This is a genomic window from Brevundimonas sp., assembly GCF_041648055.1.
GTDB lineage: Bacteria > Pseudomonadota > Alphaproteobacteria > Caulobacterales > Caulobacteraceae > Brevundimonas.
The window spans coordinates 1-109895 of the sequence record NZ_JBAZPS010000007.1; the positions used below are offsets into that span (position 1 = coordinate 1).

At 65.3% G+C, this 109895-nt stretch carries 112 protein-coding genes, 3 tRNA genes and 1 pseudogene (1 of these 116 running past the window's edge); 45 read left to right on the top strand and 71 right to left on the bottom strand.

Annotation, left to right across the window (positions count from 1 at the left end):
* Positions 1–184: 184 nt before the first annotated feature.
* Positions 185–982, top strand: a complete 798-nt coding sequence (locus tag WC585_RS12620) for a hypothetical protein (protein ID WP_373258337.1) — start codon at positions 185–187, stop codon at positions 980–982.
* Positions 983–1362: 380 nt separating this feature from the next.
* On the opposite strand, the gene WC585_RS12625 is transcribed toward WC585_RS12620, so the two are convergent.
* Positions 1363–1452, bottom strand: a tRNA-Ser gene (locus WC585_RS12625).
* A gap of 135 nt (positions 1453–1587) precedes the next feature.
* Between WC585_RS12625 and msrA the strand changes: the two genes are divergently transcribed.
* From msrA to WC585_RS12640, 3 genes are read left to right on the top strand one after another with little or no spacing between them, the layout of a single operon-like run.
* Positions 1588–2235, top strand: coding sequence for a peptide-methionine (S)-S-oxide reductase MsrA (gene msrA / locus WC585_RS12630; RefSeq protein ID WP_373258338.1), 648 nt, complete (start codon positions 1588–1590; stop codon positions 2233–2235).
* Positions 2236–2237: 2 nt separating this feature from the next.
* Positions 2238–2585, top strand: a complete 348-nt coding sequence (locus tag WC585_RS12635; RefSeq protein WP_373258339.1) for an MmcQ/YjbR family DNA-binding protein — start codon at positions 2238–2240, stop codon at positions 2583–2585.
* 59 nt (positions 2586–2644) lie between these two features.
* Positions 2645–3178 carry a cytochrome c gene (locus WC585_RS12640; protein WP_373258340.1) on the top strand — a complete coding sequence of 178 codons (534 nt, stop codon included), beginning with the start codon at positions 2645–2647 and terminating at the stop codon, positions 3176–3178.
* Here WC585_RS12640 and WC585_RS12645 read toward each other — a convergent pair.
* From WC585_RS12645 to flgF, 8 genes are all read right to left on the bottom strand, one after another.
* Entirely contained in the window at positions 3144–4964 is a 1821-nt protein-coding gene (locus WC585_RS12645) for a DUF885 family protein (RefSeq protein ID WP_373258341.1), read from the bottom strand. The two genes, WC585_RS12640 and WC585_RS12645, sit on opposite strands and share 35 nt — an antisense overlap.
* Positions 4965–5031: 67 nt before the next feature.
* Positions 5032–5550, bottom strand: a complete 519-nt coding sequence (locus WC585_RS12650; protein ID WP_373258342.1) for a hypothetical protein — start codon at positions 5548–5550, stop codon at positions 5032–5034.
* Between the two features lie 14 nt (positions 5551–5564).
* Positions 5565–5996, bottom strand: a complete 432-nt coding sequence (locus WC585_RS12655) for a hypothetical protein (protein ID WP_373258343.1) — start codon at positions 5994–5996, stop codon at positions 5565–5567.
* Between the two features lie 38 nt (positions 5997–6034).
* A complete protein-coding gene (locus WC585_RS12660; RefSeq protein ID WP_373258344.1) occupies positions 6035–6502 on the bottom strand; it encodes a hypothetical protein in 468 nt (155 codons plus the stop codon).
* A gap of 73 nt (positions 6503–6575) precedes the next feature.
* A complete protein-coding gene (flgH, locus tag WC585_RS12665; RefSeq protein WP_373258345.1) occupies positions 6576–7319 on the bottom strand; it encodes a flagellar basal body L-ring protein FlgH in 744 nt (247 codons plus the stop codon).
* 15 nt (positions 7320–7334) lie between these two features.
* Positions 7335–7937, bottom strand: a complete 603-nt coding sequence (locus tag WC585_RS12670; RefSeq protein ID WP_373258346.1) for a flagella basal body P-ring formation protein FlgA — start codon at positions 7935–7937, stop codon at positions 7335–7337.
* Complete coding sequence (flgG, locus tag WC585_RS12675; protein ID WP_373258347.1) at positions 7934–8722, bottom strand: flagellar basal-body rod protein FlgG; 789 nt, start codon at positions 8720–8722, stop codon at positions 7934–7936. Before flgG ends, WC585_RS12670 begins: the two co-directional genes overlap by 4 nt.
* 14 nt (positions 8723–8736) lie before the next feature.
* A complete protein-coding gene (flgF, locus tag WC585_RS12680; RefSeq protein ID WP_373258348.1) occupies positions 8737–9474 on the bottom strand; it encodes a flagellar basal-body rod protein FlgF in 738 nt (245 codons plus the stop codon).
* A 176-nt stretch (positions 9475–9650) separates the two neighbouring features.
* Here flgF and WC585_RS12685 point away from each other — a divergent pair, with 176 nt between their 5' ends.
* The 4 genes from WC585_RS12685 to WC585_RS12700 all read left to right on the top strand — a co-directional run bounded on the left by WC585_RS12685 (position 9651) and on the right by WC585_RS12700 (position 12958).
* Positions 9651–10325, top strand: coding sequence for a flagellar basal body-associated FliL family protein (locus tag WC585_RS12685; protein ID WP_373258349.1), 675 nt, complete (start codon positions 9651–9653; stop codon positions 10323–10325).
* Between the two features lie 2 nt (positions 10326–10327).
* Positions 10328–11386 carry a flagellar motor switch protein FliM gene (gene fliM, locus WC585_RS12690; protein WP_373258350.1) on the top strand — a complete coding sequence of 353 codons (1059 nt, stop codon included), beginning with the start codon at positions 10328–10330 and terminating at the stop codon, positions 11384–11386.
* Positions 11386–11961 (top strand): DUF6468 domain-containing protein, encoded by a 576-nt coding sequence (locus WC585_RS12695; protein WP_373258351.1) that lies wholly within the window; start codon positions 11386–11388, stop codon positions 11959–11961. Before fliM ends, WC585_RS12695 begins: the two co-directional genes overlap by 1 nt.
* Before the next feature lie 73 nt (positions 11962–12034).
* Positions 12035–12958 (top strand): MotE family protein, encoded by a 924-nt coding sequence (locus WC585_RS12700; protein WP_373258352.1) that lies wholly within the window; start codon positions 12035–12037, stop codon positions 12956–12958.
* 102 nt (positions 12959–13060) lie between these two features.
* Here the strand turns inward: WC585_RS12700 and WC585_RS12705 are convergent, their stop codons facing one another.
* Complete coding sequence (locus WC585_RS12705; RefSeq protein WP_373258353.1) at positions 13061–13498, bottom strand: biopolymer transporter ExbD; 438 nt, start codon at positions 13496–13498, stop codon at positions 13061–13063.
* A gap of 169 nt (positions 13499–13667) precedes the next feature.
* Complete coding sequence (folE, locus tag WC585_RS12710) at positions 13668–14294, bottom strand: GTP cyclohydrolase I FolE (RefSeq protein WP_373258354.1); 627 nt, start codon at positions 14292–14294, stop codon at positions 13668–13670.
* 161 nt (positions 14295–14455) lie between these two features.
* Here folE and cysS point away from each other — a divergent pair, with 161 nt between their 5' ends.
* Positions 14456–15907 carry a cysteine--tRNA ligase gene (cysS, locus tag WC585_RS12715; RefSeq protein WP_373258355.1) on the top strand — a complete coding sequence of 484 codons (1452 nt, stop codon included), beginning with the start codon at positions 14456–14458 and terminating at the stop codon, positions 15905–15907.
* 64 nt (positions 15908–15971) lie between these two features.
* Here the strand turns inward: cysS and WC585_RS12720 are convergent, their stop codons facing one another.
* Genes WC585_RS12720 through WC585_RS12730 form a run of 3 tightly spaced genes read right to left on the bottom strand, consistent with a single transcriptional unit; the run spans position 15972 to position 18499 of the window.
* Positions 15972–16187, bottom strand: coding sequence for a hypothetical protein (locus tag WC585_RS12720; protein WP_373258356.1), 216 nt, complete (start codon positions 16185–16187; stop codon positions 15972–15974).
* Between the two features lie 11 nt (positions 16188–16198).
* Positions 16199–16645: a hypothetical protein gene (locus tag WC585_RS12725; RefSeq protein ID WP_373258357.1), complete on the bottom strand. Its 447-nt coding sequence runs from the start codon at positions 16643–16645 to the stop codon at positions 16199–16201.
* A gap of 36 nt (positions 16646–16681) precedes the next feature.
* On the bottom strand, positions 16682–18499 hold the full coding sequence (locus tag WC585_RS12730) for a tetratricopeptide repeat protein (protein ID WP_373258358.1): 1818 nt from the start codon (positions 18497–18499) through the stop codon (positions 16682–16684).
* Between the two features lie 133 nt (positions 18500–18632).
* On the opposite strand from WC585_RS12730, the gene flbT reads away from it, so the two are divergent.
* Both flbT and flaF read left to right on the top strand, forming a co-directional pair.
* The gene (gene flbT / locus WC585_RS12735) at positions 18633–19055 is read left to right on the top strand and encodes a flagellar biosynthesis repressor FlbT (protein ID WP_373258359.1); all 423 of its coding nucleotides are present in this window, start codon (positions 18633–18635) and stop codon (positions 19053–19055) included.
* Positions 19015–19383, top strand: coding sequence for a flagellar biosynthesis regulator FlaF (flaF, locus tag WC585_RS12740; protein ID WP_373258360.1), 369 nt, complete (start codon positions 19015–19017; stop codon positions 19381–19383). Before flbT ends, flaF begins: the two co-directional genes overlap by 41 nt.
* Positions 19384–19390: 7 nt before the next feature.
* Here flaF and WC585_RS12745 read toward each other — a convergent pair whose 3' ends face one another.
* From WC585_RS12745 to WC585_RS12775, 7 genes are all read right to left on the bottom strand, one after another.
* The gene (locus tag WC585_RS12745; RefSeq protein ID WP_373258361.1) at positions 19391–20026 is read right to left on the bottom strand and encodes an exopolysaccharide biosynthesis protein; all 636 of its coding nucleotides are present in this window, start codon (positions 20024–20026) and stop codon (positions 19391–19393) included.
* 105 nt (positions 20027–20131) lie between these two features.
* A complete protein-coding gene (locus tag WC585_RS12750; RefSeq protein WP_373258362.1) occupies positions 20132–20317 on the bottom strand; it encodes a DUF3008 family protein in 186 nt (61 codons plus the stop codon).
* 53 nt (positions 20318–20370) lie between these two features.
* Entirely contained in the window at positions 20371–21534 is a 1164-nt protein-coding gene (locus tag WC585_RS12755; protein ID WP_373258363.1) for an isovaleryl-CoA dehydrogenase, read from the bottom strand.
* Between the two features lie 103 nt (positions 21535–21637).
* Positions 21638–22690 (bottom strand): glycoside hydrolase family protein, encoded by a 1053-nt coding sequence (locus WC585_RS12760; protein ID WP_373258364.1) that lies wholly within the window; start codon positions 22688–22690, stop codon positions 21638–21640.
* A 62-nt stretch (positions 22691–22752) separates the two neighbouring features.
* Positions 22753–24165 carry a magnesium transporter gene (mgtE, locus tag WC585_RS12765; RefSeq protein WP_373258505.1) on the bottom strand — a complete coding sequence of 471 codons (1413 nt, stop codon included), beginning with the start codon at positions 24163–24165 and terminating at the stop codon, positions 22753–22755.
* A gap of 142 nt (positions 24166–24307) precedes the next feature.
* A tRNA-Leu gene (locus WC585_RS12770) sits at positions 24308–24394 on the bottom strand.
* A 50-nt stretch (positions 24395–24444) separates the two neighbouring features.
* Positions 24445–24696, bottom strand: a complete 252-nt coding sequence (locus WC585_RS12775) for a FliM/FliN family flagellar motor switch protein (protein ID WP_373258365.1) — start codon at positions 24694–24696, stop codon at positions 24445–24447.
* A 75-nt stretch (positions 24697–24771) separates the two neighbouring features.
* Between WC585_RS12775 and lipB the strand changes: the two genes are divergently transcribed.
* Positions 24772–25491, top strand: a complete 720-nt coding sequence (lipB, locus tag WC585_RS12780) for a lipoyl(octanoyl) transferase LipB (RefSeq protein ID WP_373258366.1) — start codon at positions 24772–24774, stop codon at positions 25489–25491.
* Positions 25492–25558: 67 nt separating this feature from the next.
* Here the strand turns inward: lipB and rplI are convergent, their stop codons facing one another.
* The 4 genes from rplI to WC585_RS12800 form a co-directional block, all read right to left on the bottom strand.
* Entirely contained in the window at positions 25559–26143 is a 585-nt protein-coding gene (rplI, locus tag WC585_RS12785) for a 50S ribosomal protein L9 (RefSeq protein WP_373258367.1), read from the bottom strand.
* Position 26144: 1 nt separating this feature from the next.
* Positions 26145–26420 (bottom strand): 30S ribosomal protein S18, encoded by a 276-nt coding sequence (gene rpsR, locus WC585_RS12790; protein ID WP_373258368.1) that lies wholly within the window; start codon positions 26418–26420, stop codon positions 26145–26147.
* Between the two features lie 11 nt (positions 26421–26431).
* The gene (gene rpsF, locus WC585_RS12795; RefSeq protein WP_373258369.1) at positions 26432–26824 is read right to left on the bottom strand and encodes a 30S ribosomal protein S6; all 393 of its coding nucleotides are present in this window, start codon (positions 26822–26824) and stop codon (positions 26432–26434) included.
* Between the two features lie 183 nt (positions 26825–27007).
* Entirely contained in the window at positions 27008–28456 is a 1449-nt protein-coding gene (locus WC585_RS12800; RefSeq protein ID WP_373258370.1) for a D-alanyl-D-alanine carboxypeptidase family protein, read from the bottom strand.
* Positions 28457–28722: 266 nt separating this feature from the next.
* On the opposite strand from WC585_RS12800, the gene WC585_RS12805 reads away from it, so the two are divergent.
* The 3 genes from WC585_RS12805 (at position 28723) to clpA (ending at position 32139) form a co-directional block, all read left to right on the top strand.
* Positions 28723–29214: a phasin family protein gene (locus WC585_RS12805; RefSeq protein WP_373258371.1), complete on the top strand. Its 492-nt coding sequence runs from the start codon at positions 28723–28725 to the stop codon at positions 29212–29214.
* Between the two features lie 262 nt (positions 29215–29476).
* Positions 29477–29809, top strand: coding sequence for an ATP-dependent Clp protease adapter ClpS (gene clpS / locus WC585_RS12810; RefSeq protein ID WP_373258372.1), 333 nt, complete (start codon positions 29477–29479; stop codon positions 29807–29809).
* Between the two features lie 14 nt (positions 29810–29823).
* Positions 29824–32139: an ATP-dependent Clp protease ATP-binding subunit ClpA gene (clpA, locus tag WC585_RS12815; protein WP_373258373.1), complete on the top strand. Its 2316-nt coding sequence runs from the start codon at positions 29824–29826 to the stop codon at positions 32137–32139.
* Between the two features lie 286 nt (positions 32140–32425).
* Here the strand turns inward: clpA and WC585_RS12820 are convergent, their stop codons facing one another.
* From WC585_RS12820 to WC585_RS12840, 5 genes are all read right to left on the bottom strand, one after another.
* Positions 32426–32731: a CsbD family protein gene (locus WC585_RS12820; protein ID WP_373258374.1), complete on the bottom strand. Its 306-nt coding sequence runs from the start codon at positions 32729–32731 to the stop codon at positions 32426–32428.
* Between the two features lie 105 nt (positions 32732–32836).
* On the bottom strand, positions 32837–33841 hold the full coding sequence (gene cobS / locus WC585_RS12825; protein WP_373258375.1) for a cobaltochelatase subunit CobS: 1005 nt from the start codon (positions 33839–33841) through the stop codon (positions 32837–32839).
* A gap of 83 nt (positions 33842–33924) precedes the next feature.
* Positions 33925–34098, bottom strand: a complete 174-nt coding sequence (locus WC585_RS12830) for a hypothetical protein (RefSeq protein ID WP_373258376.1) — start codon at positions 34096–34098, stop codon at positions 33925–33927.
* A 139-nt stretch (positions 34099–34237) separates the two neighbouring features.
* Positions 34238–34666, bottom strand: a complete 429-nt coding sequence (locus WC585_RS12835) for an organic hydroperoxide resistance protein (protein WP_373258377.1) — start codon at positions 34664–34666, stop codon at positions 34238–34240.
* Positions 34667–34717: 51 nt separating this feature from the next.
* A complete protein-coding gene (locus tag WC585_RS12840) occupies positions 34718–35389 on the bottom strand; it encodes a J domain-containing protein (protein ID WP_373258378.1) in 672 nt (223 codons plus the stop codon).
* A 45-nt stretch (positions 35390–35434) separates the two neighbouring features.
* Between WC585_RS12840 and WC585_RS12845 the strand changes: the two genes are divergently transcribed.
* The 8 genes from WC585_RS12845 to egtB all read left to right on the top strand — a co-directional run bounded on the left by WC585_RS12845 (position 35435) and on the right by egtB (position 46136).
* The gene (locus WC585_RS12845) at positions 35435–35743 is read left to right on the top strand and encodes a BolA family protein (RefSeq protein WP_373258379.1); all 309 of its coding nucleotides are present in this window, start codon (positions 35435–35437) and stop codon (positions 35741–35743) included.
* 102 nt (positions 35744–35845) lie between these two features.
* Entirely contained in the window at positions 35846–37663 is a 1818-nt protein-coding gene (locus WC585_RS12850) for an ATP-binding protein (protein WP_373258380.1), read from the top strand.
* A gap of 94 nt (positions 37664–37757) precedes the next feature.
* Complete coding sequence (locus WC585_RS12855) at positions 37758–38228, top strand: RcnB family protein (RefSeq protein ID WP_373258381.1); 471 nt, start codon at positions 37758–37760, stop codon at positions 38226–38228.
* A gap of 88 nt (positions 38229–38316) precedes the next feature.
* Positions 38317–40002, top strand: coding sequence for a cisplatin damage response ATP-dependent DNA ligase (locus WC585_RS12860; protein WP_373258382.1), 1686 nt, complete (start codon positions 38317–38319; stop codon positions 40000–40002).
* 78 nt (positions 40003–40080) lie between these two features.
* Positions 40081–41886, top strand: a complete 1806-nt coding sequence (locus WC585_RS12865; protein WP_373258383.1) for an ATP-binding protein — start codon at positions 40081–40083, stop codon at positions 41884–41886.
* Positions 41887–41914: 28 nt separating this feature from the next.
* Positions 41915–42850, top strand: coding sequence for a mechanosensitive ion channel family protein (locus WC585_RS12870; RefSeq protein ID WP_373258384.1), 936 nt, complete (start codon positions 41915–41917; stop codon positions 42848–42850).
* Positions 42851–42854: 4 nt separating this feature from the next.
* Entirely contained in the window at positions 42855–43868 is a 1014-nt protein-coding gene (locus WC585_RS12875; RefSeq protein WP_373258385.1) for a low specificity L-threonine aldolase, read from the top strand.
* Between the two features lie 108 nt (positions 43869–43976).
* Positions 43977–46136: an ergothioneine biosynthesis protein EgtB gene (egtB, locus tag WC585_RS12880; protein WP_373258386.1), complete on the top strand. Its 2160-nt coding sequence runs from the start codon at positions 43977–43979 to the stop codon at positions 46134–46136.
* 65 nt (positions 46137–46201) lie between these two features.
* Here the strand turns inward: egtB and WC585_RS12885 are convergent, their stop codons facing one another.
* Entirely contained in the window at positions 46202–46426 is a 225-nt protein-coding gene (locus WC585_RS12885) for a general stress protein (protein ID WP_373258387.1), read from the bottom strand.
* Between the two features lie 412 nt (positions 46427–46838).
* Here WC585_RS12885 and WC585_RS12890 point away from each other — a divergent pair, with 412 nt between their 5' ends.
* Positions 46839–47132 carry a hypothetical protein gene (locus WC585_RS12890; protein ID WP_373258388.1) on the top strand — a complete coding sequence of 98 codons (294 nt, stop codon included), beginning with the start codon at positions 46839–46841 and terminating at the stop codon, positions 47130–47132.
* A 9-nt stretch (positions 47133–47141) separates the two neighbouring features.
* Here WC585_RS12890 and WC585_RS12895 read toward each other — a convergent pair whose 3' ends face one another.
* The gene (locus WC585_RS12895; protein WP_373258389.1) at positions 47142–47843 is read right to left on the bottom strand and encodes an MBL fold metallo-hydrolase; all 702 of its coding nucleotides are present in this window, start codon (positions 47841–47843) and stop codon (positions 47142–47144) included.
* A 187-nt stretch (positions 47844–48030) separates the two neighbouring features.
* Between WC585_RS12895 and tig the strand changes: the two genes are divergently transcribed.
* The 4 genes from tig (at position 48031) to WC585_RS12915 (ending at position 51587) form a co-directional block, all read left to right on the top strand.
* Positions 48031–49374 (top strand): trigger factor, encoded by a 1344-nt coding sequence (gene tig / locus WC585_RS12900; RefSeq protein ID WP_373258390.1) that lies wholly within the window; start codon positions 48031–48033, stop codon positions 49372–49374.
* Between the two features lie 158 nt (positions 49375–49532).
* Complete coding sequence (locus WC585_RS12905; RefSeq protein ID WP_373258391.1) at positions 49533–50174, top strand: ATP-dependent Clp protease proteolytic subunit; 642 nt, start codon at positions 49533–49535, stop codon at positions 50172–50174.
* 93 nt (positions 50175–50267) lie between these two features.
* Positions 50268–51182, top strand: a complete 915-nt coding sequence (locus WC585_RS12910) for a hypothetical protein (RefSeq protein WP_373258392.1) — start codon at positions 50268–50270, stop codon at positions 51180–51182.
* Between the two features lie 84 nt (positions 51183–51266).
* The gene (locus WC585_RS12915; protein ID WP_373258394.1) at positions 51267–51587 is read left to right on the top strand and encodes a hypothetical protein; all 321 of its coding nucleotides are present in this window, start codon (positions 51267–51269) and stop codon (positions 51585–51587) included.
* Here WC585_RS12915 and WC585_RS12920 read toward each other — a convergent pair.
* Positions 51584–52231, bottom strand: a complete 648-nt coding sequence (locus tag WC585_RS12920; RefSeq protein WP_373258395.1) for an HAD-IB family hydrolase — start codon at positions 52229–52231, stop codon at positions 51584–51586. The genes WC585_RS12915 and WC585_RS12920 overlap by 4 nt on opposite strands.
* 189 nt (positions 52232–52420) lie before the next feature.
* On the opposite strand from WC585_RS12920, the gene clpX reads away from it, so the two are divergent.
* Positions 52421–53698, top strand: a complete 1278-nt coding sequence (gene clpX, locus WC585_RS12925; protein WP_373258396.1) for an ATP-dependent Clp protease ATP-binding subunit ClpX — start codon at positions 52421–52423, stop codon at positions 53696–53698.
* A gap of 65 nt (positions 53699–53763) precedes the next feature.
* Here the strand turns inward: clpX and WC585_RS12930 are convergent, their stop codons facing one another.
* Positions 53764–54087, bottom strand: a complete 324-nt coding sequence (locus WC585_RS12930; RefSeq protein WP_373258397.1) for a hypothetical protein — start codon at positions 54085–54087, stop codon at positions 53764–53766.
* A gap of 225 nt (positions 54088–54312) precedes the next feature.
* Between WC585_RS12930 and lon the strand changes: the two genes are divergently transcribed.
* Positions 54313–56709 (top strand): endopeptidase La, encoded by a 2397-nt coding sequence (lon, locus tag WC585_RS12935; RefSeq protein ID WP_373258398.1) that lies wholly within the window; start codon positions 54313–54315, stop codon positions 56707–56709.
* A gap of 107 nt (positions 56710–56816) precedes the next feature.
* Here the strand turns inward: lon and WC585_RS12940 are convergent, their stop codons facing one another.
* The 4 genes from WC585_RS12940 to WC585_RS12955 all read right to left on the bottom strand — a co-directional run bounded on the left by WC585_RS12940 (position 56817) and on the right by WC585_RS12955 (position 59995).
* Positions 56817–57512: a pirin family protein gene (locus WC585_RS12940; RefSeq protein WP_373258399.1), complete on the bottom strand. Its 696-nt coding sequence runs from the start codon at positions 57510–57512 to the stop codon at positions 56817–56819.
* 90 nt (positions 57513–57602) lie between these two features.
* Entirely contained in the window at positions 57603–58103 is a 501-nt protein-coding gene (locus tag WC585_RS12945; RefSeq protein WP_373258400.1) for an SMI1/KNR4 family protein, read from the bottom strand.
* A 59-nt stretch (positions 58104–58162) separates the two neighbouring features.
* On the bottom strand, positions 58163–59248 hold the full coding sequence (gene aroC, locus WC585_RS12950) for a chorismate synthase (RefSeq protein WP_373258401.1): 1086 nt from the start codon (positions 59246–59248) through the stop codon (positions 58163–58165).
* Between the two features lie 12 nt (positions 59249–59260).
* Positions 59261–59995 (bottom strand): DnaJ C-terminal domain-containing protein, encoded by a 735-nt coding sequence (locus WC585_RS12955; RefSeq protein ID WP_373258402.1) that lies wholly within the window; start codon positions 59993–59995, stop codon positions 59261–59263.
* A gap of 91 nt (positions 59996–60086) precedes the next feature.
* Between WC585_RS12955 and pdxH the strand changes: the two genes are divergently transcribed.
* Positions 60087–60761, top strand: coding sequence for a pyridoxamine 5'-phosphate oxidase (gene pdxH, locus WC585_RS12960; protein WP_373258403.1), 675 nt, complete (start codon positions 60087–60089; stop codon positions 60759–60761).
* A gap of 3 nt (positions 60762–60764) precedes the next feature.
* On the opposite strand, the gene udk is transcribed toward pdxH, so the two are convergent.
* Both udk and WC585_RS12970 read right to left on the bottom strand, forming a co-directional pair.
* On the bottom strand, positions 60765–61412 hold the full coding sequence (udk, locus tag WC585_RS12965) for a uridine kinase (protein ID WP_373258404.1): 648 nt from the start codon (positions 61410–61412) through the stop codon (positions 60765–60767).
* A gap of 26 nt (positions 61413–61438) precedes the next feature.
* Positions 61439–62035 (bottom strand): hypothetical protein, encoded by a 597-nt coding sequence (locus tag WC585_RS12970; RefSeq protein WP_373258405.1) that lies wholly within the window; start codon positions 62033–62035, stop codon positions 61439–61441.
* 149 nt (positions 62036–62184) lie between these two features.
* Here WC585_RS12970 and WC585_RS12975 point away from each other — a divergent pair, with 149 nt between their 5' ends.
* Positions 62185–63813 (top strand): long-chain-fatty-acid--CoA ligase, encoded by a 1629-nt coding sequence (locus tag WC585_RS12975; RefSeq protein WP_373258406.1) that lies wholly within the window; start codon positions 62185–62187, stop codon positions 63811–63813.
* Positions 63814–63817: 4 nt separating this feature from the next.
* Positions 63818–64513, top strand: a complete 696-nt coding sequence (locus WC585_RS12980) for a DUF1499 domain-containing protein (protein WP_373258407.1) — start codon at positions 63818–63820, stop codon at positions 64511–64513.
* Between the two features lie 3 nt (positions 64514–64516).
* Here the strand turns inward: WC585_RS12980 and WC585_RS12985 are convergent, their stop codons facing one another.
* The 3 genes from WC585_RS12985 to WC585_RS12995 form a co-directional block, all read right to left on the bottom strand.
* Positions 64517–65419, bottom strand: coding sequence for an MBL fold metallo-hydrolase (locus WC585_RS12985; RefSeq protein ID WP_373258409.1), 903 nt, complete (start codon positions 65417–65419; stop codon positions 64517–64519).
* Between the two features lie 225 nt (positions 65420–65644).
* Positions 65645–66058: a TIGR01244 family sulfur transferase gene (locus WC585_RS12990; protein ID WP_373258411.1), complete on the bottom strand. Its 414-nt coding sequence runs from the start codon at positions 66056–66058 to the stop codon at positions 65645–65647.
* Positions 66055–66591: a hypothetical protein gene (locus WC585_RS12995; RefSeq protein ID WP_373258412.1), complete on the bottom strand. Its 537-nt coding sequence runs from the start codon at positions 66589–66591 to the stop codon at positions 66055–66057. The genes WC585_RS12990 and WC585_RS12995 overlap by 4 nt, the downstream gene beginning before the upstream one ends.
* Before the next feature lie 275 nt (positions 66592–66866).
* Here WC585_RS12995 and WC585_RS13000 point away from each other — a divergent pair, with 275 nt between their 5' ends.
* Together WC585_RS13000 and WC585_RS13005 are read left to right on the top strand one after the other, a co-directional pair.
* Positions 66867–69737 carry a TonB-dependent receptor plug domain-containing protein gene (locus tag WC585_RS13000; RefSeq protein ID WP_373258413.1) on the top strand — a complete coding sequence of 957 codons (2871 nt, stop codon included), beginning with the start codon at positions 66867–66869 and terminating at the stop codon, positions 69735–69737.
* Between the two features lie 152 nt (positions 69738–69889).
* A complete protein-coding gene (locus WC585_RS13005) occupies positions 69890–70468 on the top strand; it encodes a hypothetical protein (protein WP_373258414.1) in 579 nt (192 codons plus the stop codon).
* A 3-nt stretch (positions 70469–70471) separates the two neighbouring features.
* Here WC585_RS13005 and metH read toward each other — a convergent pair whose 3' ends face one another.
* Genes metH through WC585_RS13055 form a run of 10 tightly spaced genes read right to left on the bottom strand, consistent with a single transcriptional unit; the run spans position 70472 to position 82343 of the window.
* Positions 70472–73138, bottom strand: coding sequence for a methionine synthase (gene metH, locus WC585_RS13010; protein ID WP_373258415.1), 2667 nt, complete (start codon positions 73136–73138; stop codon positions 70472–70474).
* Complete coding sequence (locus WC585_RS13015; protein ID WP_373258416.1) at positions 73138–73629, bottom strand: DUF6882 domain-containing protein; 492 nt, start codon at positions 73627–73629, stop codon at positions 73138–73140. Before WC585_RS13015 ends, metH begins: the two co-directional genes overlap by 1 nt.
* A complete protein-coding gene (locus tag WC585_RS13020) occupies positions 73626–74693 on the bottom strand; it encodes a homocysteine S-methyltransferase family protein (protein WP_373258417.1) in 1068 nt (355 codons plus the stop codon). The genes WC585_RS13015 and WC585_RS13020 overlap by 4 nt, the downstream gene beginning before the upstream one ends.
* The gene (gene metF / locus WC585_RS13025) at positions 74690–75643 is read right to left on the bottom strand and encodes a methylenetetrahydrofolate reductase [NAD(P)H] (RefSeq protein WP_373258418.1); all 954 of its coding nucleotides are present in this window, start codon (positions 75641–75643) and stop codon (positions 74690–74692) included. Before metF ends, WC585_RS13020 begins: the two co-directional genes overlap by 4 nt.
* Positions 75640–76602 carry an ArsR/SmtB family transcription factor gene (locus WC585_RS13030; protein ID WP_373258419.1) on the bottom strand — a complete coding sequence of 321 codons (963 nt, stop codon included), beginning with the start codon at positions 76600–76602 and terminating at the stop codon, positions 75640–75642. The genes metF and WC585_RS13030 overlap by 4 nt, the downstream gene beginning before the upstream one ends.
* Positions 76603–76651: 49 nt before the next feature.
* Positions 76652–77266 (bottom strand): DUF998 domain-containing protein, encoded by a 615-nt coding sequence (locus WC585_RS13035; protein WP_373258420.1) that lies wholly within the window; start codon positions 77264–77266, stop codon positions 76652–76654.
* 55 nt (positions 77267–77321) lie between these two features.
* Positions 77322–78659, bottom strand: a complete 1338-nt coding sequence (gene astB, locus WC585_RS13040) for an N-succinylarginine dihydrolase (RefSeq protein WP_373258421.1) — start codon at positions 78657–78659, stop codon at positions 77322–77324.
* On the bottom strand, positions 78656–80074 hold the full coding sequence (gene astD, locus WC585_RS13045; protein WP_373258422.1) for a succinylglutamate-semialdehyde dehydrogenase: 1419 nt from the start codon (positions 80072–80074) through the stop codon (positions 78656–78658). The genes astB and astD overlap by 4 nt, the downstream gene beginning before the upstream one ends.
* Positions 80075–80082: 8 nt before the next feature.
* Entirely contained in the window at positions 80083–81090 is a 1008-nt protein-coding gene (locus WC585_RS13050; protein WP_373258423.1) for an arginine N-succinyltransferase, read from the bottom strand.
* 2 nt (positions 81091–81092) lie between these two features.
* A complete protein-coding gene (locus WC585_RS13055; protein ID WP_373258424.1) occupies positions 81093–82343 on the bottom strand; it encodes a hydrolase in 1251 nt (416 codons plus the stop codon).
* Positions 82344–82441: 98 nt separating this feature from the next.
* Here WC585_RS13055 and WC585_RS13060 point away from each other — a divergent pair, with 98 nt between their 5' ends.
* Complete coding sequence (locus WC585_RS13060) at positions 82442–82963, top strand: hypothetical protein (protein WP_373258426.1); 522 nt, start codon at positions 82442–82444, stop codon at positions 82961–82963.
* A 69-nt stretch (positions 82964–83032) separates the two neighbouring features.
* Positions 83033–83563, top strand: coding sequence for a hypothetical protein (locus WC585_RS13065; protein ID WP_373258427.1), 531 nt, complete (start codon positions 83033–83035; stop codon positions 83561–83563).
* A gap of 66 nt (positions 83564–83629) precedes the next feature.
* Here WC585_RS13065 and WC585_RS13070 read toward each other — a convergent pair whose 3' ends face one another.
* The 3 genes from WC585_RS13070 to WC585_RS13080 all read right to left on the bottom strand — a co-directional run bounded on the left by WC585_RS13070 (position 83630) and on the right by WC585_RS13080 (position 90117).
* The gene (locus tag WC585_RS13070) at positions 83630–87874 is read right to left on the bottom strand and encodes a translocation/assembly module TamB domain-containing protein (protein WP_373258428.1); all 4245 of its coding nucleotides are present in this window, start codon (positions 87872–87874) and stop codon (positions 83630–83632) included.
* Positions 87871–89706, bottom strand: a complete 1836-nt coding sequence (locus WC585_RS13075) for an autotransporter assembly complex family protein (protein WP_373258429.1) — start codon at positions 89704–89706, stop codon at positions 87871–87873. Before WC585_RS13075 ends, WC585_RS13070 begins: the two co-directional genes overlap by 4 nt.
* Before the next feature lie 72 nt (positions 89707–89778).
* Positions 89779–90117, bottom strand: a complete 339-nt coding sequence (locus WC585_RS13080) for a hypothetical protein (RefSeq protein WP_373258431.1) — start codon at positions 90115–90117, stop codon at positions 89779–89781.
* A 55-nt stretch (positions 90118–90172) separates the two neighbouring features.
* On the opposite strand from WC585_RS13080, the gene WC585_RS13085 reads away from it, so the two are divergent.
* Positions 90173–91906, top strand: a complete 1734-nt coding sequence (locus WC585_RS13085; RefSeq protein WP_373258432.1) for an ATP-binding protein — start codon at positions 90173–90175, stop codon at positions 91904–91906.
* A gap of 2 nt (positions 91907–91908) precedes the next feature.
* Here the strand turns inward: WC585_RS13085 and WC585_RS13090 are convergent, their stop codons facing one another.
* Entirely contained in the window at positions 91909–92988 is a 1080-nt protein-coding gene (locus WC585_RS13090) for a CaiB/BaiF CoA transferase family protein (protein WP_373258433.1), read from the bottom strand.
* 112 nt (positions 92989–93100) lie between these two features.
* Here WC585_RS13090 and WC585_RS13095 point away from each other — a divergent pair.
* Positions 93101–93177 (top strand) — tRNA-Lys (locus WC585_RS13095).
* A 360-nt stretch (positions 93178–93537) separates the two neighbouring features.
* On the opposite strand, the gene WC585_RS13100 is transcribed toward WC585_RS13095, so the two are convergent.
* Positions 93538–93945, bottom strand: coding sequence for a helix-turn-helix domain-containing protein (locus tag WC585_RS13100; protein ID WP_373258434.1), 408 nt, complete (start codon positions 93943–93945; stop codon positions 93538–93540).
* A gap of 182 nt (positions 93946–94127) precedes the next feature.
* Between WC585_RS13100 and WC585_RS13105 the strand changes: the two genes are divergently transcribed.
* On the top strand, positions 94128–94673 hold the full coding sequence (locus tag WC585_RS13105) for a two-component system response regulator (RefSeq protein WP_373258435.1): 546 nt from the start codon (positions 94128–94130) through the stop codon (positions 94671–94673).
* Between the two features lie 127 nt (positions 94674–94800).
* Here the strand turns inward: WC585_RS13105 and WC585_RS13110 are convergent, their stop codons facing one another.
* Positions 94801–95139: a hypothetical protein gene (locus WC585_RS13110; RefSeq protein WP_373258436.1), complete on the bottom strand. Its 339-nt coding sequence runs from the start codon at positions 95137–95139 to the stop codon at positions 94801–94803.
* Positions 95140–95225: 86 nt separating this feature from the next.
* Here WC585_RS13110 and WC585_RS13115 point away from each other — a divergent pair, with 86 nt between their 5' ends.
* Positions 95226–96599, top strand: coding sequence for a DUF6880 family protein (locus WC585_RS13115; protein WP_373258437.1), 1374 nt, complete (start codon positions 95226–95228; stop codon positions 96597–96599).
* Between the two features lie 22 nt (positions 96600–96621).
* Here the strand turns inward: WC585_RS13115 and WC585_RS13120 are convergent, their stop codons facing one another.
* Complete coding sequence (locus tag WC585_RS13120) at positions 96622–97167, bottom strand: type 1 glutamine amidotransferase domain-containing protein (protein ID WP_373258438.1); 546 nt, start codon at positions 97165–97167, stop codon at positions 96622–96624.
* Positions 97168–97433: 266 nt separating this feature from the next.
* Here WC585_RS13120 and WC585_RS13125 point away from each other — a divergent pair, with 266 nt between their 5' ends.
* Positions 97434–97832 carry a BLUF domain-containing protein gene (locus tag WC585_RS13125; protein ID WP_373258440.1) on the top strand — a complete coding sequence of 133 codons (399 nt, stop codon included), beginning with the start codon at positions 97434–97436 and terminating at the stop codon, positions 97830–97832.
* A gap of 75 nt (positions 97833–97907) precedes the next feature.
* Here WC585_RS13125 and WC585_RS13130 read toward each other — a convergent pair whose 3' ends face one another.
* From WC585_RS13130 to WC585_RS13180, 11 genes and pseudogenes are all read right to left on the bottom strand, one after another.
* Positions 97908–98354 (bottom strand): hypothetical protein, encoded by a 447-nt coding sequence (locus WC585_RS13130; protein ID WP_373258441.1) that lies wholly within the window; start codon positions 98352–98354, stop codon positions 97908–97910.
* 46 nt (positions 98355–98400) lie between these two features.
* On the bottom strand, positions 98401–98760 hold the full coding sequence (locus WC585_RS13135; protein ID WP_373258443.1) for a hypothetical protein: 360 nt from the start codon (positions 98758–98760) through the stop codon (positions 98401–98403).
* A gap of 175 nt (positions 98761–98935) precedes the next feature.
* Positions 98936–99217 carry a hypothetical protein gene (locus WC585_RS13140; RefSeq protein ID WP_373258445.1) on the bottom strand — a complete coding sequence of 94 codons (282 nt, stop codon included), beginning with the start codon at positions 99215–99217 and terminating at the stop codon, positions 98936–98938.
* Between the two features lie 109 nt (positions 99218–99326).
* Positions 99327–99500: pseudogene (locus tag WC585_RS13145) on the bottom strand (response regulator transcription factor); the annotation flags it as partial.
* Positions 99501–99776: 276 nt separating this feature from the next.
* Positions 99777–100826: a sensor histidine kinase gene (locus WC585_RS13150; RefSeq protein ID WP_373258446.1), complete on the bottom strand. Its 1050-nt coding sequence runs from the start codon at positions 100824–100826 to the stop codon at positions 99777–99779.
* Positions 100827–101016: 190 nt separating this feature from the next.
* Entirely contained in the window at positions 101017–102318 is a 1302-nt protein-coding gene (locus tag WC585_RS13155) for a cation:proton antiporter (RefSeq protein ID WP_373258447.1), read from the bottom strand.
* Between the two features lie 292 nt (positions 102319–102610).
* Positions 102611–103384 (bottom strand): exodeoxyribonuclease III, encoded by a 774-nt coding sequence (locus WC585_RS13160; protein WP_373258449.1) that lies wholly within the window; start codon positions 103382–103384, stop codon positions 102611–102613.
* Between the two features lie 139 nt (positions 103385–103523).
* On the bottom strand, positions 103524–103934 hold the full coding sequence (locus tag WC585_RS13165) for a hypothetical protein (RefSeq protein WP_373258451.1): 411 nt from the start codon (positions 103932–103934) through the stop codon (positions 103524–103526).
* Positions 103934–104755, bottom strand: coding sequence for a TIGR02587 family membrane protein (locus tag WC585_RS13170; RefSeq protein ID WP_373258453.1), 822 nt, complete (start codon positions 104753–104755; stop codon positions 103934–103936). Before WC585_RS13170 ends, WC585_RS13165 begins: the two co-directional genes overlap by 1 nt.
* 180 nt (positions 104756–104935) lie before the next feature.
* On the bottom strand, positions 104936–106111 hold the full coding sequence (locus tag WC585_RS13175) for a zinc-dependent alcohol dehydrogenase (RefSeq protein ID WP_373258455.1): 1176 nt from the start codon (positions 106109–106111) through the stop codon (positions 104936–104938).
* A 38-nt stretch (positions 106112–106149) separates the two neighbouring features.
* Complete coding sequence (locus WC585_RS13180) at positions 106150–106719, bottom strand: SRPBCC family protein (protein ID WP_373258456.1); 570 nt, start codon at positions 106717–106719, stop codon at positions 106150–106152.
* Between the two features lie 150 nt (positions 106720–106869).
* Between WC585_RS13180 and WC585_RS13185 the strand changes: the two genes are divergently transcribed.
* The 3 genes in view from WC585_RS13185 to WC585_RS13195 are tightly spaced (at most 58 nt apart) and all read left to right on the top strand, a layout consistent with a single transcriptional unit that may run on beyond the window.
* Positions 106870–107640 carry an SDR family NAD(P)-dependent oxidoreductase gene (locus WC585_RS13185; RefSeq protein ID WP_373258457.1) on the top strand — a complete coding sequence of 257 codons (771 nt, stop codon included), beginning with the start codon at positions 106870–106872 and terminating at the stop codon, positions 107638–107640.
* Positions 107627–108256 carry an arylesterase gene (locus WC585_RS13190; protein ID WP_373258459.1) on the top strand — a complete coding sequence of 210 codons (630 nt, stop codon included), beginning with the start codon at positions 107627–107629 and terminating at the stop codon, positions 108254–108256. Before WC585_RS13185 ends, WC585_RS13190 begins: the two co-directional genes overlap by 14 nt.
* A 58-nt stretch (positions 108257–108314) precedes the next feature.
* On the top strand, positions 108315–109895 hold the 5' portion of the coding sequence (locus tag WC585_RS13195; RefSeq protein ID WP_373258461.1) for an FAD/NAD(P)-binding protein. It continues 99 nt past the right edge of the window; only the first 1581 of its 1680 coding nucleotides appear in the window; the start codon lies at positions 108315–108317; the stop codon falls past the right edge of the window.

The following is a 109895-nucleotide window of genomic DNA, read 5'->3' on the forward strand; positions in this document are numbered from 1 at the left end:
TACATCATCACCACGAGTCGGATCACCTCCGGCGAGCTGTCGAAGTAGCGGAACGGGTTGGTGCTCTTGGCCATAGCGACGACGCTAGGCGGACCGGATTACCGGCTGGCTAAGTTTGGGCTGACAAGCCCCGCACAAGTCCCTGATCCATCCCGGCAACCATCCGCCCATCGTGGACAGACAGGTGTTCGACCGCGTCCAGGCCATGCTGGCCCTTAAGACCCGCAGGATCATGATCAACCAAAGTCGGCCCGACCACAGCGCCCTGTTCAAGGGCCGTCTGTTCGACATGGACGGGGTGGCGATGACCCCGACCACGGCGCGAGGCAAGAGCGGCCAGGTGTTCCGCTACTATGTTTCTTCAAACGTGCAGCGCAACCGGCCAACACCGGGCAGTCCCGAAGCTATCCGCCGTGTGCCGGCCCTAAGCCTGGAGCGGATGATCCGGCAGATCGCTGCCCGGATGCTGCCGCTGGCCGAAGATCCCGTCCATGCCATCTCCAGGATCGAGATACACCCGCATGAGGTTCACATCGGCTTCAACCCCCGGACCCTCGCATCAGATGAGCGGGCTAAAGACCTGCTGTTCGATGCCATGGCCGCCCGCGTCGAGCAGGGGGAGCGCTTCGACCCGGATAGCAAGGTCTGGTGGCTGCGCATCGCACGGCGTCTGAAGTTCCGCGGTGGAAAATCCACCTTCACGGCGGGCGGCATCCAGCCAGCGACCCTCGATCCGGTTCTGGCCAGGGCCATCCATAAGGGTCATGCCCTGCTCAAGGACTGCACCGGGTCCAACGGACGACTGACCAAAGCCCCCAGCGATCCCCACGAGCGGATGCTGATCCGTCTGGCGTTCCTCGCCCCCGATATCCAGGCCGCAGTGTTCGCTGGCCAACAGCCGCAGAACCTTAGTCTGGAAGCCTTGCGCTTCGCGCCGATCCCGCTGGCCTGGGACGACCAGCGCGCGGCATTCTGCGACTAGCTCAATCGCATTGCCTGATCCGGTCAGCCGCTGCCTGTTATGGGCGGCGGCTTTCCCTGTTCCGGCGTTTGAATTTCCCTGCCTGAAACAGGCGAGGCATTCAGAGGGCGCATGCTCTGGTCAGTCAGGGCGGGCTTTGTCGGTCGCGGCATCGCGTTCGCTGATCAGTTCGATGCAACATTTTCCCAGTTAAAGTCCCTGTTCGCAGGGAAACCCAACCGGATCATGGTCTCGCAGAGACACGGCTCTGCGAAACAGAGGGAAATGGCCGCGTAAGCCCCGGAGATAATGAGGGAAAGCAGGGAATGGCCCGCGTTAGCAGGCAAGTTTCACTAGCTTGCGGAAGAGAAAAAGCTCAGTCTTTACAAGGGAGTAGCCGGTGGCGGACAGAGAGGGATTCGAACCCTCGGTAGGCTTTCACCTACACACGCTTTCCAAGCGTGCGCGATCGACCACTCCGCCACCTGTCCGTTTCCACGACGCGCGTGAACCCGCCGGACGGTCGATCCAGCGGAGGGCAGGCTGATAGAACAAGCAGACCCCCTCGGCAAGCGGGGTTGTTGCCCCCATATGGGTGCAAAGCCGATTTCGTGAGGATCATCGCCATGCTGTTTCAGAAAACCGAACTGCCGACCGCCGACACCGCCCTGCCGGGGCGCGATACGCCGCTGCGGACGGACGAGATGCATTTCGTCTCGGGTCGCCCGCTGAAGGGGCCGCATCCGGAGGGCTTCCAGACGGCCATCTTCGGCATGGGCTGTTTCTGGGGGGTGGAGCGCATCTTCTGGCAGTTGCCGGGGGTGTGGGTGACGTCCGTCGGTTATTCTGGCGGGATCACGCCCAATCCGACCTATGAGGAGACCTGCACCGGTCGCACCGGACACACCGAGGTGGTTCAGGTGGTCTTCAACCCGGCGGAAATCACCTATGCCGAGCTGCTGAAGGCCTTCTGGGAAAACCACGATCCGACGCAGGGCATGCGTCAGGGCAATGACGTCGGCAGCACCTATCGCTCGGCCATCTATTATCTGAACGACGAACAGAAGGCCGAGGCGGAGGCGTCGCGTGATGCCTATCAGGCGGCGCTGTCGAAGGCGGGTCGCGGCCAGATCACAACCGAGATCGCGCCGGCTGGGCCCTATTATTTCGCCGAGGACTACCACCAGGGCTATCTGGCCAAGAACCCTGCCGGCTATTGCGGGATCGGCGGGACGGGCGTGGTTTGCCCGATCGGCGTCGGCGTAGAGGCCTGATCGTGGACCGGCAGGGTGTAGGCAAGGTCTGCCTGGCCCTGACCGGGGTCACGCTGGATCATCCGTTCGGCGACGACCACGACTGCTACAAGGTCGGGGGCAAGATGTTCGCCATGGTCGGCGCGCACGGCGGGCTGTCGTTCAAGGTGTCGGACATCGCCTATGAGGTGCTGACCGAGGATGGCCGCGCCCGTCCGGCCCCCTATCTGGCGCGGGCGAAATGGGTGCATCTGGACGATATCAGCGCTTGGCCGGATGATGAATTGGCCGAACATCTGGCGATCGCGCACGGGATCATTGCGGCCAAGCTGACGAAGAAGGCGCGGGCGGCGTTGGGGCTCGACGCCTAGCGTCTTGCCAAATCCCGAAAACCGGCGTTCTCTGCGCCCGCTTTTCGGGGGAGGGCGGAATGCGGCTTGTGATGTGTGCGGCGGGTCTGGGTGCCATCGCCCTACTCGGGGCCTGCGAGAATGCTCAGGTCAGGGTCACGACGCCGCAAACGACGCGGGTGGTCGCGGCCACGGACATCGAGGCCGGGCGGTATCTGGTCCAGATCACCGGCTGCAACGATTGCCACTCACCGCGCGGAGCCCCGGGGTCGCCTCCGCTGGGTGAGGCCGACACGCTGAGGGGTAATGGCATGGGCTTCTATGGCCCGTGGGGAACGACCTATGCCGCCAATCTGAGGCTGACGACGGCGACGCTAACCGAGGAGGCCTGGGTCGATATGCTGTCGACGCGCGAAGGTCGCCCGATCATGCCTTGGGCCAGCGTGCGGGCCATGGACGACGCCGACAAGCGAGCCATCTATCGCTACATCCGGTCGCTGCCCGGCGAGCCGGGGGAGGCGGTGCCGGACGGGCTGCCGCCGGGCCAGGTGCCGTCCACGCCTTATGAGGACCTGAACATCAAGATGCCGGCGAGCGCGCCGCCTCCGCGCTGATCCAGCGGTCCATGCGGGCGTCCAGCAGTTCCAGCGGCAGGGGGCCATCCACCAGCAGGGCGTCGTGAAAGCGGCGGATGTCGAAACGGTCGCCCAGGGCGGCCTCGGCGCGGGTGCGGATGGCGCGCAGGCGGATTTCGCCAATCTTGTAGGCCGTGGCCTGGCCGGGCCAGCCGATGTAGCGCTGGAGCTCCGTCTCGATGTTCAGCGGGGCCAAGGCCGAGTTGTCGCGGAAGCAGGCTCTGGCCTGTTCGATGTCCCATCCCATCCAGTGCAGGCCGGTGTCGGCGACCAGACGGCAGGCGCGCCACATCTCGTAGGATAGCCGCCCGAAGCGCTCAAAGGGGGTGCGATAGAAGTCCATCTCCTCGCCCAGGAATTCGGCATACAGGCCCCAGCCCTCGACGAAGGCGGTGACGTCGGCTCCCCGTCGGAAATAGGGCTGGTCCTCGGCTTCCTGTTGCAGGGCGATCTGCAGGTGGTGGCCGGGCACGGCCTCGTGCAGCGTCAGGGCGGGCAGTTCGTAGAGTGGCCGCTGATCGAGGCTGGAGGTGTTGATCATGTAACCGCCGGCAACACCGGTCTTCATCGACCCGCCGAAGTAGCGGCCGGTGGTGTAGTTCGCCTCGATCTCGCGCGGGACCGGCCGGACGCCATAAGGCAGCCGGGGCAGGGTACCGAACAGGGCGGGCAGACCGTCGTCGGCCCGCTTGGCCATCTCCGATGCCTTCTCCAGCAGGCCCTCGCGGCTGGTGGCGTAGAATTGCGAATCGGTGCGCAGGAAGGTCAGGAAGCCCGCGAAATCGCCGGTCCAGCCTGCGGCCTGCATCTCCTCATCCATGCGGGCGCGGATGCGGGCGACCTCTTCCAGGCCGATGGCGTGAACCTGATCCGGCGTCAGGTCGGTGGTGGTGTAGCCACGCACGAAATAGGCATAGAGGTCGCGCCCGCCGGGACGCTGGCCGATGCCGGGCTGGGTCTGGGTGGCGGGCAGATAGTCGTCGGTCAGAAACCTCAGCCATTCGGCTCGGCGGGGCGTGATGCCCTCGGCGATCAGGGCGGCGGCGCGGGCCTTTAGCGCAGTCTGATCGGCGGCAGGGATGGTCGCGGGCAGGTTGGCCAGGGGAGCCATCAGGGGGTCGACGGCGGGCGTGATGGCGGCATCGGTCTGCGCCAGGGTCAGGGCGTTTTCGACGACCGACCGAGGCTGGATCAGGCGGGTTTCCAGACCGCGCCGGGCATGGGCGAGGGTGGCATCATACATGGCGGGCATGGCGGCGAGGCGCGACAGCCAGGCCTCGGCATCGCGCTTGTTCGCAATGCGGGTGACCGAGGCGATATAGGCCAGCGACTGACCGACTGCGCCTTCGGAGTTCAGGGCCAGCCGGCTGGTATCCAGCGCCATGCCTTCCAACTCGCGGTCGATCAGGAACAGCAGGAAGGTGCGGTTCTGGGCATCGTCGGCCGACAATCCGGCCATGGGGATGGCCTCCAGCCGCGCCTTGAAGGCCTGTAGCGGCGCGCGGCGAGCCAGTTCGGCCTCACGCGAGATGTCGGGCAAGCGCGACAGGGCGGCGACGTCGCCGTCGAGGCCCGCCGAGATCGGATCGTTGGCCTTCAGATAGGTCTCGTAGTCGGTCAGGATGGTGGCGAGGGCGGGGTTGGCTTGACCCGCCGCATCAGACGCGGGCTGGATCGTGGCTGGGGCACCGGTCGACTGAGCCAGAGCGGTGCCGGGCAGGGCAACCAGTAGCGCCAGAAGGCTGACGGCGGTGGTGGTGTTCATGGATCTGCCCCTCGTGCCCCGAGCGGGCGCGGTAACTGCACCGGACGCCAGGCGCGGCGTCAAGGGATCAGGTGCCGGAACCCCGCGTGCAGAGGGCGAAGAACTGCTCGATCCGTTCGGCGGACGCAGGCTGGGGTACGTAGGTTTCGCGGATGTCGCCATGCCAGGCGGCCATCCAGCCGACGCGGCGGAACCGCTGGAAGACGGGCGCGTCGGACCGGGCCTGGGCCGTCAGAACCAGGCCGGCGTGGACGACGGCAGGCTCGGCCTGGGCGAAATTGCGTTCGGTGTCGCCGCCGGATTCGAGATGGATTTCAGGCGCGGCACCGTCTTCGGCGCTGGCGGTCAGATCCAATAGCTCGCTGCCGGGTATGCATTCGAGGCTGAGCTTGAGATCGTCGCTGCGCTCAGCCCCATAGGCCAGTTTTGCCTGGCTGCCGTCGGTCGAGAGGAACCAGTCGTAGCCCGGGATCGGCTGGGGGGCACCTGATGGGGCAGCGTTCTCGGAAGTGGGTGCGGGCGTCGTGGAACAACCAGCAACAGTCAGGCTGACGACTGCAAGAGACAACAAAGACACGCGACGCATGGGCTACTCCGGAACTAGCCGGAACAAAGCTCGGCGAACCGGCGCAGCTTGGCAAGATGGGCCTGCGGGATTTCCAGCGTCCGGCGGGTTTCGCCAGCGCTCATCGACAGGCTGCCCTCGCGCGCGAAGGCGGCAAACACCGGATGGTCGGTGCGCAGGGCGACCTTGACCGATCCGGCGCGTCCGGCCTCACTCTGTGTCATGGCGGTTGACGTGCCCGCCGCGATCCGTGTCATGCCGGTCATGTCGCTGGTCTGATAGAGGGTCAGTCGGGCGACACTGGAGCCGGGCTCGCATTCCAGGGTCGAGCGCAGGCTGGGCGTGTCGGGGATTTCGTTGGCGAGGACGACCGGTGCGCTGTCGGCATACAGAGTCCAGGTCCACGCGGTTTCGGGCGCAGGGGTGGACTGCAGGGCCAAGGCCCAGGCGGCGATCAGGATAGACATGGTGCAGCCCCTCGCTGTCGTTCGGCCTCAGGACGCCGTCAGGCGGAGCGCGTTCCGCAGTCGTCCAAGAATGCCCTTATAGACTGGCGCTCGGTTTGTGTCGCGGGAAGGTCGAAGCGGCGCTCGGGTCCCTCGACACCCAGGCGTCCGGCGCGAGCAAGACGCGCCATGGCGGGGTCGTCGGCGGACAGGGCGCGCATTTCGATCAGGTCGCCGCTCAGGGGGTCGATGTCGGCCTCGAGACTGCCTGCGGATCGAGCCGCGACCGGATGGACCGCGCCCATGGTGACGATCTCTCCGTCACCGATGCGGCAGCTCATCATGACGGCCAGTTGGTCGGAGTTGGCGACGCCGTAGAACAGGCGTGCCTCTGGCCCGTCATGATTGATGTGCCAGCCCATGCCTTCAATGCCTTCGGGGACCACCTGAGTATCCGTAGCCATGGTCTGGGCCGCAAAGGCGGCCAGTCCGAGGGCGGCGACAGCAGGAAGGGCGATCTTGAGCAACGGGGGATACCTTGCGTTCGATCATTGAACGCGGGTGTCCCTCAACGGTTCACGGCACAGCTTTACAACCAGATCAGAACGGGCTGAACCGCTCCACCAGCGACTGGGCCGCAGGCGTAGCCTGGACCCGGCTGATGTCGCCGCGACCGCCATAGCTGATGCGGGCCTCTGCGATCTGGGTGTGGGCGATGGTGTTGGCCGAACTGATGTCCTCGGGCCGCACGATGCCGGCGACGGTCAGCTCGCGCACTTCGCGGTTGGTGCGGACCTCCTGGCGACCCTGGATCATCAGATTGCCGTTGGCCATGACGTCGGTGACGACGGCCGCGATGGTCAGGGACACCCGCTCCGAGCGGTTGACCGAGCCGGAGCCGTTGGCGTTGGACTCGCCCTCGATGCCCACCATGGTCGAAGGGTCGAAGCCACCGGGGAAGATGCGGCCCAGGCTGTTTTCCAGGCCGAAGAAGTTGGTCACGCCGCCCGAGGCATTGTTGGTCCGGCTGCGCTGGGTCGAGTTCTGGGTCTGGGCGCGGTCGTCGATGTCGATGTTGACCGTCAGGATGTCGCCGACACGGCGGGCGCGCTGGTCGCCGAAGAAGGTGCGTGATCCGACCCGCCACAGGCTGTTGGCGCTAGCGGCGCGATCCGCCCGCTGCTGCTCCGGCGTCGGCAGATAGACCTGGCTGGTCGGGACCAGGGCCGCCGGATAGCCGATGGGGGCCAGTTCCGGCCCGCGTATGGCCTCGACGGCCGTCGAGCAGGCCCCGAGCGCCAGGGTGGAGGCGAGGGCGGCGGTGGTGATCAGGGCGGTACGCATGAACTGTGATCCCTCTTAGCGAGCGGCGAACTGGTTGGAACGGGCGGACTGGGCGGCAGGGCCCGCGATGGCGCGGCCGGGGCCGGTGGCGACGGCGTCGATGGTGCGGCCGGACTGCAGGTTCAGTACGGCGACGGGCTCGCCCATGGCGGCATTGCGCTGGGCGCGGCCGGTGACGGTCAGGCGGATGCCGCCGGATTCGAAGGCCACCTCGACCAGGTCGTTGCGGCTGATGACGCGGTCGGCATAGGCGGCGCGGGCAGGGGCGTAGGTGGTTGCAGCGGGTGTCGTCGGCGAGACCGCGGGCCCTGCGCTGGCGGACGCAGCAGGAGCCTCTGCGACGTGGCGGACGACGACGCGGCGCAACCCGGTCGGATTTGCCCAGTCCAGGCCGGATTGTCGCGCCAGACTCTGGAGCTGAGCGGCTTCGAAAACGATGGAGGGGCCGACCCGGCGGCCGACGACGACGCCAGACGCGCCGCCGGCTCCATCGAACAGGTCGCCCAATGTGACCTGGCCGTCTGAATCGACGGGATTGCTCTTCAGCGTCACCGGGCCAGCGAAGGCGGAACCCGCGACGGCCAGGGCCAGTGCGGCCCCCAGGATCAGCGCCCTCATGACTTCACCTGCGAGGCGACGGACAGCATCTGGTCGGCGGTTGTGATGACCTTGGAGTTCATCTCATAGGCACGCTGGGCAATGATCAGCGAGCTGATCTCGGCCACGGCATCGACGTTCGAGGCCTCGGTAAACTTGTGCAGCAGCTGGCCGAAACCGACCTCGCCGGGTGTGCCGACATTGGCCGGGCCCGAGGCCGTGGTTTCCAGCAGCAGGTTGTCGCCAACGGCTTCCAGCCCTGCCTCGTTGAAGAAGGTGGCGATCTCGAGCTGGCCGACGATGGAGGGCTCGGTCTCACCCGCCGTGATGACCTGGACCTGCCCGGACTTGGAGATGGAGACGTCCACCGCATCCTGGGGGATGGAGATGTTGGGCTGGACCGCATAGCCGTCGTCGGTGACCAGCTGGCCCTCGCCGTTCAGGGCGAAGTTGCCGGCGCGGGTGAAGGCCGTCTCGCCGGAGGGCAGCAGGATCTGGAAGTAGCCGCGTCCGTCGATGGCCACATCGTAAAGCCCGCCGGTGTTGGTCGGCGTGCCCTGTTCGGTGACGCGGTAGACGGCACCGGCCTTGACGCCCGCACCGATCTGGATACCCGTCGGAACCACGGTGCCCTGGCTGGACGACTGTGCGCCCATCCGCTCGACGTTCTGGTACAGAAGATCCTGGAACTCGGCCCGCTGGCGCTTGTAGCCGACGGTGTTCATATTCGCGATGTTGTTGGAGATGACCTCCACGTTCAGCTGCTGGGCCGACATGCCCGAGGCGGCGGTGCGAAGTGCGCGCATGGTTCAGTCTCTCCTTACGACACCCGGCCCAGCCGCTCGACCGAGCGGCGGGACAGGTCGTTGGTGTTTTCGATCATCCGCGAGATGCTCTCGTAGGCTCGCTGGATCTCGATCAGATTGGTGATCTCCAGGATCGGATTGACGTTGGAGCCTTCCAGCATGCCCTGACGCACACGGGCGTCTGTCGCCTCGACGGGCGCAGCGTTGGAGGCGTTGCGGTACAGACCGTCGCCACCCTTTTCGAGCACAGACAGGGTGTCGAAGCGGACGACGGCGAGACGGCCGGTCAGCTCGCCGTTCTGGCTGATGGTACCGTCAGGACCGACGGCGGGCTCGCCCAGTGCACGGTCCAGGATGATGGGGCCACCGTCGCCCAGAACGGCAAAGCCGCCCTCGGTGGTCAGTTGACCCTCGGCGTTCAGGGTGAACGCTCCATCGCGGGTATAGGCCTCGCCAGCCCCGTCCTGCAGCTTGAAGAAGGCTCCTTCGCCCTCAATGGCGAAGTCCAGGCTGCGGCCCGTCTGTTCCAGCGCACCCTGGCCGAAGTCGCGGCCGACACCCTTGTCCAGGACGAAACTGGCGCTGGGCCGGATGAAGGCGTTGCGGGCGCGCTCGCCGACCTCGGTGCCGACCAGCAGCTGTTCGACCTTGAAGCCGGTGGTGTCGGCATTGGCGATGTTGTTGGCCACGATGTCGAGCTCGCGGCGGAGCGTCATCTGGCGCGATAGTCCGACGTAGGCGGCATTTTCCATGAGCGGCTCCTTTCGCAAAGAGGCCTCGCAACGGTCGTGCCAACAGGGTTAATCCAGTGGTGGCGGGCTTTGCCGCCGATTTCAGCCTTGCGGACCCGGCAGGATTTGCCGGTTCTTAGCGGCTCGTTAACCAAAAAACGGTCGAATGGCCTTCGAGATTCTCCGGGGCGCTGTGAATGCTGAAGTTCGGCAAGAAGAAGGACAAGAAGGGCGGCGGTGACGCCGATCTTCCGGCCGTGTCCGATGCGCCTTCGACCGAAGGCGAGGGCGGGGAGGGTGCAGATACCGCGCCCAAGAAGAAGAAAATCCCGCTGCTGTTCATCGTCATCCCGGCGGCAGTACTGGTGCTGGGTGGGGGTGGGGCCGCAGCCTTCTTCATGCTTCAGCCCAAGCCGGCTGCGGCGGAGGCCGAGGGCGGCGAGCATGGTGAGGCCAAGGCCGATGCAGGCCATGGCGAGGCCAAGAAGAAGGGTGGGGGCGACCACGGCGGCGGCGCCGAGGGCGAGGCCGATCCGTCCATGGGCGTGATCGCCGAGGGTCCTGACGGCATCACCTTCTTCACACTGCCGGACATGCTGGTGAACATTCAGGGGCCGGAGGGGCGACCGACCTATCTCAAGCTGAAGCTGACGCTGGAGACCAAGGATGCCCACGTCGCCGAGCAGCTGCAAAGCGAAATGCCGCGTCTTCAGGATATGTTTCAGGGTTTCCTGCGCGAACTGCGGCCCGAAGATCTGGCCGGATCGGCGGGCAGTTTTCAGTTGCGGGCCGAAATCCTGCGTCGGGTCAATCTGGTCGCGGCACCGGGCAAGGTGGATGCGGTCCTGATCGAAGAAATGCTGGTGCAGTAGGCATGACCGACGCTGCGTTCGCCGAACCGATCGACCCGTTGGGCGAAGAGGACGAGGATCGTCCCTCTGCCTTGTCCGAAAGGGTTCTGAACCAGGACGAGATTGACAGTCTGCTGGGCTTCGATCTGGGCGACGACGACGGGTCCGAGCGCTCAGGCATTCGAGCCATCATCAACTCGGCGCTGGTGTCCTACGAACGCCTGCCAATGCTGGAGATCGTGTTCGACCGTCTGGTGCGGTTGATGACGACCAGCCTTCGCAACTTCACCTCGGACAACGTCGAGGTTAGCCTCGACAACATCAGCTCGATCCGGTTCGGCGACTATCTGAACTCAATTCCTCTGCCGGCTATTCTGGCAGTGTTCCGGGCCGAGGAGTTGGACAACTACGGCCTGCTGACGGTCGATTCCAACTTGATCTATTCGATCGTTGACGTGCTGCTGGGAGGCCGACGCGGTACCGCGGCGTTGCGGATCGAGGGCCGACCTTATACGACTATCGAGCGCGTGCTGGTCCAGCGGATGGTCGAGGTCATCCTGAACGACGCTCGTGCCGCCTTCGAGCCTCTGACGCCGGTGCATTTCAACCTTGATCGGCTGGAGACCAATCCGCGCTTCGCCGCCATCGCGCGTCCGGCCAATGCCGCCATCCTGGTCAAGCTTCGGATCGACATGGAGGACCGTGGCGGCCGGGTCGAGCTGCTGCTGCCCTATTCGACGCTGGAGCCCATCCGCAAGATGCTGCTGCAGCAGTTCATGGGCGAGAAGTTCGGGCGCGACAATATCTGGGAAGGCCACCTGGCCACTGAGCTCTGGACGACCGAGACTGAGGTCCGCTGCGTGCTGGACGAGCAACAGGCCCCCCTGTCGCAGGTGCTGGCCCTGAAGGTCGGCGACACGATGATGTTCAACGCCACGCCCGATTCCGACATTTCGATCCGGGCCGGGACCATACCGCTGACTACCGGCAAGATGGGCCGCAAGGGCCAGCATATCGCCGTGCGTGTGGAGGCCCCGATCAATATCGACGCCGCCGCCCGACTGACTGGAGGAAAACGCTGATGACCGGTTTGATCCTGGATGGTGTCCTGATGGTGCTGCTGGTCGCGGCCCTGGGCTATGGCGTGCGGCTGGAGCGCAAGCTGTCGGCCCTGCGCGCGGGTCAGCAGGCGTTTGCATCGGCCGTGACGGAGCTGAACACGGCCGCAGGGCGGGCCGAGACGGCACTGGCGACCCTGCGGGCCTCGGGGCATGAGACCGATCTGCTGCACGACCGCATCGTCAAGGCCCGTGAGGTCAAGGCTCAGCTGGAAGGGTTGATCGCCCGTGCGCCTTCGGCGCCGGCTCGCGCCGTTGTGGAGGAAGCGCCGCTGGAACTGCGCGCTGTCGCGCCGCGTCCAGTGCCGGTAGCCGCGACGGCACCCGTTGCCACGACAGCCGACGACGAGCGGGCGCTGCGCATGGCGGCCCTGGCCGAGCGTATCCAGGGCATGGCGGCACCGGCCGTAGCGCGTGCCCAGGCCCCGGGTGGGTCGAATGTCTCGGCCATTCTGGGGGCGATGACCGCTAACCAAGCCGCGAAGCAAAGTCTCAATCAGGCGCGGCGTAATCTGGACGAAGACCTGTTCGCCGCCTGAAGATCATCCTTCTTGCCCTATGCCTGCACGCGCGGCGTGCAGGCGACTTGAGGGCTCTTGTGAGTAACCGACCATGAGCAAAATCCCGCGCCTGTTGCCCCTGATTGCCGTCGCCATCGGCGGGGTCGTGGTGGTCCGTGCCGTCGGCATTGCGCCGGGTCTGTTCGAGGGGGCTCAGGCCTGGGCCGAGGAGGCCGTGCCGGCCGCAGCCGCGGCTGCGGTCAAGCCGGCCGCGGCCGTCTGTGCCCTCACGCCCGAGCAACTGGCCCAGCAGGCTGGGATTTCGCCAGCAGAGTTGCGTATCCTGCAATCGCTGCAATCGCGTCGGACGCAACTGGATGCGCGGGATACCGACCTGGCGTCCATGCTGCCGCTGATGGCGACGGCCGAGCAGAAGCTTGATGCCCGCGTGCAGGCGCTGGAGGCCGTCAAAGCTGAGGTACAGCAACTGCTGGGACAGGTCAGCGAGCAGGAGAAGGCCGAGAATGATCGCTTGGTCGCCGTTTATACAGCCATGCGTCCTAAAGAGGCGGCGCGGGTGTTTGCGACCCTGAGCGACGATGTACGCCTGCCCGTAGCCGCCGCAATGCGGCCTCGGTCACTGGCGGCCGTCATGGCCCAGATGGAGCCTGCTGCAGCCCGAGAACTGACCGAGAAACTGGCCCGGCGTTTCGCCGCCCGCCAGCAGCTAGCCGCGCGAGCCGCGACGGCGGCGACGGCGGCGACGGCCAATGCACCCGCCCCGGGGCCGGTGGCTGTGCCGACCGCGAATGCTGTGCCGTCGGCAGCGACGGCGACGCCGCCAGCCCCGACCCCGGCAGTAGCTCCAGCGCCGGCCACGCCGACGCCTCGTCCTGCCGTGCGCCGGGCACCGTCCAGGCCCACGCCCCGTCCCGCCACCCCGACCCCGACTCCGGCTGCAGCGGCTCCGTCAGGACCGCAGCCCTATCAGGCAGGTGAGGCGGCACCGGCGGCTCCGCGGCAGTCCGTTCAGTAAGGAGCGGTTGCCGCTTCGAAGTCGGCAGCAGCTGACCTGTCGATAAGAAAAAAGCCGCGTCCCGAAGGGCGCGGCTTTCTTTCATCGGAATGACAGGAAGGTCTATTCGATGTCTTCGTTTAGCAGGCCGACCTTGTAGAAGCCTTTGTCCTGAAGCTCGTTCATGACTTCCATGAACTGGCGGTACTCGACCTCGGACTGGGCACGAACGAAGACGCGCTCCTCGCGGCAGTCGGTCGTAACCTGCTGGGCCGCGCACACGTCTGCGGTCAGGCCGGCCAGGGTTGTCTGGTTCTCGGAGATATAGAGGTCGCCACCGTTCTGGATGGAAATGTAGACCGGCTCTTTCGGATTGGGATCGTTCGGGTTCGGGATCGCCGGCGGCAGGTCCAGCTTGATCGACACGGTCGCCAGCGGCGCGGCCACCATGAAGATGATCAGCAGCACCAGCATGATGTCGACGAACGGCGTGACGTTGATGTCCGAGTTCTGCTCGATCGTCTTGCCCTTGCCACCGGGGCCGGAAAGTTTAGCGCCCATACGCTGGTTCTCCCTCAAGCCCGGCGCAACACGCGGCAGGCGACAACATTAGGTCGGGTCGTTTCTTGGCGTCCCGGTCCGCGCTTGTAAAGCACGTTCGGCACCCATTGCGTTCCCTGATCGCTTCAAGCGCAGTTATTCACGCCTTGCGGGCGCAAAAAAGGCCGCCTCAACCCTTGGCCAGCTTCAGGAAGCGATCCTTCAGGGCCTCGTCGGTCTTGAATACGCCGGTGAAGCGGGTGGTGATGGTCGAGACGTGGCGGTGATGCACGCCGCGCGTTGTCATGCACTGGTGCTCTGCATCGATCATGATGGCCACGCCTGCCGGCTGCAGGTTCGATTCGATGGCCTCGGCGATCAGCTGGGTCAGGGTTTCCTGGGTCTGCAGGCGACGCGAGAAGATTTCGACCACACGGGCCAGTTTGGAGATTCCGACGACCTTTTCCGTGGGGATGTAGGCGACATAGGCCTTGCCCAGGAACGGGGCCATATGGTGCTCGCAGTGGCTCTCCACCTCGATGTCGCGCAGCAGGACCATGTCGTCATAGCCTTGGACGTCTTCGAAGGTGCGGCTCAGCTCCTTGGCCGGATCGGCGTCATAGCCGTCGAACCATTCGGCATAGGCGTCGACGACGCGCTTGGGCGTGTCCTTCAGGCCTTCACGATCGGGGTTGTCACCGGCCCACGCCAGCAGGGTGCGGACGGCCTTCAGGGCCTCGTCGCGGCTGGGGCGGGTCACGACGGTGTCGCGGGCATCGTTGACGCTCACCAGAGCGGGTGTGGACGGGGTGGTCATCGGTCCTGTATCCGCGGCGAAGTAGCGCCGAAGCGAAGGCTTCGGATGGACGCGCGCCGCGCTCCCTTGAAAACGTCCGCGCCGCTGTTCGCAGCAGGGACGAAACGGCTATATGGGCGACCCCGGCTTAGCCGCAAGCACTTCCAAGGCCCCGCAGCATTATGACGCTGACGCTTCACGACACCCTGCACCGCGAAAAGCGTGTGTTCACACCGCGCGACCCGAACCGGGTGACGCTCTACGTCTGCGGGCCCACCGTCTATGACTATGCCCATATCGGCAATGCGCGCCCCCCCGTCGTATTCGACGTGCTGGTGCGCTTGCTGCGCCGGACCTATGGAGCTGACAGCGTCGTCTATGCCCGCAACGTCACGGACGTGGACGACAAGATCAATCAGAAGGCCGCGAAGGAAGGCGTACCCATTGGCGAGGTGACCGCGCGTTACGAGGCGGCCTATCTGGCCGACATGGCACAGCTGAACGTGTCGCCGCCGGACATCGCGCCGCATGTCACCGACCACATGGACGCCATCGTGGACCAGATCCAGGCTATAATCGACCACGGCTGCGCCTATGAGGCCGAAGGCCATGTGCTGTTCGACGTCTCGTCCTACGAAACCTATGGGCGGCTGTCGGGACGCAATCTGGACGACATGATCATGGGGGCCCGCGTCGAGGTCGCGCCCTACAAGAAGAACCCGCACGACTTCGTCCTGTGGAAACCGTCGAAGGTCGACGAGCCTTCGTGGCCGTCGCCGTGGGGGGCGGGGCGTCCCGGCTGGCATATCGAATGCTCGGCCATGATCGAACAGACCCTGGGGCTGCCCATCGACATCCACGGCGGCGGCATCGACCTGGTCTTTCCGCACCACGAGAACGAGATCGCGCAAGGGGTCTGTGCCCACGGCCATGCCCATTCGGCGGACGCGCATCAGGAATACGCCCGCTACTGGATGCACAACGGCTTTCTGACAGTGGACGCTGAGAAGATGTCCAAGTCGATCGGCAATGTGCTGCTGCTGCACGATTTGGTGCAGTCGATGCCGGGCGAAGTTGTCCGCTGGGCCCTGCTGAGCGCGCACTATCGCCAGCCGCTGGACTGGAACCAAGCATTGCTGGACCAGTCGCGCAAGAATCTGGACCGGCTGTATGGCGTGCTGCGGGACGCCGATGCGGCCTTGATGGATTTCGATATCTCGACGCTGGAAGAAGCCGAGATGGAGCTGGCGGAGAATGCGCTCGATCCTGTGCTCGACGCGCTCGAGGACGACCTGAACACGCCCGCGGCCGTGGCCCAGTTGTTCGCTCTGGGCAATGCGCTGCGCGAGCTGTTGAATGATGCAGAGGCCGACATCAACGATGTGGCCATGGCGCGCTGGAGCCTGATCGAGGCCGCTGGTCTGCTGGGCGTCTTGGCCCTGACGGCGGACGCCTGGTTCGAGGGCGGCGATGCGACGCTGAAGACCGAGGTCGAGGCCCTGCTGGAGGAACGCGCCACCGCACGCGCCGCAAAGGACTGGCCCGAGGCCGACCGCATCCGTGACCGGCTGAACACCCTGAATGTCGTGGTCATGGACGGGCCGGAAGGCGCGACCTGGCGGGTGAAGGGGTAGCGCGAACACTGGACCGGCATTTTAGCGTTTCCGACAGCGAGAAGCGCCAACTTGCAGCGTGCTGTCAGGTAATCCGCTTGGCGGTGGCAGGATCGCTGGCGGGAAATGTCTCCTCCAGACTTTCGTCGATGAGGGCTTGCTGGCGATCTTCGGCCATGCGGTCTTCGGGCTTCAACTGATCGGGCTTGCCGTGTTCGCGCTCAGCCTTGCGGGCGTGGGGCGTGTCGGTGTCGCAGTCTTCCTGGGCGCGGGTCTTGGATGGGGTGTCGGACACGGTCATGAATTCGCTCCTCAGTGCGTGGTGTTATCGTTGTCGCCAGCGGCGGCATCAGGGCCGTAGCCCAGGCTTTCGATATCGTCATCTGACAGGCGTTTGGCCTCCCAGTGGGCGGCGCTGGCCTGCGCCCCGCGAGCGTTGCGCATGAGGCCCGAATAAACGAGCTCGACCTCGTCTTCGCCGCCCTGGCTGTCGCTTTCGCTGTCGATCTGATTGATGCGTTCGCCATCAAGGCCCAGCAGGGCGTCGGCTTCGGCCTCTATGCCGGAGGCCCCCTGGGTTTCGTCCAGATCATCGGGCTGATCTTCGTCGAAGTCTTCCTCGTCGGCGTCACCCTCGACCTGGGTCACATCCAGGACGGGGTCGGCCTCGTCGGGCAGGAAGTCGCCGTCGCCGTCGTCGTCCAGATGGGTTTCGTCGTAGGCTTCGGCCTGAGCCTGATCGTCGTCGATATCCGGCATGATGAGTCTCCCTGTACCCAAAGACAACGTCGCGGGTCAGGCGGTGTTCCAGTCTCCGGATACGGCGCGAGCCAGGGCGTCGCGGATGTCCTGAATGACCTGAGGCCAGCCGTCGACAGCGGCACGGCTGAAGATGCGGACATCCGGGTAGAAGACGTACCGGTCGGTCTGCATCAGGTGCCAATCGTCGGGGGCGGCCACCATCCAGGTACGAGCGCCGGCAGCGGCGGCGATATTGGTGCCCGCGATGCCTGGGCCGATGACCAGATCGCAGGCGGCGGACAAGGCGGCAACGTCCTCCAGATCGTCCCTGAGATTGATCGGCGGCGTCCAGATATGCACGCCCGCCGCCTCGGCCGCCGCAAGGTCGTCGGAGACGTCGCCGCACTGGAGGTTGATCATGACGCAGCCAGGAGCGGTCAGGATCGGCTGCCACAGCTGAAAACCCGTGGCGAAGAAGGCGGCGCGAGCCCCCGTCATGACCAGGCTCTTCCAGTGAAGCCCGACCTTTAGACCGGGGCCGAGCGCCTGAAGTTCGGATGTCCAGTGCGCGATGCGCTCAGGGTCCGGCACGATGATCTGCTGGGCCGGGGGGAACGCGGCGATCGACGGGCGATAGACGGCCATCAGGGAGGCGATCGGGGTCCAGGCGTCCATGCGAACGCCGGCTTCTGACAACGCCTCGACGAAGGGCATGTAGCGGGTCAGGCGGCCTTCCAGCCGCACGGCTCGGTGCCCGCCGACGATGGCGCGGGGATGCGCGCGCTGGAACAAGGGCACCATGCGCGTTTCGACCGCCAGATAGACCTGACCGTCCGGGCCAACGGCGTCGATGACGTCGGCGAGGGCATTGGCGAACACCAGTTCGTCTGCGATTCCCTGTTCGCCCACCACCAGCAGGCGCTTGCCGGCAATGTCCAGCGTCGCCGGGTCCCAGCGCGGAGCATCGACCGCCACCCGCATGGCATCTGGCAGGGCGGGGTCCAGCCGTGCCTCATAGGCCTCGAACCCTTCGGGTATCCTTGCCAGACCCATCATGGTGATGGCGCGGGCCATGCGCATCATGGCCTGTTCATAAGGCGTTTCGGCACCGGGCAGAGCCGCGTCGATGTCATCGAGCGCACCGACCATGTCACCCAGAGGAGAGCGGGCATTGGCGCGGTTGTACCGGGCCTTGGCGAAGTCGGGATCAAGACGCAGGGCCTCCTCGAAAAAGATCAGGGCCTGATCGACCTGACCCTGATCGTTCAGGACGGAGCCGAGCGTGTTCCACAGAACAGCGTTGGCGGGTTCGATCTCAAGCAGGGGCGTGAGCAAGCCGATGGCGTCAGCATAGCGGTTCTGATCACGCAGGACGCAGGCCAGATTGTTGGTCGCTTCGGCATGGCCTGGATGGGCGGCGAGGTAGCGCAGCAATAGCTTTTCGGCGATGGGCAGATAGCCCAGCTGATGCGCCAGCCGGCCCAGGTCATGGGCGATGTCTGTACCTTCGGGCAGGCGCTGCAAGGCCGCCTGATAGGCCTCCAGGGCCGCGACGACCTCGCCCGACTTTTCATGGCAAATGGCCAGGACATGCCAGGCAACACCACTTTCAGGATCGGCCTTTAGCGCGCCCTGAGCCTGACGGATACCAAGAGCGAAGTTGCCGCTACGCACAGCCGCCAGGGCTGCGCGTAGTTTTTCAACCACAAGCCGTTGGGCCTTGGCCGAAGACGGTCTGGATCCACCCAGTGCGTGCGACAGCCTGCGGATGGCTGCAGGGGAGGCGGCATTGCCGACCGTCGCCTGAAGCACGGCGCGCGGGGCATGCGCCTGCTCTTGCGGGGCGGCATCCAGCAGGGGGTTGGTGGTCATGAGCAGGCCTGGTTCGGGATAAGGGGCATGGTGCCTCGAACGTCACAAGGGATGGTTAACCACGACTGTTTAGCCTGCATTTGCTCGCCTGATTCCATTCTGGGTTCTCGGGCCAGTCGGAGTGCGTCCTCTCATGCCGCTGAAGCTGTCGCTCAAGCCGGGCGAGAAATTCGTTTTGAACGGGGCCGTCGTCCAGAACGGGGACCGCCGGGGCGTATTGATCCTGCAGAACAAGGCCAGTGTACTGCGCGAAAAGGACATCATGCAGCTGGAGGACGTGAACACGCCCGCCCGGCGCGTCTATTTCCCGGTCATGATGATGTATCTGGACGAGACCTCGGCACCCAAGGTCTATGACGAGTTCGTGCTGCGCCTGACAGAGTTCATGGGGGCCACGCGCAACCCTGAAATCCAGGCCGAATGCGTCTCAGCCTCGCGCCATGTGATGGCCAAGGAATACTACAAGGCGCTGATGTCGGCCCGCAAACTGGTAGATTACGAGGAGGGTCTGGCCGATGTCGCTTCAGGCGTACGCGTCCGCAGCCAAGCGGACTGAAAACCCGCGCGAAATGGAATACCGGCTGTTCGGCCAGGTCACCCGCGCGCTGATGCATGCGGCGACGGTCGACAAGTCGGACATCGCCACGCGCATCGACGCCCTGGACTGGAACCGGCGCCTGTGGTCGGTGCTGGCCACCGACTGCTCGGACCCTGACAACCGGATGGACAAGGCGCTGAGAGCCCAGATCATCTCGATCAGCCTGTTCGTCAGCCGCCATTCGTCCGTGGTGATGCGCGGCGATGACGACTTCGAGGCGCTGATCGACATCAACAAGATGATTATGCAGGGGCTGGCCGGACCGGGGACAGCTCAGGCGGCCTAGGGCCAGACTAGAAGAGGCCGGTGGCCCACTCCCAGGTGGCCAGTACGACCCGGCTGATCAGTTCCCAGGCCAGCCAGACGAAGACGCCGAAGCCGGCGGTGGCGATCCAGCCGATGACAATGATGGCCCCGTCGCGCTGCATCAGGCCGAAGCCGAAGGCAGCCACGATCAGGGACGGGAACAGGTTTCCCCCCGTGATCGGCAGCATCAGGATCAGGCACAGGACGACGCAGGCGATACCGATCAGGACTTCTGAAACCTCGCTGGTCATGATCGACAGACGAGGACGCGACAGCCGCTCAACCTTGCGCAGAGGCTTCATGATCTTGCCGATGGCGGTACGATAGGTCGCGCGGTCGATGCTGCGCTTCAGGATCCAGCTCGGCATCCACAGCTGATCGCCCCTGAAGACAAGTTGCAGCGCGATCAGGAGGATGGGGGCACCCAGAACGGTCGTCGTGCCCGGGACGGCACCGATGACCACACTGATCAGGCCAAAGAACAGGAGCATGGCCCCGAAGCCGCGCTCTCCGAAACCGTTGATCAGTTCGCCGAGATAGAGTTTTGGCTCCCCTCGCGCGCCGATGTCCTCAATCACCTGGGAGAAGGTGCGGGTGTCAGCCTGATAGTGGTAGTCTGGCATCAGGAGGCGGCATCCGGGGGCGGCGTTGACGCCCGATCTAGGCACGACAGGCCCTTCGCGCCACTTAACAAAAATCCATGACGATTCGAGCGGGGCCGTGACGGCTCAGTCGTTCACGTGTTCGGGCTTGCCGCTGCGTTTGGTGTGGGCCAGATCCTCGAGCTGTGTCTCGCTCATGGAGTTGACCATGGATTTCGACGCGCCCTTCAGATCGGATTTGGGCGTATCGCCGCGCTTGGCGCTGAGGGCAGCGCCGGCGGCCTTCTGTTGGGCGGCGGATTTGGCGGGCATAGGGGGAACTCCTTCCGATAGGAGAAGTCACCGCCCGCCCGAGGGTTCCGCCGTCAGCCGCCCAGCAACTCCCGCCCGATCAGGAAACGCCGGATTTCATTCGTTCCGGCCCCGATGTCGTACAGCTTGGCGTCGCGGACCAGGCGTTCGACGGGCCATTCCTTCGTGTAACCGGCACCGCCCAGGGCCTGAACGGCCTCCAGGCTGACCTTCACGGCATTCTCGGAAGCAAGGAGGATGGCCCCGGCGGCATCGTAGCGGGTGGTCTTGCCCTGGTCGCAGGCGCGGGCGACGGCATAGACATAGGCGCGGGCGCTGTTCAGGGCGACGTACATGTCGGCGACCTTGGCCTGCATCAGCTGGAAGCTGCCGATAGCCTTGCCGAACTGTTTGCGGTCTCTGACGTAAGGCAGGACGACGTCCAGCGCGGCCTGCATGATGCCGAGCGGACCGGCGGCCAGGACCGCGCGCTCATAGTCCAGGCCGCTCATCAGCACGGCCGCGCCGCGCCCTTCGCCGCCCATGATGTTTTCGGCGGGGACCTCGCAGTCCTCGAAGACCAGTTCGGCGGTGTCGGAGCCGCGCATGCCCATCTTGTCGAGTTTCTTCGAAACGCTGAAACCCTTCATGCCCTTTTCGATCAGGAAGGCGGTGACGCCGCCGTTGCCTTCGCCGGTGCGGGCATAGACGACCAGGGTCTCGGCGTGGGGGGCGTTGGTGATCCAGAATTTGGTGCCGTTCAGGATGTAGCGGTCGCCCTCCTTGCGGGCCTGGGTGCGCATGGACATGACGTCGGAGCCGGAGCCGGCCTCGGACATGGCCAGGGAGCCGACGTGTTCGCCGGAGATCAGACCGGGCAGGTATTTGCGCTTCTGCTCTTCGGTGCCCCAGCGGCGGATCTGGTTGACGCAAAGGTTGGAGTGGGCCCCGTAGGCCAGGCCGATGGAGGCCGAGGCGCGGGACACTTCTTCCATGGCCACGACGTGTTCGAGGTAGCCGAGGCCGAGGCCGCCGTACTCTTCCTCCACCGTGATTCCGTGTAGGCCCAGATCGCCCATTTCGGGCCAGAGCTCGCGCTTGAAGGCGTTGGTCTCGTCGATCTCGGCCGCCAGGGGGGCCAGACGGTCGGCGGCCCAGCGGGCGGTGGTGTCGCGGATGGCGTCAGCCGTCTCACCGAGGCCGAATTCCATGGATTGGGGGGCGAAGGGAATGCTCATGACGCGGGGTTAGCATCATTCATCCCTGCGAGTGAAGCGAGAGAGAAGGCAGCCCCCCCACCATGCTTCGCATGGTTCCCCTCCCCCGAGGGGGGAGGAATGATCAGTCCGGTTTGCTCCAGCGGACGTAGAGGTTCCAAGCGGCGGCGGCGACGCAGACCGCGCCGATCAGGCCCAGAACGCCGGCGATGACCAGGGTCTCGTTCGAGGGCGAGGGCCGGCTGGAGGCCAGGCGGAAGGCCGCAGCGGCGGCCCCGCAGGCGGTGAAGCCGATGGCCCCCATGATCAGGAAGGCCCCGGTATAGCCCCAGTCGAAGCCCTTGGCCTTCGCAGGCGTGGCCTCGTGTCGCATGACCGATGCGGTCGGCGTTTCATCCTCGACGACGGCCGGGGTCTGATCCGAGGCCGTGTCCGTTGTTGGGGCCGAGGTCGAGCCTGCGTCCCACTGCGGGGCAGGGTCGGCGGCGACATCGTCGGTGGCTGGTGCGGTGGCGGGTGTCCCATCTGTCGTGGTGACGGGGGTCGAGGTGACAGGCGCGCTTTCGCCCAGCAGGCTGGCCACAGCGGCGGCGCGGGCGTCCGAGGCCGGGCTGGCGGGTTGGGGATCGGTGGCCTCAGCGTTGGCGGGCAGGGGGGCAGGCTTTTCCGACAGGTCGCCTGCGACCGGCAGGGGCGCGATCATCAGGTCGGCGACGGTGACGGAGGCGTCGGGTCCGGCATTGAACAGGGCCCGCTCTGCGGAGCGGCGGCGCGGCGCGGCGTCGGGCGATTCGGGTTCGGGCCAGCCGATCAGGGCGTCGGCGGCCTCCTTCGCCTGACCGGCGTTGAAGCGACGCAGGACATCGGAGGCCAGGAAGGCCTTCAGTCCGACCGAGATGGCAAAACTGGCCAGGGCGTCGAACTGATGCTGGTTGATGGGGCCGTCGATGCGGTCGTTCAGCGCGGCGGTAATGGGCAGCAGGTCGTATTGCAGCAGCAGTTCGGCGTCGGCCTCATCGACTGTGGCCCCTTCGCGGGTCGAGGCGGTGTGGCCATAGCCGACGATCCAGCGGCCGTCCTCGGCCTGGACCGCGCGCGGCCGGAAGCCCTCGAAGCTCTTGATGAGCATCAGGCCCGGACGGGAGATTTTCAGACGTGGCTTGGCGGCGTCGGACACGGATTGACCCAGAACGATACAGGCTTACTCGCCCTACCGGGGAAGCAGCAAGGCCCGCGCCGTTACAGCAGCACCATCGTGGCCAAACCGAGGAAGATCAGGAAGCCGAAGAAATCCGTGGTCGCGGTCACGAAGACGGCGGAGGAGACGGCCGGGTCGAACTTCAGCTTGGACAGGGTCAGAGGCGTCAGCACGCCCACGCTGGCGGCAACCAGCAGGTTCAGAACCATGGCGGCGGCGATGACCACGCCGATCAGCCAGCCTTCGTCCCGGAACCAGAAGGCGGTGGCCAGGCCGATCAGGGGGGCCAGCACCAGGCCATTGGCCAGGCCTACGACCAGTTCGCGCCAGAAGGTGCGCGGGGCGTTGGAGCTGTTCAGCTCACGCGTGGCCAGGGCGCGGACGGTCACGGTCAGGGCCTGGGTCCCCGCATTGCCCCCGATGGCCGAGACGATGGGCATCAGGACGGCCAGGGCCACGATCTGCTGGATCGTGCCCTCGAACCAGCCGATGACGCTGGCCCCCAAGGTGGCGGTGGCCAGGTTGATGGTCAGCCAGGGCACCCGGCTGCGCACGATCTCGGGGATGGAGGAGCCGCGGTCCTCGTCCTGAACACCGGCCAGGCGCAGGATGTCCTCGCGGTTCTCTTCCTGAATGATGTTGACGATGTCATCGACGGTGATCTGGCCGACCAGACGGCCCGCCGCATCGACCACCGGGGCCGAGATCAGGTGGTATTTCTCGAAGATATAGGCGACCTCTTCCTGGTCCTGATCGACAGCGATCGCGTTGATCGGCTCCATGATGTCGGTCAGGGCGACGGTGCGCGGTGCCCTCAGCAGGCCGCTGACCGCTACTCCGCCGATCGGCTTGTTGGCCGGGTCGACGATGTAGATGTCGAAGAACAGCTCGGGCAGGTCCTCGCCCTGTTTGCGGATGTGATCGATGGTATCGCCGACGTTCCAGAACTGGGGCGCTGCCATGACCTCGCGCTGCATCAGGCGACCGGCCGTGTCCTCGGCATAGCCCAGCGAGCTTTCGATCGCGGCGCGATCCTCGTCCGGCATGGCGGCCAGGACCTTTTCGCGCTGATCGTCTTCCAGGTCCTCGACCACGGCGGCGGCGTCGTCGGAATCCAGCTCCTGCAGCGCCTCGGCCAGGATCAGGTGGGGGACGCGTTCCAGCACCTCCTCGCGGATACTGTCGTCCAGCTCGGGCAGGGTCTCGGCCAGCAGGTCGGCGGGCAGCCAGATCACGACCACGCCGCGATGCTGTTCCGTCAGAAAGCCCATCAGGTCGGCGACGTCGGCGGGGTGGAGGTCTTCCAGCAGGGCCGTCAGGCGCGCGCCGTCACCGTCGTCGGCGGCATCGACGACCTTTTCCACGAAGGCGGGCGTCAGGACGTAGTCCTCGTCCAGGGCGACGTGATCTTCGGTTTCGGCTTCGGGCGGCAAGGGGGCGTCTGCGGTGGTGATCACGCTTCAAGCCTCCCTCGAAAAATGAATCAGCTATTCGCCGATGCGTCGCCCCATGAACCGCCAGCGGTTCGCCTGAATGAAGGAAGCCTGCCCGGACGGTGGACCGAAGTCCAGCCGCCTCACAGGTTTCGAAATCCGATGGTGCGGTCGAGAAGACTCGAACTTCCACTCCGGTTAAGGAACAGCGACCTCAACGCTGCGCGTCTACCAATTCCGCCACGGCCGCTCACATCGGAGCGGGGCTGATAGCGGAGGTCGGGGGGAAAGGGAAGAGGGCTAAGCCGCTCCCGCCATGAAGTCGTATACATCCGCCGCCCGCGTCACCGTGATGGCGATGCGGTCGTCGCGGATCTCGATCTCACCACGGGCCACAGGGTGGTTGTTGGCCAGGATCCAGACTTCGTCGCTTTCGGAGGCGTCGAGCGGGATCACCGCGCCACGGCCCATCTTGAGCAGTTGCGACATCGGCAGGACCGAACGGCCCAGCACGACGGAAATCTCGACATCGACGGCGTCAATCTGGCTCAAGGCGCATCCGGTTCAAGCGAAGGTGCGCAAGCGACAGCCCTTGCGCGATGCCTTCGGGGGACACATTGAGTCTTCATGCTTGCTGACCCGTTAAGCCCTGCGGAAAATCGCCTGATCCCGAGCGACGGGGTGGCCGTGGAATGGGCGGTGTCGTCCAGGCTGGTACCCTATGACGAGGCGGTGGCCTTCATGGAGGCGCGGGTGGCGGCGATCGCGGCGGGCGAGGCGTCCGAGATGGTCTGGCTGCTGGAACACCCGCCGCTTTATACCGCCGGGGTGTCGTCGAAGGACGATGACCTGCTGGATGCGGGGCGGTTTCCGGTGCACCGCTCGGGGCGCGGCGGGCAGTTTACCTATCACGGGCCGGGACAGCGCGTGGCCTATGTCATGCTGGACCTGAACCGGCGGGGGCGCGATGTGCGCGCCTTCGTGCGCGGGTTGGAGCGCTGGATCATCGATGCGCTGGACCGGTTCGGCGTCGAGGCCGGGGTGCGCGAGGGTCGGGTCGGGGTCTGGGTCGAGCGCAAGGGCGCGGGCTGGTCACGGGAAGACAAGATCGCCGCCATCGGCGTCAAGGTCCGCAGATGGGTCAGCTTCCACGGCATCAGCCTGAACGTCGAGCCGGACCTAGAACATTTCGGCGGCATCGTGCCGTGCGGCATCGCCGAGCATGGGGTGACCAGCCTGGTCGACCTGGGCGTGCTGGCCACGATGGACGAGGCGGATGCGGCCTTGAGAAGCGCGTTCGAGGCCGTGTTCGGGCCGGTTCAAACGGCTGATGCGCCCGATATCTGAGCGGCAAAAAAGAACGGCGGCGTGGAGTGCTCCACGCCGCCGTCCGATAGTCAGTATTGATTGACGATCAGGCTTCGGAGCCGAGACCGTCCTGCTGACCGGCGCCGCCGGCGACCATGTCGCGGGCCTGCTCGAGAGCGGCTTCACGATCTTCGTCGTAGGCCGCCTTGATGACGTCCTCGCCCTTGGCCTGACGTTCGGCTTCTTCGGCCGAGCGTGCGATGTTGATCTTGATCGTGGCCGTGACCTCGGCGTGCAGGCGAACCAGCACTTCGTGGACGCCCAGGCTCTTGATCGGCACGTTCAGGACGACCTGGCTGCGCTCGATCTTGCCGCCTTCGGCCGTGACGGCCTCGACGATGTCGCGCGCGGCGACCGAACCGTACAGCTGACCGGTCTCACCCGCCTGGCGGATCATGACGTAGGTCTGGCCGTCGATCTTGGAACCGATCGAGCCGGCGTCGGCCTTGTTCTTCTCGTTGCGGGCCTCGATGGCGGCGCGGTCGAGTTCGAAAGCCTTCAGATTTGCGGACGTGGCCCGACGGGCCTTGTCGCGCGGCAGAAGGAAGTTACGGGCGAAGCCGTCCTTGACGGACACGACGTCGCCGATGGCGCCGAGGTTCTCGACGCGCTCAAGCAGAACGACCTTCATATCACTTCACCACGTAGGGCAGGAGGGCCAGATAGCGGGCGCGCTTGATGGCCTTGGCCAGTTCGCGCTGCTTCTTCTGAGAGACGGCTGTGATGCGCGAGGGCACGATCTTGCCGCGTTCGGAGATGTAACGCTGCAGCAGCTTCACATCCTTGTAGTCGATCTTCGGCGCGCCTTCACCCGTGAACGGGCAAACCTTGCGGCGACGCGAGAAGGGACGGCGAGCAGGGCCGGAGCCGGCCGGCGCGCCCGGCGAGGGAGCAGTCGTATCGGTCATGTTCCGGAATCCTATTCTGCGGCTTCGGCGACGGGGGCGTCTTCACGCGGCGTGCGCTCACGCTCACGTTCACGCTCGCGCTCACGGCGGGCCAGGAGGGGCGACAGTTCCAGGTCGAGTTCCTCGACGCGGACGGTCAGCCAGCGCAGCACGTCTTCGTTGATCGACAGCTGACGTTCCACTTCGGCGATGGCAGCCGGCGGGCAGTCGATGGCGAGCAGGGAATAGTGTGCCTTGCGGTTCTTTTTGACCCGATAGGTCAGGTTGCGCAGACCCCAGTATTCGATCTTGGCGACCGAGCCGCCACCGGCGACGATCAGATCCTTGATGGTGTCATTCAGCGCTTCGGCCTGTTGCGCGCTGATATCCTGGCGCGACATGACCGTGTGCTCGTAAAGAGCCATGCGGTAGTCTCCCTTGTAGGGCGTCGGCGCGAGGGGACCGGGTTAAAGTCCTCTCCCACGATGGATCCAGGCGTGGCGGCCGGAATGACTTCCCGAACCCTTTGGAACTCCACGCCAGGACCGAAGCCCTGGAAAGGCGGCGCGTATACGGGAAAAGGTGGCTCTGGTAAAGCCGCGTCTACGCTAGCCCTGCGGGCGAACCACCATGCAGGTCACGCTACGGGCGGCGAGGGCCTCGCAGGCGGCCTGAGCGGTCTGTTCGGTCATGCCTGTGAAGCGCGAGCGGAACCAGCCTTCGGCGTCGACCACGGTGCGTTCGGCGGATGAGAACTGGCTGCGGAAGCGGCGCTGAACCTCGGTCAACCAGTTGCTGGCCACGGTCTCGTCGCGGAAGGCCCCGACCTGAACGGCCCAGCCGTCTGAAGCGCGGGCAGGGGAGGAGGTGCGTGTCGAGGCGCTGGCACTGGCACTGGCTGTGGCGGGCGACCGACCGCCGTTCAGGATGGCGGTGACGTCTGCGGGCAGGTCGGCGGGAAGCTGGCCATTGCGCGACGCGGGGCGAGCGGGTGTGCGAGGTTCGCTACGGACTTCTGCACGCGGTGCAGGCGCAGGAGTGGGCGTTCGGGCGAGCGCGGCATAGGCCGTGCCTTCGTCGCCATTGGCCTCGTTCAGGGCAGCCGCACCGCTGGATGTGATGGAGGCAAACTGGACGTCGTCGGCAGGCTGGGCGCTGATGCCAAAGCCGCGCTGTTCGAAGAAGGCCTGGGCGACCTGGATGGTCTGGCCACGGCCACGGGCCCGTTCCAGTTCGAAGCCGGTGTCCATCAGGGCGGCGACATGGGCATTGCGGCTGGCCGTCGAACGACCGCCCAGGACGATGGTGATCAGCCGCTTGTTGCCGCGCACCGCCGAGGCCGCGAGGTTGAAGCCGGAGGCGTTGGTATAGCCCGTCTTCATGCCGTCGTAGCCGTTGCCGGAGTGCAGCAGGCCATTGGTGTTGCGGTATTCACGACCATTATAGGCCCAGTCGTGCTGGCCCAGGTAGGTATAGTACTGCGGATAGTCGCGCATGATGGCGCGGGCCAGGATGGACAGGTCGCGGGCTGTCGTAACCTGTCGGCTGTCGGGCAGGCCATTGGGATTGTAGTAGCGGGTCTGGGTCATGCCCAGTTCCTGGGCCTTCTGCGTCATCCGGGCCGCGAAGCGGTCGTTGGACCCACCCACATGTTCGGCGATCACCATGGCCATGTCGTTGGCGCTGCGTACCGCCGTGGCGCGCATGGCGTTGTCCAGGGTGATGGTCTGGCCAGCGGCGAGGCCAAGCTTGGACGGCGGCTCCCTGGCGGCGCGGGGTGAGACGGTCAGCACGTCCGTGAGTTTGACCTCGCCTTTCGAAATCGCCTCGAAGGTCACATACAGGGTCATCATCTTGGTGATGGAGGCCGGGAATCGCCTGGCGTCGGCATGGCGGGCGAACAGGACCTCGCCTGTTTCGGCGTCGACGACGATGGCGGCATAGCGGGCGTTGTCGCCGGACTGTGCGACCGGTGGAGTGGCCGCAGGCGTCAGACTCAGACCCACGATCAGGGCCAGTGACAGAAGTCCGCGACGGATCAGGGCGATGGTCTGCAACGGAAGGCCTCACTCTTTGACTAGCGCGACGGCGGCCCCACCACACGACGCTGACGATAGGACTAACATGCGCTCCGTCCGTTTCGAGAGGGTAAACAAGGCGTCAACAGGATTGTGAAGTCCGACTGACAGTTTTGTGCAGCGCACAATACGCCTTGACGTTTGTTCGCACATGCACCATATCACCCTCGTCGCGGCGGAATCGCCTGCTGCGAGAAAATTCAGTCGCGGGATCACTGCGACACCTCAGTTCAGGAGATTGTACCATGGCTGACACCGGTGAAACCGTGAAGAAGACCGTCGACGCTGCCAAGGCCTCGACCGAAAAGGCCCAGGCCACGTTCCAGGCCAATGCCGAGCAAGCCCAGGCTGCCGGTGCCAAGGTGTTCCGTGAAGCTGCCGACAAGTCGGCCGCCAGCCTCGCCGAGCTGAACGCGCACGGCAAGCAGAACCTGGAAGCCATGGTCGCCTCGGCTACCGCCGCCCAGAAGGGCGTCGAGACCCTGTCGGCCCAATCGGTCGCCTTCACCAAGAAATCCTGGGAAGACGGCGTCGCCGCCGCTCAGTCGATGACCCAGGCCCGTTCGATCCAGGAACTGCTGGAACTGCAAACCAGCTGGGCCAAGTCGGCCACCGAGGCCTATCTGGCCGAAGTGACCAAGGCGACGGACATCATGACCGCCTCGGTCAAGGACAGCTTCAAGCCCATCAACGAGCGCGTCACCGCCTCGGTCGAAAAATTCCAGGCCGCTCGCTAAGCGCCTGACCAAGTTAGTAGCGTAACAGGAAGGCCCCCGGAGCGATCCGGTGGCCTTTTTACTGTTGAGGGCATGCACGGCGTTGTCCCTCCCACCTGGGGGGAGGGTGGCTGAGCGCAGCGAAGCCGGGTGGGAGGGCGCGGCGCCTCGAGCGGGAGGGACAGGCGTCTGCGCCTGCGCAAACAAAGAGGTGACTTGTCGCATCTTCAATTCAGGGCATCATTGCCTATCTGATCCATCGACCTTCCCAACTGGATTACGAATGCCGCCGTCACGCAAGACCGGTGATCAGGACCAGGGCTCCGGCTCTGCCACGATCACCGAGACCAGGCCGAAACTTCAGAAGCCCTCGCTCTATCGGGTGCTGATCCTGAACGACGACTACACCCCGATGGAATTCGTCATCTATGTGCTGGAACGGTTCTTCCAGAAGAGCCGCGAGGACGCGACCCGCATCATGCTGCATGTGCATCAGCATGGCGTCGGGGTCTGCGGCGTGTTCACCTATGAAGTCGCCGAGACCAAGGTGGCCCAGGTGATCGAAACCGCCAGACGTCACCAGCACCCGCTGCAATGCACGATGGAAAAAGACTGAGAGGATAAGCTCCCATGCCCTCATTTTCACGTCCTCTCGAAGAGACCCTGCACCGCGCGGTGCACTATGCGAACGAGCGCAAGCACGAATACGCCACGCTGGAACACCTGCTGCTGGCGCTGATCGATGACCCCGATGCGGCTGGCGTGATGACCGCCTGCAATGTCGAGCTGGTCAATCTGAAGACAGCGCTGACGCTGTATGTCGATACCGACCTGGCGGCCCTGGCCACCAGCGATGGTGAGGACGCCAAGCCGACGGCGGGGTTCCAGCGCGTGATCCAGCGCGCGGTGATCCACGTCCAGAGCTCGGGCCGCGAGGAGGTCACGGGCGCTAACGTGCTGGTCGCCATCTTCAGCGAGCGCGAGAGCCACGCCGCCTATTTCCTGCAGGAGCAGGACATGACCCGCTACGATGCGGTGAACTATATCGCGCACGGTATTGCCAAGAAGGGCGGGGGCGAGACCCGTCCGGCCAAGGCCGGTGCCGCCAGCCCCGAGGATGCCGAGGATGCCGCCGCCGCCAAGACGGGCGGAGAGGCGCTGGAGGCCTATTGCGTCGACCTCAACGAGAAGTCGCGCAAGGGCAAGATCGACCCCCTGATCGGCCGTCATGGCGAGGTCGAGCGGGCCATCCAGATCCTGTGCCGCCGGACCAAGAACAACCCCCTTCTGGTCGGTGAGCCGGGCGTGGGCAAGACCGCGATCGCCGAAGGTCTGGCGCGCAAGATCGTCAACCATGAGGTTCCGGACGTGCTGGAAGGCGCGACCATCTATAGCCTCGACATGGGCGCGCTGTTGGCCGGCACCCGCTACCGCGGCGACTTCGAGGAGCGGCTGAAACAGGTCGTCAAGGAGCTGGAGAACCACGAGAACGCGATCCTGTTCATCGACGAAATCCACACGGTGATTGGCGCGGGCGCGACCTCGGGTGGGGCAATGGATGCGTCCAACCTGCTGAAGCCCGCCCTGGCGTCGGGCACCCTGCGCTGCATGGGATCGACGACCTACAAGGAATATCGCCAGCATTTCGAGAAGGACCGCGCCCTGGTGCGGCGCTTCCAGAAGATCGACGTCAACGAGCCGACGGTCGAGGACACGGTGAAGATCCTCAAGGGACTGAAGAGCTCCTACGAGGGGCACCACAAGCTGCGCTATACGGACGCCGCCATTCGCACGGCGGTGGAACTGTCTGCCCGCTACATGACCGACCGCAAACTGCCGGACAAGGCGATCGACGTGATCGACGAGGCGGGGGCGTCGCAGATGCTGTTGCCCGAATCCAAGCGCAAGAAGGTCATCGGCCAGAAGGAGGTCGAGGCCGTCATCGCCAAGATGGCCCGCATCCCCGCCAAGTCGGTCAGCAAGTCCGATACCGAGGGCCTGCGCCAGCTGGAGACCGATCTGAACCGCGTGGTCTTCGGCCAGTCGGCGGCGATCGAACAGGTCTCTGCGGCCATGAAGCTGGCTCGCGCCGGTCTGCGCGATCCGCAGAAGCCGATCGGGGCCTTCCTGTTCAGCGGCCCCACGGGCGTGGGCAAGACCGAGGTGGCCAAGCAGTTGGCGTCCACCCTGGGCATCGAGATGCAGCGCTTCGACATGTCCGAATACATGGAGCGCCATACCGTCAGCCGCCTGATCGGGGCCCCTCCGGGCTATGTCGGGCATGACCAGGGCGGCCTGCTGACCGATGCGGTGGATCAGCATCCGCATTCGGTGGTCCTGCTGGACGAGATCGAGAAGGCCCACCCGGACGTCTACAATATCCTGCTGCAGGTGATGGACAACGGCATGCTGACCGATGCGGTCGGCAAGAAGGTCGATTTCAGGAACACCATCCTGATCATGACCACCAATGCCGGGGCCGCCGACAATGCCAGGGCCTCCATCGGCTTTGGCCGGGGCAAGGTCGAGGGCGAGGACGACAAGGCCATCCAGCGGCTGTTCGCGCCGGAGTTCCGCAACCGCCTGGACGCCATAGTGGCCTTCAAGGCGCTGGACGCCGAGACGATCAAGTCGGTGGTGACCAAGTTCATGATCCAGCTGGAGGTCCAGCTGGCGGATCGCAACATCACCATCGAACTGTCGGACGAAGCCAACGACTGGCTGGCCAAGAACGGCTTCGACGAACTGTATGGCGCACGTCCCCTGGCGCGGGTCATTCAGGAACACATCAAGAAGCCGCTGGCCGACGACATCCTGTTCGGACGCCTGACGCGCGGCGGCCATGTGAAGGTGGAGCTGAAGGACGGCAAGATCGCCTTCGACATCACCCCGACCAAAGGCGCGCCGGAAAAGGTGGCCGAGGACGCTGACGTCGTGGCGGACTGACGGTAATCTTCCCCTAACAGGGGAGGAATAATCCAAAGAAAAGGATGCCAAGGCGTGAGGAGGCGTGAGCCGTCGACAATGCGCAAGGTCATTCGGGCGCTTCTTGTCCTGTCGGCCTTCCTGCTAGCCGGACTGCTCATATATGGGGGCTGGCTAGCGTGGATCGTGTGGGATCAGTGCCTCAACGCACCTAGCTGCTAGCTAGTTTTGTCAAATATGCATATGCTAAAGAAAAAGGCCCGGGCATCGCTGCCCGGGCCTTTTGTCTGTGTGGACAGGCCTCGCCTTAGCGGCGGCGACCCAGGCCGCCCAGCAGCACGGCCAGACCGGCGACGATGCCGGTGGTCAGCAGGGGCTTGCGGCGGGCGAAGTCCAGACCCTGGCGGGCCTTGTCCTGATACTGGACCGGGGCCTTCTCGACCAAGCCGTCCAGGCCGTCGATGACGCGGCCATAAGCGTCCAGGGCCTTGCCCTTGACCTGGTCCAGCTTGCCTTCGGCCTGCAGACGATCGTTGCCGGTCAGGCCGCCGACGCCATCCTTGATACGGCCGCCGACAGTGTTGGCGGCGCCTTCGATACGTTGGTCGGTCATGGAGAAATCCTCTCGAATGAATGGGTGCCGGGGAGGCGTGCCGTCATAGCGCAGAGAGGGGCGGGGGGTTCCGTTTCGACCATGAAACCTTGGTAACGCCTTGGCCTAACCCACCTTCACCCGCGTCGCCGCCTCGGGCAGGTCTTCCCCGAAAGCCCGCTGGTAGAACTCCGCGATGGTCGGCCGTTCCAGTTCGTCGCACTTGTTCAGGAACGTCAGGCGGAAGCTGAGACCGACGTCGCCGTTGAAGATGATGGCGTTCTGGGCCCAGGTGATGACGGTGCGGGGGCTCATGACGGTGGAGATGTCGCCGTTCATGAAGGCGTTGCGGGTCATGTCGGCGACGCGGACCATGGCGGCAATCTTGCGCTTGCCCTCGGCGTCGGCCCATTCGGGGACCTTGGCGGCCACGATCTCGGCCTCCACGTCGTGGTCGAGGTAGTTCAGGGTGGTGACGATGTTCCAGCGGTCCATCTGGCCCTGATTGATCTGCTGGGTGCCGTGATAGAGGCCGGATGTGTCGCCCAGGCCGATGGTGTTGGTCGTGGCGAACAGGCGGAAGAAGGGGTTGGGCCGGATCACGCGGTTCTGGTCCAGCAGGGTCAGACGGCCCTGCGCCTCCAGCACGCGCTGGATCACGAACATCACATCGGGACGGCCGGCGTCGTATTCGTCGAACACCAGGGCGATCGGGCGCTGGATAGCCCAGGGGAGCATGCCCTCGCGGAACTCGGTGATCTGTTTGCCGTCCTTCAGGACGATGGCGTCCTTGCCGACCAGGTCGATCCGGCTGACGTGGCTGTCCAAATTCACGCGCACCAGTGGCCAGTTCAGGCGGGCCGCGACCTGTTCGATATGGGTCGACTTGCCGGTGCCGTGATAGCCCTGGACCATGACGCGGCGGTCGAAGCTGAAGCCCGCGCAGATGGCCAGGGTGGTCTGGGGGTCGAAGCGATAGCTGTCGTCGATTTCCGGCACATGGCTGTCGCGTTCGGCGAAGACCGGCACGGTCATGTCGCTGTCGACGCCGAAAATCTCGCGCACGGTGGCGCGGCGATGCGGCTCTAGGGTCAGGAGGGGGTCGGGCGTGGCGTCGAACAGGGTGGTCATGCGCCACCCTTAGAAAACCGGACGGGCCCGGTCCAGCGCCGCGTGTGCGCTACGGGCCAGGGTGACGTTGCGACGCGGTCGTTTCAGATAGAGGTGTGGCGGACGGCGCGCTTGCCTCGGGCCATGCGCACCAGCGCGGCGATATGCTTGACGAAGGCCGAGCCGCTGAAGACCTGCAGGTCGACGCCTGACAGGTCGCCGCCGCCCGAGTAATAGGGGCTCGATTTGCGGTTGGTTTTAGTTTCCAGCGTTTTCATGATTTCAGCGCTCCCCGCGCTTCGAACAATGATAACGGTGTGGTTCAGTTTTTGTTCCGTGACACAAAATAAAAGGCGCGAAGGACAACAATCCTTCGCGCCATCGAAAACTATTTATCCGAAGTAATGGATGCCAGTTTTATTCGGCGCTCAACGCCACATCCACATTGCCGCGCGTGGCATTGGAGTAGGGGCAGACCTGGTGGGCCTTCTGGATCAGGTCGTCGATGACCGCCTGATCCAGGCCATGGTCGGTGACCTTCAGGGCGATATCCAGGTTGAAGCCCTCGCCGCGCGTATTCTTGCCGAAACCGACGGTGGAGTGGATCTTCGTGTCCGCACCGACAGGGGTGCCCGCCTTGCCGCTGACCAGATGCAGGGCACCCAGGTAGCAGGCGGCATAGCCTGTGGCGAACAGCTGCTCCGGATTGGTGCCGTCGCCGCCCTTGCCGCCCATTTCGGTCGGGGTGGACAGTTTGACATCGATCTTGCCGTCGTCAGTGGCCGAGCGACCGTCTTCGCGTCCGCCGCCCGAGGCGGTGGCGTGGGCCTTGTAGAGAACGTCCATGGGAGAGCTCCTGTGTTGGGGCTCCTTAGCTAGGCACGACCCGGCCCAATGCTAGGCCGCCAGCCCGGCCTTCTTCAGCGTCTTGTAGGCCTTGATGACGTTCTGGAGCTTGATCTCGGCACCACGGTCGCCCTGGTTCAGGTCGGGATGGAAGCGTTTGAGCAGCTCGTGGTAGCGGGCCTTGACCCCGGCCTTGTCGGTGCGGGCGTCCAGATCGAGGTCGGCCAAGGCGGCGCGTTCCAGCTTGCCGAGGCGCAGGGTATCCTCACCGGCGGGCGAGGCCTGTTCCTGGGTTCGGCGACCGAACAGGCCGAAGCTGTCGCGCCAGGTGCCCGGATCGACCTTGGACTTGCCCCGCTTGGCGGCATCGGCGGCGGCCTCGCGCGTATTGGCCCCGGCCTTCATCTCCCAGGTCGGGCGACCGCCGGTCATGGCCTCGTTTTCCTTGGCGGCGCGAATCTCGGCCTCGGACATGCCGGCGTAGAAGTTCCAGCTCTTGTTATATTCGCCCGCGTGCTTCTGACAGAAATCGTAGAAGTCATTCAGCCGCTCGCGCGACTTGGGCGCACGGGCGGTTGCGGCCTGACGGCAGTCGGGCCAGTTGCAAGGTTTCTGGCCCGGCTTCAGATGCAGGACATCGGCCTTGGCCGCCTCCTCTTCGGGGCGGGGCGGCTTGATCCGCATGTCGGTGAAGCGGGGCTTGTATTGAAAGTCGTTCGGCATCGCACGAAGTGTAAGGCTGATTTGGACTTCAACAAGGACAAGACCATGCCAGATGGCCCGATTGCGACGATTATCCGCGAAAAACTGACCGCAGCCCTGTCGCCGACCCGTCTGGAGCTGGAAGACGACAGCGCGCGACACGCCGGACACCATCATGAAGGGGGGATGGACGCCCAGCCGGGCGGGGAGAGCCACTTCAATCTGACGGTGGTGTCGAGCGCCTTCGAGGGTCAGGCGCGGGTACAACGTCAGCGGACGATCAACACCCTGCTGCGGGATCAGTTGGCGGGGCCGGTCCATGCCCTTTCCATAAAGGCATTGACGCCCGCTGAAGAGGCCGACACCGGCCGATAGAGGATTTGCGCAGGCAGCGAACAGTCATATCACGCCGTTCACCCCGTCTTAGAAGGTTGTCCGTAGCCTGACATCTGGGGTTGAGCGGCTGCGGGACGGGTGATGGTTGAATCGGACGGGATCGGCAAGGCGCTGGCGGGTGAACAGCGCCCGGGCGAAGCTGCCCAGGCCCTGCGCGCGATCCTGCAAACTCAGTATCTGCGCTATCTGATCATTGCCAGCTGGGCCGTGGGCCTTCTGGCGACCGTGGGACCGGTAAATGCGTCGATATGGTTCGTCGGGACCGTTGCGGCAGGGGCTTTGCGTGGTCAGGTCGAGAAGGGCGTCAGTGCCCGTGTCGGCTCTGGCTGGGGCATGGTATTCCCGATCGTGGCCACCGCGACAACGGCGGCCTGGGCCGTCGCGCCTTTGCTGGCATGGTTCTCTGGCCATCCGTTCGGACACCCGCTGGCGATGGCGTTGCTGATATCCGGCTATGTCCTGGTTTTTGCGCAGCTGCGCAGTTCGCCGCGCCAGGCGGTTGTGATCTCCTCGCCCTATGGTGCCGCAGCCTTGATCATTCTGGTGTCTCTGTGGGGGACGCCGCTATTCTGGTCATTCCTGGCGGTAGTGCCCTTTATCGCTGCGGGCCTTTTCGTGCTGGTGACCATGACGATGCTACGCGAAGACCGGATCACGGCCTTTCAGGAGCATCAGGCTCATCTTATCGCGGAATTGGAGGCTGCACGCGACAGGGCCAATGCGGCCAGCGATGCCAAGTCCAACTTCCTTGGGGTCATTTCGCATGAGCTGCGTACCCCCATGAATGGCGTGCTTGGGGCCGCACAACTGCTGGCATCGACGCGGCTGGAAGCCAGTCAGCGCGAGTATCTGTCGATCATCCGAAATTCCGGAGACAATCTTCTAAGCCTGCTGAACGACATCTTGGACATGACCAAGATCGAGGCGGGTCGAATGACCTTCGAGGTCGTCGACATCGTCAGCGACGATTTGCACAAGCGCGCAGCAGGTCCTTTCCAGGCCCAGGCTGAAGCCAAGGGGCTGACCTTCGTGTCGCGCTTCGAGGGCGAAGTGCCGTCCATAGTGCGCGGGGACCCGCTTCGTGTGTGTCAGGTTCTGCACAATCTTCTGTCCAACGCCGTCAAATTCACCGACGCGGGCGAGATTCGCTATGTCGTTAAAGGAACACGTCTGGCGGATGACCGGGTCCGGTTCGACTTCGCCGTCACGGATTCAGGGGCGGGGATTGCTCCCGACGATCTGGAGCGGCTGTTCCAGCCGTTTACCCAGGTCGATGCCTCTTCGACGCGCCGATTTGGCGGAACAGGCCTGGGCCTGACCATCGCGCGGCGCATGGCCAACATCATGCACGGCGATATCCTTGTGGAATCTACCGTGGGCCAAGGCTCGACCTTCACATTTTCGGTCGAGGCCGAGGTGGTGGAATGGACAAGCCAGGCCGCAGCCGAACCCATCCACGCCGACATCGATGACGGGCGGGCGCTGCACGTCCTGATCGTCGAGGACCATCCCGTCAACCGCATGATTCTGGAAGCGTGGATGGGGTCGGCGGGGCATGCGTCCTCGACCGCCGAAAACGGCCAGGTCGCGGTGGATGTCGCGTCTGGACAGCGCTTTGACCTGATCGTCATGGACGTCAACATGCCGGTGATGGACGGATTGGCGGCGACACGCGCGATTCGCGCCGTTGCAGGTCTGAACGCGGAAACCCCCATTGTAGTGCTGTCTGCTTCTGCCCGGCGCGAGGACCACGAGGCGGGACTGGAGGCCGGGGCTGACGCCTATCTGAACAAGCCGATCGATTTTGCAGCACTGGCGCGGGTCATGAACCGCGTTGGAGGTGGCCGTGCAGGCGTTCGAAGCCTTGTGGACAGCGGAGAGACCTCGGCCGCTGCATGAATGGGAGCTGAGCAAAGCTGTTCAGACCTGCCTCAGGGGCGCTCCGGCATTGTGGGGTCAAGTCGAAATGGTTCGACCGCCTAAGGAGCCCACCATGAACAAGATCCTCACCGCTACGCTGGCTGCCGTGATCGCCGGCTCGACCATGGGCGTCGCCACCGCCGCCGACGCACAGTCCCGCAACGATCGTCAGGATCGCCGCGAACAGCGCGACGACCGCCGCGACTACCGCGAAGACCGTCGTGAATTCCGTCAGGACCAACGCGAGGACCGGCGCGAATATCGTCAGGATCAGCGCCAGTATGCCCGCTGGCAGCAGTCGCAGCGCCGCTACAATGCGTCTCGCTATGTCGCTCCGCGCGGCTATGCGGTTCGTCAGTGGTCCTATGGCCAGCGCATGCCGGTCCAGTATCGCGACAGCCGCTACGTCGTCAGCGACTACGGCCGCTATGGCCTGCGTCAGCCGCCCCGTGGCTACCACTATGTCCGCAGCGGCAATGACGTCGTTCTGACCGCCGTTGCGACGGGTCTGATCACGGCCGTGATCGCGGGGCTGTTCAACTAAGCCAGGTCCAAAACCGAGACTGCGCCCCGGAAGGAGACTTCCGGGGCGTTTTCGCGTTTGGTGCTCATCTGCCGCCGAACGGAACCGCATGCGCGCCTTTGCCGAACTTCTGGACCGTCTGTCGTTGACGGCGTCGCGCAATGCCAAGCTGGTGCTGGTGCGCGACTATCTGAGGGTCACGCCCGATCCCGACCGGGGCTGGGCGCTGGCGGCGCTGACGGGCGACCTGACGTTCGATGCGGCCAAGCCGGCGATGATCAGGAAGGCGACGGAAGCGCGGGTCGATCCGGTGCTGTTCGGCTGGTCCTATGACTATGTCGGCGACCTGGCCGAGACAGTGGCGCTGATCTGGCCGGTCGATCCCGCACACCGGCCCAATCGCGAGCCGGAACTGTCGGAGGTGGTGGAGGCGTTGCGTCAGGCGTCGCGGGCCGAGGTCCGGCCCCTGCTGGAGGGCTGGCTGGACGCGCTGGAGCCCAAGGCGCGGTGGGCGCTGCTGAAGCTGATGACCGGCGCTTTGAGGGTGGGACTGTCGGCACGGCTGGCCAAGACGGCGGCGGCAATGGTGCGACCGGCCGCGGTGGCCGAACCGCCCGATCCGGAGGGCGGGGAAGGGACTGTGTCGCTGGAGCCGGTCACGGCCTCTGACATCGAGGAAATCTGGCATGCGCTGACGCCGCCCTATGAGGACCTGTTCGCCTGGCTGGAGGGGCGCAGCGAGCGGCCCAGCGGCGATGCGCCGGGGCGGTTCCGGCCCGTGATGCTGTCGGTCGCGATCGACGAGGCGGTGGATTTCGCACGGCTGGATCCCGCCGACTATGTTGCCGAATGGAAATGGGACGGCATCCGCGTTCAGGCCGTGCGCGAACAAGGAGTGCAGAAGCTGTATTCCCGGACGGGCGACGAGATATCGGCGGCCTTTCCCGATGTCATGGCCGGGTTGTCCTTCGAGGGGGCGATCGACGGCGAGCTGGTCGTCTGGCGTGACGGCCAGGTTGCGGCGTTTGGCGACCTGCAGCAGCGGCTCAACCGCAAGACGGCGGATGCGGCCATGCTCGAGAAGTATCCCGCCGCCATCGTGGCCTATGACCTGCTGGCCGAGGAGGGGGAGGACCTACGAGGCCTGACGCTGGCCGCGCGGCGACCCCGGCTGGAAGCCTTGGTGGCGCGCAACGGGGCGGGGACGCTGCACCTGTCTCCGCTGGTGGAGTTCGACGACTGGGAGGAGCTGGTGCCGCTGCGGCTCGATCCGCCGGTCGGGGCGGCGGCTGAGGGGCTGATGCTCAAACGCAAGGATAGCGTCTATGTCGGCGGAAGACCCAAGGGGCCGTGGTTCAAATGGAAGCGCGATCCGCATGTGATCGACGCAGTGCTGATGTACGCCCAGCGCGGGCACGGCAAGCGCTCCAGCTTCTATTCCGACTATACCTTCGGCGTCTGGACCGAGGAGGGGACGCTGACCCCGGTCGGCAAGGCTTACTTCGGCTTTACGGACGAAGAGTTGAAGCAGATCGACAAGTTCGTGCGCGACAACACGGTCGATCGGTTCGGCCCGGTCCGGTCTGTGAAGGCCGAGCCGGATTTCGGTCTGGTGCTGGAGATTGCCTTTGAGGGGCTGAACCGGTCGACGCGGCACAAGTCGGGCGTGGCCATGCGGTTTCCCCGCGTCAGCCGCATCCGCTGGGACAAGCCGGCGCGCGAGGCGAACACGCAAGGCGATGTGATGCACCTGCTGGAATCGCTGGAACGTAGCGGTGGAAGACTGGTCCGGTAACCAACTTGCTTAGTGTGGTTGCAATGGGAGGTGGTATATCGACGATCAGGGTTGGAGCGGTGACTGCAGGTGTTGAGAGTGCCCGATCTGTCGTTTCTGGCCAAACCGCCGCCGCTGAAGGTCGGCGTGGACATGCCGGATCGCTATCGCATCACTTTGGCGACCATGATCACGGAGCCGTGGCTGCTGTTCGGGGCTTGGGCGGCGGGCGGGCTGGTTCTGGCGCTGTTGGGGTTCTGGCAGATCGCCCTGATAACCAGCGGTATCGGTACATTGGTGGATATGGGGTTCCAGCGCCACCTGCGGCGTCTATGGACCGCTGAACCCATCGATCCCCGGGTGGGTGTGCGTGGGTTGGTGCCGATCGTGGCGTCTCGGTTCAGCCTTGGCGTGGCAGGATCCATCGCGGCAGTGGTGACGACCCACAGCCCGGCGATCATGGCGGTCGTCATGATGCTGCAGGCGTGGTCGATCTGTGTGGCCATGGCGCAGTTCAACGCGGTGCCTCGTCTGTTCGTGACCGCCATTTCACCACCACTGTTCGCCGTCGTCGTTTCCATGTGGCCTTACGTGCTGACTCCGGCGGGGCCAGCGCTGGCGGGATCGATGGCTCTGCTGGTCGCCATTCTGGTCGTGATCGGACGACAGGCGGGCGAGGTCTGGCGTGCCTGGAGCGAATCCTGTGCCGAGAATGCAAAGCTGATCGCGGATCTGCAGGCGGCGCGTATGGCCGCCGATGCGGCGTCGCAGGCCAAATCGACGTTCCTGGCGACCATGAGTCATGAGGTCCGCACGCCGCTGAACGGTATCCTGGGCATGACGCAACTGATGGCCATGAATCCGCTGGACAAGATGCAGCGGGAACGGGTCGAGGTGATCAGGCGATCGGGCGAAACGCTTCTGGGGACGCTGAATGCGGTGCTGGACCTGTCACGGATCGAGGCCGGGCGGCTGGAACTTACGGACGGCATCGTCCACCCCGCCCAGATCGCATCGGACAGTGTCAGCACCTTTGCCGCCTCGGCGGGGTTGAAGGGGCTGTCCCTGACATCGTCGGCGGGGCCCGAGGTGGCGGGAGCCTTCCGCGGTGATCCGGTCAGGCTGCGCCAGGTGGTCGATAATCTGGTCGGTAACGCGATCAAGTTCACGTACGACGGGGGCGTTCATGTCTCGGTCGCCGTGCTGGGTGGGCAACTGGTGTTCGAGGTGCGCGACACCGGGCCGGGCATTGCGGCTGAAGATCTGGCGCGGGTTTTCAGGCCTTTCGAACAGGCCGACGGATCGCATCGACGCGCGCACGAGGGGTCCGGTCTGGGTCTCGCCATCTGTCTGCAACTGGCGGAACTGATGAAGGGTCGGCTCGAGGCCGAAAGTGACGTGGGGCACGGCAGTGTGTTTCGGTTGGTTGTCCCCGCCGAAGTGGCGGAGATGACTGACGACGCAACCGCGCAGCCTGTTGCCGACACGCTGGACAGCTTCTCGGTGCTGGTGGCCGAGGACAATGCGACGAACCGTACAGTCATCCGCAGCCTTCTGGAGCATCTGGGAGCGCGACCGCATATGGTCGAGAATGGTCAGGAGGCAATCGATGCCCTGCGTATGCGCCCGTTCCAGGTGATACTGATGGATGTCCAGATGCCCGTGCTGGACGGGCTGGCGGCGACCCGCGCGATACGAAGAGGTGAGGGCGGAATGGTCGGTACCCATGTGCCGATCATCGGTCTGACCGGCAACGCTATGGATCATCAGGTGGCGGAATGTCTGGCGGCGGGGATGACCTCGGTCGTTCCCAAGCCCATACAGTTGCCGATCCTTGTTCGGGCCATCAATGCGGCAATGGTCGATATAGAAACCGAGCCGCGCCGGGCAGGTTCGGGGTTCTAATCCGCGAGACAGGCGTTAAACCCGCCGCATGCTTTCAAACTCCCTGACCGAAACCGTGACCCAGGCCGTGGCCGCCGGCGAGAAGGCCGTGGCCGTCGATACTGCCATGATCGCCAAGCTGACCGACATGGCCGGCGACTTTGCGATCAATCTGTCGATCGCCATGTTGATCCTCGTCGCGACGGTGTTCGCGGCGAAATGGGCGTCGAGGGCTACGCGGACCGCCTTGGGCCGGGTCAGAGGCTTTCGCCATGATCCGACGGTGCTCAGCTTTGCCGTACAGGTGGTGCGGGTGCTGGTCTATGTGATCGGCTTCATCGCCGTGTTGCAGCGACTGGGCGTGCAAACGACCTCGATCATCGCGGTGCTGGGGGCAGCCTCGCTGGCGGTGGGCCTGGCCTTGCAGGGCACGCTGTCAAACGTGGCGGCCGGGGTGCTGCTGCTGATCCTGAGGCCCTACAAGGTGGGAGATGTGATCGATATCGGTGGCGTCAGTGGCTCCGTGCAGCGGCTGGACCTGTTCGTCACGCAGATGTCGAATGCCAATAATCACAAGATTGTCGTGCCGAACTCGAAAGTTCTGGGCGATGTCATCCTGAACCTGTCGGGTCAGACGACGCGACGGGTCGAAATCAACTTCACTGTCGGCTACGGCGAAGACTTGGCCCGGACACGACAGGTGCTTTGCGATGTGGCAGCCGGGCATGACAAGGTGTTGGGTGATCCCCTGCCCTGGTCCGGCGTAACCGGGCTGCTGGACAGTGCGGTCCAGGTCACCTTGCATGCCTGGGTCAACTCTGGCGACTGGTGGCAGACGCAAGCCGATCTTATGCAGGCCGGCAAGGAAGCTCTGGACGCGGCGGGGATCGAAATCCCGTTCCCGCACCAGGTCGCCGTTCCCTATGGCGACGAAGGCGATACCCTGCCGACTGTGGTGACAGTACAGCGTCCCAAGGAACCATAGGCCCATGCGCTACGACTTCGGCTCGGACAACACGGCGGGCATGGCCCCATCGGCGCTGAAGGCGCTGGGCGAGGCCAATGCAGGCTATGCCCGGGCTTACGGCGCGGATGAGATCACTCAGCGGGCGGCGGACCAGATACGCCAACGGCTGGATGCAGATGCCGAGGTGCGGTTCGTGTTTTCCGGCACGGCGGCCAATGCCATCGCTCTTTCGATGCTGGCCCAGCCACACGAAGCGGTGCTGGCGCACCACGCGGCGCACATCTGCACGGACGAGACGGGGGCACCGGGATTCTTCGGGCACGGCGTGGGCTTGATCGGCCTGCCCGGCTTTTCGGGTAAGATCGAACCGTTGGCCCTGACGGCGGCGCTGGAAGAACCGGTGGTCGGCCATCGCCAGCCTGCGGCGGCACTGAGCGTGACCCAGTGTACCGAATATGGCGCTGTCTATTCCGAGGAGGAGTTGCGGCATCTGATCGAGCCCGTGAAGCTACGCGGTTTCGGCGTGCATATGGACGGCGCACGACTGGCCAATGCGGCAGCGGCGGGGTTCGATCTGACCCAGATCGCGCGGCTAGGTGTCGATATTCTGGTGTTCGGCGGAGCCAAGGCGGGGGCGCACTGTACCGAGGCCATCGTGATGTTTGACAAGGCCCTGGCCCGGCGCATCGACAACAGGTTGAAACAGGCCGGGCAGACGGCGTCCAAGGCGCGGTTCCTGGCAGCGCCGTTTCTGGGTTTGCTGGAGAGCGGCGACTGGGAGGGCGGGGCGGCGCATGCCAATTTGATGGCGCGGCGGCTGGCAGAGGGGATCGCAAGTCGTTCGGCCTTCGTGCTGGCGCACCCGGTGGAGGCGAATGCGGTCTTCGTGAGGATGCCGCAGGAGGCGCATGCGCGGCTGAATGCGCTGGGCTGGGCCTGCTACATGTTCGACGATGGCTCGGTGCGGTTTGTCTGTTCCTGGGCCACGGAACCGGACGTCGTGGATGAACTGGTTGAAGCCATCGCCACGCTGTGACGGGCTTGCCTGCGGCAAAAGGCTGACTATCTGGCAGGAACGAAGGGTGGCCATCCTCGTTCACCGATTGACTGCCGCAACTTTCGGCAGCCCAAGGGGCAAGCGCGTATGACATCAGCGGCCTATGCGACCACGCCGACGTCGGGGTGGGTGGACCGCTACAAGGCGGTACGCGCGGCCATGCCAGCGCTGGCCGAGGGGCTGTCCGCAGAGGATCTGGCGGCCCAGTCCATGGCGGATTGCAGCCCCGGAAAATGGCATCTGGCGCATACGAGCTGGTTCTTCGAGGCGATGCTGCTGAGCCAGGAACCGGGCTATGTGCCGGTGGATGCTCGCCTGCAGGCCCTGTTCAACAGCTATTACGAGGCGCTGGGCGAGCGGGTGAACCGTTTCGAACGCGGCCTGACGACCCGACCGTCGCTGGCTGAGGTGCTGGCCTACCGGGCCGAGATCGACCGTCGGATGATCGACTGGCTGGAGCGGACCGATCTGGATGCCTGTCAGGTCTATCTGCTGACCCTGGGCTTTCATCATGATCAGCAGCATCAGGAGCTGTTCCTGATGGATATCCTGAACCTGATGTCGCGCTCGCCGCTGGAGCCGGCGGCCTATGCCGTGGAGCCGCGAGGGCGAGTGCTGGAGGCGGCGCGGGGCGGCAAGGTCGCATTCGAAGGCGGGCTTTGCCGGATCGGGCATGACGCCGAGGGTTTTGCCTTCGACAATGAAGGTCCGTCGCATCGACAGTGGCTGGAGCCGTATCGTCTGGCGGCGGATCTGGTGACCAATGGTGACTGGCTGCGGTTCATCGAGGACGGTGGGTATCGGCGGGCCGAGCTGTGGTTGTCCGACGGCTGGGCAGCAGTGAAGGCCGAGGGCTGGGAAGCCCCACTGTACTGGCACCGCGAGGATGAAGGTTGGTCGGTCATGACCCTGGCAGGGCGCGTCCCCGTCGATCCGGCGGCTCCGGTACGGCACATCAGCCTCTACGAGGCCGACGCCTATGCGCGCTGGGCCGGGAAGCGTCTGCCGACCGAGGGTGAATGGGAACACGCCGTGCGCTCGCGGCCCGAGGCCTTTTCGAATGCCTTCGGCGAGATTTGGCAATGGACGTCCAGCGCCTACGGACCTTATCCGGGTTTTCAGCCGACCGAAGGCACGGCCTCGGAATACAACGGCAAGTTCATGGCCAACCAGATGGTATTGCGGGGCTCCAGCTTTGCGACGCCGGAGGAACATGGGCGGGTCAGCTATCGCAACTTCTTCTATCCGCAACAAAGGTGGGCCTTCATGGGACTTCGACTGGCCGAGGACGCGCCCAGACAGGCAGAGGCAAAGACGCGCGATGGAGAGGTGGCCCGGTTCCGGCGCGACCTGACCGCGGGCCTGTCGCAGTCGCCCAAGGTCGCCTCGCCCAAATGGTTCTATGACGCGCGCGGCTCGGACCTGTTCGAGGACATCACCCGCCTGCCGGAATACTATCCGACCCGGCAGGAGGCGGCGCTGTTGCGCACGGTGGCGCCGAAATGGGCCGACCTGTTCGGGCCTGATGCGGTTCTGGTCGAGTTCGGCTCGGGGGCCAGCGAGAAGACGCGGATCGTCCTGGATGCCGCGCCGGGACTGGCCGCCTATGTGCCAATCGATATCAGCGCCGATGCGTTGAACGGCGCGGTCGCACGCATCAGTGAGGGCTATCCCGATCTGAAGGTCGTGCCGCTGGTCGGCGACTTCCTGCACATGCCGCCCCTGCCTGAGGGCATCGGTTCGGGACGACGAATCGGCTTCTTCCCAGGGTCGACGATCGGCAATCTGGAGCGGGACGAGGCGATCGCCTTCTTGAAGTCTGCACGCAGCCTGCTGGACAAGGATGCGCTGTTCATCCTGGGCGTGGATCTGGTGAAGGAGCCAGAGGCCCTGATCGCCGCCTATGACGATGCGGCTGGGGTGACAGCGGCGTTCAACCGCAATCTGCTGGTGCGGGCCAATTCCGAACTCGAAGCCGATTTCGATGTGGACGCCTTCGCACATGAGGCGCGCTGGAATGCGGAGGCGCAGCGGATGGAGATGCATCTGGTCGCCACCCGTGACATGGAGGTGACCATCGGCGGCACGCGCGTGTCCTTCGTCGAGGGCGAGACGATCCACACCGAAAGTTCGCGCAAGTTCACCGAGGACACGGTCCGCGAACTGGCCACGGCGGCCGGCTGGACGGTCACGGCGTTCGAAACCGGCGAAGCGCCGTCTGTGGCCCTGGCCCTGCTGGGCGCCTGACGGCGGGCATGAAAAAGGCGGCTCCGAAACCGGAAGCCGCCTGATTCTTTTCTGCCTTCAGCCTGCTACTCGGCGGGCGGCGCATCCTTGGGGTTGCGCGTTCCATGCGAAGCCTCACCACCCTTGCGGCCCGCCTGGGCAGCCAGACTGCGGTCTTGAGAGAAGCTGCGCTTTTCGCTGGGCACGCTGGCCCCGCCCTTGCGAGCGATTTCGCGTTGACGCTCCGGGTCCATGGAGGCGAATCCGCGTTTGGAAACGCCGGAGGCTCTTGTCGGCTGTCCTTGAGCCATCGGTTCATCCTTTCGAGAAACTGTAACGGTCCGTGAAAGAACCCTCTGCCTACGGTCCGGTTCCGGGGTGGGACCTCACGGATTTGAGAGAGTTACGGAGCGCGAACGGGGCCGGACGTTACCCTGCGTCATGCGGTCGCGAGTCGCCTTCTCCGCCGCCACCGGGTTCCAGAGGCGGAACCTCGTCAGGCGTGCTGGCAGGGTCGATGTCTGGTCCCGGTGTGTCAGGAGGCAGGATATCGGGTTGGGGTGTTCCGGGTGGGGTGGGTTCAATAAAGGTCATGGCGATCTCCTCTGGAAAGAAGAACGGGCAGGGACGTCGGTTGTTCACCCTGATCGACACGAGGGGCGGAACTGGTCCGTGGCGGGTGGATTGATCCAGTCCCATCCCGCTCTGACCCAGGACGATCCGATGACAGACACGACCGCAAATCCTTATGGCACCGACATCGCAGACGATGATCTGAACACGCCTTCAGCCACTCTGGAGCGGCAGGCCGATGCCCTGCTGCGATCGGGCGAGGACAAGACATTCGGGTCCCCCCAGCCGCTGCGCCGCGCGGTGCAGGAGGATGCGCAAGCCGCTGCCGACTGGAGCCGCACGCGGGTCGTGCGGGTCCGTAGCGCCATCGAGGGCGAGCCGGTAAAGTCCAGCGTGATCGCGCTGGGCGTCGGCGTGATTATCGGGCTGCTGCTGTCCCGATAAGCCGCTCGCTCAGGATGGACCGGATGCAGGGCGCGCGATCGGCGCGCGCTGCATCGCGGCGTCCGACACGAAGGGGTTGGTCCTCCGCTCGGCCCCGAAGGTCGAGGCCGGGCCGTGCCCTGGAACGAACTGAACATCGTCGCCCAGGGGCCATAGCTTGGTGACGATGGACTGAAGCAGGGCTTCGGGGTCGCTGCGCGGAAAGTCGGTACGCCCGACCGATCCGGAAAACAGCACGTCGCCGACCTGGGCGAACCGGGCCTCGCGGTTGAAGAAGATCACATGGCCGGGGGTGTGACCCGGGCAGTGATAGACATCCCACGCTGTCTCGCCCAGCGTGACCGTGTCGCCGTCGGCCAGCCAGCGGGTCGGCGTGAAGGGGCGCGCCTCGGGTACGCCATAGGCCAGGCCATGCTGAGCCAGGTCGTCGATCCAGAACTGGTCGTCCGGATGGGGGCCGATGACGTCCAGCCCCGTCTTCTCCTGCATGTCGGCCACGCCGCCGCAGTGATCCAGATGGCCATGAGTGACCCAGATGGCGTCCAGCTTCAGGCCCTGTTTCTGGACGGCAGCCAAGAGGGCATCGACCGAGGCACCCGGATCGATCAAGGCCGCCTTCATCGTCTTGCGGCACCACACCAGGGTGCAATTCTGTTGCAGCGGAGTGACGGGAAAGACGGCGACGCCGATGGGGGCAGGGGACTGAGTCATGCGCAGGAGATAGCGGTACGGGCCGAAGGTGGCCAGTCCGGGCGGCTGGCGCGTTGACCTTTGCGCCTGGCATCGACATAAGGGCGGGCTTCGAGGTGCCGCTCTGCAAGGGGCGGCCCTTCTTGCTTTATCCCCATCGCGCGCGCCCGCCCCAGTGGCGCCGCCACAGAGCGTTAGAAGTCCGACCATGCAAGTCGTCGAAAAGTCCACCGAAGGTCTGAGCCGCGTCATCGCGGTGACCGTCCCCGTCGCCGAGCTGAACAGCAAGCTGGATGCAAAGCTGAAGGAAGTCGCGCCGCAGATGAAGCTGAAGGGCTTTCGTCCTGGCAAGGTGCCGGTCGCGCACGTCAAGAAGACCTTCGGCCGCGACTTCATGGGCGAGATCATCAACGACACCCTGAACCAGACCAGCCAGAAGGCCCTGGACGACGCCAAGCTGCGTCCCGCTGCGCCCGCCGAGATGAAGCTGATCTCGGACATGGACAAGGTCGTCGCCGGTCAGGAGGACCTGTCCTACGAGATGGCGCTGGAAGTCATGCCCGACTTCACGCCGGTCGATCCCAAGACGCTGAAGCTGAAGCGCCCGACCTATGAGGCGACCGACGCCGATCTGGACGAGGCGCTGACCGAACTGGCCGGCCAGGCCAAGTCGTACGAAGACAAGAAGGGCAAGGCCGTGAAGGCCGCCGAGGGCGACGAGGTCACCATCGACTTCCTGGGCAAGCTGGACGGCGAACCCTTCGAAGGCGGTGCCGCTGAAGATACCCAGCTGGTGATCGGGTCCAACCGCTTCATCCCCGGCTTCGAAGAGCAGCTGAAGGGTGCCAAGGTCGGCGAGGAGAAGGTCCTGAACGTGACCTTCCCCGAGGACTATCAGGCCAAGCATCTGGCCGGTAAGGCCGTGACGTTCGACGTCAAGGTCAAGGCCATCAAGGCCGAGGCCCCCGCCGTGGTCGACGAGGACTTCGCCAAGCGGATCGGCATCGAATCGCTGGACAAGCTGAAGGAGCTGCTGAAGACCAATCTGGACCAGCAGTATGTCGGAGCCGCCCGCTTCAAGCTGAAGCGCGCCCTGCTGGACGAGCTGGACAAGGCCCACAGCTTCCCGCTGCCGCCCAAGATGGTCGAGGCCGAGTTCGAGGGTATCTGGCAACAGGTGCAGGCCGACAAGGACGCCGGTCGCCTGCCCGAGGAGGACGCCAAGAAGTCCGAGAAGAAGCTGAAGGAAGAGTACCAGAAGATCGCCGAGCGCCGCGTGCGCCTGGGTCTGGTCCTTGCCGAGATCGGCCGCGCCAACAACGTGCAGGTCACCGACCAGGAGCTGAACAACGCCATCATGAACGAGGCCCGCAACTATCCGGGCCAGGAGCGTCAGGTGCTGGACTTCTATCGCCAGAACCCCAACGCCGCCGCCCAGATGCGCGCCCCCATCTATGAGGAGAAGGTCTGCGACCTGATCTTCGGCCAGGCCGAGGTGACCGACACGCCGATCACCAAGGACGAGCTGCTGAAGGAAGACGACGACATCTGATCGTCGTCGCACCTGTGACTGCATGATCCCCGTTCCGGTCGCCGGAGCGGGGATTTGCTTTTCGGGCGTGACTTGCATCCCGGCCCCGGCGACGCGATATCCTGATCCCGAGGGAGGCCGACGGCGAGTCGGCTCCGTATCCATCCAGAAAGCCTGACATGCGCGATCCGATCGAACTGATGAACATGAACCTGGTCCCGATGGTGGTGGAGCAGTCCAGCCGGGGGGAGCGGTCGTTCGACATCTTCTCGCGCCTGCTGCGCGAGCGGATCATCTTCCTGACGGGGCCGTTCGAGGACACGATGGCGTCGCTGATCTGCGCCCAGCTGCTGTTCCTGGAATCGGAGAACCCGAAGAAGGAAATCAGCATGTATATCAACAGCCCGGGCGGACAGGTGTCCTCGGCGCTCGCGATCTATGACACCATGCAATACATCAAGAGCCCGGTCTCGACCGTGGTCATGGGCATGGCGGCCTCGGCTGGTTCGCTGATCCTGACGGCCGGTGCGGCTGGTCAACGAGTCGCTTTGCCGAACGCGCGGATCATGGTGCACCAGCCGTCGGGCGGGTTCCGGGGGCAGGCCTCGGACATCGAACTGCACGCCGCCGACATCCGCTACACCAAGCGTCGCCTGAACGAGATCTATGTCCATCACACAGGCCGGACCTATGAGGAGGTCGAGAAGACCCTGGACCGCGACCACTTCATGAGCGCCGAGGAAGCCAAGGAATGGGGCATCGTCGACCACGTCTATGACCGCCGCGAACAGGCTGACAGCGATGGTGTGAAGACGGTCTAGGGGGCGGCCAGATAGCGGCGGTCTTGCTGGATCGCCGCTATCGGAGCAAGCTTCGGGTGGTGGCGTAGCTGAAACCTCGTTCTGGAGGCCCGAATGCGTGTGCTGGTTGGTCTTGCGGTCGTTCTGCTGACGGCAATATGTGCACCTGCGAGCGTGGCACAGGTTCCGCCCACACCGGATCAAGCCGAGGAACCAGCGACGGTTCTGGACGACATTCTGGTCAGCGGTGTGCCGCTGGAAGAACAGCTCAGACGCTTTACCGAAGAAGCCGCGCGCCCGGTGCCGGGTCGGGGCCTGGCGCGGTGGCAGGGCCCCGTCTGCATCGGTGTCGTGAACTTTCGGCCTGCTGTCGCTCTGCAACTGGCGGATGGGCTGGCGCAGTTGGGGGGACGACTGGGCGTTCCCATTGATGACGACACGTGTGATCCGAACATCATCATTGTCGGTGCGGTCGATGCCCAGGCGGTGACCCAGGGCTGGGTCGCGCGTCGCCCCCGCGACTTTCGGCCCAACCTCTCCGACGCATCGTTGTCCCGTGAGCAGTTGAACCACTTCGCAACGACGGATGCGCCCGTGCGCTGGTGGGCCATTAGCCGTCCGTCCTACTATGACGTCCTGCTGGGGCAGGCGGTCCCGACCGACAGCTTCACCGGCAGGCCGACGATCAATGTCCACACTTTCTCGCTGAAACGAGGCCGTACCAGGGACGATCTACAGCGCCTTGTCGTTGTCGTGGACATTGGACAGATGGAGGGCCGCAGCATCGATAACCTGACGGACTACCTCGCCATGGTCACCTTTGCGCAAATGGATATGCAGTCTGACATGAGCCAGTTCGATACGGTCCTGAACATGTTCCGACCAGAGTTCGCGGGTGGTGGCCTGACAGCATGGGACGAAGCCTATCTCCAAGGGCTGTACAGTGTCCGGGAAGACATGCGCATCAACCTCCATACCCAGTCTCGAGCAGCGGCAAGGGTTCTTGAACAGGATATTCCCAAGCCCTGAGCAGCCGTTACAACAGTCGCCCGTTTCAGGCGGTTTCAATTTTGCCGACGATGACGGATCGCCTGATCGTGTTATCAGGCCGCCATGCAGCACACACGCGATACCCACGGCACGGTCGAGGTCGACGGCGAAACCTACGACTGGGAGGTCCGGCGTCAGCCACAGCCTACGGCGGCCGGGGGGTGGGACGGGATTGCCTTGTCCCTTCATTTGCAAGGGTTCAAGCGCGAGGCCGTGGTGCAATTCCCCATGCCGTTGCGTCCCAATGGACGGCCGATCTTCGAGAGCCAGCGGATAAACGTCGAAAGCGTCCGCAACGCTGTGAAGTCGGCCATGGCCGCAGGGTGGGATCCCACCTCGCGCGGCAAGGCCGTGGTGTTCGACGTGGATGCCGACGGGAACTAGGGCCGCTCTGTAAAGACCCGAAAGCCGGGCTCCCGTGCCATTGCCAGCATTTCCGTATCGCCCGAGGTGTCGCCATAGGCGGCGGTAAGGGTCATTGCGTCACCGTAGGCGGTGCGCAGCCGCAGCACCTTCTCCTCACCCCGGCAGTTCGGACTGGTGAATTTGCCGGTCAGGCGATCAAGGGCATCGAAATCCAGATGGGTGCCGAGAAGGCCCTCAGCACCGAGGCGTCGGGCGAACGGGGCGACGGTCAGGCCGGGGGAGGCGGTCACGATTACGCGATGAGCGCCTTTGTTGCCCCAGTCCTTCCAGCAGGCCAGGGCGTCGGGGCGGATGAATTTGGACCAGACTTCGTCGGCGAATTCGTCCGCGTCAGCCTCCAGTTCGGAGCGGGTGACGCCTTTCAGGAACTGCTTGACCGAGGCGGCCTTGATGCGTCCCCGGTCGCGGTCCTTGGCATAGGTCGCGACCGCGGGAGCCAGCTTCATCAGGCCCATGGCCCAGCCACGTCGGCCCGCCCGCCAGCGCAGGAAGGCAGTAAAGCTGTCGCGCACGGTCAGGGTGCCGTCGAAGTCGAAGGCGACGATGGCCTGATCCTTGCGGGGTTGCTGGCGAAACCCGTCCGCTATCCCCATGTCAGACATTCGCCGCGATCCTCATGAACAGTGTTCCGTCCGCTATCCGCGTCTGCCACGCTTGGGCGGGCTTGTGGCGAGCGTCCGTATGAGTGATTGTCATTTTTTGAAGACCTTCGCGCCCATTGTTGGGGAATCAACGCGAGGTAAGCGCGTTTCGCCTCATATCGGGGTGAACCGCGGGAGTGAGAAGGCCCGATGACCAAAGCCGCCGGCACAGATGCCAAAAGCACCCTCTACTGCTCCTTCTGCGGGAAGAGCCAGCACGAGGTGCGCAAGCTCATCGCCGGGCCGACCGTGTTCATCTGCGATGAATGCGTCGAACTGTGCATGGATATCATCCGTGAAGAGCACAAGATTTCCTTCTCCAAGACCAAGGACGGCGTACCGACGCCCAAGGAAATCCGCGACGTCCTGGACGACTATGTGATCGGCCAGAGCCACGCCAAGAAGGTGCTGAGCGTCGCGGTCCACAACCACTACAAGCGTCTGAACCACGCGGCCAAGAACAACGACGTCGAACTGGCCAAGTCGAACATCATGCTGATCGGGCCGACCGGCTCGGGCAAGACGTTGCTGGCCCAGACGCTGGCACGCATCATCGACGTGCCCTTCACCATGGCCGACGCAACGACACTGACCGAAGCCGGTTATGTGGGCGAGGATGTCGAGAACATCATTCTGAAGCTGCTTCAGGCTTCGGATTACAACGTCGAGCGGGCCCAGCGCGGCATCGTCTACATCGACGAGATCGACAAGATTTCGCGCAAGTCCGACAATCCCTCGATCACGCGCGACGTGTCAGGCGAGGGTGTGCAGCAGGCTCTGCTGAAGATCATGGAAGGCACGGTCGCTTCCGTGCCGCCGCAGGGTGGACGCAAGCATCCTCAACAGGAATTTTTGCAGGTCGACACCGCCAACATCCTGTTCATCGTCGGCGGTGCCTTTGCGGGCCTGGAGAAGGTCATCTCCGCGCGTGGCGAGGGGGCCTCGATCGGCTTCGGCGCCAAGGTCAAGGAAGTCGACGAGCGCCGCATGGGCGACGTGCTGAAACAGGTCGAGCCTGACGACCTGATGCGGTTCGGTCTGATCCCGGAGTTCATCGGTCGTCTGCCCGTGCTGGCGACGCTGGAAGACCTGGACGAGGCGGCGCTGGTCACCATCCTGACCGAGCCGAAGAACGCCCTGGTCAAGCAGTACAAGCGTCTGTTCGAGATGGAGAATGTCGATCTGACCTTCACAGACGACGCCCTGATTGCCGTGGCCAAGAAGGCCATCACTCGCAAGACCGGCGCGCGCGGCCTGCGCTCCATTCTGGAGGGCATCTTGCTGGAGACTATGTTCGAACTGCCGACCTTCGAAGGCGTCGAAGAGGTCGTGGTCAATGCCGAGGTGATCGAGGGCAAGGCCCAGCCGCTGCTGATCTATGCCGAGACCAAGTCCAAGAAGACCGCGACGCCCGACAGCGCGGCGTAGGTTCAGTTCAATATAATAACGACAAGGGCGGGTCCGGCAGCGGATCCGCCCTTTTCAGTCGTAGATCAGCTGGGGCGTAGGTTGGTGGCTTCAGCCTCTTCCTTGGCTGCCTCGCGGACCGCCGGGCTTGGGCCAGCCATCGTGCCCTCTGTGGAGGCCTCTGCAGGCATGCCGACCTCTTCCTCTGCTGCAACAGACGGTGCCGGTGCCGCCCGCGCCGGGCGCGGGGCCTGAACGACGGGGGCAAGTGGCAGGGCATTCTTGTCGATGGCCACGGCGTCGATGGCATTGTCATCCGCAGCCGGAGCAGGGGGGCTTTCGGTCGGTTGATTGCAAGCAGCCAAGGCCAGGGCGGACATGGTGGCAGTGGTCAGGATCAGCATACGCATGGTGGTCTTCTCCCTGTCTATGGCACCGCTAACGGCCAAGCTGCCGTGCGGGTTGCGTGCAATGGTCCACCGCTATCGCGCGGCGACGCTTGAACCGGGGCGTGCACGAACCACATACTGATCCGAAGGCCACGGAATGTGGGCCGAGTCGAAACGCCGGGGCCCCTTGTTCCGGACGCCCCCTCGGCGGGTCAGAGATCAACGACGACCCCGGAAAGTACGAGAATGACTGATACGAAGACACTGCCCGTTCTGCCGCTGCGTGATATCGTCGTGTTCCCGCACATGGTCGTGCCGCTGTTCGTCGGGCGCGAGAAGTCCGTGAAGGCGCTGGACGAGATCATGAAGGGCGAAAAGCAGATTCTGCTGGCGACCCAGAAGAACAGCGTCGACGACGACCCTGCGGCCGATGCCATCTATCCGATCGGTGTGCTGGCGACCGTGCTGCAACTGCTGAAACTGCCCGACGGCACGGTGAAGGTGCTGGTCGAGGGCAAGAGTCGTGCGCGTCTGACCCGCTTCACCGACCGCACGGATTACTTCGAGGCCGAGGCCGTCGAGATCGAGGAGGATGCCGGCGAACCGGCTCAGTCCGAGGCCCTGCTGCGCGCGGTGATCGAGCAGTTCGAAAACTATGTGAAGCTGAACAAGAAGGTGCCGCCCGAGGCCCTGAGTTCCATCCCCCAGATCACCGATCCGTCCAAGCTGGCCGACAGCGTGGCCGCCCATCTGTCGGTGAAGATCACCGACAAGCAGGGCCTGCTGGAAACCTTCGCCGTGCCCGAGCGGCTGGAGAAGGTGTATGGCCTGATGGAGGGCGAGATTTCGGTCCTGCAGGTCGAGAAGAAGATCCGCTCGCGCGTGAAGCGCCAGATGGAGAAGACCCAGCGCGAATATTATCTGAACGAGCAGATGAAGGCGATCCAGCGCGAGCTGGGCGAGACCGACGACAGCCGTGACGAGATCATGGAGCTGGAGAAGCGCATACGTAAGACGCGCCTGTCAAAGGAGGCTCGCACCAAGGCCGAGGCCGAGGTCAAGAAGCTGCGCAACATGAGCCCGATGTCGGCGGAATCCACGGTGGTGCGCAACTATCTGGACTGGCTGCTGTCGATCCCGTGGGGCAAGACCAAGCAAAAGCCGATCGACCTGGCCAAGGCCGAGGACATCCTCGAGGAGGATCACTACGGCCTGGAGAAGGTCAAGGAACGGATCATCGAATATCTGGCGGTACAGGCGCGCACCAACAGCCTGAAAGGGCCTATCCTGTGCCTGGTGGGCCCTCCCGGCGTCGGCAAGACCTCGCTGGCCAAGTCAATCGCCAAGGCGACGGGCCGTGAATACGTCCGGATGTCGCTGGGTGGCATGCGTGACGAGGCCGAAATCCGCGGCCACCGCCGGACCTACATCGGCTCCATGCCCGGCAAGATCATCCAGTCGATGAAGAAGGTGAAGACGACCAACGCCTTCATCTTGCTGGACGAGATCGACAAGCTGGGCGCGGACTGGCGCGGGGATCCGTCTTCGGCCCTGCTGGAGGTGCTGGACCCTGCGCAGAACAATGCGTTCGGCGACCACTATCTGGAGGTCGACTACGACCTGTCGAACATCATGTTCGTGACCACGGCCAACAGCCTGAACATGCCGCAACCGCTGATGGACCGGATGGAGATCATCCGGGTCAGTGGCTACACCGAGGACGAGAAGGTCGAGATTGCCAAGCGGCACGTCCTGCCCAAGGTGACCAAGGACAACGGTCTGACGCCTGCCGAGTTCGTGGTGCCGGATGAGACCATCCGCGACCTGATCCGGTACTACACCCGCGAAGCCGGGGTGCGGTCGCTGGAGCGGGCCCTGGGCGGCCTTGCCCGCAAGGCCGTGCGCGAGATGTCCAAGGAAAAGACGCTGTCGATCACGGTCGATGCGGCCAAGCTGGCCGACTATGCGGGCGTGAAGAAGTTCCGCTATGGCGAGACGGACGAGGAGGATCAGGTCGGCATCGTCACGGGCCTGGCCTGGACCGAGTTCGGCGGCGACATCCTGACCATCGAGGCGATCAAGATGCCCGGGCGCGGCCGCATGACCGTCACCGGCAACCTGAAAGAGGTGATGAAGGAGAGTGTGTCAGCTGCGGCCTCCTACACGCGGGCGCGCGCTCTGAGCTTCGGCGTCAAGCCGCCTGTGTTCGAGAAGACCGACATCCACGTGCACGTGCCGGACGGCGCGACGCCCAAGGACGGTCCCTCGGCGGGCGTGGCCATGACCGTCGCCATGGTCTCGGTCCTGACGGGCATACCGATCCGCAAGGATATCGCCATGACCGGCGAGATCACCCTGCGCGGGCGGGTCACGGCTATCGGTGGCCTGAAAGAGAAGCTGCTGGCCGCGCTTCGGTCCGGCATCAAGACGGTGCTGATTCCCGAGGAGAACGAGAAGGACCTCGCCGATGTGCCCGACAATGTGAAGTCGGCGCTGGAGATCGTCCCGATCAAGACAGCGGACGAGGCCCTGAAATGGGCCCTGACCGGGTCGCTGACGCCGGTGGAATGGGACGAGGTGGCCGAGCCCCTGCCGGCCCCGCAGCCGGTGCAGGACCCGGGAACCGTGGTCGCCACGCACTGATCGAAAAGAACCCCGCCCGGAGCGATCCGGGCGGGGTTTTTCGTGATGGATAACGTTGGATAATCCGGCAGGACAGGATGGATAATTCCTGACCCTCTGGAGACCGCTCAGAGGCTATCGACCATCACCAGTTCGGCGTCGGCCTTGGCGGTGATCGTGATCGTCGGCTCGTCCGCGATGGCAGCGCCGTCACGGGCGTTCAGCTTCACCCCGTTGACCTCGACCTCGCCGACCGCAGGTACCAGATAGGCGCGGCGGCCCTCCGCCAGGCTGTAGGTCAGGCTTTCGACCGCATTCAGCGTGGCCCCCAGCACCTTGGCATCGGCATTGATGGTCAGGGCGTCATCGGTGGTGTCGCCGGAGGCGAGCACCGAGAACTGGCCGGTGCGGTCGCTCTTGGGGAAGACCTTGGCCCCCCAGCTGGGCTGGGCACCGCGCTTGTCGGCCTCGATCCAGATCTGGAACAGGGTGGTGGGCTCGTTCTCGAGGTTGAACTCGGAGTGGCGCACGCCGGTGCCGGCGCTCATGACCTGGACGTCGCCAGCGCCGGTGCGGCCCCTGTTGCCCATGGAGTCCTCATGGGTGATGGCTCCGGTGCGGACATAGGTGATGATTTCCATGTCCGAGTGGGGGTGGGGCGGAAAGCCTGATTTGGCGGCGATGGTGTCGTCGTTCCATACTCTCAACCGGCCCCAGCTCATGCGGTTGGGGTCATAGTAGTTGGCGAAGGAAAAGTGGTGTTTGGCGTCCAGCCAACCGTGGTTGGCTCCGCCCAGGCTGTTGAAGGGTCTGACGTCGATCATGGGGATGCTCCCGGGAATCCGAGGGTTAGAAACCTCGCTGACGCCTATATAGGTAACAGTGCCAGTGGCGAAAAGGGGGCGGCGCGACGGTTACGTATTGCGTTCTACCAGCCGTTGATGGGCGAGGCGGAGGTAATCAAACATTGAAAGGAACCACTCGTCGAACCCGGTAAATGTGTCGATCAGACCCCCGGCGAACCAAAAGACTTTTCCTGGGTCTGATGTATGCGGGCGCGTCATCAGCATGAGATCGATATCATTCGACGAGGCCGCGATCGGGATCAGGTCGTTCTTTCCAAAACCACATAATGGCTCGAGTGGCTCTAGTGTTTCTGTAAGCTCAATGGCTCGTGCTGATCGAGCGCTCCCTACAAGATCGTCCACGCCGAAGATGTCGATGAACTGGCTAAACGACCGCCATCCGTTCGCGTGGATCAGGAAGGCGCGGTACTGGGGATCCACCGAATATCCGAGTTTGGATTCAAGAAACTGCACCTGCTCTTCAGAGGCCCGAACTTCAGGCAGTGTGTTTTCCCAGAGACCGTCAAAATCGATCTTGGCAATCTCCTGTTTCACCAGATGAGCGATCACCAGTTCTCGCTTCCAATCCACAGGCGGTAGTCCTTCTTCGATGCGGGCGGTCAGATTATCTAACTTACCTGCGCGCGGTGCCTCAGCATGGCGTCGGCCAGCACGCAGGCCGCCATGGCCTCGACCACCGGCACGCCGCGCAGGGCGACGCAGGGGTCGTGGCGGCCCTTGGTGCGCAAGCTCGTCTCGGTACCGTCGCGGGTGACGGTCTGGCGCGGGGTCAGGATGGAGGAGGTGGGCTTGAAGGCGACGCGCGCCGTCAGGGGCTGGCCCGTCGATATGCCGCCCAGGACGCCGCCCGCATGGTTGGACAGGAAGACCGGCTGGCCGTCCTCGCCGATGCGCATCTGGTCGGCGTTCTCCTCGCCCGAGAGCTCGGCGGAGGCGAAACCGGCACCGATCTCCACGCCCTTGACGGCATTGATCGACATCAGGGCGGCGGCCAGTTCGGCATCCAGCTTGCCATAGAGGGGACTGCCCCAGCCGGCAGGGACGCCCGTGACCTCCAGCGCCACGACGGCCCCGATGGAGGAGCCTGCCTTGCGCACGCCGTCCAGATAGGCCTCCCACTCTGTGCCCACCGTACCGGAGGCTGCGAACAGGGGGTTGTCATAGACGGCGTCGAAGTCGATCTGATCGTCGGTCAGCCGGTGCGGACCCAGTTGGACCACGCCGGCGCGGATGCGGAGGTCTGGACCCAGAACCTTGCGCGCCACGGCCCCTGCAGCCACACGCATGGCCGTCTCCCGCGCCGAGGAGCGGCCGCCGCCCCGATGGTCGCGCACGCCGTATTTGGTTTGATAGGTCAGGTCGGCATGGCCGGGGCGATAGGCGCGGGCGATCTCGCCATAGTCCTTTGAGCGGGCGTCCTCGTTCTGGATCTCGATGGCGATGGGTGTGCCAGTGGTGACGGGTCCGTTTCCGTCGTCGAAGACGCCGGACAGGATGCGGGCGGTGTCGCTCTCGCTGCGCTGGGTGACGAAGCGACTGCCGCCTGGCTTGCGCCGGTCCAGCCAGGGTTGGAGGTCGGCCTCGGTCAGCGGAATCAGGGGCGGGCACCCGTCGATGACGCAGCCGATGGCCGGCCCGTGGCTCTCGCCCCAGGTCGTCACGCGAAACAGATGGCCGAAGGTGTTGTGGGACATGGTCCCTGACGCTTAAGCCGCCAGCCGGTCCGGCGTCCAGACCCGCGTGAAGCGCGCCAGCAGGTCGTCGGCGGAGGAGGGGGCGTCGGCGCTGGGTTCCAGCGTCACGAACAGGTGGCCCTGGGGGCGTCGCCCGCGAGCCGGCAGGCCCAGGCCCTTGAGGCGGAGCTGGGTCGTGGTGGCCGACAATCCTGCGACGACCCAGGCCGAGCGCGGGCCGGCATGGGTCTCGATCTCGATGCGGCCGCCGTCGTCCAGCAGGCGCTGAGAGACGGACCAACGCATGTAGACGTCGTCGCCCATGATCCGCAGGCTGGCCGTCGGGCGGATCAGGACGGGCAGATACAGGTCGTTGCCGTCAGGGGCTGCCCCGGTCAGGCGGACGTGGTCCCCGGTCCGCAGGCCGGCTGGGACCCGCACGCGCAGGGTGCGCTTGCCGATCCGGACCTCGACGGTGCCGCCTTCCAGCGCCTGGGTCGGCGAAAGGGCCACGACCGTCAGACCTGCCGGTCGTGCCTTGGGCGCGGGCAGGGCGAGGTGTCCCGCGCCTTGCATTCGGATCAGACCCCAGGCCGCGATCACGCGCCGGAAATGGTCTTCATTGCCGCCGATTAGGTCGGGCCGGGCCGCCTTGATCGCGCGGCGGAAGGCGGCCTTCAGCGCCTCGCCGTCGGCAGGGCCATCGAGGCCGAGCAGGGCGTGGGCCTCTGCGATCGAGGCGATTTCGGATGTGGCGCGCGACGACATGACCCCAATGGGCGCAGAACAGGGTCAACGCGCGGTTAACCGTGACAGCATGCCTCTCCCAAAAGCGTCGGTCAGGGTCTATCTGGAACCCATGACCGCACCCGTGATCCCGCCCAGCCCGACCCGCGAAGAGTATGATCGGGACTATGCTGCCGCGCTGGCCGCCAATGGCGACGAGACGATCTTTGACCGGGATGAGCCGATCAGCCTGATCGTCGAATGGCTGGCGCAGGCGCGGGCGCACGAGATCAATGATTCCAACGCCATGTGTCTGTCGACCGTGGACAGCGACGGCCTGCCCGACAGCCGAATGGTGCTGCTGAAGGACGTCGATGATCGCGGCCTGACCTTCTATTCCAATCGCGAAAGCGCCAAGGGCCGGCAGGTCACGGCGACGCCCGCTGCGGCCCTGCTGTTTCACTGGAAGAGCCTGAGGCGTCAGGTGCGGGTGCGCGGGCGGCTGGAGCCGGTCAGTGCTGCCGAGGCCGACGCCTATTTCGCCAGCCGGGCGCGCGAGAGCCGGATCGGGGCGTGGGCCTCGGATCAATCGCGGGTGTTGGACAGTCGTGCGGCGTTAGAAAGCGCGGTGGCCGAGCAGACGGCACGGTTCGAGGGGAAGGACGTGCCGCGGCCCGAGCACTGGACCGGCTGGCGCTTGATCCCCGACAGCGTGGAGTTCTGGCGCGACCGGCCGTTCCGCCTGCACGACCGGTTGCGGTTCGACCGGCACGGGCAGGGGTGGACGAAGACTCGGCTCTGGCCCTGAGATCTAGGCGGACTTGAGCCCTGCCAGCAGCGGGTGGGCCAGGACGGGTGCGGCCAGGCGTACGACGGCCTGGGTGTCTTCCAGACGCACGGCGGCGGTCGCATCGGCGATGATGAAGTCGGCCCGGACCCGCGACGGCTCGGTCAGGCGTTCGTGGCCGGGGCGGACGGTAGCCAGATACTGGGCGACGACGGAGTCGGCGGTGCGCCCCCGCTCGCTCTGATCGCGTAGCAGGCGGCGGATGAAGCGGATGTCGGCAGGCGTGTCCACGAAGATGCGGATGTCGAATAGATCGACCAAATCCGGCGTGCACAGCACATGGGTGCCCTCGACGATCACGACCTCGGCGGCCCGAACGGGCTCGCCGCCGGGCTCGCGGCCGTGGTGGATGAAGGAATAGACCGGGGCTACAATGTCCTTGCCTGACTTGAGCGTGCGCAGGTCGCGGACCATCAGCTCGTGGTCGCGGGCGGTGACGTCGTCGAAATCGAAGGTAGCGGCGTCGAAGCCGGGCAGGCTGGCCGCATCGCGATAGTAGCTGTCCTCGCGCATGAGGACGGCTGTGCCTTCGGGCAGGGAGGCGACGAGCGCCTCGGCCAAAGTGCTCTTGCCCGAGCCCGAGCCGCCGGTGATTGCGATGAGGATGGTCATGGCGTGGTTGTAACGCCGGACCGCCTCTAACGGAAGAAGCAGGTTTGGCCGGCGTACAGGCTGACGACCTTCGCGTCCGCTCCGTCGCCATCGAAAAAGCCGCCCAGGTCTCCGGATGAGAACTCGACGCCGAGGGTGGAGTCCGGCACCATTTCAACCGTCCGGCTGTTCTCGACCGTCGATCTGGCGGAGCCGACGCCGACGCCATCAGTTGTGGTCAGGCCAGGCTGGTCCAGGGTCCAGCCGACGAAGCGCTGAGCCTGGAAATCAAGCTGAAGACCATTGCGGAAACGCGCAAACTGCGTGGGTCCGGCCCCGCACTCGGCATTGGTCCGGATCGCCGGGGCGTTGCCACCGAGGCTGGTCGCCACAGCGGTGAGAACAGCATCCTGAGCAGTCCCGAACGGGATAGGCGTTGCGGCTCCCTCTGGCGAGAAATGGCGCAGGCCCTCGCCATCGATCGTCAGGCCGCCTTGCGTGGCCGGGCGCTGTGGTACTTCGACGGAGGGTGTCTCTGCTGGCGCGGGGGTACCGGTGGTGGGTTCGGGGGCCTGACTGGCCTGATCGCACGCCGCCAGGGCGACCAGTGCGACGGCAACGAGGGTGTGGGTCCTGATGATCATCGACGCGCTCCTGCAAACGGATCAATCATAACGCATGGTCTTGGTGAAAAGCCCATAAGCTGACCCAGCGTCACGTTGCTAATCGACGCTCACCTCGGTTACCGTATTTCCAAGTGCCTCAGGTCGTAGGCGCAGAGCGAGGGACGCAGATGCTTGGATTGATGCAGGACTGGCCGCTGACGGTCGACAAGATACTGGACCACGCCAAGAACTGGCACGGCGCACGTGAAGTCGTGACCCGGTCGGTCGAAGGCCCCATCGTCCGCACCACCTATGCCGACATTCATGCGCGAGCCAAGCGGGTGTCCAGCGTCCTGCAGGGATGGGGCGTCCAGGTCGGTGACCGCATCGGCACCCTGGCCTGGAACACCGGCAACCATATCGAGACCTGGTATGGCATCATGGGGATCGGGGCGGTGTGCCACACCCTAAACCCGCGCCTGTTCCCGGAGCAGCTCGTCTACATCATCAACCACGGCGGCGACCGGGTCATTTTCGTCGATCTGACGTTCGTGCCGCTGTTGCAGGCGGTGCTGCCGCACTGTCCCAAGGTCGAACGTGTCGTGGTCATGACCGACCGGGCGCATATGCCCGCCGTCGAGCTGCCCGGCCTAGAATGCTATGAGGACCTGCTGGAAGGCGCGTCCGAGGATGTGGTCTGGGGCGACTTCGACGAGCAGACGGCCTGCGGCCTCTGCTACACCTCGGGCACGACCGGCAACCCCAAGGGGGTGCTGTATTCGCACCGCTCCAACTTCATTCACACGCTGCTGGGTCTGCAGACCACGGTGCTGGGCGCGACGCCCAGCGAGGTGATCCTGCCGGTCGTGCCGATGTTCCACGCCAATGCCTGGGGCATCGCCTTCGGGGCGCCGGGGGCGGGGTCCAAACTGGTCATGCCGGGTGCGCGCATGGATGGCGCGGCCATCTATGAGCTGATCGAGAGCGAGGGCGTGACCTTCTCGGCCGCTGTGCCGACGGTCTGGCAGGGGCTGCTGGCCCACCTGCGCGAGCACAAGCTGAAGATCCCGACGGTCAAACGCGTGCTGATCGGCGGCTCGGCGGTGCCCGAAAGCCTGATCCGCGCCTTCCACGACGAGTTCGGCATCGAGGTGCTGCAGGGCTGGGGCATGACCGAAACTTCGCCGATCGGGACCCTGTCCAACATGACGCCGGAGCTGCGCGCCCTGCCGTACGACGAGCAGATGAAGTGGCGGGTCAAGCAGGGCACGCCGCCACTGGGTGTCGAGCTGAAGCTGAAGAACTATGCCGGTCAGGAGATGCCGCACGACGGGCACACCTACGGGCGGCTGATGATCAAGGGCCCGACCATCGCCGGGGCCTATTTCAACGACGAGACGCCGATCCTGGACACCGAGGGCTTCTTCGACACCGGCGATGTCTCGACCATCGACGAGCATGGTTTCATGCAGATCACCGACCGCGCCAAGGATGTGATCAAGTCCGGTGGGGAGTGGATCAGCTCGATCGAGATTGAGAACATCGCCGTGGGCCACCCCAAGGTCGAACTCGCTGCCGTCATCGGCGCGGCGCACCCGAAATGGGACGAGCGGCCGGTGCTGATCATCAAGCTGAAGCCCGGCCAGACCGAGGACAAGCAGGAGCATCTGGACTTCCTGGTCGGCAAGATCGCCAAATGGTGGATGCCTGATGACGTGGTCTTCGTGGATGACATCCCGCTGGGGGCGACCGGCAAGGTCGACAAGAAGCTGATCCGCGAGCGGATGAAGGACTATCGCATCCCGACGGCGGCCTGAGCGCATGGCCCGAACACGGCCAAGGCATGAGGGGCTGGTTCAGGGCCTGACGCTGGTCACCCTGGCCGCGCCGTTCCTGCTTCTGATCGCGGCGTTCGGGACCTCGCTGGGGTTTTGGGGGGCGTCGGTGGGGTATGACCTGCTGGCGCTTCAGGTGGCCTGGGGGCTGGCGTTCGTCGGTGTCGTAGCGGCGGTGGCGGCGGCGGTCGTGGCGCGCGGCGAGCTGAAGCGTCTGGGGCTCTATGTGGTCGCAGGCCTCGTCATCTCTGTGGCAACGCTCGGGGCCTTTGCCTGGCAGAAGGCGCGGCTGGCCGAGGGGCTGCCGGAGGATGTCAGCACCAATCCGGACGACAGACCGGGCTTTGCTGACAGTGTTCAGGCGGCTCGCGGTACCGGCGGCCCGGCATCGGCCATTGGCCCGGAGGCCTGTCCGGCAGCCCAGCCTGTTATGCGCCAGGTCGCGCCCCAGAGGGCCTATGAGGCCTTGCAGGCAGCAGGATTTACGGCGCGCGGGGCGTTCGTGGCCCGGGCAGACGGTGATCGGACCGGCTTCTGGTTCGGCTTCCCCCATGACGCGGTGGTGCGAATCCGGCCGGGCCGCACGGACGTCCGCGTCGCGGCGCGGGATGGGCGTTCGCACGGGAGCGAAGCCTGTCGTCTGGCCGGTGAGATCAGCCGGGCGTTGCAGACGGCGGAATAGACCTCAAACTGGCGTCCATTGCGCGTCGATGGCCGGGGCGGGCGTGGCACGGACCCGTCCGGCCTTCTCAAGAGCGATCAGATGGGCCCAGACCGACAGGCTGGCGGCGGGCCACAGGCGCGGGTCCACGGCGGCGTAGAGGACTGGCACCACGTCGGCAATTCGGGCGTGTCCGGCGCGGAGTTGGGCCAGCACCTGGGCTTCGCGATCCAGCCGGTGAGCGCGATAGGCCTGAAGGAAAGGCGCGGCGTCAGTGATCGGCGCGCCGTGGGTCGGCCAGAGTGTGGCGAAGTCGCGCCCGATCACCGCGTCCAGACTGGCCATATAGTCGGCCATGTCGCCATCGGGTGGGGCGATCACGGTCGTCGACCAGCCCATCACGTGATCGCCGCAGAACAGGGCATTCTCGTCCTCCAGCACAAAGGCCATGTGGTTGGAGGCGTGGCCGGGCGTGCACAGCGCCTCGATCGTCCAGCCGTCACCTTCCAGTCGCTCGCCCCCCTTCAGCACGAGGTCGGGCAAGAAGGCGTCGTCCTCCTCCTCGTCCAGCGTGGCCGACGCGTGGATGGTCCTCAGCGGCGGGCGGGCCGCCATAATCGGCGCTCCGACGGCCTCGGCGAACGGGCGCGCCAGGGGGGCGTGGTCGCGGTGGGTGTGGGTGACCAACACATGGCTCACCGTCTGGCCCTTCACCGCATCCAGCAGAGCACCCAGATGGGCGTCATCCAGTGGACCTGGATCGATCACCGCCACGCCCGCACCGGGTTCGTCACGACCTACGATGTAGGTGCCGGTCCCCGTGAAGGTGAAGGGGCCGGGATTGTTGGCTACGACCCGTCGGATCAGCGGCGAGACCTGGTCGCAACGGCCGTAGGCGAAATCGAAGTCGCGAACGAAGGGGATCATGCGGCGCTCCGGGCTGTCCGATCAAAGCGGCATCGCGTTTGCGTTAGGGTTTTGTAAACCCTTAGCGGAGCGCCTGATATGGCCCTGTCCATAGCCCTTACTGTTTCAAAACGGCTCCAGATCGTCACCATGACGCTCCTTTGTATCATGGCGAGCCAACTGGTCGTGGCTTCGTGCACGCCCGAACCTGCGTCGTATGCGGCGCGAGGAATACTGATCCGATGATCACAACGGCAGGCGACTGAGATCGTAGCCTGCGGCAGCGGCGGCGGCGCGCAGATGGTCGGCGTCAGCACCCGCAAACCGTTGTGCCATGGCCCAGCACGCCGCCGAACGCATACCGGAACGGCAGAACATGATGGTGCGCCCATTGTTCGCCGCGTCGGACTTCAACACCTCGCCTACTGCGCTGACGGCCTCGGCGTGAGGCAGACCTCTGATCGGGATATGGTGAAAGTCCAGCCCCGCCGCTCGGGCCGCCATTTCGAGGTCGGTCGAGGAAATCTGACCGGGCTCCTCGTCATCCGGCCGATTGTTGATGACGGACGTGAAGCCTTGAGCCCCCAGGGCCACCAGATCATCCATCGAAAGTTGAGGCCCGACACTGACGGTGTTTGACAGGGCGCTGGGATTTGTCATGGCTGCTGTCTCCGTACGCGAACGGCACCGCTGCGACCGACCACCAGCAAGAAACTACCCAGCGCACCGCGGCGGACCCGCACGGTCTCGCCGGCTCTGTTGTTGATGCGGACGCGATCTGTATCGACCTGATTCCAGGTGCTGCCGTCAGCCAGGACGAACGTCCAGCGGCCATCGCCAGCCTGGCTGGCCCGCGTCAAGGTCGTCTCGATGGAGTCGATGCGATCTGCCGGCCGGGCCGGTTGAAGAATGTCGGCCGGGGCGGAGGAGGTGCCAAAGGCCTGTCGGCGCGCTTGGGTCGCCTGCTGCCTATCGACGACCAGAAGGTCGCCGCTACGCAGGGCGGAATCGATCGCGCGCGCTGCGGTGTCCAGACACTGGAGCCGCTGTGTATCGGCAGTGATGGTCAGGCATTCGGACAGGGACGCCACGATACGGGGGGTATCGCCATGACCAGCGTCCTGGGCGTTAGCATCGAATACCGAGAGGCCGAAAAGAGCGGCTGCGGGAAGTATTAACAGTCTGGAAATCATGAAATCCTCGGCCATCAGGCAATAACGGGTTCGTGGGTCTGTGAGGCGACACATCGTGACGCTATCACGCCTCCGAAGGCACCCGTGTCAAGAATGCGACAGGTTAGCGGCGACTGCATTACGACGGTGTAATTTTCTAGCACAAGAGGCGAGTCCGGGCCTACCTCTGGCAGGTTGCGGTGCTTCGGTATGCCGCAAATGCAATATTCACGCAGCCGAGACGCCGCACATAAGACAGTTTTACTGTTGGCTGGCGTCAAGAGGGGAGACTACCTTTGAAGTTCCAACATAGCCGCCGCAGCCTGCTGGCGTCGACAATCATTGCAGGTGCCTCTGCGCTCGCATTCGCCGCGCCGGCCGTGGCGCAGGATGCGGAGCCTGCCACCATCGATGATGTCGTCGTCACCGGCTCGCGCATCGTCCGTCAGGACTATGTCGCCAACAGCCCGATCTCGACCGTCACGTCCGAGCAGATTCAGGCGCGCGGCGACGTCAACGTCGAGCAGATCTTGAACCAGCTGCCGCAGGTCGTGCCTGGCCTGTCTGCCAACTCAAACAACCCCTCGAACGGTTCGGCCACGGTGGACCTTCGCGGCCTGGGTGCAAGCCGGACGCTGGTGCTGGTCAACGGTCACCGCTTCATCCCCTACGACAAGAGCAATGCCGTCGACCTGAACAGCATTCCGGCCTCGCTGATCGAGCGCGTGGAAGTGGTGACCGGTGGTGCCTCTGCCGTGTACGGCTCCGATGCCCTGGCTGGCGTCGTCAACTTCATCTTCAAGCGCAACTACGAAGGTTTCGGCTTCGACACCCAGTATGGCATCTCGGGCTTTGGTGATGGCGAGCAGTTCAATGCCTCGCTGACCTTCGGTTCGAACTTCGCCGACGACCGCGGTAACGTGACGGGCTTTGTCGGCTATTCTGACCGTGATGGCTTCTTCCCGAACGAGGATCGTCCGTGGTCCGTGTCCAGCGCCGCTGGCGGTTCGGGCACCGGTGAGTTTGGTGGCCTGAACAACCTGGGGACCAACCCCTACACTGCGGCTGGCTGCCCGACGGCCAACCCCTGCCGCCGCTCGTTCCGCACGCCGGGTGTTCCTGGCCCGTTCAACAACGACTTCGGCCTCGGCCCGACCAGCGATCGCTATGACTTCGCGCCGGTCAACCTGCTGCAGTCGCCGTCGGAGCGTTTCAACGTCGCCCTGATGGGTCACTATGACGTCACCAGCAACATCGAAGCCTTTGCCGAAGTCTTCTATACGGACAGCCGCAACACCTCGCAGCTGGCCCCGACCCCGGCGACCGGCATCCAGATTCCGGTCGACAACTTCTTCGTGCAGAACTCGCCGGCCCTGCTGGCCTATGTCAACACCCGTACGAACCCGCTGCTGCCGCTCAACTTTGACCGCCGCATGTCGGAAGTCGGTGCGCGTATCCAGGGCAACAACACTGACGTCTATCAGATCAACACCGGCCTGCGTGCCGATCTGGGCGGCGACTGGGAACTGGAGGGCTACTACAGCTACGGCCGCACCGAACTGACCACCTCCATCCAGAACGACGTCTCGCGCTCGCGCCTGAACGCCGCCCTGGCCGGTGGCGGCACGGCCACGACCTGCGCCCCCTCGGCGCTGGCCCTGTTCCCGACCTGCGTGCCGATCAACCTGTTCGGACGCGGCACCATTACGCCTCAGGCTGCTGCCTTCGTTCGCCTGAACTTCACCGACCGCAGCATCTTCGAGCGCAACAACGCCCAGCTGAACCTGACGGGTACGCTGACCGAACTGCCGGCTGGTCCTCTGGGCATCGCCGCCGGTGTCGAATACCGCGAGGACAGCCTGGCCTACACGCCGGATGACGCCAAGAATGCCGGCGACATCTTCGGCTTCAACGCCGAGCGTGCCGTTTCGGGTCGCAGCTCTTCGAAGGAAGCGTATTTCGAAGCCGCCGTGCCGATCCTGCGCGACATGCCGTTCGCCCAGTCGCTGGAACTGGAATTCGGTCTGCGCTACTCGAACTACAGCACCGTCGGCGACGTCTGGTCCTACAAGTTCGGCGGTTCGTGGGAGCCGGTCGACAGCCTGCGACTGCGTGCCCTGTATCAGCGCGCCAGCCGTGCGCCGAACGTGTTCGAACTGTTCCAAGCCAACGACCAGGGCTTCCCGGCCGTTCTGGATCCCTGCACCACCGTCAACCCGACCACGGGTGCACCGCGCACCCTGACGCCGGGCGTGCAGAACTTCTGTACGGCACAACTTGGCTTTGATCCGGTCGTGACCGGCTTCGTCGCCCAGAACACCCAGACGGAAACCTTCTTCTTCGGTAACCCGAACCTGTCGGAAGAAAAGTCTGATACCGTCACCGTCGGTGCCGTCTGGCAGCCGACCTTCGCCCAGGGCCTGTCGTTCTCGCTCGACTACTACAAGATTGAAGTCGAGGACTACATCGGCACCATCTTCGGCGGCGCCTCCGGCATCGTCGGACAGTGCTTCGCCGCAGGTGCAGCCGCCTCGGCCACGACTCCGACGCCTGTGTCGTCTGTCGCAGCCTGTAATGATCCGGGCATCGGCCTGCCGCTGATCTTCCGCGACCCGGCCGGCAACCTGAAGGCGCGTGCGCCTCTGGGCAACGTCTCGCAGCTAACCACCAGCGGCGTCGACTTCTCGACCCGTTACGGCTGGGCTGTGCCGTGGGCTGGCGGCATGTGGGGCGACAAGCTCGATATCGCTGTCAACGTGACCTATCTGGACAGCTACGAGCTGGACGGCATCGAGTACAAGGGCACGGCCGGCGCCTACAACATCAGCGCCACCCTGCCGGAGTGGAAGGCCAACATCTCGCTGGGCTACGACATCGGTCCGGTGCGTCTGGCCTACTCGGGCACGATCATCGACGAGCTGGACAACCAGGGTAACATCCCTGACTTCGGCGATCCGTCGGGTTACTCGGGTGTCGACTCCTACTGGTACCACGACCTCAGCGGCACGTTCCAGGCCACTGAAAACATGGAACTGTTCGCCGGCGTTCGTAACCTGCTGGACGAAGAGCCTCCCGTGTTCGACAACGCCAACGACGGTAACACCGACCCCAACGCCTATGATGTGGTCGGACGCTACTTCTTCGTCGGCGCGCGTCTGAAGTACTAGAACGCGACCTGACTAATCAGGATCAGGCGGCGGGGCTTCGGCTCCGCCGCCTTTTTCTTTGCGCGCCGCTTGCCGCAGAAAAACCATCGGGGCACTTCAGGCGTTGCCGCAATCCCGACCTCCGTGGTCGCCATTCGATGAGTGCCTGCCCCATGATCGCCAGTGTCGTCGCTGCCCTGCTTCTGATCCAGTCCGCGCCCTTGCCGCAGGACGGCCCGGTGACCACCGCACCTCGCGCGGTTCCATCAACCGATGGGCCGGTGTCGACCGCTGCGCCCGAAGGCGGCGAGACTAGCGAGTCCCTGCTCTTCCGCGAGGCGGTGGCCTATGGCAACGATCTGCCGCGTGGGGCTCCGCAGGGCGACTATCCTTTGGTGGCGTGGTGCGAGGCGCTAGTGAACGGCCATGTGGCGCTGGGCGAGACGCTGAGCGACCGCGATCCGCTGGATCAGGACATCATCCGCCTGGGTCGTCTTGAGGCCGCCGATTTCCGCTCGGCGCTGGTTGCGGCCGAGCCTCGTCAGACGGCGGCGACACGCGAGGCGGCGCGCGCAGCGGCGGCCGAGGCCACGGGTAAGTGGACACCTCTGGTGGGTCAGGCGGAGGCGGTGCGCAGCCAGGCGTTCGGCCTGTTCTTCGGCTTGCCGGGACGGTGTGAGCATGCGGCACGCCGCATCCGCGACAATATCACGACGCCGCCCGTCACCCCGGCGGAAGTGGGGCTGGAGTAGCCGTCAAGCCGCAGCGTTTCTCTGCGGTACCTCTGGATCGTAGTTCAGTATGGGAGCCAGCCAGCGTTCCGCAGTGGCGATGCCCCACCCTTTGCGTCGGGCGTAGTCCTGGACCTGGTCCAGATCGATCTTTCCGATGCCGAAATAGTGGCTGTCGGGATGGCCGAAATACAGCCCACTGACGGATGCGGGTGGAGTCATGGCGAAGCTCTCGGTCAGGGCCATGCCCGCGTTGATCTCGGCCTGCAGCAGCCGGAACAGGGTCGCCTTCTCCGTGTGATCGGGCTGGGCCGGGTAGCCGGGGGCCGGGCGGATGCCTTGGTATTTCTCTGCGATCAGGTCCTCGACCGTAGTCTCCTCGCCGACTGCATGGCCCCACAGTTCGGTGCGGACCTTCTTGTGGAGCGCCTCGGCGAAGGCCTCGGCCAGACGGTCGGCCAGGGCCGTCGCCATGATGGCCGAGTAGTCGTCGCCGGCGTCCTTGAACCGTTTGGCGATCTCCAGCTCGCCATGGCCGGCGGTGACGGCGAAGGCGCCGATATAGTCGCGGCCATCCTCGGCGACGAAGTCCGACAGGGCCAGGTTGGGCTTGCCGTTCGACTTCTTGATCTGCTGGCGCAGGGTGTGGAAGCGGGCGACCTCTTCCGTGCGGCTCTCGTCCGCGTAGACGGCGATATCGTCGCCGACGGCGTTGGCGGGCCAGAAGCCGACCACGCCCTTCGCTGTGAACCATTTCTCCTCGACGATCCGCTTCAGCATTCCTTGCGCGTCCTTGAACAGGTCGCGCGCGGCCTCGCCGACGACCTCGTCCTCGAGGATCTGCGGATAGCGGCCAATCAGCTCCCAACTGGCGAAGAAGGGCGTCCAGTCGATGTGTTCGGCCAGATCGCCCAGATCCCAGCTGTCGAAGGCGCGCACGCCGAGGAAGGACGGGACGCAGGGCAGGGGCGTCGCCGCGTCCGGTTTGAACCGGTTCTCGCGCGCCGCCGGCAGGGATGCCCGCGCCTTGACCTCCTGACCGCGCGCATACTGCTCGCGGATGCGGACGTATTCGTCACGCGTCAGGGCCTCGTTCTTCGCCCGCTCGGTTTTGGACAGCAGGCCCGAGACCACGCCCACGGCGCGGCTGGCGTCGATGACATAGGTGGTCGAGCCCTTGCGATATCCGGGCTCGATCTTGACGGCCGTATGGGTCCGACTGGTGGTCGCCCCACCGATCAGCAGGGGAACGTCGAAGCCCCGCCGCTCCATCTCGCGCGCCACGAACACCATCTCGTCCAGCGACGGCGTGATCAGGCCGGACAGGCCGATGATGTCGACCTTGTGCTCGACCGCAGCGTCCAGAATCCGGTCCGCCGGCACCATGACGCCCAGATCGATGACCTCGTAGTTGTTACACTGCAGCACGACGCCGACGATGTTCTTGCCGATGTCGTGGACGTCGCCCTTGACCGTGGCCATCAGGATGCGGCCCGCCTGCTCCCTCGGCTTGCCGGCTTTTTCGGCCTCCATGAAGGGCTCCAGCCAGGCCACGGCCTGTTTCATGACCCGCGCAGACTTCACCACCTGCGGCAGGAACATCTTGCCCGATCCGAACAGGTCGCCGACCACGTTCATCCCGTCCATCAGCGGGCCTTCGATGACGTGCAGCGGCCGCTCGACCGACAGGCGCGCCTCCTCGGTGTCGGCGTCGATGTATTCGGTGATCCCGTTGACCAGGGCGTGCTCGATCCGCTTGCCGACCGGCTGGTCGCGCCATTTCAGATCGACGACCCGGGCCACGCCCTTGTCGCCTTTATAGTTGGGCGCGATGTCGACCAGCCGCTCGGTGTTGGAGACATTGGTCCGTTGCGGCCGGTTCAGGATCACGTCCTCGACGGCTTCGCGCAGGACCGGGTCGAGCGTGTCATAGACGGGCAGGTCGCCGGCGTTGACGATGCCCATGTCCATGCCCGCCTGGATGGCGTGGTACAGGAAGACGCTGTGGATCGCCCGGCGCACCGGCTCATTGCCGCGGAAGCTGAACGAGACGTTCGACACCCCGCCCGACACGCGGGCGTAGGGCAGGGTCGCCTTGATGACCCGGGTCGCCTCGATGAAGTCGACGGCGTAGTTGTCGTGCTCCTCGATCCCCGTCGCCACGGCGAAGATGTTGGGGTCGAAGATGATGTCCTCGGGCGGGAAGCCGACCTCGTCGACGAGGATCCGGTAAGCCCGGGTGCAGATCTCGATCTTGCGCGCGGCGGTGTCGGCCTGACCGACCTCGTCGAAGGCCATGACCACCACGGCGGCCCCGTAGCGCAGGCATTTTACCGCCTGTTCGCGGAATTCGGCCTCGCCCGCCTTCATCGAGATCGAATTGACGATCGGCTTGCCCTGGACGCATTTCAGGCCCGCCTCGATCACCTCCCATTTGGAGCTGTCGATCATCACCGGCACCCGGGCGATGTCGGGCTCGGCCGCGATCAGGTTGAGGAAGGTGATCATCGCCTGCTGCGAATCCAGCAGGCCCTCGTCCATGTTGATGTCGATCACCGAGGCCCCGGCCTCGACCTGCTGACGCGCCACCGACAGGGCGGCGGCATAGTCGCCGTCAATGATCAGCTTCTTGAATTTGGCCGAACCGGTGACGTTGGTTCGTTCGCCGACGTTGATGAAGGTGGGACGCATCAGACTCGTGTCAGGGTTTTGATCGCGAGCAGGAGGGCCCCCGTTCCCGTCGGCGCGCTGTAGGCACCGATCGCGTCAGATAGGCGAACGACGGCTGCCGTCAGGCGCCAGCCTACCGGCTCCAGGTCGGCCGCGGTGACAGAAGCCTGCGAGAGCTCCTCAATCCCATGCTCGTCACCGAAGGCCTTGGCCAACGCGCTATCCTGAACAAACGCGGCGGGCAGGCCCTTGTTTGCCCAAGCCCACAGCCAGTCCTTGGAGCCGCGCGAACCGACAATCTGTACCTCGCCGACGACGCGGACGCCGCTCTCGTCGGAAAAGAAAATCTTCCCGGCTGCGAGGTCTGCGTTCCAAGACGTCCACTGGCCTAGGTTGAACGCGTCCGTTAGCGCGGCCTGCTTGGTTGCGAGCTCAATCTCTGCGGCCGTGATCCATTGGTCGTAGTCGAACCCGCCGGGCCCCTTCTTCTCGAAAATCTTCAGAAATTTCATGCCACCACCTCAAACGGTTCCAGCCCCGACAGCCGCATGGCCACAGGCCGCTCCGGGATCACCCGCGTCAGCAGTTTCGACACCGCCTCCGCCGTGTGCCGGATGTGCTCCGGCGTCGTGCCGCAGCAGCCGCCGACGATGTTAACCAGGCCCGACGCTGCCCATTCTTCGATGAAGTGGGCAGTTTCGTGCGGCTGTTCGTCATACTGGCCCATGGCGTTGGGCAGGCCGGCGTTGGGATAGGCGGCAACCAGGGTGTCGGCCACGCGGCTCAGTTCGGCTATGAACGGCCGCATCAGATCGGCGCCGAGCGCGCAGTTGAAGCCGATGGCGAACGGTTTGGCGTGGCGCACGCTGTTCCAGAAAGCTTCCGCCGTCTGGCCCGACAGGGTCCGGCCGGAACGGTCGGTGATGGTGCCCGAAATCCAGATCGGCAGGGCCTCCATGCCCTCGTCCTCGAGGTCCTTGATGGCCTTGATCGCGGCCTTGCAGTTCAGCGTGTCGGTGATGGTCTCGATAAGATACAGGTGCACGCCGCCTTCGTTCAGTGCCTTCACCTGGTGGCGATAGGCGTCATAGACCTGGTCGAAGGTCACCAGCCGGGCGCCGGGGTCGTTCACGTCCGACGACATCGACAGCATCTTGTTCAGCGGCCCGATCGAGCCGGCGGCAAAGCGCGGCTTGTGCGGCTCCTTGGCGGTCCAGCGGTCGGCCGCGGCGCGGGCCAGTTTCGCCCCCTCCAGATTGATGTCCCACACCGACTGTTCGTCGAGTTTGTAGTCGTCCTGGGCGATCACCGTGGCCGAGAAGGTGTTGGTCTCGGAGATGTCGGCGCCCGCCGCGAAATACTGGTCGTGCAGGCCGGCGATGACATCCGGCCGGGTCAGGCACAGGATGTCGTTATTGCCCTTCATCTGGCCGTTGTGGCTGGTGAAGCGGTCACCGCGGAAATCCTCTTCCGACAGCTCGCTGCGCTGGATCATCACGCCCCAGCTGCCGTCTAGGACGAGGATACGCTCGCGTGCGGCGGCATGGAGGGCGGCGATGCGGGTAGCGCGGGTCATGCGGCCACCGCCTGTTCCCTGACGCCCAGCACCCTGCAGATCGCATAGACCAGCTCGGCGCGGTTGAGGGTGTAGAAGTGGAAATCGGAGAAGCCCTCTTCCTGCAGCCGCGCACAGGTCTCGGCCGCGACGGAGGCGGCGATCAGCTTGCGGGTCTCCGGGTCGTCGTCCAGCCCCTCGAAATGGGCGGCCAGCCAGTCGGGCACGGCGGCGCCACAGGCCGCGCTCATCCGCTTCAGGCCGTTGAAATTGGTTACGGGCATGATGCCGGGGATGATGGGAATGGTGATGCCCGCTGCCCTCACGCGGTCGCGGAAGCGCAGGAAGGCGTCGATGTCGAAGAAGAACTGGCTGATCGCGCGCGTCGCGCCCGCATCCACCTTGGCCTTCAGCACGGCGATGTCGTGGTCGATCGACCCGCTCTCGGGATGGCCCTCGGGGTAGCAGCCGACGGTGATCTCGAACCCGCCCTTGGCCGCGAGGGCGGCGGTCAGTTCGGTGGCGTTGGCGTAACCGTCCGTATGCGGAACATAGGCCCCGCCGATGCCCTCGGTGCCCGGCGGATCGCCGCGCAGAGCCACGATGTGACGCACGCCAGAGGCCTTGTAGCCGTCGATCACGGTATCGACCTCGGCCCGGCTGGCCTCGACGCAGGTCAGGTGGGCGGCGGGGGTCAGGTCGGTCTCGGCCAGGATGCGCTGGACCGTGCGGTGCGTCCGCTCGCGCGTCGAGCCGCCCGCGCCATAGGTGACCGAGACGAAGTCGGGCTTCAGAGGGGCCAGACGGGTCACAGCCTTCCACAGGGTCGCCTCGGCCTCGTCGGACTTGGGCGGAAAGAATTCGAAGGACACGCGGGGTCGCGACCGGTCCTGACCGGCGCGGGCGACTGGCCCCAGCGGCGACAGCAGCAGGGCGCGAGCCTCGGCCAGATTGAGGGAGGCGGCGGTCATGCGGCCCTCGTTTCGACGGCGGCCTGGCGCTCGGCGGTCCAGATGCAGACGGTCAGGCCGTCGGTGTCGGGGGGCAGGATGATCGGGGCGGCGGGCGTGAGGCCGGCCTCGGCCAGCCAGCGCCGCATTTCCTCGTCGGCGAAGCCCAGGCGGCGGTGCTGATGCTCCTCGCGCAGCTGTTCGATCTGGTGCGGGGCGAAGTCGACGATCAGCAGGCGGCCGCCGGGTGCCACCAGGCGCGCCGCCTCGGCCACGGCGGCGGCGGGATCGGCCAGATAATGCAACACCTGATGGACCAGGACGCGGTCGGCACTCTGGGCGGGCAGGCGGGTGGCGAAGATGTCGCCGTGGCGCAGCTCAACCTTGTCCAGGCCCGCCCGGGTCACATTGGCGCGGGCGATATTCAGCATGTTGTGGCTGAGGTCCAGGCCCACCGACATCCGCGCCTGTTTGCCCAGCAGGGTCAGCATCCGGCCCGAGCCGGTGCCCAGATCGACGACACGCTCAAACGGACCGTCGCCCGCCGCCTTCAGGATCGCGGCCTCGACGTCGGTTTCGCAGACATAGAGCGAGCGGATGCGGTCCCATTGGGGGGCCACGCGCTCGAAATAGGCCCCGGCGGCGACCTCGCGGTCGCGGCGGACGTCTTCCAGACGACGGTCGTCGGCGGCCCCGGCCTCGTCGTCCAGAAGATCGAGGATGGTGTCGATCAGGCGACGGGCGAGAGAGTCCGATGACAGGCGGTAGAACACCCGTGCCCCGTCCGGAAACCGCTCGATCAGTCCGGCATCGGTCATGAGCTTGAGATGCCGCGATACGCGCGGCTGGCTCTGATCCAGAATGCCGGACAGCTCCATGACCGACAGCTCCTCGCCCGCGAGCAGCGACAGCACCCGCAGGCGCGTCGGCTCGCCCGCAGCACGCAGGGCCTCGATTGTCTGATCGGCGGTCAGGGTCATATAATCATATAAGGATATCCTTATATGATTTGGCAAGCCGTTTTTGCGGTCACGACGGAGGCTTGGGCAGGCGCGAGACAGCGATCATGACGGCGATGGTCCATGTGGCGAAGGCCGCTTCCAGCACGCGCTGGGCCGCGCCGTGCCATGGAAACTCCGGACCGATGATCGGGATCATGAGCGCGGCGGCCATGCCGCAGACCAGACCCAGCGGGAACAGCCTGGGCCCACCGGGCCAGCCCCGGGACGCGATCGCCAGCACGAAGACACCGGCGACACCCAGCAGATAGCCCAGGCCACCGAGCAGTTCGTGCAGCATGCCGGAGGCGCTGGCTCCCTCGACCGCGCATTCGAAATCGCAGGGGAAGACGCCGCCGAAGAAGAGTCCTGCGCCGTTCAGGGCGCACAGGATGAAGCCGATGACGGCCAGCGGGCTGCGCGGGAAGACGGCGGCGCACAATAGCCAGAAAACGGCCAGCAGCAGGCCGGACATGATGAACGCCGTGCTGACCCACGTCCCCGTCGCCGTGCCGCCGGCTCCCATTTCGCTGACGTACTGGCTGAGGGGATCGTAGCCCGGATAGCCGAAGGGGGCCGCGAAGATGACGACGGCCAGGATCAGCAGGCTGGCCGTGCCACACAGGATTGTCAGTTTACGCAGCATCTGGGGCCCTCCCTTGCCGTCAGGCTAGACGACCGTGGAGCCTATGGCCAAGCGCTCAGATTCGCTGGAACGGATAGAAGTCGTTGCCCAGATCCAGAATGCCGGTCAGTTCGTCCAGTGCCCGGCGGCTTTCGTCCAGCAGGGCGGGGTCGGTCAGGTCGGCGGGGGTCAGGGTGTCGCGGTAGTGGGTACTGCCCCACTGGCTGAGCCGCGCATGCAGGGCGTCGGTCATGCGCATGGCGGGGTTGGTCGCGGCCTGCTCCGCCTCGGTCAGGACGACGCGCAGGCGCAGGCAGGCCGGGCCGCCGCCGTTGCGCATCGACTGGCGGACATCGACATATTCGACCCGGCCGATGGGGCCGTTGGACGTGACCAGACCCTGAGCCACCGCATGGCTGCGGGCGTTGTCGCGGGTCTCGGTCGGGCAGATCAGGGTCAGGCGGTCCTCGCCCGGCAGCGACACCAGCATGGAGTTGAAAAGATAACTGGAAATGGCGTCGGCCAGCGGCAGGTCGGCGGACGAGACCTCCACGAAGATGGGGTCGAAGCCTGTGGCGGCCGCGCGGATCGCGGCATGGGTGCCCGCGGAGTCCTCGAAGGCCAGGTCGTGGTGGAACAGGGTGTCCAGAGCCCCGACGCATACCACGTCGTTGTGGAAGGTCCCGCCCGCGATCGCGGCTCGGGATTGACGGGCCAGGACGGGGCCGGAGGCCCCGTGGCGGCGGGCGATGGCTTCCGACGCCTCGCGCGTCTGACGGGCGGGGTAGGGGCCGGACCAGGGCTCATAGGCCTCTCGTCCCCAGACCAGCAGGTTGACGCCAGCCTGACCGTGGTCGGCGCACAGGCGGACGTGGTTGGCGGCGCCCTCGTCAGCCAGATGGGCGACGGAGGGCAGGGCGTCGTGCACGGCGAACCGGTCCTGATCGGGAAAGAGGGCGTCGAGTGCGCGCGTCGTTTGCCGGTGCTCCAGCGAGCGGTGCAGGTTGGTGACCAGGTTGGCGGGGGTGAAGTGGACGCGGCCGTCTGCGCTGTCGGCGCTCGGCGTCACCGTCGCGGCATTGGCGGCCCACATGGGACTGGCCGAACAGGCGGCGGCGGCGAAGCTGGGCGCGTCCTTCCAGGCCTGTTCGAGCACGCGGGCGTCGGAGCCGGTGAAGCCCAGGCTGCGCAGGAAGGGGATGTTGGGCCGATCGTGCGGCGGCAGGACGTACTGCGGCAGGCCGAGGTCGGCCAGCCGCTTCATCTTGTCGAGGCCCTGCAGGACGGCAGCGCGCGGGTTGGACGCCTCGCCCTTGTTGAGGCTGGAGGCGAGGTTGCCGGGCGAGAGGCCCGCATACGAGTGGGTCGGCCCGATCAGGCCGTCGGCATTGGCTTCGACCGCGGGGGCATTCATGCCTGCAAGCCCTTGATCTCGCTCTCGATGTTCCTGACCGCCTCTGCCTCGAAACTGGCGACGGGATAGGCGCAGTAGTCGGCGGCATAGTAGGCGCTGGGACGGTGGTTGCCGCTGGCCCCCAGACCACCGAAGGGCATGTCCCCGGCGGCCCCGGTGGTCGGGCGGTTGAAGTTGACGACGCCCGCGCGGATGCGGCGGATGAAGGTCTGCCAGTTTTTCGGGTCGTCGCTGACCAGACCGGCGGACAGGCCATAGCGCGTCGCATTGGCCTGTTGCACCGCTTCGTCGAAGCTGGCGACGCGGGTCACCGACAGGAAGGGCGCGAACATCTCCTCGTCGGGCACATCGACCCCGGTCACGTCGATGATCGCCGGTTTGACGAAGGCACCGGGCAGGTTGCCGACAGGTCCGGAGGCACGAATGACCCTGGCGCCCGCATCGATCCGCTCCTGCAGGGCGGCCAGCGCGGCGGCGGCGGCCTTTTCGGAGATCAGCGGCCCGGCATAGGGTTCGGGGCTGCTGTTCCAGGGGGCAAACAGCAGGCGGTCGCTGAGGGCGGCGACGGCTTCGATGATGGCGTCGCCCTGGGGCCCTTGGGGCACGATCAGGCGGCGCGCGCAGGAGCAGCGCTGGCCGGTGGTGATGAAGGCGGACTGGACGACGATGCCCGCCACGGCTTGCGCATCCGCCGTGTCCCAGACGACCAGCGGATTGTTGCCGCCCAGCTCCAGCGCGAGGATGACGTGCGGATCGTCCGCGAACTTGCGGCGGAAGTGAGCACCCGCTGCGCCCGAGCCGGTGAACATCAGGGCGTCGATGCCGCTGTCCAGCAGGGCGGCACCCGTGTCGCGCCCACCCTGGACGACATTGACCACGCCGGTCGGCAGGTCGGCGGCCTGGAACGCCTCGGCCATCAGCTGGCCGGTCAGGGGGGTTTCCTCCGATGGCTTGAAGACGACCGTGTCGCCGGCCAGCAGGGCCGGGACGATGTGGCCGTTGGGCAGGTGGCCGGGGAAGTTGAAGGGGCCGAGCACCGCCGCCACGCCGTGCGGGCGGTGGCGCAGGGTGGCGTGACCAAAGGCCGTGTCGGCCGTGCGCTCGCCGGTCCGCTCGTCATAGGCGCGGATGGAGATGTCGACCTTGCCCTGCATGGCCGTCAACTCGGTCTGGGTTTCCCACAGGGCCTTGCCGGTCTCGCGGCTGATGGCCTGGGCGATCTGGGGCGCGCGCTCCTTGAGCACGGCCTGATAGCGTTTGACCGCGTCGATCCGGTCCTGACGCGAGCGATCGGCCCAGTCGGGGAAGGCGGCGCGGGCGCGGTCGGTCGCGGCCTGAACTTCGGTGGCGGAGGCCGCTGGGCCTTCCCAGACGGTGTCACCGGTGGCGGGGTCGATGGATTGGAAGCGGGTCATTTGGTCACTCAGGATTTGACGCGAACCGTGTCTCCCGCACGCACTTTCAGCGCGTCTGCGGTTTCGCGGGTCAGGGTGGCGATGTCACCGTCGATATGGGTGCGCTGGCGAACGGCGCGGAAACCGCCCACGCTGTCGGTCGAGATCAGGGCAGGCAGTTCGGCCTCGACCTCTTCGGCGATGGCCACGGTCAGTCGCCGGGCGTCTCGGACCGTGCGGATGTTGTCGCGGCCGCAGGCGACTGTGGGCCCTGCGTCGAAGATGTCGACCAGGCCGTTCGGGCGGAACCCCTCGCTTTCCAGCAGGGCCATGGCGGGCACGCCCTGGGGGTGCACCTTGCCGATCACGGCCCGAGCGGCTTCGGGCAGCAGCTCGATGTAGATCGGGTGGCGCGGGGCCAGGTCCAGGATGAACTGCTTGTCGGTCGAGCCGGTCATGCGATCGGCCTCGTCGAACTCCATCGGAAAAAACTTGTGTGCGACATGGTCCCAGAAGGGGCAGGCCCCGTCGGGTGTGAAGACGCCGCGCAGCTCGGCCAGGACATTCTCGCTGAACAGCTCCGGCTCGGCCCCGATCAGCATATAGCGTGACTGGCTGAGCAGGCGGCCTGCGCCGCCCTTGCGCCGGTCGGCCTTCAGGAACAGCGAGCCGACCTCTGTCCAGCCGGTGCATTCATTGACCAGCACCAGGGTCTTCTGTTCCAGCTTGATGCCCAGCGAGGGGGATGACTGGGCGTTGTTGACGACGCGGAAGCTGAAAAAGGGGCGGTTCAGCCCGACCGCCGCCTTGACCGAGCCGATGCCGTCGACGTCGCCGGTGTCGGATTCCTCCAGCATCAATGTGTACCAGCGCTGCTGGACATCGATCCGGCCCGCGAAGCTGTCCCGGCTGAGGTCCAGCCGCTCGATTAGCTGGTCCGGGTCTTCGGGCAGGCTGGTGAAGCCGGGACCGGACAGGATGGCCAGTTCCAGCAGAAAATCGAGATCGGCAGGCCCGGCGGGGCGAACGACGAGCATGGTTACATCGTCTCCAGACGCAGGGATTTCAGTTTCAGCGCATCGATTTCGCCCGAGGCGATCCTGCACAGGATCAGCGCCGACAGCTGGGCGCGTTCGACGAAGCTGGCGGGCCAGGCGAACTCCTGATCCGAATGGATGTCGCCGCCCAGGACACCGAGGGTGTCGATATTGGGCAGGCCTGCGGCATGCAGGTTGTTGCCCTCGCACACCCCTCCCGACGGCTTCCAGGCGATGGTCTGACCCAGCAGGGTGCCCGTGTCGCGCACGGCCTCGAACAGGGCGGTCTGGCTGGCGTCCATCGGCTTGGGCGCACGGGTCATGCCGCCGTGGAGATCCAGGGTCAGGCCGCGGAAGGGGGGCTCGGTCGCGATCTGCTGTACCGTCTCGGATATCCAGGCCGAGGCCTGGGCGTCTGGCACGCGCACATTGAAGCGTACGACGGCATTGTCGGCCACGACATTGAGCGCGCCACCCCCGGAAATCTTGGCCACATTGACGGTGACGCCCTCGCGCTGGCCGTTCAGGGCGTGCAGGCGGGCTGCGATGATGGCGGCCCCGGCCACGGCATTCGACCCTTCGTGGAAGGCGCGACCCGCGTGGGCGGCCTTGCCGGTGACGATCAGATGGTAGTTGCCGCTGCCCTTGCGCGCTCCGGCCAGGGTGCCGTCGGCCAGCGCTGGCTCATAGGTCATGCCGACATGGCCGCGTGCGCCCAGTTCGGCCAGCAGGGGGGCGGAGGCGGGCGAGCCGATCTCTTCGTCCGGGCTCAGCAGCACGGTCCAGCCGATATTTGCCTTGTCCGGATGGGTCTCGAACGCCTCAAGCGCGGCAAGCATCACGGAAATGCCACCCTTCATGTCGGCGATGCCAGGGCCGTTCAGGGCTCCATCGGGGCGGGTGGTCACGGTCTGGAACGCGCTCTCGACCGGGAAGACGGTGTCGTAGTGGCCCGTCAGAACGACCTGGATGGGGGCGTCAGGGCGCTGGGTGATCTTGAGGGCATCGGCGTGGGCCTCGTGACGGACCGCGCCATCATCGCCGACGCTGGTCGAGGAGGCTGTGCCGATGCGTTCACAGGCGGCATCAAGGCTGATGGCTTCGGTCTCCAGACGCGCCAGCACGGCTTGCAGTCCAGCGGCATTTCGGCTGCCAGAGTTCAAATCTGACCACTCGACGGCACGCTGGATAATAAGCGCCTCGCGCGCTGCGACATGGTCGAGCACGTTCTGATCTGTCGGCAGAATCCGCATACGGCAGACCCTAGCGACATGGATTGCAAAGGTGAAGGCGGGCGACGGTTTCTCTCGTTGCCAGCAAGGGCTAGGCTACGATTCATGGGGGACAACTTATGGCGCACGGCTGGATCAGATATTTCAACCCGGCGGCGATGCTGGAAACTCAGGATCATGCCCTCGCGGCGACGCGTGCCAGCTCGATCGGCATGATCATCGGTGCGGCGCGGGACTCCATCCTCGCCTGGTACACTGCCAATGCCGGTGCGGAGGCGACACGGCTGGCCGTTGACCAGATGACGCAGCGACCTGAAACCGCCGAACAGATGCAGGCGGCAACGCAGATCGGACTGGCAGGTGCGATTAGTATGGTGGCCTTGCAGCTTGTCCTGGCCGTGGTGCACTGGCGCAAGCCGAGTAGCCTGTTGCCTCTGGTTTTCCTGATGCTGGTCGTGTGGGCCCTGGGGACCGGAGCCCTGGCATTCGTCTATGCGGTGGGCGGTCAGGGGATGGCCAGTCAGCCAATGGGTCTGATCGTCATGACCCTTGTGACTATGTCCGCAGCAGCTCTTCTGCATGCAACGGCCATCAAAGGGGCGGGCAGGTTGGCGGAGTTTCGCAAGCTGGCTTCAGACTGAGGATCAAGACGCCTTTCGTACATCACCGTGGTCGGGTTAGGCTCCGCGCCTCATAACCGGGAGGCGAGAATGAGTCTGATATCTGCAATGAACCCCACGGCCCCGATCACGGACCGTACCCAGGCGATCGCTGCGGCGCGATCCAGCGCCGTCGCCATCTTCATCGGCGTAGCCTGGGGCATCGTCACCACCATCTATCTGGCGACGGCGGCGCCGGCTCTGATGGAGTCGGCCTTTGCCGAAGCCGCTCAAACCGATCCGAATGTGGCCGGGATGGAAGGCATGGCTGGTGCCATGACCGGTTTTGTCGTGATTTGGGCCGGGCTAATGGTCGTGATCCAGATCGTTCTGGGTCTGGTGCAATGGTTCAAACCTAACATCGTGATCCCGATCTTGTTCACAGTCCTGGTCGTGTTCGGTCTGGGAAGCGCTCTTCTGGGCCTTATGGGACCTTCAGCTCAGTCAGCGGCGGCGGGTCCGATGTGGTTCACGGTTCTGGGCCTTGTCGTTCTGGTCGTGGAGCTCGTGCTTCACATCGCAGGCATTCGCGGTGCCAATGCGATGAACAAGATGCGTGCCGTCGATCAGGACGTGTTCTGATTTTGACATCAAGCCGGAACGAAGCGTGAGCGGTGCTGGGCTAGGTTCTGCCAACCCGGCTCCGCTTTAACGCCCCTGACGGTTCTGGCGCCGGTCCTCTGGACCGGTGCCGGGCTGTCGGGTCTGGCGACGCCAGCGGATCGACAGGCTGGCCCCTTCGCCACCGAACTTGGTGCTGACCGTCAGGTTGCGGCGCACCTGCCACTCCAGATTTACCGCCGCGCCATTGTCGCCGCCGCCGATGACTTCCAGATACAGGTCGTCGGTCAGATAGCGGCCACCCGCAATCGTCAGGCCTGACGCCTCGCCGCCGAATGACAGACGGTCCAGACCGGCCAGTTCGCGCAGGTTACCGATCACATCGAAGCCACCTCCTCCGGCCAGCGACGCGACGCCTGCCGCCAGCTGGGCCGCCTCGAAGCCCGACAGTTGTGATGCCGAGCGTCCGAAAAGGACCTGCGACAGGATTTCGTCCTGGGGCAGGGCGGGATTGGAGGTCAAGGCGATCTCGGGCCGCGCGGCGGTGCCGGTAACGCGGATCGTTGCTGTGATGGCCGGGTCTTCGCGAGTTGCTGACAGGTTGAGCCTGATCTGCTCAGGATTGGTCGACAGGCTGACCGTGCCGCGCGGGTCGAAGATGAAACGCTTGCCGGCAAAGTCGTAGTCGCCGCGCACGACGCGGGCCGTGCCGCTGAGCTGCGGCTCGGCGATGGTGCCACGCACGCGGGCATTGACGTTCATCTCGACATTCAGGCCTCGTCCAACGACGCGCACGTCGCCGCCCGGCGAGCGTATGGCGATGTCCAGTCCGATCTGGGGGCCTTGGGGCCGGTCGGCGGTATCGATCTCCTCGGCATTGCCGCCGGGCTTGTTGATCTCGACCACATCCATACGGACGATGCCGGTGGAGCCGGGCGGATTGGCCTCGATCCTGGCCTCGTCGATATCGATCTGCCCTGTCAGCTGGATGTTGCCGTCGGCACCGCGCACGACGGTCAGGGGCCCGGAGGCGCGGGCCTCGGCGATGTCGTTGTCGATGATGCGGAAGCGGGTCAGGGCCAGTTCGAAGTTGGACCCGGAGCCTTGGCGCAGGCCGATGCGTCCGCTGCCGGACACCGTGCCCCCCGATCCGTCATTTGCTGTGAAGGTCTCGACCAGGGCGGTGGTGTCGTCAAAGCGGCTGGCCAGTGTCAGACCGGCCAGACGCAGGCCCGTGCCATTGTCTCGGAACGCCCCCTGCTGCACGTCCAGTCGACCATTGATGCGCGGAGCATTCAAGGTGCCGGCCAGCGTCGCATTGGCGTCGATCTGGCCAGACAGGGAGCGTTCACCACCCAGGAACAGGTCCCAGATGGGCTGGACCTGGCCCTGAATCGCAACCGTGCCGCTCATCGGGCGGGTGCGGGCGATGGCCAGGCGCAGTGGCGCGGCGGAGGCCTCGACCGGCAGGGTGACGTCGGCGGTGGCGGAGACGGCTCCGTTGTCGCGGGCATCGGCCTGGATGCGCAGGGTGTTGTTGACCAGCATGGCATTGACCGTGCCGTCGACGGCCAGACCGCGCGGCGCGTCAATGCTTCGGATATTCTCCAAAGCGACATTGGCCGAGCCGGACAGGTCGTCGCCTGCGCCGCGCAGGGACAGACGGCCCGTGACCCGACCGCGCAGATCAGGCGACAAGGAGCCTAGCTCCACGCTGGTCAGATTGGCCTCGATAACGGCGGCGCGGGAATCCCGACGCATCTCGCCGGTCAGGACACCGCCACCGACGTTCAGGTCGACACGGGCCACCTGGCCGTCGCCGGACAGGGCGAAGACGGCGGGGTTGCGCGTGGTGAAGTCGATCTCTCTCGCGCTGCCCGAGCCGTTCAGCACGATGGTCTGAGCCGAGCCCTGGCGCGAATAGACACCACTGCCATTGAAGGCGGCGGGGGTGCCGCCCCCGACGTCGGCGACGATGGTGAAGGGCAGGCGATCTAGGGTGCCGCGTCCATTCAGATCGATGCGACGCACCACCCATGACTGACCGGCCAGCCTCACATTCGCCCCGGTGACGTCGACGATGGCGGTGTCTCTGCCGGCACCCTCGGTCAGGCGGACGCGACCCTCCGCCGTTCCGGACGCGAGGAACGCTCCGGGCCGGGCGGTAAAGGCCAGGTCGGCACTGGAGGGCAGGTTGTTGGACAGGGCGACCGAGCCTTGGGCCGTCACACCGCCCGCATCCAGATCGACATTGGTCAGACGGATTTGCGGACCGCCCAGGTAGAAGTTGCCGCTGGCGCGGGCGGGGCCATAGTTGGACTGGGCCGTGATCGCGATACTGCCGTCAGAGGCGTCGGCCCCTTTGCGGAACGTCAGGGCCAGATTGGCCTGGGTCAGGTCCAGCGGCCCGGCGGCGATGCGGTCAAACCGGGCGTTCAGGTCCGCGCGTGGCTCGGCCAGGGTGCCGGTGAGAGCTCCGTCACCGGTCATGGCTCCATCGATGGCGACCGGGCCGACGCCGAACGGACCGCGGGCGTTCCAGTCCAGGGCCAGCCTCAGCTGGCCATTACCCTCAATGATGCCGCGCGCATTGGCGTTGGCCTGGTCCCCCGTCAGGGCCGCGCGCTGGATGGAGATGCGCCCGCCGTCCAGGCCGCCGGTCAGTTGCAGGCGCGGCGTACGTCCCAGCAGGCGATCCAGTTCGTCCTGGCCGGTGAACAGACCTCGCCCGCGTCCGTCGAAGGTCAGGCTCCACGGTGCACCCGTGCGGCGCATCGCAGCGGTGATCGGCCCGCCGAACGATCCGCGCGCGCCGGGTTGCACGAGAGAGGCATCGGTGATGGTCGCATTGCCCCGGAAGCTGAGCCCGCCCAGCAGATTGCGTCCGCCCGACCCCGTGACTTCCAGCCCCTGCCCGTCCGCCTGAAGGCGTTGCAGTAGGATGGCACCATCAGGCTGGCGGGTCGCCTCGAATTGCACACGGGGCTGGGTTCCCAGCAGCCCACCGACGATGCCGGCTGTGGACCCGCCACGGGCACGGATGTCGCCCTGCAGGTCGAAGCGACCCGCCCTGGAACTCAAGTTGAGAGGCCCCGAAATCCGCTGGGCCTGGTAGCTGGACAGGTTGGCGTTAAGCAGATCGACCGAGCCGTCCAGCGCCCAGGCCGCGCCATCGCCCTTGAACAAGGCGGAATAGGCTGCGGGACCAGCCAGCGGCGTGCCGGCCAGTCGGGTGAGGGACGGCGTCGAAATCTCAAGCTGAATGCCATCCGGCGTACTGCGGTCGTTCTTGCGCATCATGCCGGATGCGGTGGAGTTCAGATTCTCGGACACCAGGCTCCAGCCCACACCCTGCAAGCCATCATTGTCGTGATCTGGCCGCACGACCAGACCGAACCGCGCCGTCTGACCGATCCGGTCCACGAAGGGTTGCAACAGTTCCGAGCCAGAGAAGTCGGCGTAGCCGGCGATCCGCGTCTGGTCCTTGCCATAGGTGCCGCGGATGGTCAGGGGCGTGAAAGTGCCGGTGCGCACCGCTACATTGACGACCTGGCCATTGACCACGGCGACGGCATTGAACGGCTGATCTGGCGAATAGCCCAGGGCTCCGGCCAGCGGTCCGCCTTGGGATTCATTCGCCTGAACGTTCAGGCGAATGTCGGCCAGTTCGTCGCCCATGGTTCCAGCCAAGCGCAGGAAATCGCCGGGGCGGGTGTTGCTGAAGGCGTTGATCGTGGCGGTTTTGTCGCCGACGCGGGGCAGTTCGACTGCCCCATCCAGCTTCCAGCGGCCATATTCCTGGCTGAAGCCCTCCAGCAGTTCGATGTTGGCGGCAAACCGGTCGATATCGACGGAAATCGGTTGCTGTCCCGGTGGATTGGTCGAGGCTTCGACCTCGGGGCGGCGGATCAGGCGAACGACCTCGGCCTCGATGTTGGTGGCGTGAAACCGGCGCGCAACCAAGGGCCAGAAACTCCAGTCGACGCGGACCTTGCGCGCCTCCAGCCAGACGCCCTGGGCATCCGTGACCGTGACCCGTTGGATAGTGAAGTCGTCGAACAGGTCACCCTCGACGCCTTCGACGCGGATTTCACCATAGTTGCCGATGCGTTTGCCCTCGACGAAGCTGGTCACCAGCTCCCGGCCGGGCCCCGACAGCAGATACATCCGCCCGCCGACCAGACCCACGATCAGCAGGCCGATCAGGATGGCGACCGCGATGCCGCCGAAGAAGGCCAGAGCCTGAAGGCGGGTGCGCTTGCGCTTTTCCTCGGCGGCGGGCGTCTCCGCCTTGTCTTCTGGCGCATCGGTCGGGGGCGGAGCGTCGGTCAAAACGCCTGGCCCAGACTGACATAGACCTGGAAGCTTGGATCGCCCTCACGCTTGTCCAGCGGAATGGCGATATCCGCCCTGATCGGGCCGAAGGGCAGAAGGTAGCGAACGCCCACACCGGCAGCATAGCGCAGGTTGCCGAAGTCCGGCGTTTCGTCGAAGCCCACGGCACCGGCATCCACAAAGGCCACGCCCTGGAAGCTGCCGAAGACCTTGCGGCGCACCTCAAGAGAGGTCTCGAACAGGCTCAGACCTCCGCGAGGCGTGTTGTCGGGCAGGCGAGGGCCCACACTCTGGTATTCATAGCCGCGTACAGAGCCGCCGCCGCCGGAATAGAACAGTCGGTCAGCAGGAACGGTCAGCTCTTCGCCGCCGACGATCGAGCCCAGCTTGACACGACCCGCAAGCACGGTCCTGTCCTCCTGGAAAGACAGGTAGCCTGTGGCCTCGGCTTCGGTCCGAAGGAACAGCACCGTGTCCTCGCCCGCCACGGCCGTTGGCTGGGCCGAAGCGCTCAGTCGCCAGCCGCTCGTGGGGTCCAGCGCATCGTTCGAGCGGTCCCAGTAGAAGTTGCCGCGCCCCGTCAGAATCACCAGGTCACGGGTCAGGCGTATGGGAGCCTGCGTCAGCGGGTCGAACCGGTTTTCGTCGTACTGACCGCCGTCCAGGCCCAGTCCATAGCTGTAGAATGAGGTCTTGCCGACCCGCTGGCGGATGTCGGCAGCCAGGACGAGGGCGGTCCTGCGATAGGCATCGGTGTTCTCATAAACAGCCGCGGTTTCAAGACGCAGTGTCTGGCTGGGCCTGCGCCAGTGCGGCAGGCTGAGCACGCCTCCGATACGGCTGTCGATCTCAGCCAGACGGGCCTGCCAGATCAGGGTGTCTGCGCGACCGAAGCGGTTGGACCAGGTCCAGGTCCCCTCGATCGCCGACCCGCCGGTGTTGGAGGGTGACGCGCCGGTTCTGCCTGCCGTGACGATCGCCTCGGCCGTTGACAGCGTGATGGCGGCTTCCAGGGTACGAGCCGGGCGATCCCGCAGGGTGACGATGACCGGGCGAGTGCCATTGGGCAGGTTTTGGTCCGCAGGCGACAGAGCTACGCCGATGCCGTCATAAACGCCGGTTTCGGTCAGCCGCCGTTCCAGTTCCGCGACCTGTTCCGGATCATAGACATCGCCCTGGACCCAAGGGGCCAAGCCGGCAACCCAGTCAGGATTGGTGGGGCCGCGCGTCCGCAGCAGAATGCCATCCAGCCGGACCAGAGGCCCGCTATCGATGTTGTAGTTTGGGGTGACGGTATAGTCGGTGTGGTTGACCACGACGCGACGCGCCCTGGCTTCGGCATCGGCATAGCCTCGACGGGTCAGGCCCGCGACAATGCGGCCCTCTGCCGCCAGTACATCGACCGCGCGGCCCGGGTCGCCAGTGGTCAGATCGACCTCTTCGCGAACGGCCAGATCGGTCGTTTGATCGGGGGGCGGCAAGGTCCAGTTCAGCCCATAGTCGGCCAGCAGGAACCGCGGTCCTGGGGTCACTTCGACGATAGCGACGGGTGTCTCTTCGCCTTCGACGTCATCGATGAGGGTTGGTTGATAATAGCCCTCGGATCTCAGAAGGGCTTCTGCCGATTCCATGGCGGCACGGGCTCGCCGGCGTGCTTCGAAGCGGTTGGACGGAGGATCGTCGACATCGCCGACAGCCCTCTGCAACTGAGCGCGCAGTTCGCTGTCCAGTTCACCGCGAATTAGAGCACGAGGCTCGGATTGAACCGCCGTCGCCAGTGCCATGAAGCCCGCCGTGCTGATCAGAAACAGGGCATGGCGGCTCGTCAAATGGAAACTCTGGGCTGTGCGAAGGAAGGCGGGTCCCTATCATGCGGCTTCATGGCGTCGATAGGGCGCGATTCAGTAGAAGAGCGTCTCACTCTCGGGCTGGACGGATTCTTCGGACGACCGTTTTTCGGGTGGCAAGGTGTCGACGGGCGGGGCCGAAGGAAGGGCAGCGGGTTCGACGACCGGTGCTGCGACTTCTTCAGCCGCAGGCGCTTCCACAACGTCTTGGACGATGACTTCAGGCTGTTCATCGTAGCTGTCGGGATCATCACAGGCCGCGATGGCACCGACACAAAGCAGCGCAAATGTCACAAACAGGCGTTTCACGAGTGTCGTCTCCCCACGGCTCATCCAGCGAACGTGCTGATCTGCCTCAGGTTCCATAGACGTGATTATCACCTTGGTCACCACTGACGGAAACCAATCCTTTCACCTTTGGTGAGACAGTGTTCTCTCGGAGGGGCAGATGACGACCACAGCCTATGCCAAGGTCGCGCAGGTGCGTTACCGAGAGCTCAAGACCCGGATCGGCCTGGCTGCCTTCATCGGCCTGACCGCCTGGGTCGTCACGCCGACGATATGGCCCATCGTCTGGTTTGCGGCGATGCTGCTGACGCAGGCGCTGGACTGGAAAGTCTTCAGCCGCTTCCGTCATCGCCCCGAATGGCTGCCGGATAAGGGTTATTTGGTTCTGTCCTGCGCCACGACGGTTCTGAGCGTCACCGTCTATGCCGGATTGACCGCCTATATGTGGTTCTATGGCGGGGAAACCGGGCGGATCTTCGCCATGATCCAGTGTGCGGGTGGTCTGCTGCATGTCAGCCTGCACATGCACCACGCCCGACCGATCCTGATTTCGGCCGTTGTGCCGCATGCCATATACTTTTTGGGGCTTCCCCTATTTCAAGCGACCCAGAGCGGGCGCTGGCAGGATCTTCTCGTGCCGATCGGTGGTCTGCTGTACATGAGCCACCTCGTGGTCGCGGTGAAGCAGAGCTCCAGTACAACGCGGGAAATGCAGGAGGCGCGCGACGCCGCCCTGGAGGCGCGGGGCAAGGCCGAAGTCGCCAACGCGGCGAAGTCCGACTTCCTGGCCGTGGTCAGTCATGAAATCCGCACGCCCATGAATGCCGTGATTTCGGCGGCCAACCTTCTGAAAGACACCAAGCTGGACGCCCGCCAGACCGAACACGTCGACATGCTTATCGACGCCGGTGACGTCCTGATGGGCCTGTTGAACGATGTGCTGGACGTCTCCAAGATCGAAGCTGGCAAGATGGAACTGGAGACGGCCGACATGGTCGTGCGCGACCGTCTGACGGCGCTGGGGCGGCTTTGGGAACCACGCGCAGAGGCCAACAACATCCGCTTGGCGTGGCAGATCGCACCGGAGGTACCGCAGGCGGTGCGGACCGACCCGCTGCGGTTCCAGCAGATCCTGTTCAACCTGATGTCCAATGCGGTGAAGTTCACCCGCGACGGCGACATTCTGGTCAAGGTGGACTGGGCCGGTGGTCTGCTGTCGGTGGCCGTTACCGACAGCGGCTGCGGCATTCCTGCAGACAGGCTGGAGCATGTGTTCAACAGCTTCGAACAGGCTGATGCCGGCACCACGCGCCGCTATGGCGGCACAGGCCTGGGCCTGTCGATCAGCCGCAAGCTGGCCGAGGTCATGGGCGGGTCACTGATTGTGGCCAGCGTCGAGGGCGAGGGTTCGACCTTCACGCTTCAACTGCCCATGACGGTCGTAGCGAGCCAGCAGGATGATGTGGTGCAGGTCGCGGTCGATTTATCTGTTCTGGCCAATCGCTCGATTCTGGCCGCTGACGACCATCCGGTGAACCGCCGCATCCTGGCCCTGCTGCTGGAGCCGTACGGTTGTCGCCTGACGCTGGTCGAGGACGGTGCCCAGGCGGTAGAGCGGGCGACGCACGAACCGTTTGACGTTATTCTGATGGACATGCAGATGCCGGTCATGGACGGGCTGGAGGCCAGCCGCCTTATCCGACTGGCCGGCCCGAACCGGGGCACGCCGGTCATCGCCCTGACCGCCAATGCCATGGACACTCACCGTGCCGCCTGGGACGGGATAGGGGTCCACGCCTTCCTGACCAAGCCGATCAATCCGGCGCTCCTGGCCGTGACGCTGGCCGAGGCCTGTCGTCAGCCGCAACCTATTGAGATCGTCGAAGCGGCCTGAAATCAGGACCAGGCGCGGACGGCGTCGTCTAGCGACAAGGTCGGAGGCTGTCGCCCCACATCGGGCGCGTCTATGCCAAACCGAGGGGCGGGCGCAGGCTGGAGGGGATGACCCGCATAAGTGCCTCGCGTCTGGTTGTGCGGGTATTGGGCCGCCTCGGACATCGACAGCACGGGCGTGACACAGGCCTCTGTGCCGTCGAAATGCGCGGCCCAGTCGTCGCGATCGCAGGTTGCGAACAGGGCTTCGAACCGGGCATGCAGGGTTGGCCAATTCGCCATGTCGAATTGCGGGGCCTCCTCTGCCGTCAAACCTAGGCCAGAGATCAGGGCGGCGTAGAATCGCGGTTCCAGGGCGCCGACCGCCACATGGCCACCGTCCCGGCATGCATAGCAGCGATAGAAGGGTGCCCCGCCATCCAGCAGATTTGTGCCCCGCGCCTCTTTCCAGAGGCCACGGGCCGAGAATGCCGAGAACAGGCTCATCAGCAGGGCTGAACCGTCGGTCATGGCCGCATCCACGACGCGCCCGGTGCCCGTGCGCTTTGCCTCCAGCAGACCAGCCAGCACGCCGGTGACCAGCATCATCGCCCCGCCGCCGTAATCCCCGACCATGTTCAGGGGCGCGCGAGGAGGGCGATCCGGCTCGCCCAGCGCATGCAGGGCTCCGGACAGGGCGATGTAGTTGATGTCGTGCCCGACCTGATCGGCCATCGGCCCCGTCTGGCCCCAGCCGGTGACGCGTCCGAACACCAGCCGGGCGTTGCGGGCCGCGCAGACGTCCGGCCCCAGCCTAAGCCGCTCCATAACGCCGGGTCGGAATCCCTCGATCAGGGCATCGGCCGTTCCAATGAGCTCCAACACACTGGCGTGGTCCGCAGGGTCTTTCAGATTGACCTCGACCGCCGCCCGGCCGCGATGCAGCACCTCACCCCCGACATCGGCAAAGACCGGCGTACCCGCAGCCGCGCTGCGGCTCAGGCGCAGGACCTCGGCTCCCATGTCGGCCAGGACCATGCCCGCAAAAGTCACGGGCCCCAGGCCGTCGAACTCGATGATACGTAGGCCAGACAGAGGTTTCATGATGTTTGAGTAGCCTTCCGCTCCCGGAACGTCGAGCCAGCCCTTGACCCGGCGCGGCCAATGCACCAGAAGGCGCGTCGCCGGTGACGCAAGCGCGTCGCGGCTGCGATGTGCGTCCTTAGCTCAGTTGGTTAGAGCATCTGACTTTTAATCAGAGGGTCCTCGGTTCGAGCCCGAGAGGACGTACCATCTTTTCAATAACTTAGTTGATTCAGAAACCCGTGTTATCCATTTGGGGGCACACAGGGGACACAGTTCGCAACGTTTCAGGCGGTTTCACACGTCACATTTTCTGCAGCGTCTCGGGATGCCGCATGCCCGAACATTTGGCTAGCAAGTCGATTTGGACATCGACTCGGTCGCAGCCAGTTCGTTGTTGGATGCGATTCGTCTCCGACGTGCATTGATTGCTCGGACAGATCGACCGGACACGCCCCGACGCAATCCATGCTGAGCAGCGGATACGCAAGTCCCCTGTCACGGCTCGATGGTAGACGCATTGGCGACGATAGCATTGCCTACTCTGGCGGTATTGCTGACCTGTGCTTGTCAGCTGTCAGCGGGCACCTTCGCCGACATAGACCGCACAAGCTCGAGAACCAGCCTTTGCTGCGGAAGCTCCAGACGCGGAACGAGGCTGTTTATTTCCATGGATTGCCGGGTGGGTGGGGATGCTGCCCCGTCCGGTTCTTCAGCGCCCGTATTGCTTCCGTCGCCCGAAAGACCGTCGAAGAAATAGGCCAGGTCGACCTTGAAGAACCGGGAGATCAGCCAGAGCTTAGAGGCCGACACGCGGTTGGTACCCTTCTCGTACTTCTGGATTTGCTGGAAGGTCAGGTTTAGGGCGCGGCCCAGGTCGCTTTGATTGTAGCCAAGTGCCAGTCGCTTCTCAGCGATACGCCGACCTACATGCACATCGACGGCGTGTGGTGAAGAGGTTGCAGTTCCGCGCGGCATAGTTGGACGCTCCTTGACGGTTGCAGGGTTGCAAGCTTGGCGGTGCGAGGCAAGAGGGCAGGCACACATTAGCCGTCGACGGGGAAGCCACGCATTGGAGAAGCCTCAGGTAACCCTGTTCGGTTGGATAGTTTCAACCTGGAGTTCTTATCTGGCGGCGGGTACGCAATAGAGGTCGCACCTTGTCAGCAGCTCTCCGAAACCGGTCAGTCGATCTTGCCCCGCTCGTCAGTCGCGTTGTCATCCTGGATGCTCATTTGCACGGGGCCCGTTTGCTGGGCGATGTCGTCAAACAGCTCGGATCTAGAGAAGTCGTGATCGAGACGGATAGGGACCTAGCGATGGAGACCGTCCGTTCCATCGAGCCGACCCTCATCTTCACTGAAATGACCGCGGGACTGGATGGCTTGGCCTTCGTCAGAACCTTGCGCCGTTCGACGCTGGGCTGCAGGCAGGCTCCGGTGATCATGCTCGCAGCCGAGCCGACCGCGTCCCGCATTCGCCAAGCCCGTGACGCCGGCGTGCACGAGTTTGTGCGCAAACCCTATACCAGTGCGGAGATCATCCGCAGGATCGAGGGATTCATCCTGCGACCGCGCGGATGGCTGGAGAACCGTCACTATGTCGGTCCAGACCGCCGGCGGTTCAGTGCGGAGAGCTTCCACACCCCCAAGAGGCGCAGATCCGATCAATCAGGTGGCGTCGCCCGGCTTCAGATAGCCATCTAGGGGGGGGGCGAGCCCCAGGGACGTGCCGACTGTGACGACCCACAGCACTGTCGCAAACGATGCGGCGCAGACGCCCGATCCCCTTATCGAGGAGGCGATCGACGCGTTGATGGTGGGATCCGGGCAGTCAGACCGCTGGACTTTCGAGCCGGGCGAACCAGTCTGCGTAGGGGGTATTGCCCACCAGCCTGCGGTTCAGATCGGGCGAGCCGTCCGTCCACCAGGGCGGGCCGCGTTCGCCCAGTGCAATCTTTGCACCGTTGACCTCGGCCCGGGCGGAGGCAAGGGCAGGGCCACCCTCTGGCAAAGCCTGTTTGACTGCCCGCCGGGCCGTCATGAGACGGTTAACGAGGCGCTTGCGGGTCTCGGGCGGTAGCGACGGGTTGCTGGTGCGCCAGAGCCGCCCGCGAACGACGAAGTAGCGACCGTCGGGCGTTACGGGATAGGGAGGGGGCCGATCGGTCATAAGCTTGCAACTTGCGACGGGCTGATCGGTTCGCTCTGACCTTGAGTCGGTATGCGCTTACACGAGCGACAGGATATTCAAACGGCATGGCGAAGGCCGCCCCGAAACTCCGCAAGACCCTGTCCCAGGCCAATCTGGTCCATCTGGGCACCGAGCGGCTGGCCGGCCTGTTGATGGACGCAGCCTCCGCTGATCCGGCGTTCAAGCGGAGCCTTCGGCTGGAGATTGCGGCCGAGCTTGGCTCGGTGGAACTGGCCGATGCCCTCAACAAGAGGATGGATGAGTTGGCGTCGAGCAGGGCGCGGATATCCTGGCGCAAGCGGCCGGAGCTGTTGCGGGAACTGTCCCGGCTGAGGGTCCTGATTGTGGATCGCCTGGCCGAGGCAAACCCAACCCTTGGGTTCGCGAGCCTGGTGGCATGGGTTGACCTCCTGGAGCCTCTTCAGGACCGGACCAAGGATCCGCGCGGCGAGCTGCCGGCGCTGTTCGCAGCGGGGGCCGATGATGTGGCGCGTGTGGCCGGGGTGCTGGGTCCGGAGGCCGCGGTACCCGTTCTCGTTGATGCCGTCGCGACGCGGGCTTCGGTCTGGGCGGGCGTGATCGGTGCGGCGGCTGTGGATCTGGACCTCGAGATCGCAAGGGGGCTTCTGGCAGGCCTGACCCGCAAGGGTGTGCCGACGTCGGGACGTCTTGCACCGGTCATCCGCCGACTGGCCGACCGGGTGGGCGCGGTCGATCCCTGGCTCGCAAGTTTCGACGATCGCATGCGTCGGGACCCAGCCATCCTGGTTGAGGCGGCCACGCGACTGGCGAGGGCCGGCAGGGCAGCTGAGGCGCGCGAGGCTCTGCAGGCCGCTCTGGAACGCACGCCCCGGAAGGGGATGGGGTGGCGCGCCCCGGAGCCTCCGCCCCAGAGGGACGAGGTCTGGTATTCGGCAGAGATCGCGGTCCTGGACGCCGAGGGTCGCGACGACGAGGCCATGCTCTCGCGCTGGGCCCGGTTCGAACGGCTGCTCACCCCGGAGTCCCTGCGCGACATCCTGGACCGTCTCGAAGATTTCGAGGATGTCGAAGCCACCGACCGCGCCATAGCCTTTGCGACCCAGGCCTTCGACCTCGACCGTGCCCTTGGTTTCCTCATGGCCTGGGGCGCGCTGCGCGAGGCTGCCGGGGCGATCTCCAGTCGTCGAAACGAGCTGGGAGGGCGGGCAGACGCCATACCCCTATGGGCTTCGCGTCTGTCCAGCCGTTACCCGCTGGCTGCCGTGCTCCTGTTGCGCGCCCGCGCCAGGGCGCTGGTGTCCCTGTCCGGCAGCCTTCACGCCGAAGGCGTGCAGGAGGCTCTGGACGAGGCTGAGGCGCTGGCGGCATCGCTGCCCGACGACCTGGAGCCCCACACCCGGTTCGTCGACGCCCTGTCAAAGACCAGGGGGGAGCGCTCCAGGCCCGGGCGGCGATAGGGCTCGGCCTTTGTCCCGACCGTCAGGCTGCGGCATAGGCCTTGATGGCGGCCTCGCAGAAGGCCGGGATGTCATCGGGGTTGCGGGAGGTGACCAGGCCGCCGTCGGTCACTGACGCCTCATCCACCCACTCGGCTCCGGCATTGGTTAGATCCGTCTTCAGTGACGGCCATGAGGTCATGCGCCGACCCTTTACCAGTCCGGCGTCGATGAGCGTCCAGGGACCATGGCAGATCGCCGCGATCGGCTTGCCGACCTCGCCGAAGGCCTTGACGAAGGCGACGGCGGCGTCGTCCAGGCGCAGGGCGTCGGGGCTGATCACACCGCCGGGAAGCAGCAGGCCGTCGTAGTCCTCGACGTCTGCGTCGCCGACCTTGATGTCGACGGGCGTCATGTCGCCCTTGTCGTGGTGGTTGAAGCCCTGGATTTCGCCGGCTTCGAGCGACACGACGACGACCTTGGCACCGGCCGCCTTCAAGGCCTTCACCGGTTTGGTCAGCTCGATCTGCTCGAAGCCGTCGGTGGCGAGAACGGCGATGGTCTTGTTGGTCAGGGTTTGCTCGGTCATCGGTGATCCTCGATTCTGGGGAGGTGGCAGAACATCCGGGGAAGCGGGATTGTTCCTGTGTTTCTCCCAATCCCCGCGGTCGGTCCTTTCAGCCACAGCGAAGCCTTGGGCTCGATGTCTTCGGTGGGCGTCCTGTTTGCCGGCGCGGTATTGTCCAGGGCGAGATCGGATCCAGCGACCACGCGCAATGTTGAGAAGACGACTTAGGAACGCGAGCCAGGCTAGGGATTTGTCGAAAAATCATTGATCTTTTTCAGAGCGTCCGTGTGATCCGCATCGCCTATCGCAGTAAAGCCACCCGCCCCGAACTAGCCGTTGCGGCTCTTGCCGATATCATCGCCGTCTCTGACCAGCTCAACCGGCGGGACGGACTGAGTGGAGGTCTCCTGGTGAGCCGAGGCCGGTTCTTCCAGGTCCTGGAGGGTGAAGCGGTCGATGTGGATCGCGCTCTGAGCCGCATCGGCAAGGACCCCCGTCATAAGGATGTGGACGTCGTGTTTCGCTCGGCAGTGACGCGGCGGCTGTTCAGAGACTGGGCCGTGGTGGCGGCCCAGGTTACCCCGGACGTCGCCCCTGAGATCGATGCGGCTATCGACGCCTGCGACCACGCGCCGGTAATGGCCGTCGAGCGTCTGAGGCTCCTCATCGAGCGCCAGCGCTGCTGACGCTCGGCCGGGTCACGCTAGGGGGGGCTGGGCCGGCGGGGGCAATCCCTTCACTGCAGCCGCGCCTGCGCGGTCTCAGGGTTCCAGTGAACTGATCTTTTTCTGAAAGACCCGACGCCTGAGTACAGCCTCGACGACACCGGCAAACTGGGCGGCGAGGAAGGCAAAATACAGAATGTACAGTCCGCCGATGTAGCCCCGGGGGAAGAGGGTGGCATCCACCAGCTTGCCGAGGTGGGCCAGGAGGCTGAGCGCCGCGATCCCCCAGATCACGATCAGCCAGCGTCGGTCATATCGGAGGACGAGAGCGGTGATCGCCGCCAGGACGGCGGCGTCGACGGCGGCCACGCCCCACTGCGGGGAGATGAAGTCGCTCCAGTTCTGGAGCAGCGGCGAGAGAACAAAGGCGGCCACGGATACAAGGGCAAGAATGCGGACCGGGCGATCGCCCTTCCAGAGGGCCAGGACGGTGACGAGGACGGTGAGCACCGCGCCGATCTGCTGGATGAGGCTGCTGAACATGTTCCGCCACAGTAGGGGTGGGCAGGCCATGTTCAAGCCGTTCAGGTCAGGCTGAGGCCTCGACGAGGTGCAGGGCGGGCATCAGACCGGTCGGTTTGGTGTCTTCGTCCGGCTTGCCGACGCCGGTGCCGTGAAGCGTGGAAGGCTGGACGCCGATCATGGGGGCGGAGGCGGCGAAGGCCGCATGGGCCACCATGGCATGACCCCGGGCCTGGCCGACGGCATCGATCATCCGGGCCAGGGCGCTGACGCCTTCATGACCGAGGACGGCGGAGAGTCCGTGTTCACGGCGTAGCGAGGCGGTCTGGGCGATCAGCAGCCCGGCCCTTTCCATGGCCGCATCTATCGCGGCCTCGGTTTCGAACAGGGAGGTGGCGAGGGTCTGGGCGAGTTCGCGACGGCGCATGGGAATACCTTCCTCCGCCTCGAGGCGGGATGAGAGTCTGGTTGTTTGGGATTTCGGGGGGGGGGAGGGTCGGCCTAGGGGCGGCTGAAGCTGCGGTCGAAGGTCTGGGCGAGATGACCGATCTGCAGGGCGCTGGCGAGCCCGCCGATGATCAGTATGCCCGTCACAACGGCCATCAGCATGGCCTGGACGAGACGTCGGAGCCCGGTGGAGCGGGGCCTCGGGTCAGCCAGTCCCAGTTCTCGGGAGGCAGATCGTTCTCGGGCAGAAGCACGAGCGCTATGCAGATAATCTCGCGCAGCAGATCGAGCCTCGAGAGATAGGGGCTCAGGGAGCGGGTCACGTCGAGAAGGTGATGGACCGACTCCTTCTGGGCCTCGCTCTCGGCCAGGCTGTCGAAGATCGCTTCCAGATCCTCCCACGAGGTCTCCGGCAGGGGTGTGATGGCGTAGGGCACGGGGGCCTCCTCTCGAGGCCCCATCGAGCACGTCCTGGAGGGTTTCGGGCAGGGGGAGCGGCTCCCCTTCGTAATCACTACGAAGTCCGAGCCCCAGCAGGCGGACCGCCTCGCGTCGGGACGTCACCCCAAGCTTGCGGGTCGCGTTCTCGATATGTTTGTCGACGGCACGCGGGCCGATGCCGAGATCCCGGGCGATTTCCTTGGACTGTTTATGGGCCGCGACGCCCGTCAGGCAGGCCCGTTCGCGGGCGGTGAGGTTGTGGACGGCGGTCTCCGTCACGGGTTCGCCCCCCGGGTGATCAGAGATTGGGCAGGGCGGGGACGAGCGCCGTCCGTGCCGGTGGGCACGACCGGGCTGCCGCCAGGAGATGGTCCCAGGGCGGTGTGTCTCTCGCAGGGTTTCGAGGTGGTCTTAGCGAGGGCCATGGCAGACGCAGCCTAGATCGAGGGGGACCCGCGCGTCCAGCGGCTCCGGTTGCGGGCCGGGCGCAGGGTCTTCTGCAGAGCCACACGTCGATGGACAGCGCTGACCGTGGCCAGCCACCGATGCCGAGGTTCAGGCGGGTGAGACTCTGGAGGTCGAAAGGGTGATCGGGGCGTGCGGCCAGCTCAACCGCGCCGCCGTACCAGGATCTGCATCACGCAGGGTCCAGTCGCCGCCGAGCTGGCGGGCCAGGGCGGCGATGATGCGCAGGCCCAGGCTCGTCGGTGCCCCCTTGGCAAGGCCCGACAGCCCCTTTCCGTTGTCGCTGATCTCCAGGGTCCGGCGGGGTCCGTCGTCGTCCAGGCGGATATCGATGTGGCCGGGTCTGTCGGGGAAGGCGTGCTCCAGGGCGTTGTTGACACACTCCAGCATGATCAGGATCACGGGGGTTCCCTCATCGGCCGAGAGCACGGTGCCATTGCCATCGATGGACACGGTCACGTCATCCCGGGCGGCGGCCTGCATGGCGTCGTCGACGACGGATCGTGCCAGGTCCTCGAACGTCGCTGTACGGCCGTCCACTTCCGCGAGACTGCGCTGGATGCTCGCGATGAGCGCCGTGCGCGCCGAGGCGTCCGACAGGGCCTTGCGGGCCCCCGGATCGCTTGTGCTTCGGGCCTCGAGGCTCAGGATGGCACTGACCACCTGGATGTTGTTGGAGACGCGGTGCTGGACCTCCTTCATCAGGATGTCCCGGCTTTGCGCGAGAGCCTCACTGCGCTCCACCTCCACGGCCAGACGCCGGGTCGCTCCGTCCATGCCGACGATGAAGAAGACATCGACCGCGACCACGAAGACGTAGAAGCCCAGGGCCACGGCCGTCGCCACGCCCAGATCGAAACCTGTCGGACCGATCCAGAACCACCAGGCGACCAGGGCCGAGAGTAGCGCCGTCAGGATCGCGGGACGCAGCCCCGCGTAGTAGGCGACCAGCACTACCGCCGGGAAGAAGGTGAGGTAGGGGAAGCCGGGCGGGAACCAGGGCGCAAGGCCATATCGCAGACCGAAGGCCATACCCCAGGCCAGGATGGCCAGCAGATAGCCGCGCCAGACAGGGCTGCGAAAGTAGTCCTTGTGCACGCCTGTTCCCCCAGCCGCATGACGGCCCAGCGGTTCAACCATCGTCGTGGTCGCGACGGTTGTCCAGTTGATCCCTGAGCCGTGAGGCGTCTTTGTTGGCCCCCGACGGGTCACGTTCGCATCAGGCGGCCATGTCCTGCGCACGCCTGCCCGGCAGGACGGATCCTGCAGCGTCCCGGCCGGGGTCTGGGCAAGCCTCGGGTCGCCCGGCGAAGGAATGAGGTGGCCGGCTTCAGGACGAGGCACCCCGGCCGGACGGATGCCCTTCGCCTCCAGTCGGGTCTGCGTCAGCATCGGGATTGCGGCCCTGGCTCCGGTCGAACCAGCGCATCACCGGGGTGACCGTGATGCCGTGCAGCAGGATGGACATCAGGCAGATCAGGCCGACGAGGGCCCAGAGCCGGTCGCCGCCCTCGAAGGGCGCGGCGTTCAGCCCATAGGCGAGATAGTAGAAGGACCCCACGCCGCGGATGCCGAAGAAGGCCAGGATCAGCTTTTCACGCAGGGGACGCTTCAGACCGATGAAGCCGACCATCCCGGCCAGGGGGCGCACGACCAGCACGATCACAACGGCGGCCATCACATCGACAGGGCGCAGCGGAGCCAGCAGGCCGCTGACCAGGGCCCCACCGAACAGGACCAGGACGACCATCATGGCCATGCGCTCGATCTGTTCGATGAAGTCGTGCATCTCGACGTGAAACTGGTGATCACGATCCGCATGCCTGAAGGCGAGCGCGGTGATGAACACCGCCAGGAAGCCGTAGCAGTGCAGCATCTCCGTCACGGAATAGGAGAGGAAGGTGGCCGCCAGGACGATGAACCCGTCGCGCGTCGCCGCCAGTTTGGTGCTGGCGGGAATGGTGAAGGTCAGCCAGCCGAAGACCCAGCCTATGAGCCAGCCTACGGCCAGGCCGGCGCCTATTTCCCAGAGGACGCTGTAGGTCAGCCATTCGACAAGCCAGTCGGTCTTCTGGCCTGCCGCCACGAGCGCCAGGGCAATGGCCAGGTTTACAAACGGGAAGGCCAGGCCATCATTGAGGCCGGCCTCCGACGTCAGGCCGAACCGCACCTCGTCCTCCCGCCCTTCCTGGGGCGCACCGACCTGGATATCGGAAGCCAGTACGGGGTCGGTCGGTGCCAGGGTTCCGGCAAGCAGAATCGCTCCCGCAAGCCCCAGACCCAGAACCGTCCAGCCCAGCACCACGATCGCCACGATCGATAGCATCATGGTGATACCCAGCAGGCGCCAGGTCACGCCCCAGCGCTTCAGGTTGAAGATCCGGTCGATCTTCAGCCCCGCGCCCATCAGGGCGATGATCACCACGAACTCGGTGAGCCGTTCGGTGATGTCCGGATAGGCCTGCGGCAGCGGATCGAACCCCACCTGCGGCAGGCTGAACAGGCCGGCCCCCAGCACCACGCAGATGATCGGCAGCGATAGCGGGGCGCGCCGGAACACCAGCGGCAGCCAGGCGACCAGAGCAATCAGGGCCCCGACCACGAACAGCATGAGGATGTAGGGATCGGGCATTGGGGTGCGCTCTTGAAGCCGTCTCGCTTAATGCGGCAAAACCCATGTGGTTACGAGAGGCAGGGACATTAAACGGACCCTGTGCGCGTATGGGCTGTGTCGGGTTCCGGTTCAGGCCGTTGCTCCGGGATTGACCTGGCCGTCGCGGCGGGCGGGCCTGCCGTCCTTCGTGTGGGTACAGGCAGTGTGCTCGTCCACCGGGCGAAAGTCAGTCCGGTCCTGACCCAGTCCTGACAGAGTCCCGTGGCTGTCGAAGCCGATCCTGACCCTGGCCTTGCTGGTGTGTTAGGGTTTAATCCGTCAGGTCAATCCAGACCGGGGCGTGGTCGCTGGCACCGGCCGGGTCACGGACATGGCGATCGACGCCGGCATCCACGAGCCGGTGCGCTACGGCAGGGCTCAGGAGCAGGTGATCTATGCGCCAGCCTGAATCCCGGTCCCAGGCCTTCCGCAGATACGACCAGAAGGTCCACTGGGGATCGTGCGGATAGCGCTCAGCCAGCGCATCGGACCAGCCCTGGCCGAGAAGATCGGCGAACGACTGCCGGGGTTCAGGCTGCAGCAGGGCGTTCTCGCGCCAGGACGCAGGATTGTAGATGTCCCGGTCGGTGGGGACGATATTGTAGTCCCCGCACAGGACAGCCGGCACGCCCGCCTCCACCAGGCTGCCGGCATGGGCCACCAGCCGGTCGCTCCAGCGCATCTTGTAGTCGAACTTCGGCCCGGGCCGCGGATTGCCATTGGGCAGGTAGAGGCAGCCGACCAGTATGCCGGCGACGGCCGCCTCGATGTACCGGCTTTGCTGGTCCTGCCCCGCTCCGGGGAGGGATCGGCGCGTGACGATCGGCTCGCCAATCCGGGACAGGATCGCCACGCCGTTCCAGCGCGCCTCCCCGAGCCAGACGGACTGATAGCCCAGCGCTGCCAGCGCCGCGTCGGGGAATGTACGCTGCGGGGTCTTGAGCTCCTGCAGGCAGACGATGTCAGGGCCGGTCTCGGTCAGCCAGTCTGTCAGCCGTTCAAGACGACTATTGATCCCGTTGATGTTGAAGGTCGCAATCCGCACGGCCCCTACCGACCAATCCGCGATGGGCTCAGCAGGTGTGTCGGGGCATCAAGGGGCCGGTCGCAGCCTGGGGCTGGAAGGCGGGACGGCCCGGTGGGGCAGGGGGGCGGGAGGCGCGCCAGCCGGGCCGGACAGGCTTTCACGGTTCGATCCAGCTGCGGGTTCGCATGTCCAGCCGTCCCTCGGGATTCTCCGAGAAGCCGAGGATGACCGTGCGTCTGCCGGACGCCGGCAGGTAGTCGACGAGCGCCGAAGCCGTCTCGTCTCCGAGCCGGCCCTCGATTTCGACTTCGGCGGCCGTCTCGCCGCCCAGGTTCCTGGCCTCGATCTCGGCCAGCCACTGACCCTGGGAGGGGCGTGTCCCGATCAGCCGCAGCTGGACGTCCGGGTCCTCGACTTCGGACATGGCGCGCCAGAGGATGACGCCCAGGCATCCCAGAACGAGCACGATGCCCAGACCGCCCATGGCCCAGGCGAGCCAGGGAGGATCGGGTGCCTTGCTTGTGCTGGTCGGTTTCGAGGCAGGGGGTCTGGAAGGCTTTCGGGTCATCAGATCAGCAGACGTGCAGAGGCGGCACCAATGGCACCAGGAAAGCCCAGGACGATCAGGGCGTCGACCGTGGCAGGGAGGCTATGCCCGTCAAGCGCGCCAAAGACCCACAGGACGAAGGCACAGGTCAGCAGAACCAGTCCGTACCCTGCTAGGGTGAAGTGGATGAAGGCGGACACGGGATGGCCCTGTTCCTCCTGGCCTGCGAAGCCCGCCATATAGACGATCGCATGCATCAGCCCCAGGGACAGGACCATGAGCGCGATCGCCTGCCATGGCCCCATCATATAGCTGATCAGCCGGGCCTCCTCGGTGGGCGCGATGTTGAGGGCCAGGAAGAGCGCACCGGCCACCATCAGGAAGAGCTCGCCGGGATAACGCGCCTCACCTTCCTCCTCGCTGGTGCGATCGGTCCCGAACTGGCGGCGTGCGAGAAGGGCTCCCATGGCTGCGGGGACGACCTGCAGGGCGACCTGACCCGCCGTGACGCCCGGGGAGGCGACGTCCTGAAACACGCCGAGAAGCGCCAGCAGGATGCAGACGCTGACAAAGCCGACCGCCAGGGCGGCGAAGACCTCGAGAGCCGCCAGGCTGACGCTGCGGGCAGGTGTGAAACCGGCGAAATGGGCCAGTCCGAACAGCAGGGGAAGGGAGGTCAGCAGGAAGATGGCCAACCGCGTCCCGTCGAGCGTGAGACCATAGTTCCACATCTCCATGGTCATCAGCAGCGGCAGGCCGAACAGCAGGGCCCCGCCGAAGGCCCGGCCCAGGTCACGGGCGTAGGCGAGACTGGCCCGGTCCTGCAGCAGCGCTTGTGTCATGTCACCCGAACGCGTCCTGATCCAGGTGGCTCCCTCAAACGTTGCCGACAGCGAGGGTTTCGTCCTGCCATCCTTCAATCGGGGCTGGCGGCGCTTCGCCGAACCTCGGAGAGGCGTTGACGGGCCCTTGCCATGCCTCGGTCCACCCGCGCGCGACAGAAGCCCGGTGCAGCGTCCCCGTCAGTGCGGCAGCAGCACCACCTTTGTCCATTCGTTCTGGTTTTCCTTGAAGTTCCTGTAGCCCTCGGCGGCCTGCTCAAGCGGCAGGCGATGGCTGATCAGGTCCGTGGTGTCGATCCGGCCTTCCAGGATCATCTGCAGCAGCTGGGGCAGGTAGTTCTGGACGTGGGTCTGGCCGGTCTTGAGCGTCAGCCCCTTTTCCATGAAGGCTCCGACCGGCCATTTGTCCGCCATGCCGCCGTAGACGCCCGGCACAGACACCGTGCCGCCCTTCCGGACGGCCATGATGGTCTCTCGAAGGACGTGAGTCCGGTCCGTCCCCAGTCGGGTGGTGGTCTTGATGGCGTCGATGATATTGTCGGGAGAGAACCCATGGCTTTCCATGCCGACGGCGTCGATGCAGCTGTCGGGGCCTATGCCCGCCGTCATCTCGGCCAGGGCCTCGCGCACCTTGACCTCATGGTAGTTGAGGACCTCGGCACCGTTGGCCCTGGCCAGTTCGAGGCGACGCGGATGGTGGTCGATGGCGATGACCCGTCCCGCGCCCTGTAGAATGGCGCTCTTGATCGCGAACAGTCCCACAGGTCCGCAGCCCCAGACGGCGACCGTATCACCCGGCTGGATCTGGCAGTTCTCCGCCGCCATCCATCCGGTCGGAAAGATGTCGGAGAGGAAGAGGACGCGTTCGTCCTCGATCCCGTCCGGAATCTTGATCGGCCCATAGTCTGAATAGGGGACGCGGGCGTATTCAGCCTGCCCTCCGGCATAACCACCCGTCAGGTGGGAATAGCCAAAGGCTCCTGTCATGGCATAGCCATAGGCGATCTCGGAGGCGTCGGCCTTCTCAGCCGGATTGGAGTTGTCGCAGGCCGCCGGCATCCTGTGCTCGCAGAAGAAGCACTGGCCGCAGGCGATCACGAAGGGCACCACCACCCGGTCGCCGACCTTCAGTGTCGTATTCTCTTTCCCGACCTCCTCGACGATGCCCATGAACTCATGGCCGAGGATGTCCCCGTTGGACATGCCGGGAATATAGCTGTCGTAGAGGTGAAGGTCCGAGCCGCAGATGGCGGTCGCGGTGATCTTGATGATGGCATCCCGGGGATTGACGATCTGGGGATCGGGGACAGTGTCCACCTTGACGTTGTGCTTGCCGTGCCAGGTCAGTGCGCGCATGGCGGGATCCTTGTTATGCGATAGGCTGAGAGTGAAAGTCAGAGGTGGCGGGGACCGCGGGGTGCCGCATCCGGGGCCCTGGAGGTCGAGACCTCACCGGTCTCCATCAGCTGTTTGAACCGTCGCAGCTCGCGCCGCGCCTGGACCCGCGGTTCACGCTGAAGGACCTTGGCCACCACCTTGCCGACCACGCCGGCGGGCGGGTCGTAGCTGATGAAGAGCCGCACTTCCGTGCCGCGTCTGAAGGCATTGTCCTTGAAGCTGACCCAGCCCTCATGGTCGATGTCCGTCCCAACGGCCGAAGTCCAGGCGATACGCTCGCCGGGTATGTCCTCGGTGATCAGACTGTCGAGCTCGATGTCCTTCCCGGCCGGTCCGGCGATCACCCACGTCGAGCGGGTGTCGTCGATCACGCGGACCGACTTCACATTCTCCATGAAACGCGGCAGGCGCTCGAGGTCGCGCCAGGCCGCATAGAGCTCGTCCCGCGGACGGTTGATCATGGCGGCCCGCAGGCTCGGGGACGCATGGTCCCCCTCGATCCGGTCGTGGTCGAGGAAGGCGGTGGAGCCGACGTCGGCATCCGTGGATTGGGGCCCTTGGGACATGGGTCCTCCGTGTGTCGGACTGTTCCAATCCCTGCCTCGAGCCCCGGTTCCAGCGGGACAATATGGAACTGTCGAGAGGCTGAACCGGTTCGGCAGGGCTTACGTCTTGAGGAGAATTCTGTGTCGGATAATGGACCTAACGCGAACGGGTTGGGGAAACTGGCCGTTGTGACGGGGGCCTCCTCCGGCATCGGCCTGGAGCTCGCACGACTGTTTGCCGGAGACGGCCATGACCTGATGCTCTGTGCGGACAGGTCCCTGGGTGACGCGCGTACGATGCTGGAGGCCACCGGCGTGCAGGTCGACACGCTGGAGGTGGACCTGGCGACCGAGGCGGGTGTCCTCGCACTTTACGACCGCCTTGGAGGTCGTCCGGTCGATGCCCTGGCCGCCAATGCCGGCCATGGCCTGGGCGAGGGCTTTCTGGACCAGGCCTTTGAGGACATCGCCCACGTGATCGGGACCAATGTCACCGGAACAACGAAGCTTCTCCATCTCGTTGGCCGGGACATGCGTGCACGCGGCAGCGGCCGCATCCTGCTGACGGGCTCGATCGCCGGACTGATGCCGGGCAGCTTCCAGGCCGTCTACAACGCCTCCAAGGCCTATGTGGACAGCCTGTCCTTCGCCCTGCGCAACGAGCTGAAGGACACGGGCGTCAGCGTGACCGTCCTGATGCCGGGTCCGACCGAAACGGATTTCTTCGAGCGGGCGGGGATGCAGGATACGGTCGTCGGCAAGGCCGCCAAGATGCAGGCCGACAAGGTTGCCGAGATCGGCTACCGCGCCATGCTGCGCGGTCAGGGCGATGTCGTGGCCGGCATGATGAACAAGGTCCAGGCGGCTACGGCGGCTGTGCTGCCCCAGACCGCCCTGGCCGAAATGCATCGCAAACAGGCGGAGCCGGGTGGCGGTGCCTGAGGCCGAAGCGGCTGATTCCGAGGCTGAACGGAATCCCGATCGGCCGGTCGTGACGCTTTTGGGGGATTCCATCAGCGCCGGCTTCGGCCTGCCCGCAGCGTCCGCACTGCCGGTAAAGCTGCAGGCAGGGATCAGCACCCTTGGTCTGCGCGTGCGGGTGGTCGGCGCGGGCGTCTCCGGCGATACGACGGCGGACGGACTGCGCCGGCTGGCCCGTGACGTACCGGCCGAGACCCGGCTGTGTGTGGTGGCGCTCGGAGCCAATGATCTGATGCAGATGGTGCATCCTGCGGACATGGCCCGGACGCTGGACGAGATCATCGCGCGACTGAAGGCCCGCAATATCGACACCCTGTTGTGCGGCATGCGAGCCCCGCCGTGGGCTGGAGCCTTTGGCCAGGCCTTCGAGGCCGTGTTCGGCCAGGTCGCCCAGCGGCATGGCGTTGCCTTCTACCCCTTCCTGCTGGAAGGCATGGCGCTGGATCCGGCCTTCACCCTGCCGGACCGACTGCACCCCAATGCGGCCGGAATCGACGTCATCGCGCGGGGTCTCGCGCCGGTGGTGGTCGCGGCCCTGCGGGACCCAGCGAGACCCACGAGCGGAATTCCGTCCTGATGCCGCTGAATCGTGGCCGCTTCATGCGACCATTCCGGCAGGTCCGCATTCTGCCGTCATGAGATCCACCATAGCCTTTGTCGGTGCGGGGCCGACGACCCTCTACACGCTGGCCGCCTTCCTGGAGACGGGCGGCCGGGACGTCGACATAACCGTGTTCGAATCCGAGCCCATCGCCGGTCCTGGCTCGCCCTATCGGTCCGGCTGGAACGATCCCGTGCTGCTCGCCAACATCGCGAGTATCGAGATCCCGCCCGTGACCGAAACCCTGTCGGCCTGGCTGCGCCGGCAGGACGTCGAGACCCTGGTGACCTTCGGCCTGCGGGCCGACACCATCGACGACCGGGGCATCTATCCGCGCGTGGTCCTGGGCCGGTTCCTTGCGGACCAGCTTGTCGCCCTCGTCGGGAAGGCGGCAGGGCAGGGCGTCGGCATCACGGTGCGATCGCGCTGCCGGGTCGCGGATGTCAGCGCCGACCCCGCCGGGATGCGGCTCTCCATCGTCGATGACGGCCGGCCGGCGGTCGATCTCGTCTTCGACCAGGTCGTGCTGGCCACGGGACACCAGTGGCCCGCCGGCATCAGGCCGCGCGACGGCTATCATCTCACCCCCTGGCCATCCTCGACCCTGGCCCGCATCCCGGCGGTCCCGGTCGGCATCCTGGGATCATCGCTGACGGCCATAGACGCGGCCGTCGCCCTGGCGATGGCGCACGGGGACTTCATCGAGCCGGACGCCTCGGGCGATGACGGGGGGATGCAGTACCGGGTGCGGCCCGGGTCCGAGGGCCTGAGCCTGACCATGATGTCACGACGCGGGCTTCTTCCCGAGGCGGACGTCTTCTCCCCCCTGCCGCCAGAGCCCCCGGTCGTAATGACCCCGGAGGCCCTGGCGGAGGTGGCCGCTGGCCCAGTGGAAGGTCGGCTGGACCGCGCCTTTGCCCTCTTCAGGCGCGAGATGGCCCTGAGCGATCCGGAGTATACCCGGGAGGTCGGGCTGGAGACGGCGACCCCGGAGACGTTCGCTGCCGCCTATTTCGCGCGCCGGGCCGATGTCGATCCGTTCGACTGGGCGGCCGAAAACCTTGCCGAAGCGCGCCGGAACATGGCGGCGGGAATTACCATCGGCTGGCGCTATGCCCTGCTGCGGCTGCACGAGGTCTTTGCCCTGATCGTCCCCCACCTGGACGCTGCCCAGTTTGACCGGTTCAACCGGTCGCTCAAGCCGGTCTTCGTGGACAGCTACGGAGCCGTGCCCCATCGCTCCATCTCGCGCCTCCTTGCCCTGCACCGGGCCGGACGTCTTCAGGTGAAAGCCCTGGGCGAGACCTACACCATCGATCGGGAGACACCGCTGTCCGGAGCGATCGTCCAGACCGGCGGGGAAAGGCTGCACTACCCGGTCTTCGTCGAGGCAACCGGACAGCGGGCGCTCTCCGGCCTGCAGTTTCCCTTCCTGTCGCTGCTGTCCCAGGGCCTGATCCGCGACGAGGTCGAGGAAGGTTCGGGCGACAGCGTGCGCGGGATCGCGATCGACGACACCTTCCGGCCGGTGTCGGACCATCCCGCCGCGCACAGGCTCTTCTGCCTCGGTCTGCCCTTCATCATGGGCCGGCATCCCTTCATCCAGGGCATCACC

What these genes read in the sequence shown, in the direction of transcription:
- WC585_RS13180 (WP_373258456.1), bottom strand. Translation starts at nt 106,719, where the DNA reads ATGTCCCAAGGGCCCCAATCCACGGATGCCGACGTCGGCTCCACCGCC.
- clpS (WP_373258372.1), top strand. Translation starts at nt 29,477, where the DNA reads ATGCCGCCGTCACGCAAGACCGGTGATCAGGACCAGGGCTCCGGCTCT.
- WC585_RS12820 (WP_373258374.1), bottom strand. Translation starts at nt 32,731, where the DNA reads ATGACCGACCAACGTATCGAAGGCGCCGCCAACACTGTCGGCGGCCGT.
- WC585_RS13015 (WP_373258416.1), bottom strand. Translation starts at nt 73,629, where the DNA reads ATGAAATTTCTGAAGATTTTCGAGAAGAAGGGGCCCGGCGGGTTCGAC.
- WC585_RS12805 (WP_373258371.1), top strand. Translation starts at nt 28,723, where the DNA reads ATGGCTGACACCGGTGAAACCGTGAAGAAGACCGTCGACGCTGCCAAG.
- WC585_RS12670 (WP_373258346.1), bottom strand. Translation starts at nt 7,937, where the DNA reads ATGAGGGCGCTGATCCTGGGGGCCGCACTGGCCCTGGCCGTCGCGGGT.
- WC585_RS13085 (WP_373258432.1), top strand. Translation starts at nt 90,173, where the DNA reads ATGACGACCACAGCCTATGCCAAGGTCGCGCAGGTGCGTTACCGAGAG.
- WC585_RS12875 (WP_373258385.1), top strand. Translation starts at nt 42,855, where the DNA reads ATGCGCTACGACTTCGGCTCGGACAACACGGCGGGCATGGCCCCATCG.
- WC585_RS13060 (WP_373258426.1), top strand. Translation starts at nt 82,442, where the DNA reads ATGGCGCACGGCTGGATCAGATATTTCAACCCGGCGGCGATGCTGGAA.
- WC585_RS12750 (WP_373258362.1), bottom strand. Translation starts at nt 20,317, where the DNA reads ATGCCCGCCAAATCCGCCGCCCAACAGAAGGCCGCCGGCGCTGCCCTC.
- WC585_RS12970 (WP_373258405.1), bottom strand. Translation starts at nt 62,035, where the DNA reads ATGATCATCAGGACCCACACCCTCGTTGCCGTCGCACTGGTCGCCCTG.
- WC585_RS12830 (WP_373258376.1), bottom strand. Translation starts at nt 34,098, where the DNA reads ATGAAAACGCTGGAAACTAAAACCAACCGCAAATCGAGCCCCTATTAC.
- WC585_RS12640 (WP_373258340.1), top strand. Translation starts at nt 2,645, where the DNA reads ATGCGGCTTGTGATGTGTGCGGCGGGTCTGGGTGCCATCGCCCTACTC.
- pdxH (WP_373258403.1), top strand. Translation starts at nt 60,087, where the DNA reads ATGACCGCACCCGTGATCCCGCCCAGCCCGACCCGCGAAGAGTATGAT.
- WC585_RS13120 (WP_373258438.1), bottom strand. Translation starts at nt 97,167, where the DNA reads ATGACCGAGCAAACCCTGACCAACAAGACCATCGCCGTTCTCGCCACC.
- WC585_RS12840 (WP_373258378.1), bottom strand. Translation starts at nt 35,389, where the DNA reads ATGCCGAACGACTTTCAATACAAGCCCCGCTTCACCGACATGCGGATC.
- WC585_RS13020 (WP_373258417.1), bottom strand. Translation starts at nt 74,693, where the DNA reads ATGACCCGCGCTACCCGCATCGCCGCCCTCCATGCCGCCGCACGCGAG.
- rplI (WP_373258367.1), bottom strand. Translation starts at nt 26,143, where the DNA reads ATGAAGGTCGTTCTGCTTGAGCGCGTCGAGAACCTCGGCGCCATCGGC.
- flaF (WP_373258360.1), top strand. Translation starts at nt 19,015, where the DNA reads ATGTCGCTTCAGGCGTACGCGTCCGCAGCCAAGCGGACTGAAAACCCG.
- WC585_RS13155 (WP_373258447.1), bottom strand. Translation starts at nt 102,318, where the DNA reads ATGCCCGATCCCTACATCCTCATGCTGTTCGTGGTCGGGGCCCTGATT.
- WC585_RS12855 (WP_373258381.1), top strand. Translation starts at nt 37,758, where the DNA reads ATGAACAAGATCCTCACCGCTACGCTGGCTGCCGTGATCGCCGGCTCG.
- WC585_RS12940 (WP_373258399.1), bottom strand. Translation starts at nt 57,512, where the DNA reads ATGATCGACGTCAGACCCTTCAACAGCCTGGGCGGAGCCAACCACGGT.
- egtB (WP_373258386.1), top strand. Translation starts at nt 43,977, where the DNA reads ATGACATCAGCGGCCTATGCGACCACGCCGACGTCGGGGTGGGTGGAC.
- clpA (WP_373258373.1), top strand. Translation starts at nt 29,824, where the DNA reads ATGCCCTCATTTTCACGTCCTCTCGAAGAGACCCTGCACCGCGCGGTG.
- tig (WP_373258390.1), top strand. Translation starts at nt 48,031, where the DNA reads ATGCAAGTCGTCGAAAAGTCCACCGAAGGTCTGAGCCGCGTCATCGCG.
- WC585_RS12870 (WP_373258384.1), top strand. Translation starts at nt 41,915, where the DNA reads ATGCTTTCAAACTCCCTGACCGAAACCGTGACCCAGGCCGTGGCCGCC.
- WC585_RS12745 (WP_373258361.1), bottom strand. Translation starts at nt 20,026, where the DNA reads ATGCCAGACTACCACTATCAGGCTGACACCCGCACCTTCTCCCAGGTG.
- WC585_RS13150 (WP_373258446.1), bottom strand. Translation starts at nt 100,826, where the DNA reads ATGGTTGAACCGCTGGGCCGTCATGCGGCTGGGGGAACAGGCGTGCAC.
- aroC (WP_373258401.1), bottom strand. Translation starts at nt 59,248, where the DNA reads ATGTCCCACAACACCTTCGGCCATCTGTTTCGCGTGACGACCTGGGGC.
- metF (WP_373258418.1), bottom strand. Translation starts at nt 75,643, where the DNA reads ATGACCGCCGCCTCCCTCAATCTGGCCGAGGCTCGCGCCCTGCTGCTG.
- WC585_RS12885 (WP_373258387.1), bottom strand. Translation starts at nt 46,426, where the DNA reads ATGGCTCAAGGACAGCCGACAAGAGCCTCCGGCGTTTCCAAACGCGGA.
- WC585_RS12985 (WP_373258409.1), bottom strand. Translation starts at nt 65,419, where the DNA reads ATGATCCCCTTCGTTCGCGACTTCGATTTCGCCTACGGCCGTTGCGAC.
- WC585_RS13005 (WP_373258414.1), top strand. Translation starts at nt 69,890, where the DNA reads ATGATCGCCAGTGTCGTCGCTGCCCTGCTTCTGATCCAGTCCGCGCCC.
- cysS (WP_373258355.1), top strand. Translation starts at nt 14,456, where the DNA reads ATGACGCTGACGCTTCACGACACCCTGCACCGCGAAAAGCGTGTGTTC.
- WC585_RS12850 (WP_373258380.1), top strand. Translation starts at nt 35,846, where the DNA reads ATGGTTGAATCGGACGGGATCGGCAAGGCGCTGGCGGGTGAACAGCGC.
- WC585_RS13035 (WP_373258420.1), bottom strand. Translation starts at nt 77,266, where the DNA reads ATGCTGCGTAAACTGACAATCCTGTGTGGCACGGCCAGCCTGCTGATC.
- WC585_RS12755 (WP_373258363.1), bottom strand. Translation starts at nt 21,534, where the DNA reads ATGAGCATTCCCTTCGCCCCCCAATCCATGGAATTCGGCCTCGGTGAG.
- WC585_RS12705 (WP_373258353.1), bottom strand. Translation starts at nt 13,498, where the DNA reads ATGGGCGCTAAACTTTCCGGCCCCGGTGGCAAGGGCAAGACGATCGAG.
- WC585_RS13135 (WP_373258443.1), bottom strand. Translation starts at nt 98,760, where the DNA reads ATGCGCCGTCGCGAACTCGCCCAGACCCTCGCCACCTCCCTGTTCGAA.
- folE (WP_373258354.1), bottom strand. Translation starts at nt 14,294, where the DNA reads ATGACCACCCCGTCCACACCCGCTCTGGTGAGCGTCAACGATGCCCGC.
- WC585_RS13055 (WP_373258424.1), bottom strand. Translation starts at nt 82,343, where the DNA reads ATGCGGATTCTGCCGACAGATCAGAACGTGCTCGACCATGTCGCAGCG.
- msrA (WP_373258338.1), top strand. Translation starts at nt 1,588, where the DNA reads ATGCTGTTTCAGAAAACCGAACTGCCGACCGCCGACACCGCCCTGCCG.
- WC585_RS12720 (WP_373258356.1), bottom strand. Translation starts at nt 16,187, where the DNA reads ATGACCGTGTCCGACACCCCATCCAAGACCCGCGCCCAGGAAGACTGC.
- flbT (WP_373258359.1), top strand. Translation starts at nt 18,633, where the DNA reads ATGCCGCTGAAGCTGTCGCTCAAGCCGGGCGAGAAATTCGTTTTGAAC.
- WC585_RS12995 (WP_373258412.1), bottom strand. Translation starts at nt 66,591, where the DNA reads ATGATTTCCAGACTGTTAATACTTCCCGCAGCCGCTCTTTTCGGCCTC.
- WC585_RS12975 (WP_373258406.1), top strand. Translation starts at nt 62,185, where the DNA reads ATGCTTGGATTGATGCAGGACTGGCCGCTGACGGTCGACAAGATACTG.
- flgG (WP_373258347.1), bottom strand. Translation starts at nt 8,722, where the DNA reads ATGCGCGCACTTCGCACCGCCGCCTCGGGCATGTCGGCCCAGCAGCTG.
- WC585_RS13065 (WP_373258427.1), top strand. Translation starts at nt 83,033, where the DNA reads ATGAGTCTGATATCTGCAATGAACCCCACGGCCCCGATCACGGACCGT.
- flgH (WP_373258345.1), bottom strand. Translation starts at nt 7,319, where the DNA reads ATGCGTACCGCCCTGATCACCACCGCCGCCCTCGCCTCCACCCTGGCG.
- WC585_RS12905 (WP_373258391.1), top strand. Translation starts at nt 49,533, where the DNA reads ATGCGCGATCCGATCGAACTGATGAACATGAACCTGGTCCCGATGGTG.
- WC585_RS12955 (WP_373258402.1), bottom strand. Translation starts at nt 59,995, where the DNA reads ATGTCGTCGCGCGCCACATCCGAAATCGCCTCGATCGCAGAGGCCCAC.
- WC585_RS13165 (WP_373258451.1), bottom strand. Translation starts at nt 103,934, where the DNA reads ATGACCCGAAAGCCTTCCAGACCCCCTGCCTCGAAACCGACCAGCACA.
- WC585_RS12725 (WP_373258357.1), bottom strand. Translation starts at nt 16,645, where the DNA reads ATGCCGGATATCGACGACGATCAGGCTCAGGCCGAAGCCTACGACGAA.
- lipB (WP_373258366.1), top strand. Translation starts at nt 24,772, where the DNA reads ATGCTTGCTGACCCGTTAAGCCCTGCGGAAAATCGCCTGATCCCGAGC.
- WC585_RS12980 (WP_373258407.1), top strand. Translation starts at nt 63,818, where the DNA reads ATGGCCCGAACACGGCCAAGGCATGAGGGGCTGGTTCAGGGCCTGACG.
- WC585_RS13115 (WP_373258437.1), top strand. Translation starts at nt 95,226, where the DNA reads ATGGCGAAGGCCGCCCCGAAACTCCGCAAGACCCTGTCCCAGGCCAAT.
- WC585_RS13100 (WP_373258434.1), bottom strand. Translation starts at nt 93,945, where the DNA reads ATGCCGCGCGGAACTGCAACCTCTTCACCACACGCCGTCGATGTGCAT.
- clpX (WP_373258396.1), top strand. Translation starts at nt 52,421, where the DNA reads ATGACCAAAGCCGCCGGCACAGATGCCAAAAGCACCCTCTACTGCTCC.
- WC585_RS12910 (WP_373258392.1), top strand. Translation starts at nt 50,268, where the DNA reads ATGCGTGTGCTGGTTGGTCTTGCGGTCGTTCTGCTGACGGCAATATGT.
- WC585_RS13175 (WP_373258455.1), bottom strand. Translation starts at nt 106,111, where the DNA reads ATGCGCGCACTGACCTGGCACGGCAAGCACAACGTCAAGGTGGACACT.
- WC585_RS12990 (WP_373258411.1), bottom strand. Translation starts at nt 66,058, where the DNA reads ATGACAAATCCCAGCGCCCTGTCAAACACCGTCAGTGTCGGGCCTCAA.
- astB (WP_373258421.1), bottom strand. Translation starts at nt 78,659, where the DNA reads ATGAATGCCCCCGCGGTCGAAGCCAATGCCGACGGCCTGATCGGGCCG.
- WC585_RS13030 (WP_373258419.1), bottom strand. Translation starts at nt 76,602, where the DNA reads ATGACCCTGACCGCCGATCAGACAATCGAGGCCCTGCGTGCTGCGGGC.
- WC585_RS12890 (WP_373258388.1), top strand. Translation starts at nt 46,839, where the DNA reads ATGACAGACACGACCGCAAATCCTTATGGCACCGACATCGCAGACGAT.
- WC585_RS13110 (WP_373258436.1), bottom strand. Translation starts at nt 95,139, where the DNA reads ATGACCGATCGGCCCCCTCCCTATCCCGTAACGCCCGACGGTCGCTAC.
- WC585_RS12685 (WP_373258349.1), top strand. Translation starts at nt 9,651, where the DNA reads ATGCTGAAGTTCGGCAAGAAGAAGGACAAGAAGGGCGGCGGTGACGCC.
- astD (WP_373258422.1), bottom strand. Translation starts at nt 80,074, where the DNA reads ATGACCCGCTTCCAATCCATCGACCCCGCCACCGGTGACACCGTCTGG.
- WC585_RS12645 (WP_373258341.1), bottom strand. Translation starts at nt 4,964, where the DNA reads ATGAACACCACCACCGCCGTCAGCCTTCTGGCGCTACTGGTTGCCCTG.
- WC585_RS12835 (WP_373258377.1), bottom strand. Translation starts at nt 34,666, where the DNA reads ATGGACGTTCTCTACAAGGCCCACGCCACCGCCTCGGGCGGCGGACGC.
- WC585_RS13130 (WP_373258441.1), bottom strand. Translation starts at nt 98,354, where the DNA reads ATGTTCAGCAGCCTCATCCAGCAGATCGGCGCGGTGCTCACCGTCCTC.
- WC585_RS13090 (WP_373258433.1), bottom strand. Translation starts at nt 92,988, where the DNA reads ATGAAACCTCTGTCTGGCCTACGTATCATCGAGTTCGACGGCCTGGGG.
- WC585_RS12700 (WP_373258352.1), top strand. Translation starts at nt 12,035, where the DNA reads ATGAGCAAAATCCCGCGCCTGTTGCCCCTGATTGCCGTCGCCATCGGC.
- WC585_RS12730 (WP_373258358.1), bottom strand. Translation starts at nt 18,499, where the DNA reads ATGACCACCAACCCCCTGCTGGATGCCGCCCCGCAAGAGCAGGCGCAT.
- fliM (WP_373258350.1), top strand. Translation starts at nt 10,328, where the DNA reads ATGACCGACGCTGCGTTCGCCGAACCGATCGACCCGTTGGGCGAAGAG.
- udk (WP_373258404.1), bottom strand. Translation starts at nt 61,412, where the DNA reads ATGACCATCCTCATCGCAATCACCGGCGGCTCGGGCTCGGGCAAGAGC.
- WC585_RS12655 (WP_373258343.1), bottom strand. Translation starts at nt 5,996, where the DNA reads ATGTCTATCCTGATCGCCGCCTGGGCCTTGGCCCTGCAGTCCACCCCT.
- flgF (WP_373258348.1), bottom strand. Translation starts at nt 9,474, where the DNA reads ATGGAAAATGCCGCCTACGTCGGACTATCGCGCCAGATGACGCTCCGC.
- cobS (WP_373258375.1), bottom strand. Translation starts at nt 33,841, where the DNA reads ATGACCACCCTGTTCGACGCCACGCCCGACCCCCTCCTGACCCTAGAG.
- lon (WP_373258398.1), top strand. Translation starts at nt 54,313, where the DNA reads ATGACTGATACGAAGACACTGCCCGTTCTGCCGCTGCGTGATATCGTC.
- WC585_RS13050 (WP_373258423.1), bottom strand. Translation starts at nt 81,090, where the DNA reads ATGCTCGTCGTTCGCCCCGCCGGGCCTGCCGATCTCGATTTTCTGCTG.
- WC585_RS12860 (WP_373258382.1), top strand. Translation starts at nt 38,317, where the DNA reads ATGCGCGCCTTTGCCGAACTTCTGGACCGTCTGTCGTTGACGGCGTCG.
- WC585_RS12845 (WP_373258379.1), top strand. Translation starts at nt 35,435, where the DNA reads ATGCCAGATGGCCCGATTGCGACGATTATCCGCGAAAAACTGACCGCA.
- WC585_RS12920 (WP_373258395.1), bottom strand. Translation starts at nt 52,231, where the DNA reads ATGTCTGACATGGGGATAGCGGACGGGTTTCGCCAGCAACCCCGCAAG.
- WC585_RS12930 (WP_373258397.1), bottom strand. Translation starts at nt 54,087, where the DNA reads ATGCGTATGCTGATCCTGACCACTGCCACCATGTCCGCCCTGGCCTTG.
- WC585_RS12695 (WP_373258351.1), top strand. Translation starts at nt 11,386, where the DNA reads ATGACCGGTTTGATCCTGGATGGTGTCCTGATGGTGCTGCTGGTCGCG.
- rpsR (WP_373258368.1), bottom strand. Translation starts at nt 26,420, where the DNA reads ATGACCGATACGACTGCTCCCTCGCCGGGCGCGCCGGCCGGCTCCGGC.
- metH (WP_373258415.1), bottom strand. Translation starts at nt 73,138, where the DNA reads ATGCGTCCCACCTTCATCAACGTCGGCGAACGAACCAACGTCACCGGT.
- WC585_RS12650 (WP_373258342.1), bottom strand. Translation starts at nt 5,550, where the DNA reads ATGCGTCGCGTGTCTTTGTTGTCTCTTGCAGTCGTCAGCCTGACTGTT.
- rpsF (WP_373258369.1), bottom strand. Translation starts at nt 26,824, where the DNA reads ATGGCTCTTTACGAGCACACGGTCATGTCGCGCCAGGATATCAGCGCG.
- WC585_RS12895 (WP_373258389.1), bottom strand. Translation starts at nt 47,843, where the DNA reads ATGACTCAGTCCCCTGCCCCCATCGGCGTCGCCGTCTTTCCCGTCACT.
- WC585_RS12915 (WP_373258394.1), top strand. Translation starts at nt 51,267, where the DNA reads ATGCAGCACACACGCGATACCCACGGCACGGTCGAGGTCGACGGCGAA.
- WC585_RS13170 (WP_373258453.1), bottom strand. Translation starts at nt 104,755, where the DNA reads ATGACACAAGCGCTGCTGCAGGACCGGGCCAGTCTCGCCTACGCCCGT.